Here is a 115,343-nt window from a genome sequence, read left to right on the forward strand (position 1 = left end):
CAGGTCAGTCAGCGATGATGTCGACTGACCGACCGCCTTCGCGGGCAAGCCTCGCTCCTACAGGTATTAGAACTCCCTCCGTTTATTCCAAAACAGCCTTACCTACTGTTATTTCTGACAGTAGAACCTTTAGAAACCTCTATCTAACGTAAGTGGGCACTAACCCACTTTCTATTAGAGGAACTTCTCATGTCCGACACCCCCCTCCGTATCAACCCTAACGATTTAGAAAATGCCGTGCCTGCGACAGGTACGTTGAGTGCTCAAGTACCAGACGAAGAGAAATTCGAGGCCACCGGTATTTATCACGGCAACCACTGGATAGTCGGAAACAAGGATGATTCAAACGATTCCTTCGTCGTGCTTAGCTATCCTGAACATGCCGAGGAGGGTCTAAACAAATTCACTTATAACAAGGGCTCCCCGATGTATCGCATCGTTTGGCAGTTTCGGCTGAACGGACTTACAAGAGACGCAGAAACCGGGACTCTTAATATCACAATCAATAGCCCCCTCAAGCAGTACTCTGGGGACTTTACCTTCGCACTCGATGACGGCAAAGAACTGAAGGGAAACTTCAATTTCACCAAGCGTTGATAAACTTTATTGATAAACAGTCTTGGAAAACTGGCCGTTCAAGCTGGTGTTTTGATCGCGCCCCGCCCTGGGGCGCTATCAGAGGAATTGAAGCTGAGCGCAGAGATTGACTTGCGACCGCCGCCGGCGCCGGTCAAAGAAGAAGAGTAAGCAGCCCGCCTGATCGTTCCCACGCTCTGCGTTCCACTTGGAAGCAGAGCGTCCCCCCGAGGTGCATTTCTGCGAAGACCATTGAAGGAATCGTAACGACCCTTATCGCCACTACCCCTTCTACGACCGAGCAATCATGCAATTTTGGTCTAACTACCTGTTATTTATGACAGTTACGTTCAATCAGAAAAAATCCTAGTCTGACTTTCCACACCGTCAATTAATGCGTGCAGGAGCCAGTCATGAGAGATTCAGAAACCAAAGCTTTTCTCTTAACGTTCAGAATGGTAGGCGAGCAGGAAGAGTATCGAGCCGCAGACCCCGCATTTATCTATGGACCTGGAGGGTACATGATTGCAGGAGGAGTAGGAGGCGACAGTCGTGCTGGCGTTGCGTTCGGCTTCTCGGCAACGCTGGGGAACGGAACGCATCTAGTCCACTACTACCCCGATAATTGGCCGCAGTTGCAATGGCAGTTTACAACCTCCGAGGGCGAATTAAGATTCGCCTCCGGTGGTTCGATGGTTATCGAAACCGACGCAACTATGACTTACGCCAAAGGGTCATTCAGTTTCGATTTCAACGATGGCAGCAGGGCAACGGGCGAGTTTGATTTGATCAGACCTTGAACTCTTGAAAACACAGTTTGATGATGATCAAACAATGAGGGAGAGAGCCTGCTCACGATGAGGTCGCAACACTCAACATCATCGTTGAGTGTTAAACCGCTATCGCGAGCAGGCTCGCTCCCACAGGTTTAGTGTTGGTTTAGAGGTCGCCGAGGCCGTCGATCAACGCCTGGTTCTGCTCCGGCGTGCCGATGGAGATCCGCAGGAACTGGGCAATCCGCGCCTGCTTGAAGTGCCGAACGATCACCCCTTGCTCACGCAACTTCGCCGCCAAACCAGCCGCATCGTGCTGCGGGTGCCGCGCGAAGATGAAATTGGCCGCCGATGGCAGCACTTCAAAGCCCTTCCCTTGCAGTTGCGCGACAACTTTCTCGCGATTATCGATGACCAATCGGCAGGTCTTGTCGAAGTACTCGCGATCTTCGAACGCCGCCGCAGCCCCGACATTCGCCAGGCGATCCAGCGGGTAGGAGTTGAAGCTGTTCTTAATCCGCTCCAGGGCCTCGATCAGGTCCGGGTGCCCCACCGCCAGGCCGACCCGCAGCCCCGCCAGAGAACGGGATTTGGACAGGGTCTGGGTCACCAGCAGGTTCGGATAACGGTCTACCAGGCTGATCGCGGTTTCGCCGCCGAAGTCGATATAGGCTTCATCGACTACTACCACCGAATCCGGACTGCCCTTGAGGATTTGCTCAACGGCGTCCAACGCCAACAGGCAACCGGTCGGCGCGTTCGGGTTCGGGAAAATGATCCCGCCGTTGGGCTTGGCGTAGTCCGCCGGGTTGATCTGGAACTGAGCGTCCAGCGGCACGGCGTCGAAGGCAATGCCGTACAACCCGCAGTACACCGGGTAGAAGCTGTAGCTGATATCCGGGAACAACACCGGATTGTCGTGCTGCAACAAGCCGTGAAAGATGTGCGCCAGGACTTCGTCGGAACCGTTGCCGAGGAACACCTGATTGGCCTTCACGCCGTAGTATGTGGCCACCGCGTTTTTCAGCAGATCGCTGTTCGGGTCCGGATACAGGCGCAGGTTGTCGTTCAGTTCGGTCTGCATCGCGGCCAAGGCTTTTGGCGATGGGCCGTACGGGTTTTCGTTGGTGTTGAGCTTCACCAGTTTCGCCAGTTTCGGCTGCTCACCCGGTACGTAAGGCACCAGATCCTTGACGAACGGGCTCCAGAATTTACTCATGATCAGTCAACCTTCTTATCGTCAACGATGCGGTATTCGGCACTGCGGGCGTGGGCGGTCAGGGACTCACCACGGGCCAGCACGGATGCGGTCTTGCCCAGTTCGGAAGCACCCTGCTCAGAGCAGAAGATGATCGACGAGCGTTTCTGGAAGTCATACACCCCCAGCGGCGACGAGAAGCGCGCGGTGCCGGAAGTCGGCAACACGTGGTTCGGACCGGCGCAGTAATCACCCAGGGCTTCGGAAGTGTGACGGCCCATGAAGATCGCACCGGCGTGGCGGATCTGCGGCAACCAGGCTTGTGGATCGGCGACCGACAATTCCAGGTGCTCCGGCGCGATGCGGTTGGCCACTTCGATGGCTTGTTCCATGTCGCGCACTTTGATCAGTGCGCCACGGCCGTTGATCGAGGTTTCGATGATCTCGGCCCGCTCCATGGTCGGCAGCAATTTGCTGATGCTGGCGGCAACCTTGTCGAGGAACTCGGCGTCCGGGCTGACCAGGATCGCCTGGGCGTCTTCGTCGTGCTCGGCCTGGGAGAACAGGTCCATGGCAATCCAGTCCGGATCGGTCTGGCCATCGCACACCACGAGGATCTCGGAAGGACCTGCAATCATGTCGATGCCGACCTGGCCAAACACGTGACGCTTGGCGGTGGCGACATAGATGTTGCCCGGGCCGACCACTTTATCGACCTTCGGCACGCTTTCGGTGCCGTAGGCCAGCGCGGCAACCGCTTGGGCGCCACCGATGGTGAACACCCGGTCCACGCCGGCGATGCAAGCGGCGGCCAGCACCAGTTCATTGATTTCTCCGCGCGGAGTCGGCACGACCATGACCACTTCGGTCACGCCGGCCACCTTGGCCGGAATCGCGTTCATCAGCACCGACGACGGGTACGACGCCTTGCCGCCCGGCACGTACAGGCCGGCGCGATCCAGCGGCGTGACCTTCTGGCCCAGCACCGTGCCGTCGGCTTCGGTGTAGCTCCAGGAGTCCTGTTTCTGTTTTTCGTGGTAGCTGCGCACCCGGGCCGCGGCTTTTTCCAACGCTTCGCGCTGAGGCACGGTGATGCGGGTCAGGGCCAGTTCCAGGCGCTCGCGGGGCAGAATCAGGTCGGCCATGGAGGCGACTTGCAGGCCATCGAACTTCTGGGTGAATTCCACCAGTGCCGCATCGCCACGCTCACGCACAGCCTTGATGATGTCCAGCACCCGCTGATTGACCGAGTCGTCAGACACACTTTCCCAGCTCAGCAGATGATCCAGATGATGCGCGAAATCCGGGTCAGCAGCGTTGAGTCGGCGAATTGCAGTCGGTGCGGTCATAGCGAGAGCCTCATAGGTTGGCAAAAACTCAGGCGCCCGAAGCTACCATTCGATCCGCTTGGGCACCTGAGAATTCTGGCTATGAGGCGGATAGACGGGCGCGACTTAACGTCGCGCAGGTGAATCAGCCGCGGTGTCGAGACTCCACTGCCTTGCGCAGGGTGTCGATCAACGCCTGGATACGGGCGTGCTGCATTTTCATCGAAGCTTTGTTGACGATCAGCCGGGAGCTGATGTCAGCGATGAATTCCTGTGGCTCCAGACCATTGGCCCGCAGCGTGTTGCCGGTGTCGACCACGTCGATGATCTTGTCCGCCAGACCGATCAGTGGCGCCAGTTCCATCGAGCCGTAAAGCTTGATGATGTCGACCTGACGGCCCTGCTCGGCGTAGTAACGCTTGGCAACGTTGACGAACTTGGTGGCGACGCGCAGACGACCCTTGGGCTCGATGGCGCCGACCTTGCCGGCGGTCATCAATTTGCACAGGGCAATTCGCAGGTCCAGTGGCTCGTAGAGCCCCTGGCCGCCGTATTCCATCAGCACATCTTTACCGGCGACGCCCAGGTCCGCGGCACCGTGCTCGACATAGGTCGGCACGTCGGTGGCGCGCACGATCAGCAGACGTACGTCAGGCTGGGTCGTGGGGATGATCAGCTTGCGGCTCTTGTCCGGATTCTCGGTCGGCACGATGCCCGCTTCAGCCAGAAGCGGCAGGGTGTCGTCAAGGATGCGGCCCTTGGACAGTGCGATGGTCAACATGGGAAACGTCAGTCCTTATCAAGGTACTCATGCCCGGTCGCAAACGGCGCCGGACACACATCGAGCCGGAAACCGGCTCGACTGAACAATTCAACGGGCGCGTCCCTGCGCCCATGCAGCCGGAACTAGCCCGGTACGCGGCGGATCTTGGCGCCGAGCATCTGCAGTTTCTCTTCGATGCACTCGTAACCACGGTCGATGTGGTAGATGCGATCGATCAGGGTGTCGCCCTCGGCGATCAACGCCGAAATCACCAGGCTGGCCGAAGCACGCAGGTCGGTGGCCATGACTGGCGCGCCTTTGAGCTTCTCGGTGCCGGTCACGATGGCAGTGTTGCCTTCGACCTGGATCTTGGCACCCATGCGGTGCAGTTCGTACACGTGCATGAAGCGGTTTTCGAAGATCGTCTCGATCACAGCACCGGTGCCTTCGGCAATGGCGTTGAGGGAGATGAACTGCGCCTGCATGTCGGTCGGAAACGCCGGGTACGGAGCGGTCCGCACGTTGACGGCTTTTGGCCGCTTGCCGTGCATGTTCAGCTCGATCCAGTCTTCGCCGCAGGTGATTTCGGCACCCGACTCACGGAGTTTTTCCAGAACGGCTTCGAGGATGGTCGGATCAGTGTCCTTGACCTTCACACGACCGCCGGTCACGGCAGCCGCCACCAGGTAGGTGCCGGTTTCGATACGGTCCGGCATCACTTTATAGGTGGCCGGGTGCAGACGCTCAACGCCATCAATGGTGATGGTGTCGGTGCCGGCGCCGGTGATCTTGGCGCCCATGGCGATCAGGAAGTTCGCCAGGTCGATGACTTCAGGCTCGCGCGCGGCGTTAGCCAGTACGCTGCGGCCCTTGGCCAAAGCAGCGGCCATCATGATGTTTTCGGTACCGGTCACGCTGACGGTGTCGAAGAAGAAGTGCGCGCCGCGCAAACCGCCTTCTGGCGCCTTGGCCTTGATGTAGCCGCCTTCGACGTCGATGATCGCGCCCATGGCTTCGAGGCCACGGATGTGCAGGTCAACCGGACGCGAACCGATGGCGCAACCGCCAGGCAGTGCCACTTCTGCTTCGCCGAAACGGGCAACCATCGGGCCCAGCACGAGGATCGAGGCACGCATGGTTTTCACCAGTTCGTACGGCGCGATCAGGGTCTTGATGGTGCGTGGGTCGATTTCGACGCTGAGCTTCTCGTCGATCACCGGCTCGATGCCCATGCGACCGAACAGCTCGATCATGGTGGTGATGTCGTGCAGGTGCGGCAGGTTGGCTACAGTGACCGGGCCATCGCACAGCAAGGTTGCAGCCAGGATCGGCAGGGCAGAGTTCTTTGCCCCGGAGATGCGGATTTCGCCATCAAGACGAACGCCGCCAGTAATAATCAATTTATCCATTAGAATCTCGACGCCCTTGGGCTCAGGTGCGCTCGGCCCAGGCCGCGCTGCTGAAAAATTTCATAGTGACCGCGTGGATGCTGCCATCGGCAATCCATGGGTTCAAATGGGCATAGATGCTTTGCTGACGCTTCACCGGGCTCAACGCCGCCAGTTCATCGCTAATCACGTTCAGCTGAAAGTTGCAGCCTTCGCCCTCAACTTCTATCAGCGTTCCGGGCAGCTTTTCTTCAAGGAAGCTCTTCACTTCTACGGCCTGCATGCTCAACCTCAATCGGCGCCCTGTGCGCGCGGGTCGGACATCATACAAAAAAGCCCCGCGCCTGCGAACCCCGCATTCACAGGACTCTGACGGGGGGCTTCTTTATAGATGCCGTTTAGGGGTGCGCCAACAGCTCGGTCAGTTCGCTGACCTGAGCGATTTCGCGCATGTCTTCGGGCATTGCGCGAATGCTGACGGCCTTGCCGGCCGCCTCTGCATCGCGCATGAAGCACAGCAGCAGCGACAAGCCGACACTGCTGGACTTCACCACCGCCGAACAATCAACCACTACGGCGGCAGTCTTGCTGGACTTGATCAGCGCCTGCCCTTGCTTGCGCAAGTCCGGGCCGGTGCGGTAGTCCAGCACGCCACTGAGCAGCAACTCGCCGGTTTCGCTCATGCGAACGGCCGACTCACTCATTGGGCGGACTTCTTGTCGGCGGACTCAGTAGAGGCCTTGGCCTTGGCGACTTCCCCGGCCCAACCGTTGATGGTCTTGTCCAGGTCGTTGCCATTGCGCTGCATCGCGTCAGCGAACTGATCGCGGAACAGCTTGCCGATGTTGATGCCGTTGATGATCACGTTACGCAGTTTCCACTCGCCATTGATCTTCTCAAGGGTGTAGGAAACCGGATAAACCGCGCCATTGCTGCCCTTGACGGTCATGCCAACGCTGGTGCGGTCGCCCGACTCGTCCTTGGCAGGTTCAACGGTGATGCCCTGGTTGTTGTACTCAAGCAAGGCGTTGCCATAGAACTGGAACAGGCCTTTCTTGAAGTTTTCCTGGAAGGTTTGCATCTGCGCAGGTGTGGCTTTGCGCGAATACTTGACCGTCATGATGCTTTTGGAAATACCTTCGGCATCCACCACAGGCCCGACGATGGTGTTCAGCGCCGTGTAAAAGTCTGCGGGATCCTGCTTGTACTTCTCTTTATTGGCCGACAAGTCGGCGAGCATCCGGGTCGTGGTGTCCTGAACCAGATCGTGCGCCGAAGGCGCCGCCACGGCGTTAGCCATCAACGGCAGGGCCGCGAGTAATACCAACAGGCCACGTCGCAAGGTAGAGATCATTCAAAAGCTCCTCATTTGGCGTCTTTGCTAACGGTATTGAGCAGGAATTTACCGATCAGGTCCTCGAGCACCAGCGATGACTGGGTGTCATGGATGGTTCCACCATCCTTGAGCAAGGCTTGTTCCCCGCCCACGCTGATACCGATGTACTTCTCGCCCAACAGGCCAGCCGTCAGGATAGATGCAGTGGAGTCAGTCGGCAGATTATCTACGCGCTTTTCCAGTTGCATGGTCACCCGGCCGGTGAAGCTGTCGCGGTCCAGATCGATCGCCGTGACCTTGCCGATGGTCACACCGGCCATGGTCACTTTAGCTCTGACAGTCAAACCGGCGATATTGTCGAAGTACGCATAAAGTTTATACGTTTCGGCGTTTGCGGTCGGGGACAGGCCACTGACTCGCAGTGCAAGCAACAGCAAAGCCAGGATGCCAGCCAGCAAGAAAAGGCCGACACCGATTTCCAGGGTGCGGTTTTGCATCAGAAATCTCCAAACATCAAGGCGGTCAGAATAAAGTCCAGGCCGAGCACTGCCAAAGAGGCATACACCACGGTCTTGGTTGTGGCACGACTGATCCCCTCGGAAGTGGGCTCGCAGTCATAGCCTTGGAATACGGCAATCCAGGTCACGACGAACCCGAAAACGATACTTTTGATGATGCCGTTGAGCACATCGCCATTGAACGTCACGCTGTTTTGCATGTTCGCCCAGTAGGAGCCGTCATAGACGCCCAGCCAGTCGACTGCAACCCACGAACCACCCCAGATCCCGACGACGCTGAAAATCATTGCCAGCACCGGCAGGGAAATGAAACCGGCCCACAGACGCGGGGCAACGATGTACTTGAGCGGGTCGACACCAATCATTTCCAGACTGGACAACTGCTCGGTGGATTTCATGTTGCCGATTTCGGCGGTCAGGGCCGAACCCGCACGCCCGGCGAACAGCAATGCCGTGACCACCGGCCCCAGCTCACGCAGCAACGTCAAGGCAACCATCTGCCCGACGGCTTGCTCCGAACCGTAGCTGGACAGGATATTGAAGCCTTGCAGCGCCAACACCATGCCGATGAACACCCCGGAGACCACGATGATCACCAGGGACATCACGCCGATCGAATGCAGTTGTTTGATCAGTAAACCGAAACCACCGCCAATACCGCCGCGACCCAGCAACGCGTGGAACAGGAAAATCGCCGCACGCCCGAACACCCCGACGGCATCGATTGCCGCCTGGCCGAACCGGCGCACTCTTTCTATTAGTGAAATCTTGCGCATCAGCGCTTCCCCAGAAGATCTGCGCGGTAATCCGTCGCTGGAAAGTGATAGGCGACCGGGCCATCGGGTTCGCCTGTCATGAATTGACGGATACGCGGCTCGTCCGAGTTCATCAGTTCCTCAGGCGTGCCCTGCCCCAACACTTGACCCTCGCCCACCACATAGATGTAGTCAGCAATGCTCGCGGTCTCCGCCAGATCGTGGGAAACCACGATGCTGGTGATGCCCAGCGCGTCGTTGAGCAGGCGGATCAGGCGCACCAGCACGCCCATGGCGATCGGGTCCTGCCCCACGAAGGGCTCGTCATACATAAGGATCTGCGGATCAAGGGCAATCGCCCGGGCCAGCGCGACGCGACGCTTCATGCCGCCGGACAATTCGTCAGGCATCAGGTCGATGGCGCCGCGCAAACCCACGGCCTGCAATTTGAGCAGGACGATGTCACGGATCATTTCTTCCGGCAGCTCGGTATGAACGCGCAGCGGGAAGGCGACGTTCTCGAACACATCGAGATCGGTAAACAATGCACCGCTCTGAAACAGCACACCCATGTGTTTGCGCGCATCGAACAGGTCGCTGCGTGACAATTTGGGCAAATTTTGACCGTTAACCCAGACTTCGCCGCTGGTAGGTCGCAACTGTGCACCCATCAGCCGTAACAGCGTGGTCTTGCCACACCCGGAAGGCCCCATGATGCCGGTGACCTTGCCGCGCGGGATGCGGATATCGACGTTATTGAAAATGCTGCGCGTACCGCGCTTGAAGGTCAGTCCCTTCAGCTCGACCGCGTAGGCGTTATCGGCACTCATCTAAACTCCTTGCGATGCAGCCTCTCACTCGGACGCCTGGCTATCTGACGAAAGCACATACCTCCCCGGGCAGGCCGAACTGGCGGCGAACTATATCACTGCATAGGGCAAGCGCCCAAGGCCCAAGCCGGCGCATGTTCAGCAACAGGACAGGCAAAAACACGGATTTGGCGGGTTTCGGTAGCAGGGATTTACAAAGCACGACGAACTAGCGTGAGGGTTTCGATCATTACCGCTATAATCGCCGCCTTTTCATCGGGCTATACGATTCTGACATGAGCCAATCCAGCGAGCTGATTCAATCGGCACAACGCACCATCCGCCTCGAACTGGAAGCCGTTAAAGGCTTGCTGCCCCATATCGACGCGGATTTTGTACGCGCTTGCGAGATGATTCTGGCCAGCAAAGGCCGTGTGGTCGTGCTCGGCATGGGCAAGTCCGGACATATCGGCAACAAGATTGCCGCCACCCTGGCCAGCACCGGCACCACGGCTTTTTTCGTTCACCCGGCCGAAGCCAGCCACGGCGACATGGGCATGATCACCCGCGACGACATCATCCTGGCGCTGTCGAACTCCGGCTCCACCAATGAAATCATCACCCTGCTGCCGCTGATCAAGCGCCAGGGCATCCAGTTGATCAGCATGACCGGCAACCCCGATTCGCCGCTGGCCAAGGCTGCCGAGATCAACCTCAACGTTCACGTGGAACACGAAGCCTGCCCGCTGAACCTGGCGCCGACTTCCTCCACCACCGCCGCGCTGGTCATGGGCGATGCCCTGGCCGTTGCGCTGCTGGAAGCACGCGGCTTTACCGCTGAAGACTTCGCGTTTTCCCACCCGGGCGGCGCACTTGGCCGACGCCTGCTGCTGAAAGTGGAAACCGTCATGCACGCCGGCGCAGAATTGCCCCAGGTGCAACGGGGCACGCTGCTCAAGGACGCCTTGATGGAAATGACCCGCAAGGGCCTGGGCATGACCGCGATTGTAGAGGCCGACGGCAAACTGGCCGGGATCTTCACTGACGGCGACTTGCGCCGCACCCTCGACCGGACCATCGATATCCACCATACGACCATCGATGAGGTCATGACTGTTCATGGCAAGACCGCCCGGGCCGATATGCTGGCAGCCGAAGCCCTGAAAATCATGGAAGACCATCGAATCAACGCATTGGTAGTAGTCGACAAGGACGACCGCCCAGTTGGCGCTTTCAACCTGTCCGACCTGCTGCGTGCAGGAGTAATGTAATGAGCACCGATCTGCTGCAACGCGGTAATCGCATCAAACTGGCGGTGTTCGACGTCGACGGCGTCCTCACCGACGGGCGCCTGTACTTCCTCGAAGACGGCAGTGAATTCAAGACTTTCAGCACCCTCGACGGCCAGGGCATCAAGATGTTGATGGCAGCGGGCGTGCAGACGGCTATCATCAGCGGCCGAAAAACCCCGGTGGTCGAGCGTCGAGCGAAAAACCTCGGCATTCCTCACCTGTACCAGGGTCGCGAAGACAAACTCGTTGTACTGGATGAGCTTCTTGGCCAACTCAACCTAAGCTATGAACAGGTTGCCTACCTCGGTGACGATCTGCCGGACCTGCCGGTGATTCGCCGTGTCGGCCTGGGCATGGCGGTGGCCAATGCCGCCAGTTTCGTGCGCGAACACGCCCACGGTGTCACCCAGGCCCGTGGCGGCGAAGGTGCCGCCCGCGAATTCTGCGAACTGATCCTGCGCGCCCAGGGCCGCCTAGATGCGGCCAACGCCGCGTACTTGTGAGCCATTTATGTTTATTCTGAGCAAGAAATTTCGCAGATTCATGCTGTTCGGTTGCATCGCGGCGATATTCGCGGCGGTCGGCTATTGGAACATCAGCCCGGAACGCTTCCTCGACAAGCCGGTTGTCGCGGTCGATGAAAGCGCGATCGACTATTACGCGCTCAACGCCCACAGCGTTCAGTACCTGCCCGACGGCGGCCTGCAATACGACCTGACATCCGACAAGGTCGAGCACCTCAAGGCCACCGACGTGTCGCTGCTGACCAACCCCGACTTGAACATGTACCGCGGCACCGAGTTCCCGTGGCATGTCACTAGCTTGCGCGGCGAAGTCAACGCCGACGGTACTCAGGTAGAGCTGATCGACTCGGTGCGTATCGCACGCACCGATGAACATAACCGTGAATTGATTGTTACCAGCACCCGCATGACAGTGTTCCCGCAGCAGCAATATGCGCAGACCGATCAACCCGTTAGAATCGACGGCGCTGGCGGTGTGTCGACTGGCAACGGAATGAAAGCGTATTTGAAAGAAAGCAGGATACACCTGCTATCGAACGTAAGAGGACAGTATGAGGCTCGTTAAAACTCTCCCTATTTTGCTCAGTCTGGGCGCAGCACTGGGAAGCGTGAGCGCCTGGGCTCTGCCGAACGATCAAGAGCAGCCTATCCGCATTCAGGCCGACGATGCCCAACTGGACGACAAGAATGGCGTTGCCACCTATAAAGGTGACGTGATCATTACCCAGGGATCGATGAAGGTCACCGGCAACACCGTGACCATCACCCGCACCCCGACCGGTGACATCGACGTGGTGACCTCGGTGGGCAACCTTGCCTACTTCGAGCAACTGCAGACCGCTGGCGACACCAAGCCTGTTCAGGGCTGGGGCGTCACCATTCAGTACCACGCAGCGCAGAACCGCGTCGTGCTGATCGACAAGGCCAAAGTTGTCGACAAGGACAACAACACCACCCAGGGCGAGAAAATCGTCTACGACACGGTGAAGAAACTGGCCAGCGCCGGTCGTGCCACAGGCAACAAGGTTACCGAAGCGCGTCCACGCATCGACATGGTGATCCAGCCGAAGCCGAAAGCCGCCGCGCCGACGACTCCGAACACCGACCCGAAAAAGGCCAAGTAATGGCAACTCTGAAAGCTCAGCATCTGGCCAAGAGCTACAAGAGCCGCCAGGTCGTGCGTGACGTCAGCCTGTCCATCGACAGCGGTCAGATCGTCGGCCTGCTGGGCCCGAACGGCGCCGGCAAGACCACCTGCTTCTACATGATCGTCGGCCTGGTGCAGGCCGATCAGGGTCGCGTATTGATCGACGACCTGGACGTCAGCCACCAGCCTATGCACGGTCGTGCAAAGGCCGGTATTGGCTATCTTCCGCAAGAAGCGTCGATCTTCCGCAAACTGTCGGTAGCCGACAACATCATGGCTATCCTCGAGACCCGCAAGGAACTCGATAAGGCCGGTCGTCGCAAGGAACTGGAAAGCCTGCTGCAGGAATTCCACATCAGCCATATCCGCGACAACCTGGGCATGAGCCTGTCCGGTGGTGAACGCCGCCGGGTGGAAATCGCCCGCGCACTGGCCACCAACCCGAAATTCATCCTGCTCGACGAACCTTTCGCCGGTGTGGACCCGATTTCGGTAGGTGACATCAAGCAGATCATCCATCACCTCAAGGCCAAGGGCATTGGCGTGTTGATCACCGACCACAACGTCCGTGAAACCCTGGATATCTGCGAAACCGCCTACATCGTCAACGATGGCCAACTGATCGCCGAAGGTGACTCTGCCACCATCCTGGCCAACGAACTGGTCAAGGAAGTGTATCTGGGCCACGAGTTCCGCCTTTAAGCATTGAGGTGTCTGGCTGGTTGTCCACGCGCTTGTATCGATAAAAAATCAACATTTTTTTATTGTTACAGCGCTCTAGGCAAACGCTGCGGTTTCGGGCATATAATTTGCTTAAGTTTGGCGCTCCGGCGCCCTGTAGTGGATGGCGCATGCGCGCCGGCGAATAAGGTGTTAAGCCCCTGCCATGAAACCATCGCTAGTCTTGAGAATGGGCCAGCAGCTGACGATGACACCTCAGCTGCAACAGGCCATCCGCCTGCTCCAATTGTCGACCCTGGACCTGCAACAGGAAATCCAGGAGGCCCTGGAGTCCAATCCGATGCTCGAACGCCAGGAAGAAGGCGACGACTTCGATAATGCAGACCCCTTGGCCGACAAAGCCGAACAGCAACCCAACGCCGATGTTTCGGAACCCTCCTACCAGGAAACCGCCCCGACGGTGGATAACCTCGAGGAAGGCGACTGGAACGAGCGCATTCCCAACGAGCTGCCCGTCGATACCGCGTGGGAAGACGTCTACCAAACCAGCGCCAGCAGTCTGCCGAGCAACGATGACGACGAGTGGGATTTCACCACCCGTACATCGGCCGGCGAAAGCCTGCAAAGCCACCTGCTCTGGCAACTGAATCTGGCACCGATGTCCGACACCGATCGCCTGATCGCCGTGACCCTGATCGACTGCATCAACAATCAGGGTTACCTGGACGAAACCCTCGAGGAAATCCTCGAAGCCTTCGATCCGGAACTGGACATCGAACTGGACGAAATCGAAGCCGTCCTGCACCGCATCCAGCAATTCGAACCGGCCGGCATCGGTGCGCGCAACCTGGGCGAATGCCTGTTGCTGCAATTGCGCCAGCTCGCCGCCAAGACGCCTTGGCTGGCCGAGGCCAAGCGTCTGGTCACCGATTACATCGACCTGCTCGGCAGCCGCGACTACAGCCAGTTGATGCGTCGCATGAAGCTCAAGGAAGATGAGCTGCGCCAGGTCATCGAACTGGTCCAGAGCCTGAACCCGCGTCCGGGCTCGCAGATCGAGTCCAGCGAAGCCGAGTACGTCGTTCCCGATGTGATCGTGCGCAAGGATAACGAGCGCTGGCTGGTGGAATTGAACCAGGAGTCGGTGCCCCGGCTGCGGGTCAACGCCCAGTACGCCGGTTTCGTGCGCCGCGCCGACACCAGTGCCGACAACACCTTCATGCGTAACCAGTTGCAGGAAGCCCGCTGGTTCATCAAGAGCCTGCAAAGCCGCAACGAAACCCTGATGAAAGTGGCCACCCAGATCGTCGAGCACCAGCGCGGCTTTCTGGAATATGGCGACGAAGCCATGAAACCGCTGGTCCTGCATGACATCGCTGAAGCAGTCGGCATGCACGAATCGACGATTTCACGGGTAACCACCCAGAAGTTCATGCATACCCCACGGGGCATATATGAGCTGAAATACTTTTTCTCCAGCCATGTCAGCACCTCCGAAGGCGGTGAATGCTCGTCCACAGCGATCCGCGCGATCATCAAAAAACTGGTTGCCGCGGAAAATCAGAAAAAGCCGTTGAGTGACAGCAAGATCGCTGGTTTACTGGAGGCACAAGGCATTCAGGTGGCTCGCCGCACCGTCGCCAAGTACCGCGAGTCCCTCGGGATCGCGCCTTCGAGCGAACGCAAGCGGTTGATGTAAGCCACAGCACAGCGTTCCAGTGGTAGATCATCTGATCTACCGCTTTATGCACTGGCAACGAAGGAGAAGCTGTATGCAAGTCAACATCAGTGGACACCAACTGGAAGTGACCGAACCTCTTCGCTCCTACATCGGCGAAAAACTCGAACGATTAGAGAGGCATTTCGACAAGATCACCAACGTGCAAGTCACGATGTGCGTCGAAAAACTCAAGCAGAAAATCGAAGCCACCCTGCATATTCCCGGCAGTGAAGTGGTCGCCAACGCGGAACATACCGATATGTACGCGGCGATCGACTTACTAACCGACAAGCTGGATAAACAACTCAAAAAGCATAAGGAAAAGACCCAGAGCCTCCTCCAGGGCGCGACCGGTCGTTAACATCCCCAACCCATGATCCGACTTGAAAACATCCTGACCCCCGGCCGTTCCCTCGTGAACGTGCCGGGCGGCAGTAAAAAGAAAGCCCTCGAGCAAATTGCCAACCTGATCGCCCGGGAAGTGCCGGATCTGGAGATGCAAGATGTCTTCGAGGCTCTGATTGCCCGTGAAAAACTCGGTTCCACCGGTTTTGGCAACGGCATCGCTATCCCCCATTGTCGTCTCAAGGGTTGCAACTCCCCTATCAGCGCCCTGATGCACCTTGATGCACCTATCGATTTCGACGCTATCGATGGCGCCCCGGTTGACTTGCTGTTTGTTCTGCTCGTCCCGCAAGCCGCCACGGATGCACACCTGGAACTGCTGCGCCAGATCGCCAGCATGCTTGATCGCAAGGAAGTGCGCGAAAAACTGCGTCATGCCTCGAGCAACGAAGCCTTGTATCAGGTTGTCGTGGACGAGCAAGGCCACGGCAGCGAAAAACACGGTCACTAATCATGCGCTTGATCATCGTCAGTGGCCGTTCCGGCTCAGGTAAAAGTACCGCGCTCGATGTCCTTGAGGACAACGGCTACTACTGCATCGACAACCTGCCTGCTGGCTTGTTGCCGGAGCTGGCCGAACGCGCCCTGATTCATACCGAGCTGGCACAACCGCTGGTCGCCGTTTCCATCGACGCCCGCAACCTGCCCAGCCACCTCTCGCGGTTTCCCGAGTTACTTGAAGAAGTTCGCAGTCGGCACATTCAGTGCGATGTGCTGTATCTGGACGCCGATGAAGAAACCCTGCTCAAGCGTTTCTCGGAAACCCGCCGCCGCCACCCCCTGAGCAATGCCAATCGCTCACTGGCCGAGGCGATCGAAGACGAAACCCAACTGCTGGGGCCGATCGCCGACCTGGCCGACCTCAAGGTCAACACCACCAACCTGAACCTGTACCAACTGCGCGACACCATCAAGCTGCGCCTGCTGAACCAGCCCGAGCCCGGCACTGCGTTCCTGGTGGAGTCTTTCGGGTTCAAGCGTGGCATGCCGGTGGATGCCGACGTGGTGTTCGACGTGCGCTGCCTGCCCAATCCTTACTGGAAACCGGAGCTGCGAGCCCAGTCCGGGCTTGATCAACCGGTGGCCGAGTACCTGGCGGCACAGCCGGACGTCGAAGAAATGTTCCAGGATATCTACAACTATCTGTTCAAGTGGCTGCCGCGGTTTGCCGCCAGCAACCGCGCCTACGTCACCATTGCCATTGGCTGCACTGGCGGTCACCACCGCTCCGTCTACCTGACCGAACGTCTGGGCCAGGCGCTGCAACAATCCCTGAAGAACGTCCAGGTCCGCCACCGCGACCTCAGCTAAAGGATTCACTACGCGATGCCTGCTCGGGAAATTGAAATCATCAACAAGCTGGGTCTGCATGCCCGCGCTTCTGCGAAGTTCGTTGGAGTGGCAGGCCAGTATCCTGATTGCTCGATCAGAGTGGGGCGCACACCCGAATCCACGGTGGATGGCAAAAGCATCATGTCGATGATGATGCTCGCAGCGGGCAAGGGTACAAAAATCTACCTGAGCACCGAAGGGCACCAAGAGAAAGAAGCGCTGGATGCACTGGTGAATCTGATCAATAACTTCTTCGACGAAGGCGGCTAAAAATCAAAAGATCGCAGCCTTCGGCAGCTCCTACGCCGATTCTGTAGGAGCTGCCGAAGGCTGCGATCCTTTTTACGCCAACGCCGTATCCATCACCATCATCAAACAAAAACCCATTAACAACCCAAGGCTGGCCAGTTTGTCGTGACCATTGCGCCGCGACTCCGGGATAACTTCATGGGTCACCACCAGCAGCATCGCCCCGGCCGCCAGCGCCAGACCCAACGGCAATAGCAACTCCGCCAGACTCACCAGCCACGCACACAACAGCGCGAACACCGGCTCCACCAGCCCTGATGCGGCACCGATCAGGAACGCCTTGACCCGCGACATCCCCGCTCCGGCCAACACCAACGCAATCACCAGCCCTTCGGGCACATCCTGCAAAGCGATGCCCATGGCCAGACTGTCAGCGTCCGGCATGCCGCCGCCGGCCGAAACCCCGACCGCCATGCCTTCCGGAATGTTGTGGGCAATGATCGCGAACACAAACAGCCAGATCCGCGGCGGAATCACCGGCCGTTCCAACGTGCCGACGAGCATTTGCGGACTTGCCCCGGAGACTTTGCGGTCCACCAGAAATAGCCCGAAAGCACCGAGCATGATGCCGAAGCTGATCAGACCGCTGGCCGCCCAAGGCGTCAGCCCCAGGCTTTCGGCCGCAGAGATGCCCGGGACGATCAGCGAAAACGCCGTCGCCGCAAGCATCACCCCGGCACCGAAACCGAGCAGGGTATCGCTGAGCGCCTGGGGCATGCGCCGAATCACCAGGACCGGCACCGCCCCGAGCGCGGTGCCCAAGGCGCAGATCGCCCCACCTTGCAGGGCGCGCAGCAGTTTCGGCTCCAGGTCCAGCCATGCCAATCCCTGGGCGACCAACAACGTCATTCCCGCCAGCAGTAACAGCGATCCCAACGCGTAACGAAACATTCGTCCGCTGCCGATCGCCAGTGTTTCAGTGCCCATAGTCAGCCTTGGATTGTTTTTATAGAGGACTTAAACCAGCGCAGCCTGATAGCGCGCCGCGACTTCGGGCCAATTGATCACGTTGTAGAACGCATTGATGTATTCCGGGCGACGGTTCTGATAACGCAGGTAATAAGCGTGCTCCCAGACGTCCAGGCCAAGGATCGGCGTGTTGCCATTCATCAACGGGCTGTCCTGATTACCACTGCTTTCCACGATCAGGGTCTTTTGCGGCGTGACGCTCAACCACGCCCAACCACTGCCGAAGCGAGTCAGCGCGGCTTTGGTAAAGGCGTCCTTGAAACTGTCGAGACCGCCCAGTTGCTCATCGATGGCCGTGGCCAACGCGCCGTGAGGTTGACCACCGGCGTTGGGCGCCATGACTTCCCAAAACAGCGAATGGTTGGCATGGCCGCCGCCCTGATTGATCACCGCGGCGCGCAGTTTTTCTGGCAGTTGCTGAACGCTGGCCACCAGTTTTTCCACCGACCAGTCGGCAAACTCGGTGCCTTCAACCGCTGCATTGAGGTTGTTGATGTAAGTCTGGTGGTGCTTGGTGTAGTGGATTTCCATGGTCTGCGCATCGATATGCGGTTCCAGGGCGTCGTAGGCGTACGGCAAGGCAGGCAAGGTAAAAGCCATTTCAATGGACTCCATGTTGAAGAGGGACAGACGGGTGCCGGGGCGACGCAGCATCCATGTGCAGCAAACGATGGGTGCGCGGGTATTCGCCGTGTTCGCTGATGAAATTCAGTAGTTCGACATAGGTCTTGCTGCTCTGGCGTAGCGCGGCCTCGCGCAGGGCCGGGGCCAGTCGCGGGTCCTGCATGGTCTGCAACAACCGTTGATGGATCGCGCACAGGTACTCGGCGCTCTCCTCCGGCTGGTTCAGACGCAAATGCAGGTCCGCCAGGTTGTGATGGGAAATCACGCAAGCGGCCACCGCTTCGTCGGCATCCGCCCAGCGCTCGAACAACACCTGGGCCAACGCCAGTGCCTGCAAGTAAGCCTCGCGGGCATCGACGAACTCGCCCTGCATGAAATGGCGATTGGCCCTTTCGATCGTGCGTTTCCAGTGCTCCATGGTGAGCCTCCAAAGCGGTAGCGGTGATTACACGCCGCCGGCAGTGAGCTTTTCTGGATTGAGCAACTCTTCCAGTTGGCTGCGCGACAAGTCGGTGTGTTCCAAGGCGACATCAATCACCGGACGGCCCTGCTGATACGCCTTCTTGGCGATTTCAGCGGCTTTTTGGTAACCGATGATCGGGTTGAGTGCGGTGACCAGAATCGGATTGCGCGACAGCGCTTCCTTGAGCCGGGCCTCGTTGACCTTGAAGCTGGCGATGGCCTTGTCACCCAGCAGACGGCTGGAGTTGGCCAGCAATTCGATGCTGCTCAGCAGGTTCTGGGCAATGATCGGCAGCATCACGTTCAGTTCGAAGTTGCCCGACTGGCCGGCGATGGTGATCACCGTGTCGTTGCCGATGACCTGCGCAGCAACCATTGCGGTGGCTTCCGGGATCACCGGGTTGACCTTGCCCGGCATGATCGAGGAGCCCGGCTGCAGGGCTTCGAGTTCGATTTCGCCAAGACCCGCCAATGGGCCGGAGTTCATCCAGCGCAGGTCGTTGGCGATTTTCATCAGCGACACAGCAGTGGCCTTGAGCTGACCGGACACCGCGACCGCCGTGTCCTGGGAACCGATCAGCGCGAACAGATCCTTGCCCGGCTGGAATTGCACTTGGGTCAATTTGCTCAGTTGCTGACTGAACAACGCCGCGAATTGCGGATGGGCATTAATCCCGGTCCCCACCGCCGTGCCGCCCTGGGCCAGGGATTGCAGGCTCGGCAGCAAATCTTGCAGGTGGCCGATGTTGGCTTTGAGCTGTTGCGCCCAGCCGTTAAGCACCTGGCTCATGCGCACGGGCATGGCATCCATCAAGTGCGTGCGCCCGGTTTTGACGTGGTGATGCACCTGCTCGGCCTTGTGCTCGATCACTTGCACCAGATGCACCAGCGCTGGCAGCAACTGTTCGTGCAAGGCCAGCGCGGCACTGACGTGGATGGTGGTCGGAATGATGTCGTTACTGCTTTGGCCGCAATTGACGTGATCGTTAGGGTTCACCGCCTCGCCCAGCAGTCGGCTGGCCAGGGTGGCGATCACTTCGTTGGCGTTCATGTTGGAGCTGGTGCCGGAACCGGTCTGGAAGATGTCCACCGGAAAATGCTGCATGAAGTCGCCTTCGAGCAAGCCTTGAGCCGCATCGACGATGGCTTTGCCCTGAGATTCGCTGATCTGCTTGAGCTCGACGTTGGCCCGGGCGGCGGCAGCCTTGGCCAGGATCAACGCGCGGATGAACTGCACCGGCATCGGTTTGCCGCTGATCGGGAAGTTATCCACCGCACGTTGGGTTTGTGCGCCGTAGAGGGCGGCTTCCGGGACTCGTAGCTCACCCATGCTGTCACGTTCGATACGCGTATTACTCATCGGGAAATCCTTGCACCAGTTCTATGAGGGGAATCGAGGGCTGCAACTCGCAGGTCGCCAGTTGCCAGGTGTAGCGCTGCCAGCGTTTGAGCCGGCATTTACATAGGGAGAGACGTTCCAGTTCGCGCAACGGGCGCCAGGCCTGGTCGAGGCAGTAGCTGCGCCAATGCCACGGCAGCGCGACATCGGCGGCGGTGTCGAGCAGCAAACGGAAGGAAGTTTCGGCGATGGTCCAGGGCGAGGTGGCCGTGCAACAGGCCAGATACCGGCCTTCGGCCAGGTAATGTTCGATCAGCCGCGGCTCATCGGGATCCATCGCGCAACGGATCTGGCGACTCATCCAGCGCCAGCTTTCGAGGTAAGGCTGCTCGTGCAAGGCAGAACTCATAATCCGGGCTCATTCGGTAATGAGATTTATTATTAGATGATAATGAGAACCAAAACAACCCCGGGATTATTTGCCACACCCTCTGTAGGAGCAAAGCTTGCTCGCGATGACAATCTCGGAGACGCCATCGCGAGCAAGCTTTGCTCCTACAAGAGCCACAAAAAAAAACGCGCCACCCATGGGGTGGCGCGCCTGTTGTGTAACGGTCTGGGTTAACTCCCCGCCACCGTCATCCGCTCAATCAACACCGAACCGGTGCGAATATTGCTGCGCAGTTCCAGATCATTCCCCACTGCCACAATCTGCTTGAACATGTCGCGCATGTTGCCGGCGATGGTCACTTCCTGGACCGCGAACTGGATTTCACCGTTCTCGACCCAGAAACCCGCCGCGCCACGGGAGTAGTCGCCGGTGACCATGTTCAGGCCCTGGCCCATCAGTTCGGTGACCAGCAAGCCACGACCCATGCGACGCAACAACGCGGCCTGGTCTTCGTCGCCATGGGTGACGAACAGGTTGTGCACGCCGCCTGCGTTGGCGGTGCTCGGCATGCCCAGTTTGCGACCGGAATAGGTGCCGAGGATGTACGACACCAACACACCATTTTCGACGAACGGTTTGGCATAGGTCGCCAAGCCATCACCATCGAATGCCGAACTGCCCATCGCTTGCATCAAGTGCGGACGCTCATCGAGGGTCAGCCATTCCGGGAACAGTTTCTGCCCCAGGGTGCCTTCGAGGAACGATGACTTGCGATAAAGGCTGCCGCCGGACACCGCCGACAGGAAACTGCCGAACAAGCCACCGGCCAACTCCGCCGAAAATAGCACCGGCACTTCGCAGGTCGGCACCGGACGCGCGCCCAGACGGCTCGCCGCCCGTTGCGCAGCACGTTGACCAATGCTCACCGGGTCGGCCAGCAAGTTGCCTTGACGGTTCACGTCGTACCAGTAATCGCGCTGCATCTGGCCTTCGGCCTCGGCGATCATCACGCAGCTCAGGCTGTGACGGGTCGACGCGTAGCCGCCAATAAAGCCGTGGCTGTTGCCGTAGACGCGGCAGCCCTGATGGGTGCTGAGGGTGGTGCCGTCGGCATTCTTGATCCGGCTGTCAGTGGCAAATGCCGCCGCTTCGCAGCTCAAGGCCATCTCGATGGCTTGTTCAGGGGTAATGTCCCACTGGTGGAACAGGTCGAAATCCCGCAGATCCTTGGCCATCAGCGCGGCATCTGCCAGGCCCGAGGCCTCGTCTTCAGAGGTGTGCTTGGCGATGGCGAGTGCGGCGGCGACGGTTTCGCGGATTGCCTCCGGACCGCTGGCCGAGGTGCTGGCCGAGCCTTTGCGCTGACCGACGTACAAGGTGATGCCAAAGCCTTGGTCACGATTGAATTCGACGGTTTCGACTTCCCGCTGACGCACCGACGTGGACAGGCCCTGCTCCAGCGACACCGCGACTTCACAGGCACTGGCGCCCTGGCGCTTGGCTTCAGCGATGATCTGCTCGACTTGCTCTTGCAGTGCCGGCAACGCTTGTGGGCCGACGCTTTCAACTGCACTCATGCTGTTCTCCACTCAAATTCTGCTTTCGGCTGGGGCCTTCGAGCGACCGGGCCGGACAAGCGGCCCCCGACTGGTTATCATGGCGGCGTTTCTTTGCGGACGGCCACCATGGTTGATTCTTACGACGACTCCCTCGATACGGGAGAAAAAAGCAAATCCCAGGTCAAACGCGAGCTGCATGCTCTGGTTGACCTCGGCGAACGCCTTACAACGCTCAAGCCTGACTTGCTGGCAAAACTGCCGTTGACCGACGCTATGCGCCGGGCCCTGGCCGATGCGCCCAAGCACACCGCGAATATCGCGCGTAAACGGCACCTCATGTTCATCGGCAAACTGATGCGCGACCAGGACACTGACGCCATTCTGATATTGCTCGATCAACTCGATGCCTCCACCCGGCAGTACAACGAACGTTTCCATGGCCTGGAACGCTGGCGCGATCGCTTGATCGCGGGCGACGATGCAGTCCTGGAGAAGTTCGTGTTCGACTACCCGGAGGCTGATCGTCAACAGTTGCGCTCCCTGATCCGTCAGGCCCAGCACGAACTGGCGACCAACAAGCCACCGGCATCGAGCCGTAAAATCTTCAAGTACATCCGTGAGCTGGACGAGACTCAACGCGGTCTGCGCTGAGTCCCGAATCGGGTGAGTCGCCACGCGGCCCACCCGAAGCTCCATCCATCAAGATCCTGTGCCACCCACAGTGATCGCATCGATTTTCAGCGTTGGCTGCCCGACACCCACCGGCACCGACTGCCCATCCTTCCCGCACGTCCCCACGCCGCTGTCCAGCGCCAGATCGTTACCGACCATCGACACTTTGCTCATGGCTTCCGGCCCGTTGCCGATCAACGTCGCGCCTTTGACCGGGGCAGTGATCTTGCCGTCTTCGATCAGGTACGCCTCGCTGGTGGAGAACACGAATTTGCCGCTGGTGATGTCCACCTGACCGCCGCCGAGGTTGGCGCAGTAGATGCCGCGCTTGACCGACTTAATGATTTCTTCCGGGTCGCTTTCGCCGGCCAGCATGTAGGTGTTGGTCATGCGTGGCATCGGCAGGTGCGCATAGGATTCACGGCGACCGTTACCGGTACGGGCCACGCCCATCAGGCGCGCGTTGAGCTTGTCCTGCATGTAGCCCTTGAGCACGCCATTTTCGATCAGCGTGGTGCATTCGGTCGGGGTGCCTTCGTCGTCGACGCTCAGCGAGCCACGACGCCCGGCCAGGGTGCCGTCATCGACGATAGTGCAGAGTTTGGACGCAACCATCTCGCCCATACGCCCGCTGTAGGCCGAACTGCCCTTGCGGTTGAAGTCGCCTTCCAGGCCGTGGCCGACCGCTTCGTGCAGCAGCACACCAGACCAGCCCGAACCCAGCACCACCGGCAACGTACCGGCCGGTGCGGGAATCGCTTCCAGGTTCACCAGCGCCTGACGCAACGCTTCACGGGCATAGCCCATGGCGCGGTCTTCGCCGAGGAAATAACGGTAATCGGTACGACCGCCGCCGCCATGACCACCGCGCTCGCGGCGACCGTTCTGTTCAACAATCACACTGACGTTAAAGCGCACCAACGGCCGAACATCTGCCGCCAGGCTGCCATCAGTGGACGCGACAAGAATGCGCTCCCAGACCCCGGCCATGCTCACGGTGACTTGCTGGATACGCGGATCGAGGGCGCGGGTGGCGACGTCGATGCGCTTGAGCAGGTCGACTTTTTCGGCGCGGGTCATCACTTCCAATGGGTTGTCCGGCCCGTACAACTGGGCGACGTCCTGGGTGGTGAACGCTTGCACCGTGCCGTTCTGCCCGGCGCGGGAGATCGAACGGGCTGCGCAAGCCGCCGCGCCCAGGGCTTCGAGGGTGATGGCGTTGCTGTAGGCGAAACCGGTCTTCTCACCCGATTGCGCGCGCACGCCGACGCCCTGGTCGAGGTTGAAGCTGCCTTCCTTGACGATCCCGTCTTCCAGCGCCCAGGACTCGGAAATCTGGCCCTGGAAATACAGGTCGGCCGCATCGATGCCCGGGCCGGCCAGATCACCGAGCACACTCTGCAGGCTCTCGATGGTCACGCCGCCGGGCGCTAAAAGGTGGTCACTGACTGAGGACAACAACTCGCTCATATGCTTTACGCCTTAAATTCATCGTTCTGAGGCAGGTCGCTGGGCGCCCTGCGAGAAAAAGCGCCGGTGACTGGACACCGGCATCCGCGCCCTGATGGACGCCTGTTCGTTGCTATCGCATTCGGCCAGCAACACGGCCTCGCCTTGATCCTGTTGCGCCAGCACGCGTCCCCACGGGTCGACGATGGCGGCATGTCCATAAGTTTCACGCGGCCCCGGGTGGGTGCCACCCTGGGCGGCCGCGAGTACATAACATTGGGTCTCGATGGCTCGGGCTCGGATCAACACATCCCAATGGGCCGCGCCGGTCACGGCGGTAAAGGCCGACGGCGCGGTGATCAGTTCTGCACCGGCAGCGCGCAATTCGCTGTACAACTCCGGGAAACGCAGGTCGTAACACACGGTCAGGCCGACCCGACCGACGGGCGTGTCCGCCACCACGACGCCACTGCCATAAGCATAGTCATCGGATTCACGGTAACGCCCGCGATTGTCCGCCACGTCGACGTCGAACAGGTGCAACTTGTCATACCGTGCAACGGTTTCGCCCTGGTCATCCACCAGCAGCGAGCAGGCATGTACTTTGGCCATCGGCTGATCCACCGGCGGCAACGGCAACGTGCCGGCGACTATCCATAACTTGAGGGCGCGAGCGGTCTGTTTCAACCACGGCAGGATCGGACCGTCGCCCAAGGCCTCGGCGCGGCCGATGTCGGCGATGTCGCGACGGCCCATGGCCGCGAAGTTTTCCGGCAGCACCGCCAGCCGCGCGCCGGCGCTTGCCGCTTGTTCGAGCAGGCGACGGGCCTGGGCTAGATTAGCCAGCACATCGCTCTGACTGACCATTTGAATCACCGCTACAGAAGACATGGCCATTCCCTTATTCCAATCAACACATGACCGTAGGAGCAAGGCTTGCCCGCGAAGGGAGCGCCGCGGTGTATCAAGAACACCGCGTTATCGTTCTTCGCGGGCAAGTCGGATCGCCGCACCGCTCGCTCCTACAAGGATTAGCTCCATGCTACTCCATCACTCCAAGGCGTGTTTTTTCAAAACGGCTTGTCCAGGGTGATCTTCGGTTCTTTCCATGGCCCTTTGACGGTGTATTTGACGCTGGCAAAACGTGCCACGCGGTCGCCAATCAGTTTGTCGATCAGGAACAGCGCGCCACCAATGGCTGGCGCGCCGACGATCAGCGCGGCAATCGGCAGGTTGTTGGTCAATGGCAAGGTCACCAGCAACTTGGCATCGACCTGATCGCCGACCAGGTCCAGGGTGCCATTGAGTTCAAGGTTGCTCGACGGGCCGGTCAACAGGATCGGCTCGCGAGTCACGTATACCCCGTTGCTCGCCACCAGCAGGCCTTTGACCCGGTCGTAACTCAAGCCTTTGCCAAACAGGTCGGAGAAGTCCAACCGCAGGCGGCGGCCGATGGAGTTGAAGTTGAGCAGGCCAAACACCCGCAACGCCTGGGCACTGCCCTCGACTTCGACAAACTGACCTTTATTGAGCGAGGCATCGAGGCTACCGGAGAAGCGCTTGGTGGCCAGCCACGCCGGCGAACCGGGCCAGCGACCATCGACGTCCATATGAAACTCTTCACTGGTGACGCTCGGCGCAAAGCCCCAGCCTTTGAGCACATCGGCGAGGTTTTTGCCGCTGATCCGGCCCTTGTACCAACTGTTGGTCGCGCCCGGCGTCCCTTCCCAACCACCGCTGCCCTGCAACAGAATGCCCTTGAGGCCCATGTCCAGGGTATTGAGGGCGATGCCCTTGGCGGTCGGACGGACTTTCAGTGACCAGCCGCCCACCAGGTCAGCGCCCTGGAACAGCTGATTGATGGTGATATCCAGTGCCGGGATTTTCGTCGGGTCCACGGAAACCAACGGGTCTGGCGAGTTTTCGTCGGCCAGCACCGTCGGATCGGGCGCCGGCAAACGCACGTATTGCAGATTGATCGCAATCGGCGCGGCTTTCGCGTCGGGGATGTTCACGTTGCCCTTGGCCTGCTGACTGTCGAGCTGCAAGGCCCAGAGCGACGGCTTGCGGGTCAGTTGCACCGACGCCTGATCCAGGGTCGTACCGAAACCGCTGAGCTTGTCGACTTTGAAATCCGCGCCGCTGAGCAGTTGCTTGGCACTGCCGCCCGGATCCTGGCCGGCGTACTTGTCCAGCAGATCTTTCCACGGGCCGACATCCAGTTCCGACAGCACACCGCTGACGCGCAGGCCTTTGTTCGCCGGCAGCACGGCATTGCCGCCGCCGAGGAACAATTCGCCGCGACCGTCGGCAAAATTGCCGGGAGGCGCCGCGAAAGTGAAGTTCGCCAGGTCACCATACGTGACCCAATAACGCCGCTCCGGCCCTTGCAGGGACATGCGGAACACCGTGTCACGGCCCACATCGGCAGACATACCGAACGGCGCCGGCAAATCGATGGCGACGCCTTTGAGGTTGGAACTGACGATCAACTGACTGTCGGCGCCATTGAGGTTCAACTGCAACTGATAAGGGACGACCCCGGATACCGGCAACGGCTGGGTTACGTTCAGCCAGTCCGTGAGTTTCTTGACCTCGACCTGACCGGAAGCGGCGACCCGGGTATCGAGCTTGCCCGGACTGCCATCGGCGAAAATCTGCGCGGTCACCGGTTTGTCGAACGCCTTCGCGGTGATGTTCTGCCCGCTCAAGCCCTTGCTGCTGTCGAAACGGAAATCGCCCTTGAGCTGAGTCAGCTCCAAGGTCGGTTCGGCCAGTTTCAGCCGGGCTTTATTGGTCTTGAAGTCGACGAGAATCTTCGGCAGGTCGCCTTTGGCCAGCGGGATGTCCAGATTGAGTTTGCCCTGCAAATCGCCCTCGCCTTCCCAACCGGCGAAGGTGTCGGCGGTGCCGATGGGGGCTTGCTGCAGAATCTTCAGGCCATCACCCAAACCGCCGGCAAACCCGCCATCAAGGAACATGTGGACGTTTTGCCCGGCTGGCACGTGCGGAATATTGACGTAGACATCGCTGACCTGGGTGTCGAGCAGTTGGCCCTTGCTGGCCAGAATCCGCACACCGCTGTCTTCAATAAACACGTCACCACTGACCTTGCTGACATGCGGCCAGCCCGGCTGGAACGCCAGTTCGGCGTCGTGCACCTTGAAGAACAGGCTGATGCTGCGAGCGGCGTCTTCGGCGCCATGATTCAGCGAGCCCTGGTACTGAAAGAATCCCTGGTCCACCGCGCCTTTGAGATTCGCCGTACGCAGCCATTCGTCCAGCGCCGGGCTGAGCACCGTCGGCAGGTACTTGGCGGTGTATTTGCCATCGCCGTCTACCAGGCCGACCCGTAGGTCCATGTAGTCTTCCTGAGTGTGGTCGAAATGCAGGCGAATCAGGAAGTCGCCGGCAATCTTGCCCTCTTCGCCCAGCACCTTCAGGTACGGCGCGATCAGGGTGAAGCCTTCTTTATCGAGCTTCCAGGTCAGACGGGCGTTGGCCTGAATGTACTGCCATGGCTTGGCGAAAATCGGGTCCAGGTGCAAGGAAAAATCCTTGCTGTCCATGCGCAACTCACCGTGACCGAGGTCGCCGCTGATGCTGCCGCTGACATTCCGCGCCGCCGGTGCGCCGTGATAGGCGTCGAAGCCGACCCGTTCCAGGTTGGCGGCAAAACTGAATTTAGTGTCGTCGGTGGCATTGGGCCGCAAGTCGATCAGCACGTTGCGTAATGCACCGGTGACCTTGAGTTTTTCGACTGCCGTGGCAACGCCTTCAGGCAACGGCCCCAACGCATTGAGCAGCGGTGTGAGCGGAGTCAGGTCCAGACGATCGGCTTGCAGGTGCCAGAGTTCTTCGGCCTTGTCGGTGGCAACGTTTTGCTTGAGTTGCAGACGGGTCTCCCAGCGCGTGTCGCCAAAGTTCATCGACAAGGAATCAAGGGTTACCAGGGCACCTTCGTCGCTACGCTGGAAGTAAGCGTTGAGCGCCAGATTGTTGATCTGGATCGGCTTGCGTTCGGCGTAGGCACCTTTCAGTTGCGGGGCGTTCAGTCGTATTGCAACGCTTTGCACAGCGCCATTGCCCCAGTTCAGCCACAGCTCACCACCGGCCTTGATCTCGGAGAAATTCCATTGCCGGGTCAGGCGCCCAGGCAGCCATTTCGACCAATCGCTTTGCGGCAGGCTCAGATAAGCCTCCGCCGCCCCGTCCTTCCAAGCGCTGGCACGCACGCGGGTGCGCAAGCTCATGGCGACCGGTTGACCATCAGGCAGGGTCAGGCGTGCGTCGAGTCGCTGACGGGAGGCGCCGGTTTTCAGATTCAGGCCGACGTAGGTCAGCGTCAGCGGCGCATGGTCCAGCGGCTGCAAGGTGATCTGGCTGTCGAGGACCGACAGCTGTTCGACCATCTGCATGCGATTGAGCAGTTGCTCCGGATCCAGCGGCTGGTCCTGCTGCACCGGCAGACCTTCCAGCGCCCATTGGCCGTCCTCGCCTTCCTTGAGGCTGATCTTCAGGCCATTGAGTTCCAGGTGAGCGATGCGCACTTGCCGGGCCAACAGGCTGGCCCAAAGGTCTGGCACCACCCGCACGTTATCCAGGCGCAGGGCATTGGTGCCCGCGCCGACCGTCACGTCGTGGGCCAGCAGGATCGGCGCAAAACCGCTCCAGTTGCCTTCCAGCCTGCCGATTTGCAGGGGCATGCCCAAGGCGTCACTGGCTTTGGTCTCGATGTCTGCGCGGTATTCGGCCACCAGCGGCGTCAGTTCCCGACCGAGGCTGACGTACAACGCCATCAGCACCAGAGCCAACGCACACAGGCCCAGTCCCCAGCGGGTCAGTGCGGCCAAAATGCGTGTCAGACGGTCCATGTCAGTTGGCTCCCATGGCAAAAATACTGCAAAAAGCTGAGGCCAGCCGTTCTAGTCGCGGTGAAACCTGGAGATTCAGAGCAGCACCACGTCGTATTGTTCCTGGGAATACATGGTTTCGACCTGGAACCGGATGGTGCGACCGATAAACCCTTCCAGTTCGGCAACGTTGCCCGACTCTTCATCGAGCAAACGATCGACCACTTTCTGATTTGCCAATACACGATAGCCTTCGGCCTGATAAGCGCGGGCTTCGCGAAGGATCTCGCGGAAAATTTCGTAGCACACCGTTTCCGGGGTCTTGAGCTTGCCGCGCCCCTGGCAGCTGCTGCACGGTTCGCACAGCACCTGTTCGAGACTTTCGCGGGTGCGCTTGCGGGTCATCTGCACCAGGCCCAACTCGGTGATGCCGATGATGTTGGTCTTGGCGTGATCGCGTTCCAGTTGCTTCTCAAGGGTGCGCAATACCTGACGCTGGTGCTCTTCGTCTTCCATGTCGATGAAGTCGATGATGATGATCCCGCCGAGGTTGCGCAGGCGCAGTTGGCGGGCAATGGCGGTGGCGGCTTCGAGGTTGGTCTTGAAAATGGTTTCTTCAAGATTGCGATGACCGACGAACGCCCCGGTGTTGACGTCGATGGTGCTCATGGCCTCTGCCGGGTCCACCACCAGATAACCGCCGGACTTGAGCGGCACCTTGCGCTCCAGGGCTTTCTGGATCTCGTCTTCGACGCCGTACAGGTCGAAAATCGGCCGCTCGCCGGGGTAATGCTCGAGGCGATCAGCGATTTCCGGCATCAGCTCAGCGACGAACTGGGTGGTTTTCTGGAAGGTTTCCCGGGAGTCGATGCGGATCTTCTCGATCTTCGGGCTCACCAGGTCACGCAAGGTGCGCAGGGCCAGGCCGAGGTCTTCGTAGATCACGCTCGGCGCGCCGATGGTTTTGATCTGGGCGTTGATCTGGTCCCACAGACGGCGCAGGTAGCGGATGTCCATGAGGATTTCATCGGCGCCAGCGCCTTCGGCAGCGGTACGCAGAATGAAGCCGCCGGCCTCTTTGATGCCTTCTTTGGCCACGCAGTCGGTGACCACTTGCTTGAGCCGTTCGCGCTCGGCTTCGTCTTCGATCTTCAGGGAAATCCCGACGTGAGCCGTGCGCGGCATGTACACCAGATAGCGCGACGGAATCGACAATTGCGTGGTCAGGCGTGCGCCTTTGGAGCCGATCGGGTCCTTGGTGACTTGCACCACCAGGCTCTGGCCTTCGTGCACCAGACTGCTGATGCTTTCCACTGCGGGGCCTTCACGCAGGGAGATTTCCGAAGCGTGAATGAACGCAGCACGGTCCAGGCCGATGTCGACGAAAGCCGCCTGCATGCCCGGCAAGACCCGCACGACTTTGCCTTTATAAATGTTGCCGACGATCCCGCGCTTTTGCGTGCGCTCGACGTGAACTTCTTGCAGGACACCGTTTTCAACCACCGCCACGCGCGATTCCATCGGCGTGATGTTGATCAGGATCTCTTCACTCATGGCAGGGTCTCGTTCAGGCATGTTCACGATAATGGCCGCATCTTGTCAGTACGACGCTTAGCGCGCGTTAAGGGTTTGCCAACAGGGTATGCCGAAATGGCCGAGCAGTTCTGCGCTTTCGCACAACGGCAATCCGACCACCGCCGAATAGCTGCCATCGAGGCCGGCGACAAACACTGCGCCCAACCCTTGAATGCCATAGCCGCCGGCCTTGTCCCGAGGTTCGCCGCTGGCCCAGTAGGCCGCCGCTTCCTCACGATCGATGTTGCGAAAACGTACAAGGCTGCGCACCACCCGCGACTCGCAACGCTCGCCGTCGAGCACGGCAATGGCTGTCAGGACTTCGTGTTCACATCCCGACAACATCATAAGCATGGCGCAAGCGTCGGCTTCGTCCACTGGCTTGCCGAGAATTTTCCCGTCCAGCACCACGGCGGTGTCGGCGCCCAATACGCAAAATGCTGTGTCGGATACGACCGTACGGCGCCCGGCCTCAGCCTTGCCGCGCGCCAGACGCTCGACATAGGCCGATGGGGTTTCGTTGTGCAAAGGGGTTTCATCGATGTCCGCACTGATGGCGGAGAACGGCACGCCGATCTGCGTGAGCAGTTCACGTCGACGCGGCGAGCCTGAGGCGAGGTACAACTGCGTCATCAAGACATCTCCCTTGTCCAGTGCGGGCACATGCCTGACCGAATTAATTGATTTTGTAGCGCCGACGCAGACCACGCAAACCGAAGCTGATCCACGGCCAGAGCAACGCACTCACCAGCGCTGGCAGCACCAGCGCCAGGGTTGGCTGGCGGTTGCCGGTCAGAGCGCTGAGCCACAGCTGGACCAGTTGGGCGAGGCCGAAGATCACCAGGATCACCAGGCACTGTTGCCACATCGGGAACATTCGCAGGCGCTGTTGCAACGCCAGCACCAGATAGGTGATGAGCGTCAGGATCAACGCGTTCTGGCCAAGCAAGGTGCCATAAAGCACGTCTTCGGCCAGCCCCAGGCAAAACGCGGTGACCATGCCGACGGTTTGCGGCAAGGCCAGCGCCCAGAATGCCAGCAGCAAGGCCAGCCACAGGGGGCGCAGAATTTCCATGAATTGCGGCAACGGCGAAACGCTGAGCAGCAGGCCGATGGCGAAGGTCAGCCAGACGATCCAGCCGTTTCGGGATGAAGTAGCACCCGCCATTATTCTCTTCCCCCAGTGGTAGCCGGTGCAGAGACAGGCGGTTTGGCAGCGGGTTTCGCGGCAGTCGGCTTGGTCACAGGCTTGGCCAGATGGGTCGTTGCCGCAGGCTTGGCCGGTGTCGTTGCCGCAGGCGTAGCAGCGGCTGGTGCTGCGGCTGGTGCAGCAACGGCCGGCGTCGGCACGACCGCAGGAATCGGTTTCGGCACAGTGGCCGGAATGATCGGCCCACCGCCGTGCTGATCCAAAGCTTCCTGGGCCTGGGCGGCGTCGTTGGCGCGTTCTTCGGCGGTGCGGCCATCGCTGAACACCAGCAACAGATAACGGCTGCGATTCAACGCAGCGGTCGGCACGGCGCGGACGATGGCAAACGGCTGGCCGGAATCGTGGATCACTTCCTTGACTGTCGCCACCGGGTAACCCGCCGGGAAACGCTGGCCGAGGCCGGAGCTGACCAGCAGATCGCCTTCCTTGATGTCGGCGGTGTCGGCGACGTGACGCAATTCCAGACGTTCCGGGTTACCGGTGCCGCTGGCAATCGCCCGCAGACCGTTGCGATTCACTTGCACGGGAATGCTGTGGGTGGTGTCGGTCAGCAACAAAACACGGGAGGTGTAAGGCATCAACTCGACCACCTGGCCCATCAGGCCACGGGCATCGAGCACCGGCTGACCGAGGATCACACCGTCGCGCTCACCTTTATTGATGATGATGCGATGGGTGAAGGGGTTGGGGTCCATGCCGATCAACTCGGCCACTTCGACCTTTTCGTTGACCAGTGCGGAGGAATTGAGCAACTCGCGCAGCCGAACGTTCTGCTCGGTGAGGGCGGCAAGCTTTTGCATGCGACCCTGCAACAGCAGGTTTTCGGTCTTGAGTTTTTCGTTTTCGGCGACGAGCTCGGTACGGCTGCCGAATTGGCTGGCCACACCTTGCCATAGCCGCTGCGGCAGGTCGGTGATCCAGTAGGACTGCATCAGCACCAGCGACATCTGGCTACGCACTGGCTTGAGCAGTGTGAAGCGGGCATCGACCACCATCAGCGCGACCGATAGCACGACCAGCACCAACAAGCGCACGCCCAGTGAGGGGCCCTTGGCGAAAAGCGGTTTAATAAGCCGCTCCTCCCAGGCAAATGTTCTCTTTATTCATACGGCATCAAACCGGCCTGGATGCAGACTGACAGAAGATAAACGCAACAGGCAGCACTGCAAAGTGCTGCCTGCGCGCTCACAGCATAGATGCATCGGGCGAGATCACTCGCTCGACAGCAGGTCCATGGTGTGTTTATCCATCATTTCCAGGGCACGGCCACCGCCGCGAGCCACACAGGTCAGCGGATCTTCGGCAACGATCACCGGCAGACCGGTTTCCTGGGCCAGCAACTTGTCGAGGTCGCGCAGCAAGGCGCCACCACCGGTCAGTACCAGGCCACGCTCGGCGATATCGGAAGCCAGTTCCGGCGGCGATTGCTCCAGGGCACTTTTTACAGCCTGAACGATGGTGGCCAGGGACTCTTGCAGAGCTTCCAGCACTTCATTGGAGTTCAGGGTGAATGCGCGTGGAACGCCTTCAGCCAGGTTACGGCCACGAACGTCGACTTCGCGAACTTCGCCGCCCGGGTAGGCGGTACCGATTTCCTGCTTGATGCGCTCGGCGGTGGATTCGCCGATCAGGCTGCCGTAGTTGCGACGCACGTAGGTGATGATCGCTTCGTCGAAGCGGTCGCCGCCAACCCGTACGGATTCGGCGTAGACCACACCGTTCAGGGAGATCAGCGCGATTTCGGTGGTACCGCCACCGATATCGACAACCATCGAACCGCGTGCTTCTTCAACCGGCAGGCCGGCACCGATCGCAGCAGCCATTGGCTCTTCGATCAGGAACACTTCACGGGCACCGGCGCCAAGGGCCGATTCACGGATGGCACGACGCTCCACCTGGGTGGATTTGCATGGAACGCAGATCAGCACACGAGGGCTAGGCTGCAGGAAGCTGTTTTCGTGAACCTTGTTGATAAAGTACTGCAGCATCTTTTCGCAAACGCTGAAGTCGGCAATGACGCCGTCCTTCATCGGACGAATGGCAGCAATGTTGCCCGGCGTACGACCGAGCATGCGCTTGGCCTCGGTGCCGACAGCAACGACACTTTTCTGGTTACCGTGTGTCCGAATAGCCACAACGGAGGGCTCATTCAGGACGATTCCGCGCTCGCGCACGTAAATAAGGGTGTTGGCAGTGCCCAGGTCAATGGAAAGATCGCTGGAAAACATGCCACGCAGTTTCTTGAACATGGGAAAGGGACCCTAGGCAACGCGTGGGTAAAAAAGTGCGGCAAACTCTAACAACGACAGGGATTTTGGGCAAGGCGCCAATATGTTAAATTGGCCGCTTTTCTGTGCACCAACCCCCTCAATCGCGGCCTTATGACCGTAGAAATGCGGTAGTGTTCCGACAATCTAACACACGGACGCCGTCCGTTCTGTTTTCCACTGGAGAATCGCAATGACGCTTGAACGCTCCGACGTGGAAAAAATCGCACATCTGGCCTGCCTTGGCCTGAATGATGCCGATCTTCCACATATCACTTCGGCCCTGAACAGCATTCTCGGGCTGGTCGACGAAATGCAGGCGGTCAATACCGACGGTATCGAGCCGCTGGCCCACCCGCTGGAAGCCAGCCAGCGCCTGCGTGCCGACGTCGTGACCGAGACCAATCATCGCGAGGCCTATCAGTCCATCGCACCAGCGGTCGAAAACGGCCTGTACCTGGTTCCGAAAGTCATCGACTAAAGGGAAAGAGCCTGCAATGCATCAAATGACTCTGGCCGAGATCGCACGCGGACTCGCCGATAAAAAGTTTTCCTCCGAAGAGCTGACCAAAGTCCTGCTGGCGCGCATCGCCCAGCTCGATCCGCAGCTCAACAGTTTCATCAGCCTCACCGAAGACCTGGCGCTCCAGCAGGCGAAAGCCGCTGACGCACGCCGCGCCAATGGTGAGAGCGGCGCCCTGCTCGGCGCGCCGATCGCCCATAAAGACCTGTTCTGCACCCAGGGCATCCGCACCAGCTGCGGCTCGAAGATGCTCGACAACTTTAAAGCTCCGTACGACGCCACCGTGGTCGCCAAACTGGCCGCTGCCGGCGCTGTGACCCTGGGCAAGACCAACATGGACGAATTCGCCATGGGTTCGGCCAACGAGTCGAGCTACTACGGCGCGGTGAAAAACCCGTGGAACCTGGAACACGTGCCGGGCGGTTCGTCCGGTGGTTCGGCTGCCGCGGTGGCTGCTCGTCTGTTGCCGGCCGCGACCGCCACCGACACCGGCGGCTCGATTCGCCAACCGGCGGCGTTCACCAACCTCACCGGCCTGAAACCGACGTACGGTCGTGTTTCGCGCTGGGGCATGATCGCTTACGCGTCCAGTCTCGATCAGGGCGGCCCGTTGGCACGCACCGCCGAAGACTGCGCAATCCTGCTGCAAGGCATGGCCGGTTTCGATGCCAATGATTCCACCAGCATCGACGAGCCCGTGCCGGATTACAGCGCCAGCCTCAACACCTCGCTGCAAGGCCTGCGCATCGGCGTGCCGAAAGAATACTTCAGCGCCGGTCTCGACCCGCGCATCGCCGAGCTGATCCACACCAGCATCAAAGAGCTGGAAAAGCTCGGTGCCGTGATCAAGGAAATCAGCCTGCCGAACATGCAGCACGCAATTCCTGCGTACTACGTGATCGCCCCGGCAGAAGCCTCTTCCAACCTGTCGCGTTTCGACGGCGTGCGTTTCGGCTACCGCTGCGAAGACCCGAAAAACCTGGAAGACCTGTACAAGCGTTCCCGTGGTGAAGGCTTCGGTGCGGAAGTGCAGCGCCGGATCATGGTCGGTGCCTACGCGCTGTCGGCCGGTTACTACGACGCCTACTACCTGAAGGCGCAGAAGATTCGTCGCCTGGTGAAGAACGACTTCATGGCTGCCTTTAATGAAGTCGACATCATCCTCGGCCCAACCACGCCGAACCCGGCCTGGAAACTGGGCGCCAAGAACAGCGACCCGGTCGCTGCCTATCTGGAAGACGTCTACACCATCACCGCCAACCTCGCGGGTCTGCCGGGCTTGTCCATGCCGGCCGGTTTTGTCGACGGTCTGCCGGTCGGCGTGCAGTTGCTCGCCCCGTATTTCCAGGAAGGCCGCTTGCTCAACGTTGCGCACCAGTATCAGTTGAACACTGACTGGCACACCCGCACCCCAACCGGCTTCTGAGGAGAAACACATGCAATGGGAAGTCGTGATCGGGCTGGAGATTCATACCCAGCTCACCACCCGGTCGAAAATCTTTTCCGGTAGTTCCACCACCTTCGGTTCCGAGCCGAACACCCAGGCCAGCCTGGTAGACCTGGGCATGCCCGGCGTACTGCCGGTGCTGAACCAGGAAGCGGTGCGCATGGCGGTGATGTTCGGCCTGGCTATCGATGCCGAAATCGGTCAGCACAACGTGTTCGCCCGCAAAAACTATTTCTACCCGGACCTGCCCAAGGGCTACCAGATCAGCCAGATGGAATTGCCGATCGTGGGCAAGGGCCACCTGGACATCGCCATGGAAGACGGCACGATCAAACGTGTCGGCGTAACCCGTGCGCACCTGGAAGAGGACGCCGGTAAAAGCCTGCACGAAGAGTTCAACGGCGCCACCGGCATCGACCTGAACCGTGCCGGCACACCGCTGCTGGAAATCGTTTCCGAGCCGGACATGCGCAGCGCCAAGGAAGCCGTGGCCTACGTCAAGACCGTCCACGCGCTGGTGCGTTACCTGGGCATCTGCGACGGCAACATGGCCGAAGGCTCGCTGCGTTGCGACTGCAACGTGTCGATCCGTCCGAAGGGCCAGGTTGAGTTTGGCACCCGCTGCGAAATCAAGAACGTCAACTCGTTCCGTTTCATCGAGAAGGCGATCAACAGCGAAGTGCGCCGTCAGATCGAGCTGATCGAAGACGGCGGCAAGGTGATCCAGCAGACGCGCCTGTACGATCCGAACAAGGACGAAACCCGTCCGATGCGCAGCAAGGAGGAAGCCAACGACTACCGTTACTTCCCCGATCCGGACCTGTTGCCGGTCGTCATCGAGGACTCGTTCCTCAATGACGTGCGCGCCACCCTGCCGGAATTGCCACCGCAGAAACGCGAACGCTTCCAGGCGCAGTTCGGCCTGTCGGTGTATGACGCCAGCGTCCTGGCCACCAGCCGCGAGCAAGCCGATTACTTCGAGAAAGTCGCAAGCATCGGCGGCGACGCCAAACTGGCGGCCAACTGGGTCATGGTTGAACTGGGCAGCCTGTTGAACAAACAGGGCCTGGACATCGATCAGTCGCCAGTCTCGGCCGAGCAACTGGGCGGCATGCTGCTGCGCATCACCGACAACACCATCTCCGGCAAAATCGCCAAGGTTGTGTTTGAAGCGATGGCCAACGGCGAAGGCAGCGCGGACGAGATCATCGAAAAACGTGGCCTCAAGCAAGTCACCGACAGCGGCGCGATTTCTGCGGTGCTCGACGAGATGCTCGCGGCCAACGCCGAACAGGTTGAACAGTACCGCGCGGCAGACGAAGCCAAACGCGGCAAGATGTTCGGCTTCTTCGTCGGCCAGGCCATGAAAGCCTCCAAAGGCAAGGCCAACCCGCAACAGGTCAACGAACTGCTGAAAAGCAAGCTCGAAGGCTGATGCGAATGGAGCCAGATCTAAAGCCTGGCTCCGTCCCTCCTGTGGGAGCGAGCCTGCTCGCGAAAGCGGTGTCTCAATCAATGAAAATGTTGAATGTGACGCCCCCTTCGCGAGCAGGCTCGCTCCCACATTTGTATCGGGAAACATCTGAATGAAGCGTCTGCTCAGTGCCTGCGCCCTGCTCTCCCTGCTGGCCGGTTGCGCCAGCAACGACATCATCGACCCACACGGTTACGACAAGACCGGCACGGCGTCCTATTACGGCGCCAAACACCAAGGCAAACGCACCGCCAGCGGTGAGCGTTTCGACAAGAATTCCCTGACCGCCGCCCACCGCCAGCTACCCTTCGGCACGCGGGTGAAGGTCACCAATCTGAATAACGACAAATCCTGCGTGGTCCGTATCAATGATCGTGGGCCGCATACCCGTGGGCGTCTGATCGATCTGTCTCACGAAGCCGCCGAGCGGCTGGGCATGCTGCGCGCCGGTACCGCACGGGTTCGTGTGCAAGCCCTTGATGACTGATCCCTTCCACTAACGGAGCCCGACCATTTACGGATTAGAAGACATCCCCCTGCTGAGCGTGATCGAACTGCTCGCGGGCCTGTTTCTATTGATCGCCGGCGCCGAGCTGATGGTGCGCGCCGCCGTGCGCCTGGCCGCGCGCCTGCATGTGCGGCCGCTGATCATCGGCCTGACCATCGTCGCCCTCGGCAGCAGCGCCCCGCAAATGGCCATCAGCCTGCAAGCCATGCTCGCGCAAAACCCTGATATCGCCGTCGGCAGCGTGATCGGCAGCAGCATCTTCAACATCCTCGTCACCCTCGGCCTGTCGGCGCTGATCATTCCATTGCGGGTGTCGCGGCAACTGGTGCGCCTGGACATTCCGTTGATGATCGGCGCCAGCCTGTTGGTGTGCGTGCTCGCCTGGAACGAAGAACTGACCCGCACCGACGGCATGATCCTGCTGGCCGCGCTGGCGGTGTACCTGGGTTTGCTGCTGCGCCAGTCTCGGCACTCGGCCCGGCCGCCATCGAGCCATGAATCGAAGGCACAAGCACCGTGGATCAGCAGCCTGTTGATGATCGTCGCCGGGCTGGCGATGCTCGTCTATGCGGGCCACTTGCTGCTGGGCGCCGCGGTGTCGGTCGCCACCGACCTGGGGTTGTCGGAGCGGATCATCGGCCTGACCATCGTCGCCATCAGCACTTCCCTGCCGGAACTGGCCACCTCGCTGATCGCCGCATTGCGCGGTCAACGGGAGATTGCCGTGGGCAACGTGATCGGCAGCAACTTGTTCAACCTGTTGGGCGTGCTCGGCTTTACCGCGCTGGTAGCGCCGTCGCCACTGTCGGTGTCGCCCAATGCCCTGGATTTCGACTTGCCGGTGATGCTCGGCGTCGCCGCGCTGTGCCTGCCGGTGTTCTATTCCGGTTACCGGGTGACCCGGGCCGAAGGCCTGCTGTTTCTCGGCTTATACCTGGCGTACGGGTTGCACGTGGTGTCGTTCACCACCGGCATGCCCCTGGCCGGCAAGCTTGAACACTTGATGCTGATTTTCGTCCTGCCGGCGCTGGTGGCGTTCCTGTTATTCACGTCGCTGCGCGCCTGGCGTCGCCAACACCATAAGAGGGATGCGCCATGACCGACAACAAGAAGCCCGGCGTTGAAGTGCGCCGCCAAGTGATGGGCGATGCGTTCGTCGACCGGGCATTGGGTAATGCCACCGAGTTCAGCCAGCCGTTGCAGGATTTCGTCAACGAACACGCCTGGGGCAGCGTCTGGAACCGTGAAGGGTTGCCGCTGAAAACCCGCAGCCTGATCACCCTCGCCGCGCTGACCGCGCTGAAGTGCCCGCAAGAGTTGAAAGGTCATGTGCGCGGTGCGCTGAACAACGGTTGCACCGTGGAAGAGATTCGTGAGGCGTTGCTGCATTGCGCGGTGTATGCCGGTGTACCGGCGGCGATTGATGCGTTTCGGGCGGCGCAGGAAGTGATCGACAGTTACCAGAAGCCGGAGTAAGCAGGTCCATCGCCTTCGCGGGCAAGCCTCGCTCCTACAGGGAATCGCGATCCAAAGTAGGAGCGAGGCTTGCCCGCGAAGAGGCCCTCAAAATCACCGCAAATTTTGAAGATTAAATCCACCCACCCCACTGCAACACAAAGATCCCGATATTGGTGGTCACCGCCGCCATCAACGTGGTGATCACAATAATCGCCGCCGCCAGTTCATGGTTGCCATTAGCCTGTCGCGCCATGACAAAACTCGCCGCCGCCGTCGGGCTGCCGAAGTACAAAAACAGAATCCCCAACTCCGCCCCACGAAAGCCCCACAGCCACGCGCCAACGGTTGCCAGCACCGGCAGGCCGATCATCTTCACCAGGCTCGAACTCAGCGCCATGTCGCCACTTTTGCGCAACGCCGCCAGCGACAAGGTGCCGCCGATGCAGATCAACGCCAATGGCAAGGTGGTTTGCGCCAGGTACTGGCCGGAAGTTTCCAGCCATCCCGGCAAACTGAGTTTGAAATAGGCAAATGGCGCCGCCGCGAACACGCTGATGATCAGCGGGTTGGCCATCACGCTTTTGCAGATGCTCCACGGATCAGACTTGATCACCGGGCTGTACACCGCCAGCACGATGGTCGAGAGGGTGTTGTAGAACAGGATGACAAGCGCCGCGAGAATTGCCCCGAGGGAAATCCCGTAGTCGCCGTACATGCTCGCCGCCAGTGCCAGCCCGATCACCCCGTTGTTGCCGCGAAACGCGCCCTGGGTGTAGATGCCCCGGTCTTCCCGCGGGCACTTCCAGATTGCCCAGCCCCAGGCGATGGCGAAACTCGCCAGGGTGGCTAGCGAAAAGTAAATCAGCAACGCCGGCTTCAGCGCCGCGTGCAGGTCGGCATGCAGGATGCCCAGAAACAGCAACGCCGGCATGGTGACGTTGAACACCAGGGCCGACGCGGTATGGATGAAGTTGTCGTTGATCCAGTCGATGCGCTTGAGCAGCACACCCAGAAACAGCATGGCAAACACCGGCGCGGTGATGTTCAGGGTTTCGAGGAAGATTGCCAGCATGCCGGAGGGGACCTTGGGTGGGCGTCATTAAGGGCGAATGATAAGCCACTTTCACCCGGATCGTTCCCACGCTCTGCGTGGGAATGCCTCTTGTGACGCTCCGCGTCACGCTTTGGGACGCGGAGCGTCCCGGGCTGCATTCCCACGCGGAGCGTGGGAACGATCGTTACTCGGTCTTAAGTGATCGGCGCCGGGTTGAACAAGGTGATGTCGTTATGCAGTTTGTGTTGCTCAGCCCAGGTCTGCTTTTTGCCGCTGGCCACGTCCAGGTAGTAGTGGAACAACTCCCAGCCGAGGTCTTCAATCGAAGCGCGCCCGGTGGCAATCCGCCCGGCGTCTATGTCGATCAAATCCGGCCAGCGCTGCGCCAGTTCAGTCCGGGTCGAGACCTTGACCACCGGCGCCATCGCCAGGCCATACGGCGTACCGCGCCCGGTGGTGAACACGTGCAGGTTCATCCCCGCCGCCAGTTGCAACGTCCCGCAGACAAAATCACTGGCCGGGGTCGCGCAGAAGATCAGCCCTTTGCGTTTGAAGCGCTCGCCAGGGCCGAGCACGCCATTGATCGCGCTGCTGCCGGATTTGACGATCGAGCCCAAGGACTTCTCGACAATATTCGACAACCCGCCCTTCTTGTTCCCCGGCGTGGTATTGGCGCTGCGATCCGCTTCGCCCTTGGCCAGGTAACGGTCGTACCAGTCCATTTCCCGCACCAGCTCCTCGGCGACTTCCTTGGTTTCGGCCCGGGAGGTCAGCAGGTAAATCGCATCGCGCACTTCGGTGACTTCGGAAAACATCACCGTCGCCCCCGCCCGCAGCAACAGGTCCGAGGCATAGCCCAGCGCCGGGTTGGCGGTGATCCCGGAAAACGCATCGCTGCCGCCGCACTGCATGCCGAGGATCAGCTCGGACGCCGGCACGGTTTCACGGCGACGTTGATCGAGCTTCTTCAAACGGGTTTCGGCCAGCGCCATGATCTGCTCGATCATCTCGGTGAAACCGTGACTGGAATCCTGCAAGCGATACAGCCACGGCTCGCTCAAATCCACCGAGCTGTCGTTGTCGTGCATCACCTGTCCGGCCTGCAACTTCTCGCAACCGAGGCTGATCACCAAGGCTTCGCCGCCCAGGTTCGGGTTGCGCGCCAGGTTGCGAACCGTGCGGATCGGGATGTACGCGTCAGTGGCCGTAATCGCCACGCCGCACCCGTAACTGTGGGTCAGCGCCACCACGTCATCGACATGGGGATACAGCGGCAGCAACTCGTCCTTGATGCGCTTGACCGCATGGTCGAGCACACCGGTGACACACTGCACCGTCGTGGTGATCCCGAGAATATTGCGCGTGCCAACGGTACCGTCGGCATTGCGATACCCCTCGAAGGTAAAGCCTTCCAGCGGTGCCTGGGCCGCTGGCACATCGGTGGACAGCGGCAGGCTGTCCAGCGGTGGCGCGGTGGGCATGCGCAGTTGATCTTCCTTGACCCAACTGCCGCGCGGGATCGGCTGCAAGGCGTAACCGATGGTCTGGCCATAGCGAATCACCTGACCGCCCTCGGGAATGTCCTCGAGGGTGACCTTATGGCTCTGGGGCACGAAATCCACCGTCACCAGGCCATCCGGGAATTCAGTGCCGGCCGGCACGCCTTGGTCATTGACCACGATCACGACGTTATCCCGCTCGTGCAGGCGGATATAGCGCGGCGAGTCGGAATGTTCAATCAACTGCATGACGCCGCTCCTCAGGAATGCGCTTCAGATAATTTGGTCAACTCAGGACCGGTGCTTGGCGGCTCTTTGAGCACCACGCGTTTGATCGGGCCAACGATCACCAGGTAACTGAACACCGCCACCAGCGCATTGCAACCGACAAACACCAGCGCCCATTTGAACGAGCCGGTGGCGCTGATGATGTAGCCGATGACAATCGGCGTGGTGATCGACGCGATGTTGCCGAACATGTTGAACAGGCCGCCACTCAACCCGGCGATCTGTTTCGGCGAGGTGTCGGACACCACCGCCCAGCCCAGTGCACCCACGCCTTTACCGAAGAACGCCAGGGCCATGAAGCCGACCACCATCCATTCGATGTCCACGTAGTTGCACGCCACGATGCTGCTGGACACCAGCAAACCGGCAATGATCGGCGCCTTGCGCGCGAAGGTCAGGGAGTGCCCCTTACGCAGCAGGTAATCGGAAATCACCCCACCGAGCACGCCACCGATGAAGCCGCAGATCGCCGGCAGCGAAGCGATGAAACCGGCCTTGAGAATCGTCATGCCGCGTTCTTGCACCAGGTACACCGGGAACCAGGTCAGGAAGAAGTAGGTGATGCCGTTGATGCAGTATTGGCCCAGGTACACGCCGAGCATCATGCGGTTGGTCAGCAACTGGCGGATGTAGTCCCACTTCGGGCCGTCGACCTTTTTACCTTTGCCTTTGTCCTGGTCCATATCGACCATGCCGCCGTTGTCGGCGATGTGCTGGAACTCGGCGTCGTTGATCATCGGGTGCTGGCGCGGGCTGTGGATAACTTTCAGCCAGATCAGCGAGAACACGATGCCGATGCCGCCCATCACCACAAACACGTGCTGCCAGCCGAAGGTGTAGACGATCCAGCCCATCAGCGGTGCGAACAACACGGTAGCGAAGTATTGCGCCGAGTTGAAAATCGCCGAGGCCGTGCCGCGTTCAGCGGTCGGGAACCAGGCAGCCACAATCCGTGCATTACCCGGGAAGGATGGCGCTTCGGCCAGGCCCACCAGAAAGCGCAGCATGAACAACGCAACAATGGCCGTGGACATGCCGAACTCACCGACGTAACCCTGCAACACGGTGAACAGCGACCAGGTGAAGATGCTCAGTGCGTAGATTTTTTTCGAGCCGAAACGGTCGAGCAACCAGCCACCGGGAATTTGCCCGGCCACGTAGGCCCAACCGAATGCAGAGAAGATGTAGCCGAGGGTAACCGCGTCGATGCCGAGGTCTTTTTGCAGGCTGGAGCCCGCGATGGCGATAGTGGCCCGGTCGGCGTAGTTGATCGTGGTCACCAGGAACAGCATGAGCAAAATCAAATAGCGGACGTGGGTCGGCTTGGTCGCTTGCATGTAGATGTACTCCCACTGATTATTTTTATGCGCGGGTGAATCTTTAGTTGTTCCCTGTGGGAGCGAGCCTGCTCGCGAAGGTGGTCAACGATGACGCGGGGCATCAGATAAATGCCGCGTCCTCAAGACCTTCGCGAGCAGGCTCGCTCCCACAGGGGTATTGCGTTTACGAACCGATGTAGGAAGTTTTCACGACCGTGTAGAACTCTTGCGCGTAGCGACCTTGCTCGCGGGAACCATAGGATGAACCTTTACGCCCACCGAACGGAACGTGGTAATCCACGCCGGCGGTCGGCAGGTTGACCATCACCATCCCGGCCTGGGAGTGGCGCTTGAAGTGGTTGGCGTACTTCAACGAGGTAGTGGCGATGCCCGCCGACAAACCGAATTCGGTGTCGTTGGCCATGGCCAGTGCCGCTTCGTAATCCGCCACGCGAACCACGTTAGCCACCGGGCCGAAGATCTCTTCGCGGCTGATGCGCATCGCGGCTTCGCTGTCGGCAAACAGCGTCGGGGCGAGGTAGTAGCCTTCGGTATCGCAGGTCACCAGACCGCCGCCGCTGACCAGACGTGCACCTTCGGACTGGCCGATGTCGATGTACTTCAAGTCTTGCTCAAGCTGTGCCTGGGAAACCACTGGACCAATGTCGGTGCCGGTTTTCAGCGCGTGGCCGACCTTGATCGACTTCATGCGCTCAGCCACAGCTTCAACGAATTTGTCGTGAATCCCGGCGGTGACGATGAAGCGGCTCGACGCGGTGCAACGCTGGCCGGTGGAGTAGAACGCGCTCTGTACCGACAGCTCGACCGCTTGTTTGAGGTCGGCGTCGTCGAGAATGATCTGCGGGTTCTTGCCGCCCATTTCCAGCTGGACTTTCGCTTGGCGCGACACGCAGCTGACGGCGATTTGGCGGCCGACACCGACGGAGCCGGTGAAGCTGATGCCGTCTACTTTCGGGCTCTGCACCAGCGCATCGCCAACCACACGACCGCTACCCATCACCAGGTTGAACACGCCGGCCGGGAAGCCTGCGCGGGAGATGATTTCGGCCAGGGCCCAGGCGCAACCCGGCACCAGATCGGCCGGCTTCAGTACCACGCAGTTGCCGTAGGCCAGGGCCGGGGCAATTTTCCATGCCGGGATGGCGATCGGGAAGTTCCACGGGGTGATCAGACCCACCACGCCCAGGGCTTCGCGGGTGACTTCGACGTTGACGCCCGGACGCACCGACGGCAGGTAATCGCCGGACAGACGCAGAGTTTCACCGGCGAAGAACTTGAAGATGTTGCCGGCGCGGGTCACTTCGCCGATGGCTTCAGGCAGGGTCTTGCCCTCTTCACGGGCCAGCAGGGTGCCGAGTTCTTCGCGACGGGCGAGGATTTCAGTGCCGACTTTATCCAGGGAATCGTGGCGAGCCTGAATGCCCGACGTGGACCAGGCCGGGAACGCAGCACGGGCGGCATCGATGGCGGCGTGGACCTGGGCCAGGTCAGCCTTGGCGTATTCACCGATGGTGTCGGTCAGTTCGGACGGGTTGATGTTGGCGCAGTATTCACTGCCGGCCACCCACTCACCGTTGATGTAGTTATCAAAGCGTTTTGAATCAGCCACTGGAATTTCTCCTCACGCAAAAGGCCGCTGATCACTCAGCGGCCTTGTTTAATCGGGTGTGTTATTGAGCACCTTGCTTGTCGATCAGCGCGGCGAGCATTTCGTACTCTTCGGCCGTCAGATCGGTCAGCGGCGCACGCACAGGACCTGCGTCATAACCGGCAATTTTTGCCCCGGCCTTGACGATGCTCACCGCGTAACCGGCCTTGCGATTACGGATGTCCAGGTACGGCAGGAAGAAGTCATCGATGATCTTGCCAACGGTGGCGTGATCTTCGCGGGCGATGGCGTGGTAGAAATCCATCGCGGTTTTCGGAATGAAGTTGAACACCGCCGAGGAGTAGACCGGTACGCCCAGCGCCTTATAAGCAGCGGCGTAAACTTCAGCGGTCGGCAAGCCACCCAGGTAGCTGAAGCGATCACCGAGGCGGCGACGGATCGACACCATCAACTCGATATCGCCCAGACCATCCTTGTAACCGATCAGGTTCGGGCAGCGTTCGGCCAGGCGTTCCAGCAATGGCGCGGTCAGGCGGCAGACATTGCGGTTGTAGACCACCACGCCGATTTTTACTGATTTGCACACGGCTTCAACGTGGGCGGCAACGCCGTCCTGGCTGGCTTCGGTCAGGTAGTGCGGCAGCAGCAACAGGCCTTTGGCGCCCAGGCGCTCGGCTTCTTGAGCGTATTCGATGGCTTGACGGGTCGAACCGCCCACGCCGGCCAGAATCGGCACGCTGGTTTCGCAGGTATCGACGGCAGTCTTGATGATTTCCGAATATTCGCTGGCCGCCAGAGAGAAAAACTCACCGGTGCCGCCTGCGGCGAACAACGCCGTGGCGCCGTATGGGGCCAGCCATTCGAGACGTTTGATATAGCCGGCGCGATGGAAATCGCCTTGAGCATTGAAGTCGGTGACCGGGAAGGACAGCAGACCGGAAGAGAGGATGGACTTCAGTTCTTGTGGATTCATTATTCGAACACCCTGGGTAGCGACGTGATGTGTGAGAAAACCGTTCAGCCTGCGCCGAAGTTGTAGGTCATCGTACAACTTAAAATATAACCGTCAACTGCATTTCATCGCCGTGGGCAAAATTGAGTCAGACAAGGTGATTTCTTGACGTAGGAAAATTCTCGACTAAGATCGTTTTAACTGTATATACATACAGTTAAATTCGAATCTGCCTACGACATATCAAGGAGCTAGAAATGTCAGGTCTACACGCCAAAACCCAGGAAAAGCCGAAGCAGGTGATTGCCCGCTTCGATGATCTTTTTTCCGAACACGGCATCCCTATTGCCGGGGACAACGATCATCTGGTGCTGCACATTGCCGAACATCACAGCCATCAACCGACCCCGCTTCGCGCAAAAGCCTTGAAAGGCAAACCGGTGCTGAAGTTCGAAGGTGGCGAACACACCGCCATTGGCGACAACACCTTGCTGCGTTTCGTCGAAAACGCCGCGCCGATCCTCGCCCACGACGTACAACTGCACTTGCCCAACGGACTGGCGCCGACCTACGGCCAGGTATTGGCGTTGGGCGGGGATTTCTATGGCATTGCTGATCGGCCAGTGAGCGACGGCGCCACGCCGGCGGATCGCCTGAACCGCTTTATAGCGGCCTTCGATACGCTGGCGGTGTTGTCCGCGTCAAAAGTCGAGGCAGTGCAAATCCTCGCGGTGATGCAAAAAGAAATCGACGCCGTTAAACAGGCGATCAAGGACGGTAAACAACCCCACGAAGCCTACGACGCCCTCGGTGATACGTTGTCGGAAGAGTGGAACAAAATCACCGGCGGCGGCAGTTTCGTCTCGGCATTGTTCCCGTTGGGGCGTTACCTGAAACTGGCGGCCAACAACGCCGACCACTTTGGCGAATGGGCGCAGCAAGCTTACATCGCCGGTCACATCGCGGCGCTTCAGCACGCAGCGGCGGCCCACGCCAGCCGCGATGAAAAACAGCTTGAAGTCGCCTACGCGATGAACGCTTTTGCCGATCATTACCTCACCGATCTGTTTTCCGCCGGCCACTTGCGGGTGCCGCGCAAAGCCATGGCCGCGGCCGTGACGCCGAGTGATCTGGGCTCGTTGATCACGCGCTTCATGCACGACGAGGACAGCAAGTTCGGCCTCAATGTGCGCAACGGCAACGGCGAGCAATGGCGCGCGTATGGGGACAAGCGTTACTTCGACGCCATCGACGATGCTAATCGCTTGCACGTCAACGCAGCAGTTCAAGCCTCTGCGGATGAAGTGTTCGCGGCGTACCTCAGCGGCACGGTTCCGGCACCCAGCAGCTTTGCAGCGCTGAAACAACTGCCCGACCTGCAAGCGGTGCTGAACCTGGCGAGCAACTTCTCGCCGCTGTTCCGGTTGGAGGGCGGAAAAGTGCTGCGACGCAAGGATGTGAACAACTTGAATGACACCGCCACCGTGGATGACTGGTGGGGCTGGAGCACTTATTTGCTGCTCAAGAACTATCACCCAACCGGCAATGTGGCCTGATAAGGAGATCTGAACATGACGATTAAAGTGAAACTGGAATTGGCTTCGGGGCAATCGCTGAAGGGTGCGCCACTCGAGCTGCTGGCTGACGGCAAGCCAATTGCTCGGGCGGTGGTGGACGATAACGCTCAGGCGACATTTGACGCCAAGCCTGGAATAGCGAAATTGGCGGTACGGATCGGGGGATTATGAAAACGATCTGAAGCGTGAAGTGCAGGGGTACCGCTCGTCAGAACTGTTATTTCTTACAGGTTCTCTATGTCACCCGAAAACTTAGGCTGTCGCAACGAGGCCAGCAGTATGGCCAGCGACCAACAAAGCTGGCGAATACCTCTATACCTGCTCTCTCCCTACATTCACGAGGTGAAACATGTCGACCAAATACGTTATCCATGGGGCAGAAAAAGGCACCCACGTGAAACCCACAACAACTTTCGATTTTGGAACAACAGTAATGAGAGGAGACACGCTGGAATGGACATTCCCTGCTGGACATACCGTTAAAGACAGGGTGGTCGAAAAGACCTTTCTCTTTAATGCACAAGGGGATTTCGAGTACGTTGAGTTCTTCGTTGAAAGATTACCCTAGTTAATCTACCTCACCCCCGCTGCGCCTCTGCCTCTTCATGGGCATGGCGCAGCCGTTCGCGACTGTTGGTCAAATGCAGCCGCATCGCTGCCCGCGCAGCATCGGAATCCTGCCGCGCGATGGCGTCGTAAATTTCTTCGTGCTCACGGCTCAGGCGATTCATGTAGTGCTGCTGGTCGTCATGGGCCAGGCGCGCGGAGTTCAGGCGTGTGCGCGGAATGATGCTGGTGCCCAGGTGGGTCATGATATCGGTGAAGTAGCGGTTGCCGGTGGCCAGGGCGATTTGCAGGTGGAACTGGAAGTCCGAAGCCACAGCATCGCTGGCGTGGGACGCGCTTTCGTTCAACGCATCCAGTGCCGCGCGCATCAAGCCAAGCTGCTCGGCGCTGCGGCGTTGCGCGGCGAGGCCGGCGGATTCCACTTCCAGGCTGATGCGCAATTCGAGGATCGCCAACACGTCACGCAGGGTGACCACGGTGGCGGGGTCGATGCGGAAACCACTTGGGCTCGGCGTGTCGAGGACGAAGGTGCCGATGCCGTGGCGGGTTTCCACCTGCCCGGCGGCCTGCAAACGGGAAATCGCTTCGCGCACCACGGTGCGGCTGACGCCATGGGCGTCCATGATCGCCGACTCAGTGGGCAACTTGTCGCCACGCTTGAGTTGGCCATCACGGATCTGCTCGGACAGCACCGTCACCAGTTCCTGAGCGAGACTGCGGCGCTTGCGAGGGAGGCGAGGTGCGTCGATCGGGTTTTCCATGGTGAACGTCTGTCTCGAAAATTCGGCTGAAAGCGCATCATAGCGCAAGCGGGTTGTACGATCACCGTCACCGAACACCACCCCCTGTAGGAGCGAGGCTTGCCCGCGAAGAACGATGACACGGTCTCTCATTGGAAACCGTGTGATGGCCTTCGCGGGCAAGCCTCGCTCCTACAGAGGTTGTGGTGTTTAGGCGGTTACGGCCTGGTCCACCAGATGGCCGTTGTCGATGCGGATATGTCTTGGGTGGAAGCGCTTCAAACTGCTGCGATGGCCGACGCTGACAATGCTCAGCCCCGGCAATTCATCGATCAACGCCTGATACAGCGACGCTTCATCCTCTTCATCCATCGCCGACGTGGCTTCGTCCATGTACAGCCATTGCGGTGCATAAAGCAGCGCACGGGCAAAGGCCAGACGTTGCTGTTCACCCGGCGACAACATGCGCTGCCAGTGATTGGCTTCGTCCAGACGCGCCACCAAATGCGGCAAGCGGCAGGTTTCCAGCACTTGCGCATAACGCTCAGGCGCGTAGGTGTCGCCGGGCTGTGGATAACTCAAGGCTTCACGCAAGGTGCCAATCGGTAGATACGGCTTCTGCGGCAGGAACAGGTAACGCGCCGCCGGCAGCCGAATGTTGCCGTGACCCGCCGGCCACAAATGCCCCATCGCCCGCAGCAAGGTGGACTTACCGCTGCCGGAACGCCCGCTGAGCATGACGCGCTCGCCCTCCTCCACGGTCATGTCGGCGTTGGTCAGCAAGTGACGGCCGTCGGCGAGGTCGAGGCCCAGATTATGAATCTTCAGGTCCGAACCCTGGTTCTGTACATCAATGGCCGGCGCACGCTCTTCGTTATCGCGCATCGCCTGATGGAAACTCAGCAGACGATCGCAGGTGGCACGCCATGCAGCGAGGTTCTGGTAGGCGCTGATAAACCAGCTGAAACTCTCCTGCACATTGCCGAACGCCGAACTGATTTGCATCAGCTCACCGAGCTCGATCTTGCCCGCGAAATAACGTGGCGCGGCGACCATGAACGGAAAGATGATCGCGGCTTGGCTGTAACCGGCGGTAAAGAACGTCAGGCGTTTGGACACTTTCATGATGTCCCAGAAATTGTGCCAGACCAGGCCGAAACGGCTGCTCAAGCGTCGATTCTCGTTCGGCTCGCCGTTGTACAACGCAATGCTTTCAGCATTTTCGCGAACCCGGACCATGGAGAAACGCAGGTCGGCTTCGAAGCGTTGTTGTTGGTTATTGAGGCCGATCAAACGACGACCAATCAAATGGGTCAGCCAGCTACCAATCACGGCGTAGACCAGCACACACCAGAACATATAGCCGGGAACGGTAAAACCGAACACTTCAATACTGCCCGACACGCCCCACAAAATGATCGAGAACGACACCAGACTGACCACGTTGCGCAGCAAACCAATGCCCAGTTCCAGCGTGTTCGAGGTGAAGTTGTTGAGGTCTTCGGAAATCCGCTGGTCCGGGTTATCGGTGTAGCCGCCCTGCTCCAGCTGGTAGTAATTCTTGTTGCCGAGCCAACGGGCGAAATGCTTTTCAGTGAGCCATGCCCGCCAGCGAATGGTCAGCATCTGGGTCAGGTAGAGCCGGTACACCGCGCCGACAATCGCCACGGCGGCAATCGCGCAGAAATACAGAATCAGTTGCCAGAACGCCGCCTCGTCTTTCTTTTGCAGGGCGTTGTAGAAATCCTTGTACCAGGTGTTGAACCACACCGAGATCCCGACGCTGATCAGCGACAGTGCAATCACCGCGATCAGCAGCGTCCATGCCTTGACCTTCTCTTCGCTGCGCCAGTAGGGCGTAGTCATCGCCCAGACTTTGCGGAAAAACTGCCCGCGCACAGCATCATTGACCGCGGAATATTCAGCGTTCTGATTCATGGATAAGGCTCGATAGAGAAAAGAACACACACGAACCGATCATAGATGATCGGTTCGGTTCCCCGCGAGGAGCGGCCTGCATTCATTCAGCGCAGGTTCAGCGACGAACGGGGCGCTTCTGCAGTTTGCGCTGCAGGGTGCGGCGGTGCATGCCCAGGGCGCGGGCAGTGGCGGAGATATTGCCTTCGTGCTCGGTCAACACCCGCTGGATGTGCTCCCACTGCAGACGGTCCACGGACATCGGGTTTTCCGGCACCAAGGTGTCGAGGTCGGCGTGCTCGGACAGCAGCGCGGCCAGCACATCGTCGGCGTCCGCCGGTTTGCACAGGTAATTGCAGGCACCGCGCTTGATCGCCTCGACGGCGGTGGCGATGCTCGAATAACCGGTGAGGATCACCACGCGCATTTCCGGGTCGAGTTCGAGCAGTTTGGGCAGCAGCACCAGGCCGGAATCGCCGTCCATTTTCAGGTCGAGCGCGGCGTAGTCCGGCAGGTCGGCCTGGGCGATGGTCAGGCCTTCTTCGGCGGAACCGGCGGTGCTGACGCGGAAACCACGGCGGGCCATGGCACGGGCCATCACACGGGTGAAAGTGGCGTCATCGTCTACCAACAGCAAATGCGGCAGTTCTTCGCCTTCTACTTGGATCTCGTCACTCATGTTCGTCTCCTCGGGCGACACGGGGCAGGCGCAGCTCGGTAAGCGTGCCACCTTCCTCATGACTGTAGAGTTTCACTGAGCCGCCGGCGCGTGTCACGCTGGCCTTGCTCAAAAACAGGCCCAGGCCGAAACCTTTGCCCTTGGTGGTAAAAAACGGTTTGCCGATTTGCTCGGCGATGGCCAGCGGCACACCGGCGCCGTGGTCGCGAATGCTGATGGTCAAGTCCTCGGGATTCCAGTCCAGGGTCACTTGCAGCCCTTCGGGGCAGGCATCGGCGGCGTTGTTGAGCAAATTCAGCAGCGCCTGGGTCAAGTCCGGCGGCGGCGCCATGCGTGGCACCGTGCCCTGGCCGAGACGCTGGAAACGGTAACTGGCTTCCGGGCGCATCAGGTGCCAGCGGTTCAGGGCTTCGTCGAGCCAGTCGGTGACATCCTGCATTTCCACCGCCAAACGGCGATTGGCTTCGGCGGCGCGCACCAGTTGCTGCAAGGTCTCTTTGCAGAGTTTGACCTGATCCTGCAGCACCTTCAGATCATCCTGCAGCATCGGGTCTGGATGATCCTGCTGCATTTCTTTGAGCAGCACGCTCATGGTTGCCAGCGGCGTGCCCAGCTCATGCGCAGCGCCCGCCGCTTGCGTGGCCACGGCCAGCAATTGCTGATCGCGCAGGCCTTCTTCACGGCGAATGGCGCGCAGTTCTTCCTGACGGCGCAGCTCTTCGGCCATGCGCGCGGCGAAGAAGGTGATCACGGCGGCAGCGAGGGCGAAACTTAACCACATCCCGTAAACCTGCAGATTTTCCCGGGCAATCGGGAACGTTTGCAGTGGGTAGAACCGCGCCAGCAGCAAGGTGTAAAGGGTCAGGGCGATGCCCGACAAGATCACCGAAAAGCGCCACGGCAAGGTCACGGCGGCGATGGTCAGCGGCACCAGGTAATAAGAGACGAAAGGGTTGGTCGAACCGCCAGAGAAATACAGCAAGGCACTGTGGATAAACAGGTCGCAGGCCAGTTGTACGGCGTATTCGAGTTCGGTGACTGGCCACGATGTGCGCAGCCGGATGGCCGTAAACGCGCACAACAACATCGAGCAACCGAGGGTCATTGCCAGTTGGAACCAGGGCAACGGCAACAGATCGAGCCAGTAGGCCAACCCAACGGAACCGGCCTGGGCGGCGAGGACCAAAGTGCGGATGAACGTCAGCCGCCAGAGGTTCTGGCGAGTCGCGGAAGTGATTTGAACGGGGGCGAGCATGAGCTCTCCTGATGAGCGCTCCAGGCGGATCGCACGGAGTATAACCAAGCACGGGCGCCGGCAGGCAAAAGTGCGGCAAACGGCCACATGCGGGTAGGGTTGTGTCGTCTATAAGGGCGCCTTCGCGGGCAAGCCTCGCGCCTACAGGTCCGAGGCGTACAAGAGATTTGTGCACGCCTCGAACCTGTAGGAGCGAGGCTTGCCCGCGAACAGCAATCTATCTGTATAGAAGTTGTAACTGGGCGAACCGGATCATTAAAGCTAGAGTCTGATGGTTTCACGCAGGCTCGGACCTTAACCCTGCGCCCCTTCCAAGGAGCTTTTCATGCACACATTGCGCCGCAGCGCCGCCCTCCTCGCCCTCAGCGTTGGCTCCGTCGCCAGCCTTCCGGCCCTGGCTGCCGACGAACTTCACTACAACCAGATTGCCCTGCGCGCCGAAGTCAGTCAGGAAGTGGCCCGCGACCTGATGATCGTGACGCTCTATACCGAAGAACAAAATACCGACCCGGCCAAACTCGCCGCCGACGTCAGCACCACCATGAACAAGGCGCTGGCCCAGGCCAAGCAAGTCAAAGACATCACCCTGCGCCAGGGCAGCCGCAACAGCTACCCGATCTACGACACCAAAGGCCAGAAAATCACCGGCTGGCGTGAACGCGCCGAACTGCGCCTGGAAAGCTCGGACTTCGCCGCCCTGTCGAAACTGACCGGCGAACTGCTGACCGACCTGAAAATGGGCGGCATGGACTTCGCCATCGCCACGCCAACGCGCAAGGCCAGCGAAGACGCGCTGCTCAAAGACGCCGTGACCGCGTTCAAGGCCCGTGCGCAACTGGCCACCGATGCGCTGGGCGGCAAGGGCTACAAAATCGTCAACCTGAACCTGAACAGCAACGGTTATCCACAACCGTACATGCGCGCGCCGATGATGATGAAAGCCGCAGGCATGGACTCGGCACCGGTGACGCCTGAAGTTGAGGCGGGCACCAGCCAGGTCAGCATGACGGCAGATGGGTCGATTGAAGTGTTGATGACGCCTTGATTCGATAGTCCCGAACATAAAAACGGCGATCACTTGGGTGATCGCCGTTTTTTATTGCTCGTAAAACCATAGCAAGTTCGATGAGGGGTCATGGTTAAGCTACCACTGCAGACAAACCGATTCCTTATAGATGCTGGCAACCTTATGCAAAACAAGCTTAATCAACTGTCATTTATGACAGTTGTCAACGCACCACACTTGTCGTTCTATCAGGTTTCCTGGGGAGCATCGTTTGTACCGGGTTTGACGGCATGCATATGAACTTGGCCAGGCACTTATCAAACTTATCAAAAGGTCAAATCAAATGAGTACCAAAGAGCGCAGACTGACATTCGATAAAAGTTTCGGTACAGACGGCATCACCTACTTTAAGTTTGATCAAAGCCGCCCGTACGTCACTTCAATCACCCTCACCGCAGACAATGAGATTTATCTGACGGGCAACAATATTTCGCACGATCGACAGCAGTCACAGTTCTGGGTAACCCGGCTTAGTAACCGGGGCGAGGTTGACCAGCACTTTGCCAGCCACAGTCCCATACCTGGCGTTATTCTCGATGAATTTCGTCCCGGGATACGTGCGGGATCCGTGCGCCTGAACATTTTGAACAATACCGACATCCTCGTCGTCGGCATCGACCAAGAGGAAAACTACACGGGCCTTGCTCGTTACCTTCGTTCAGGCAGCCCCAATCTGGCGTTTGGTAAGAGCGGCAAAGTTTTGTTGACGGAAATACCACCCTATCAGCCTAACAATCCTAGCGCAGTGACGCTCTACCGCCCAACGGCAATTGAGCTGCCCAATGGGAAAATTGCTGTGGCGAGTACGACAGCTGTAAATGTTATTCCTAAAGGCATACGTACCGTTAGCGTCATCTATCGCCTTAACGCCAATGGCGACCTGGATAAAACACTTAATGGGTTGGGCTACTTCCCGGTCGAGAAGGCTGACCCTGTCGGTAACTCGACGGACCTTGACGATCTGTTGCTTCAGTCCGATGGTAAGTTTGTCGCCTTCGGAACATTCTGGGATCATCAGAAACAGTTCGTCATGTTCACTCGTTACACCAGCGAAGGCGAGCTCGATACTTCATTCGGTGACGAGGGCTTTCGATTGATAAGTTATCCACACCCTCAACCGGTCCAAATGATTAAACACAAGGATGGCCGGCTCAGAGGCATCGCTCATGGGTATGCTCCTGATCCATACGGTCTATTAGTGGGCCTGACTAAAGACGGGGACTTGGACGAAACATTCAACTCTGGCGAGCCTCTGAAAATTTATATCAATGAGAAATGGACGGAGTTTCACGGCGGCATGTTCGATGGCAATGACAATCTGGTTGTCGTCGGCGCTGGCCACCTCCCGAATAACCCGGAAACCGACTCGCTCGTGGCTCGCTTTCTTCCGAACGGCGCCTTTGACGAGACATTCAACGGCCAAGGGTGGGATCTTCCCAACATGTCCTCTGTATTAGACTTTGCCGCTTCCGTCGTTGTGCAACCCGATGGCAAGTTACTATTTGCGGGGGGAACCGAGGAGCGCGCCTATGTGGCGCGGCTAATTCCTTAAATACGACGGTAGAAACCGGGGACATCCTTTACAGGTGTGAAATACGGTCAGGAGGTACCTGACCATGCCCTGCAATCGAGAGTCCCCAATGAATCAGAGAGTCAAACTCATCGGCGACCAGTTGCTCGACAGCCATCAGGCCGCCGAAATCCTGCGCCAGGCCCTGAACTACCCTGATGACCTGCACGGTTTCGATGACCTGCTGAGCTGGAACGCTCGCTTTACGAAAACCCGCCAGGCGATGCGCTATGCCAACAGTTTTCAAATTGGACGAAATAGAAGCTCATCTGAAAAACTCTCTGCTCGTGGAAGCAAACCGTCGGCGTATGGGTAATGGACTGTATGGTCGCGCCCACAGGTTGGGACAAATCAGCGGTATGTTCAAAGGCTTGAAATACGTAGAACGGGATGACCCTCACGCACTGGAGCGAGTGTCAGGCAGCCCCCCAACTATGCCCAGACACAGCAGTCCCCCTCAAAAAACGATATTTCCGCCCAACCGGTCAACAACGCTACTCTCAGGGGTACACCGCTACCCAAATCCCCCGGGGACTCCATGGAAAGAACCACCGTCAAACCACTGCTGCTCGCCCTCGCTCTCGCCACCACCGCGCCATTCGCCCAAGCCGCCACGACCCTGGTCTATTGCTCCGAAGCCAGCCCTGCCGGTTTCGACCCGAGCCAGTACACCAGCGGCACCGACTTCGACGCTTCGGCCGAAACAGTCTTCAATCGCCTCACTCAGTTCAAGCGCGGCGGCACGGAAGTCGAGCCCGGTTTGGCGACGAGTTGGGATGTGAGCCAGGACGGCCTCAGCTACACCTTCCACCCGCGCGACGGCGTGAAGTTTCACACCACCGACTATTTCACCCCGACCCGGGACTTCAACGCCGACGACGTGCTGTTCACCTTTCAGCGCCTGCTCGACCCGGAGAATGCGTTCCGCAAGGCCTATCCCGCCGAGTCGCCGTACTTCACGAATATGGACCTGAACAAAACGATCAAGAGCGTCGACAAGATCGACGAGCACACCGTGCGTTTCAGCCTGAACAACGTCGATGCTGCTTTTATCCAGAACCTGGCCATGAGCTTCGCTTCGGTGCAATCCGCCGAGTACGGCGCGCAGCTATTAAAGGAAGGCAAAGCGGCGGACATCAACCAGAAGCCGGTCGGCACGGGCCCGTTCGTGTTCAAGCGTTATCAAAAGGACTCGCAGATCCGCTTCGCCGGCAACAAGGCGTACTGGAAACCCGAGGACGTGAAAATCGACAACCTGGTGTTCTCGATCACCCCCGACGCTGCCGTGCGTTTGCAGAAGCTCAAGGCCGGCGAATGCCAGGTCAGCGGCTACCCGCGCCCGGCCGACATCGAAGTGATGGAGAAAGACCCGAACCTGACCGTGCTCAAACAGGCCGGTTTCAACCTTGGCTTCCTGGCATACAACGTCACGCACCCGCCGCTGGATCAGCTCAAAGTGCGCCAGGCTCTGGACATGGCCATCGACAAACCGGCGATCATCAAAGCCGTTTACCAGAGCGCCGGCCAGCTCGCGCAAAACGCCCTGCCACCGGCGCAATGGTCGTTTGATCCGAACATCAAGGACGCCCCCCACGATCCTGCCAAGGCCAAGGCGCTACTGAAAGAAGCGGGGGTTGCGCCGGGTACCACTATTAATTTGTGGGCCATGACTGTGCAACGCGCTTCCAACCCGAATGCGCGGATGTCGGCACAGATGATCCAGCAGGATTGGGAGAAAGTCGGGATCAAGGCCAACATCGTCAGCTATGAGTGGGGCGAGTACATCAAGCGCGCCAAGAATGGCGAACACGACGCGATGATCTACGGCTGGACCGGCGACAACGGTGACCCGGATAACTGGCTTGGTGTGCTGTACAGCTGCGCAGCCGTGAAAGGTAGCAACTACGCTAAGTGGTGCGACCCGGCATACGACAAACTGGTTCAGCAGGCGAAGGTTTCGACCGACCGTGACGAGCGGGTCAAGCTGTACCAGCAGGCGCAGAAAATCCTCAAGCAACAAGTGCCGATTACGCCGATTGCCAACTCGACGGTGTTCCAGCCACTGCGCAAGGAAGTGACCGACTTCAAGATCAGCCCGTTTGGCCTCACACCCTTCTATGGTGTGGGTATAAATAAGTAACACCGCGCTCCAACCGGGTGCGCCATACGCCCCGGTTGCCCCTTCATGGGGCGGCTTTTGCACCGTAAAAAACGTGCGCAAACGGTCAAATGCGTCAATATTTATACATATGCGACATTAAGGTACGTTCGTGCCACTGTTTAAGACTTGTGGCCGTTCTGGATCTTGCAATGGGTATGGCCCCTGCATAAGTATCCGCAGGCACGACTCACGAGGTCGTCCTCTAATTCCAAAAATGACAACAAATCATGAGGCCACCATGCTTAAACACGCGGTCATTCCGTTTTTAGTCGGCGCCAGCTTGTTAGCTGCCGCACCTTTCGCCCAAGCGGCGACTAACCTGGTGTTTTGCTCCGAAGGGAGCCCGGCCGGTTTTGATCCTGGTCAGTACACCACCGGAACCGACTTCGACGCCTCTGCAGAAACCATGTTCAACCGCTTGACCCAGTTCGAGCGCGGCGGTACCGCTGTCATTCCAGGTTTGGCGACCAGCTGGGACATTACCCCGGACGGTCTGACGTACACCTTCCACCTGCGTGAAGGCGTCAAGTTCCACACCACCCCGTACTTCAAGCCTACTCGTGAGTTCAACGCCGACGACGTGCTGTTCACCTTTAATCGCATGATTAACAAGGATGATCCGTTCCGCAAAGCGTACCCGACTGAATTCCCGTACTTCACCGATATGGGGATGGACACCAACATCACCAAAATCGATAAAGTCGACGACAAAACCGTCAAGTTCACCCTGAAAGAAGTTGATGCTGCGTTCATTCAGAACATGGCCATGAGCTTCGCGTCTGTGCAATCCGCCGAGTACGCTGCCCAGCTGCTCAAGGAAGGCAAGCCTGCGGACATCAACCAGAAGCCGATCGGCACTGGCCCGTTCGTGTTCAAGAGCTACCAGAAAGACTCCAACATCCGCTACACCGGGAACAAGGACTACTGGAAGCCTGAAGACGTGAAGATCGACAACCTGATCTTCGCCATCACCACCGACCCGTCGGTACGTATCCAGAAGCTGAAGAAGAACGAGTGCCAGATCACTCTGTTCCCTCGTCCAGCCGACCTGAAAGCGTTGAAGGAAGATCCAACTCTGAAGATGCCTGACCAGGCCGGTTTCAACCTGGGCTACATCGCCTACAACGTGATGGACAAGGTCAAGGGCAGCAACGAGCCGAACCCACTGTCTGACATTCGGGTTCGTCAGGCGCTGGACATGGCCGTCAACAAGCCGCAAATCATCGATTCGGTTTATCAGGGCGCGGGCCAACTGGCCGTCAACGCCATGCCGCCGACCCAATGGTCCTACGACACCACCATCAAGGACGCCAAGTACGACCCTGAGAAAGCCAAAGCACTGCTCAAGGAAGCCGGCGTTAAAGAAGGCACCGAGATCGTTCTGTGGGCGATGCCGGTACAGCGTCCGTACAACCCGAACGCCAAGCTGATGGCTGAAATGCTGCAGTCCGACTGGAAGAAAATCGGCCTGAACGTGAAGATCACCAGCTACGAGTGGGGCGAGTACATCAAGCGTTCCAAAGGTGGCGAGAACCAGGCCATGATCATTGGCTGGAGCGGTGACAATGGTGATCCGGATAACTGGCTCAACGTTCTGTTCGGCTGCGACTCGCTGAGCGGCAACAACTTCTCCAAATGGTGCGACAAGAAGTTCGATGGCCTCGTAAAAGAAGCCAAGCGCACGACCGACCAGGGCAAGCGCACCGAACTGTATAAACAGGCGCAACACGTCCTCAAAGATGCAGTTCCAATGACACCTATCGCTCACTCGACGGTGTATCAACCCATGCGCACTACCGTGCAGGACTTCAAGATCAGCCCATTCGGCTTGAACTCCTTCTACGGCGTCAGCGTCAGCAAATAAGATTTGGCAACGGCGACGTTTTTAACGTCGCCGTTGCTTTATCTGCCGGGAATGTAGGAATTCTCTGACATCCAAATCCACTGCGTACCACAGCAGATGTTTAGGACGTGTCGGCTTTTCCTACGAGTTTTTCAGGCTTTTCCGCATTTACTGCCAGACCTACGGCCCATACCGTCGGATCTGACCAATTTGTGCGTGGGCTTTCGGTTTGCTGCGTCATGGTTTGAGATCAATGAAGCCTCTACGTCCCTGGACGGGACGGCGGCTCATTGTTAAACACTAAAAAAGTAGGGAGCGTTATGCGCCATACCTTGGTTTTATCCGCATTGCTGGGCACCGGCCTGTTGGCCGCCACTTCCATCAGCCAGGCCGCCAACAACAGCCTGGTGTTCTGCTCTGAAGGCAGCCCCGCCGGTTTCGACACGGCGCAGTACACCACTGCGACCGATAACGACGCCGCCGAACCGCTGTACAACCGACTGGCAGAGTTTGAAAAAGGCGCGACCAATGTCGTACCGGGCCTGGCCACCCAGTGGGATATTTCCGAGGACGGTCTGACCTACACCTTTCACCTGCGCGAAGGGGTGAAGTTCCACACCACGCCTTACTTCACGCCGACCCGCGATTTCAACGCCGATGACGTGCTGTTCACGTTCAATCGCATGCTCGATCCACAGCAACCCTTCCGAAAGGCTTATCCAACCGAGTTCCCGTATTTCAACGGGATGAGCCTGAACAAGAACATCGCCAAGGTCGAGAAGACCGGGCCGCTGACCGTGGTCATGACGCTCAACAGCGTCGACGCCGCGTTCATCCAGAACCTCGCCATGAGCTTCGCCGCCATCCTGTCTGCCGAATACGCCGACAAACTGCTGGCCGAGGGCAAACCGAGCGACATCAACCAGAAGCCGATCGGCACCGGGCCGTTCGTGTTCAAGAGTTACCAGAAAGACTCCAACATCCGCTACACCGGCAACCAGCAGTACTGGGACCCAAGCCGGGTCAAGCTCGACAACCTGATTTTCGCCATCAACACCGACGCCTCGGTGCGGGTGCAGAAGCTCAAGGCCAACGAATGCCAGATCACCCTGCATCCGCGCCCTGCCGATGTAACCGCCCTGAAGAACGACCCGAAACTCAAGCTCATCGAAAAGCCTGGTTTCAACCTCGGCTACATCGCCTATAACGTGCGGCACAAGCCGTTCGACCAGCTTGAAGTACGGCAGGCGCTGGATATGGCGGTGAACAAACAAAGCATTCTCAACGCTGTGTACCAGGGCGCCGGACAGTTGGCCGTCAATGCCATGCCGCCGACCCAGTGGTCCTACGACACCACCATTAAAGACGCCGCCTACAACCCGGAAAAAGCCAAGGAACTGCTCAAGGCTGCCGGTGTGAAGGAAGGCACCGAAATCACCCTTTGGGCCATGCCGGTCCAGCGCCCGTACAACCCCAATGCCAAGTTGATGGCCGAAATGCTCCAGGCGGACTGGGCGAAAATCGGCCTCAAGGTCAAGATCGTCAGCTACGAATGGGGCGAGTACATCAAGCGCACCAAGAATGGCGAGCACGACATCAGCCTGATCGGCTGGACCGGTGATAACGGGGACCCGGACAACTGGCTGGGCACGCTGTACAGCTGCGATGCCATCGGCGGCAACAACTACTCCATGTGGTGTGATCCGGCTTACGACAAGCTGGTCAAGCAGGCCAAGATCGTCACCGATCGTGACCAGCGCACCGTGCTTTACCAACAGGCGCAGCAATTGCTCAAGCAGCAAGTGCCGATCACGCCTATCGCTCACTCGACGGTCAACCAGCCGTTAAGCGCCAAAATCGAAGGGTTCAAGGTGAGCCCCTTTGGTCGCAACGTGTTCTCGGGTGTCAGCATAGAAAAATAACCGATAAGCCTAAAACGCTGGGGGCGGATTCCGCCCTCACGCAAGCGCATTGCCGTAATTCGCCGAACCGGCCTACAGCAAACGTTTGCGATGCCTTGTATGAGTTCTAACCAAATAGCCGGATCACCAAAAAAGACCGGCATTAAAAAAAGAAAGAAAGGAGCTTCACCCATGAAACTGAGCAGCACCGCGATTTTGGCCTTGGCCATCAGCAGCATCACCGCCACGGCGTACGCGGAATCCCAAAGCCAGGAATACACCCCGGTTACGGTCAATACCTCTAGCGCCCAAGCTGATGCAACCGGCTTCCTCGAAGGCTCGACGATCAAAGGCACCACCCGTAACTGGTACGCCAACGAGCAACTGAAACGTGGCGGTACTTTCACCTACCGCAAGGACGGCGTTGCAACGCCGACTGATCGTCGGATCAACTGGGTGCAGGGCACCATCGTCAATTTCAGCTCCGGTTTCACTCAGGGCACCGTCGGTGTCAGCACTGAATTGGCGGTCTACAACGCCGTCGCACTGGACCGTGATCGCAAGGACCTGGCGTCCAACAACGGTGGCGCACCGGGTTCCCGCCCAGGCGCCGGTAACAACCGTACCTTGACCACCGAGGGCGGTGACGCTCAAGGCCAGTGGAGCAAACTGGGCCTGGCCAACGTCAAGTTCCGCGTGTCGAACACCACCCTGACCGCCGGTCGCCAGAACTTCAGCACTCCGATCGTCGATAACATCGGCAACCGTCCACTGCCTTCGAGCTTTCAAGGTGTGAGCCTGCACAGCGAAGAGCTGAACAACCTGTCGTTCGACGCCGGCACCTTCGACCGCGTATCGCCGCGTACCGAAGAGAGCCTGTCGAAATTCCGCTCCGAGTACACCAACAACGGCGCTGAAACCGACCACGTCAACATCGTCGGCCTGAACTATCAGCCGCTGAAAAGCCTGAAGACCAGCCTCTACGCTTCCCAGGTTGAAGACTTCTGGAACCAGTACTACTTCGGCGCCACCCACGAACTGGGTGACAGCTCGGTTCTGAGCCTGACCACCGGCCTGAACTACTACAAAACCGTCGATGCCGGCAAAAAAGAGATGGGCGAAATCGACAACGACACCTACTCCCTGTCGTTCGGCCTGACTCACCAGGCCCACAGCCTGACCTTCTCGTACCAGGAAGTTAACGGTAACGAGTACTTCGACTACCTGCACGAAACCAACGGCATCTACCTGGCCAACTCCCTGCTGTCCGACTTCAACGGCCCGAACGAAAAATCGTTCCAGATCGCCTACGGCCTGAACATGGCTGAATACGGCGTGCCAGGCCTGAAGTTCAACATCTACCAGGCTCGCGGCTGGGGCATCGACGGTACTCACTACACCGGTACCGCCTACGACGTACGCAACATGGACGGCGAGCACCACTACGAATACGGCATCGGTACTTCGTACGCCGTACAGAGCGGCCCGCTCAAGGCCACCACCGTTCGCGCGACTTACACCACGCACCGTGCCAGCGAAAACCAGGCTGATGGCAGCATCAACGAGTTCCGTCTCGTGACCACCATCCCGTTCAACATTCTGTAAAAACACCAGCCGACGGCTGACTCATGACGAGTCGGCCGTTTGGCTTTTATCTGTTCAACCGATTGCAGAGGGTTCTTGATGAAAATGCTTCCCCTACGTGCGGCCATCGCTGCCGCGTTGCTGAGTGTCGCTGTTGGCGTCTCGGCCAAACCCCTGGTGGTCTGCACCGAAGCCAGTCCGGAAGGCTTCGACATGGTCCAGTACACGACTGCAGTCACAGCCGATGCGGTGGCCGAAACCATCTTCAATCGTCTGGCGGACTTCAAGCCCGGTACCACCGAAGTGGTTCCGGCACTGGCCGACTCCTGGGACATCAGCGAGGACGGACTGACCTACACGTTCCACCTGCGCAAAGGCGTCAAGTTCCACACCACCGAATACTTCAAGCCGACCCGCGACATGAACGCCGACGACGTGGTCTGGAGCTTCCAGCGCCAGCTGGACCCGAATCACCCGTGGCACAAACTGTCGAGCGTGGGCTTCCCGTACTTTGAAAGCATGGGCTTCAAGGAACTGCTCAAAAGTGTCGAGAAAGTCGACGACAACACCGTCACTTTCACCCTGACCCGCCGCGAAGCGCCGTTCCTGGCCGACATCGCCATGGCCTTCTCCTCGATCTACTCCGCCGAGTACGCCGATCAGTTGCTCAAGGCCAACAAGACCGGCGACCTGAACAACAAGCCGGTCGGCACCGGCCCGTTCATCTTCCAGCGTTACGCCAAGGATGCTCAGGTCCGGTTCAAGGCCAACCCGGAGTATTTCCGTGGCAAGCCACCGGCTGAAGCGCTGATTCTGGCCATCGCCACCGACAACAACGTGCGTCTGCAAAAGCTCAAGGCCAACGAGTGCCAGATCGCGCTGTATCCGAAGCCGGATGACATCCCGAGCATCAAGAAAGACAGCAACCTGAAGGTTGATGAACTGAACGCGATGACCGTTTCATACATCGCCATGAACACCACCCACAAGTACATGAGCGACGTGCGGGTGCGTAAGGCCATCGACATCGCCTTCGACAAAGCCGCCTATGTCAATGCGCTGTTTGGCAAAGGCAATGCGACGGTCGCGGTCAACCCGTACCCGGACACCTTGCTGGGTTACAACCACGATCTGAAGAACCCGCCACGTGACCTGGACAAGGCGCGCGCCTTGCTCAAGGAAGCCGGCGTACCGGAAGGCACGACGTTCACCCTGTTCACCCGTAACGGCGGCGGCCCGACCAACCCTAACCCGATGCTCGGCGCGCAGATGATGCAGGCTGACCTGGCCAAGGTCGGGATCAAGATCGACATCCGCGTCATGGAGTGGGGCGAGATGCTCAAGCGCGCCAAAAACGGCGAGCACGACATGGTTTCTGCCGGATGGGCGGGTGATAACGGCGACCCGGATAACTTCCTGACGCCTATGCTCAGTTGCGAGGCGGCCAAAAACGGCGAAAACTACGCGCGCTGGTGCAGTGAGAAATTTCAGACGCTGATCGATGAAGCCCGCGCTAAAGTGAACCCGGCTGAACGCGCAGCGCTCTACGAGCAAGCCCAAGAGGTCTTTAACCAGGACCAACCTTGGATCAGCATGGCCCACACCCGCATGTTTACCGCAATGCGCAACAACGTAGAGGGCTACCACATTAGCCCCCTCACCACTAATAACTTCGCCACCACTCAGGTGAAGTAGATAAGAAAACTCCCGGCGTCCCTGACCCCAGGGACGCCAGGCACGCCTAACCGGCTGATGAGGTAGCACACAAGATGTTTAGTTTTATTGCCCGCCGACTGGGGTTACTGATCCCCACGTTTTTCGGCATCACCCTGCTGACTTTCGCGTTGATTCGCATGATTCCGGGCGACCCCGTGGAAGTAATGATGGGCGAACGTCGGGTCGACCCCGAAATGCACGCCCAGGCAATGGAACGCCTAGGTCTGAACAAACCCCTGTATGCCCAATACCTGGATTACATCGGCAAGTTGGCCCATGGCGACCTTGGCGAATCCCTGCGTACTCGTGAAAGTGTCTGGACCGAGTTCAGCTCTCTATTCCCTGCGACCCTGGAGCTGTCCATGGCCGCCCTGTTGTTCGCCGGCGTCCTGGGCCTCCTGGCCGGGGTGATCGCGGCACTCAAGCGAGGATCCCTGTTCGACCATGGTGTGATGGGCATCTCCCTGGCGGGATATTCGATGCCGATCTTCTGGTGGGGCCTGATCCTGATCATGTTCTTCTCGGTGTCCCTGGGCTGGACCCCGGTGTCCGGGCGCATCGACCTGCTCTATGACATCGAGCCACGCACCGGTTTCATGCTCATCGACACCTTGCTGGCCGATGATGTTGGCGCCTTCTTCGATGCCCTGCATCACCTGATCCTGCCGGCCATCGTGCTCGGCACCATCCCGCTGGCCGTTATCGCGCGGATGACCCGTTCTTCGATGCTCGAAGTGCTGCGTGAAGACTACATCCGTACCGCCCGCGCCAAAGGCCTGTCGCCAGCTCGCGTGGTGTTCGTGCACGGTCTGCGCAACGCGCTGATCCCGGTACTAACCGTGGTCGGCCTGCAAGTCGGCACGTTGCTGGCCGGTGCAGTCCTGACCGAAACCATCTTCTCCTGGCCCGGCATCGGCAAATGGCTGATCGAAGCCATTGGCGCACGGGATTATCCCGTGGTGCAGAACGGCATCCTGTTAATCGCCTGCCTGGTGATTCTGGTCAACTTCGTAGTGGACATCCTCTACGGCTTTGCCAACCCACGCATTCGTCACCAGCGCTGAGATCATCATGACCATGACCACTCCAATTCCATCGGTAGCAGTCGATCAAAGCCTGCTGTACCCGTCCCCGTACAAAGAATTCTGGCAAGCCTTCTCCAAGAACAAAGGTGCCGTCGCCGGCCTGCTGTTCATGCTGCTGGTGATTTTCTGCGCGATCTTCGCGCCGTGGGTTGCCCCGCACAACCCGAGCGAGCAATACCGTGACTTCCTGCTGACCCCGCCGTCCTGGCTGGAAGGCGGGCAGATGCAATTCCTGCTCGGCACCGATGAACTGGGTCGCGACCTGCTGTCGCGGCTGATCAACGGTTCGCGCCTGTCCCTGCTGATCGGCTTGTCGTCGGTAGTGATGTCGCTGATTCCGGGCATCCTGTTGGGTCTGTTCGCCGGGTTCTTCCCGAAGGTACTCGGTCCAACCATCATGCGCCTGATGGACATCATGCTGGCCCTGCCGTCCCTGCTGCTGGCCGTGGCGATTGTCGCCATCCTCGGCCCTGGCCTGATCAACACCATTATCGCCATCGCCGTGGTTTCGCTGCCGTCCTATGTTCGTCTGACCCGCGCCGCGGTGATGGGCGAGCTGAACCGTGACTACGTGACCGCCGCGCGCCTGGCCGGTGCCGGCCTGCCACGCCTGATGTTCGTCACCGTGCTGCCCAACTGCATGGCGCCGTTGATCGTTCAAGCGACCCTGAGCTTCTCCTCGGCGATTCTCGATGCCGCGGCCCTGGGCTTCCTGGGCCTTGGCGTACAACCGCCAACCCCTGAGTGGGGCACCATGCTGGCTTCGGCTCGCGACTACATCGAACGCGCCTGGTGGGTGGTAAGTCTGCCCGGTTTGACCATTTTGCTCAGCGTGCTGGCAATCAACTTGATGGGCGACGGCCTGCGCGATGCGCTGGACCCGAAACTCAAGAACGCCGCCTGAGGAGATTCAAATGTCACTGTTAGAAATCAAGAATCTCAACGTTCGCTTCGGCGACAAGAACGCCGTTCCGGTGGTCGACGGTCTCGACATTACCGTGGACAAGGGCGAAGTCCTGGCCATCGTTGGCGAGTCGGGTTCGGGTAAATCCGTGACCATGATGGCGCTGATGGGCCTGATCGAGCATCCGGGGATCGTCACTGCCGACGCGCTGAATTTCGACGGCAAGAACATGCTCAAGCTCAGCAACCGTCAGCGTCGGCAAATTGTCGGCAAAGACCTGGCCATGGTGTTCCAGGACCCGATGACCGCGCTGAACCCGAGCTACACCGTCGGTTTCCAGATCGAAGAAGTGCTGCGCCTGCACCTGAAAATGTCCGGCAAGCAAGCGCGCAAGCGTGCCATCGAACTGCTGGAAAAAGTGGAAATCCCGGGCGCCGCCAGCCGTATGGAGGCCTACCCGCATCAACTGTCCGGCGGTATGAGCCAGCGTGTTGCGATCGCCATGGCGATTGCCGGCGAACCGAAACTGCTGATCGCCGACGAACCGACCACGGCCCTCGACGTGACCATTCAGGCCCAGATCATGGACCTGCTGCTGGCCCTGCAGAAAGAGCAGAACATGGGCCTGGTGCTGATCACTCACGACCTCGCGGTCGTGGCCGAAACCGCTCAGCGCGTGTGCGTGATGTACGCCGGTCAAGCGGTGGAAGTCGGTCAAGTGCCGCAACTGTTCGACATTCCGGCGCACCCGTACAGCGAAGCGCTGCTCAAGGCGATTCCGGAACACAGCCTCGGCGCCACGCGCCTGGCCACGTTGCCGGGCATCGTTCCCGGTCGTTATGACCGTCCGCAGGGTTGCCTGCTGTCGCCGCGTTGCCCGTACGTGCAGGATTCCTGCCGCCAGCAACGTCCCGGCCTTGACCCGAAAAGCAACAGCCTTGCCCGCTGCTTCTACCCGCTGAATCAGGAGGTGGCGTAATGGCCGTCGTACTTACCGCCCGCGACCTGACCCGTCATTACGAAGTGTCCCGTGGCCTGTTCAAGGGCCATGCGACCGTGCGCGCCCTGAACGGTGTGTCGTTTGAACTGGAAGCCGGCAAGACCCTCGCCGTCGTTGGCGAATCGGGTTGCGGCAAATCCACCCTGGCCCGCGCCCTGACGCTGATCGAAGAGCCGTCCTCCGGCTCCTTGAAAATCGCCGGGCAGGAAGTCACCGGTGCCGACAAGGCCCAGCGCAAGCAACTGCGCAAAGACGTGCAGATGGTGTTCCAGAGCCCGTACGCCTCGTTGAATCCACGGCAGAAAGTCGGTGACCAGCTCGGCGAGCCGCTGCTGATCAACACCAACCTGTCGGCCGCCGAACGTCGCGAGAAAGTCCAGGCGATGATGAAGCAGGTGGGCTTGCGTCCAGAGCACTACCAGCGTTATCCGCATATGTTCTCCGGCGGTCAGCGCCAGAGGATCGCCCTGGCTCGCGCGATGATGCTACAACCGAAAGTGCTGGTGGCGGACGAACCGACCTCGGCGCTGGACGTGTCGATCCAGGCGCAGGTTCTGAACCTGTTCATGGACTTGCAGCAAGAGTTCAACACCGCCTACGTGTTCATCTCCCACAACCTGGCAGTCGTCCAGCACGTGGCCGATGACGTGATGGTGATGTACCTCGGCCGCCCGGTGGAAATGGGCCCGAAGAACGACATCTACGAACGTCCGCTGCACCCGTACACCCAGGCGTTGCTGTCGGCCACCCCGACCATTCACCCGGACCCGAACAAGCCGAAAATCAAAATCGTCGGCGAATTGCCCAACCCGTTGAACCCACCGTCCGGCTGCGCGTTCCACAAGCGCTGCCCGTACGCCACCGAGCGCTGCAGCACCGAAGAGCCGGCCCTGCGCCTGCTCGACAGTCGCCAAGTGGCTTGCCACTACGCCGAGCAATTCCTCGACGGCGCGGCATAAAAAATGTGGGAGCGCGCTTGCTCGCGAAAGCGGTGTGTCATTCAACAGTGATGTCGACTGACACGGCCTCTTCGCGAGCAAGCCCGCTCCCATAGGGATTGCGGTGTTCTTACCAAGTTGACCAAACCCCTTTTCCCGGATTGCGCATCAGTCCGGTAGAAGGGGTTTTCTTTTGCCTGCGATTTACGACTGGCTGTCGTCTTCGTCGGCATCATCGGGATCCGGCTCGTCGGTGGTCGAGTCGTCATCACCGGCGCTGCCGCCCTGCCCTATATTACCGCCCTCGGAGTCGTCCGCAGCGATCATCATGCCCGTGTGCACTACCTGCCCGCTCGAGGCCTGTTCACCATGGGCCGGGCAATCGGCCCACGCCGCTGACATACCCACGGACAGCATCACCAAAACCTTCAGCAACAACACAATGCGTTGAAAAATGCTCATAGCCGATTCCATCCTTTCTGAGATGCAGCATAAGTGCCTGACGGCGCATGACCCGAATGCCGTGGCGCTGAATAAAATCTAGTTCCGATCAGCCGGGTTCTCCAGATAGGACGCTAATGAATGGCGGTAATTGCCGTTGAGACAGAGATTGGTTTGGAATAAAGGTTATGCCGAAAAGATCAAAAGATCGCAGCCTTCGGCAGCTCTTACGATCCGGTGTAGGAGTTGCCGAAGGCTGCGATCTTTTGATCTTGGCTATCGATATTCCGCTGTATTAAGGTAATTCTGATTTTCGAGACAAAGGCCGATGCCATGGATCTGTCGCCGACAGGACGAACAATGGCAAATAGTTTTCCATCAAGGGACATTTATTCATCCGCGATAATTAACACCGATCACTTAACTTTCGATGCCAACCCCGGACTTCAATATCGGGCAACTTTAACGACCCGTCCGTTATTCGAATAACCGGTCAGATTTGCACTACCCACCAGCCTTGCTTTTCCACCATCACCCTGCTCATCCCAGGCATTGAAATTGAAACTGAACTCAATTTTTTCATTTCCAGTCGTATTATCGATGGCATGCACCTGAAGGGTACCACCCGGCAATGTGGTCCACTGGACCCTGCGCCCCACTTCAAGAGATACAAATTGCCCATCTACCGCTTCTGAGTCCGGGTAAAATTTCAATGTTTGGCCGGCCTTGATTTCTTTGTAATCAAGAAACGTAATAGCAATACGTAAATCGCCCTCGTAATCATCATTAGGTTGAACAATCAGCATATTCGAAGGCACAGGTCTGAAATCAATAAATGCTTCCTTGAGATCAAAGCTTCTTGTCCCGCCATCGGGGAATTTTATTTCAGCCTTGAAATGTCCTTTGGTCAGTCTTTCCTCTGCAAGCCAATCTTCGCCCCTGGCGCCGTTAACATACCCATTGGCAAACGCCTCTCCCTTATAGTGATAAGTATTATGAGGAAGACTAAACACCAGATCGAAGGCCACCTTCAAATGGCCAGAATCGTAGTCGTACTCCAAGACTGTAACCGTTCCCTGCGGGTTCATGCTGAGGCCCTCAGGAACCGTCATATGTGCATATACCCGAGTGCCCGGCCCGCCGACTCCCGGCGAGTATGTTTTTCCTGCTTGCATATCTGCGAAGTCACGAAAGTCAATAAGCAGACCCTTATCGAACGATTCAAACGTAGACATCACCAAAAGACGAAAATCCGACATCCGCCTCAGTTCAACTTCATCAGCGTTATAGCGGAAGTTCTTGGACGTCTCTGGCATTACAACAACTTCAGCCTTACAAAACGAGTTGTTGTTTTTAGAAATTCGCATGACCCTCTCCTTTATCATTCGAACGGTGTTACCACAAGCTGACTATTCTTAGTAACAAATCACGCGCTACTGATACAAGTGACAATAAAACGTTTCAGCAGCTCCATACGAAACGTTAGAGCTAATGGTCATTTAGACAATACCAACAATAACCTCACTCTGTTTTCACAACGGCTTCAGATATCACATCAGCACGATCACTCATGGGTGATTAGAAAAAACAGCACTTACTTTCTATGGCGACTCAATGGCTCATCACGTTATTCAAATGTTTTTCTAGCCTCAGCCGGAAGCTTCGAAGACTCAATGATCTCATTAATATTTCCGCGACCGGCAAGAGCAACAGTCAAACCATTTTGCTCAATATAACTTTCGAAATGAAACGTGAGCTGCTGCTTACTCAGGTCATAATGATCAATGTATAACTTCCCTGACTTCACATCCCGAAAGCCTCCTCCCGTATGAGAGTCATAATAATGAATTGACGCTTTCGGAATGGGCAGAGATGCGTGATTCCCAATATCGTAGATATCGCCGTTTTTAATTGCACGCACATCATTCAACCAAACATTACATTGAAGACGGCGATCATCGCTGAAGATCGGCGCTACATCCAACTGGTTGGTCGAATGCAGCGCTACCCACGTCCGCTGTGCCTCGATTTCGGGGCCCGCATTTTGTTCGAATGAGAATTCATTTATTCCTGAATCGTGCTTATCGTTCAAGATGCTCTCCTTGCTTAATGGGTACTAAGCAAATTGCTCATGGCCATATGTAGCAACAGGATTTCCCCAGGTCTACTGTCAACTTTGACAGTGAATCGTTTCAGCAAGCATGACTGTCGGCAAATCAGTCCGGCCTATTTCGGGCTACCCATGAGTGTGACGGACGTAACCGCAGACAATAAAAAGGGCGAAGCCATCACAGCTTCGCCCTTCTGCCTAACGCTCAGCGCTTAATGATGCTCACGCGTCGCGCGGAATTTCACATCAGGCCAGCGCTCTTCCATCAGCGCCAGGTTAACCCGGGTCGGGGCCAGGTAGGTCAGGTGACCACCGCCATCGACCGCCAGGTTTTCCACAGCCTTGATGCTGAACTCTTCGAGCTTCTTCTTATCGCTGCAATCGATCCAGCGCGCGGAGTACACGGTGATCGGCTCGTAGGAGCATTCGACCTTGTATTCCTCTTTCAAGCGGCTGGCGACCACATCGAACTGCAGCACACCGACGGCGCCGAGGATGATGTCGTTGCTGCGCTCCGGGAAGAACACCTGGGTCGCGCCCTCTTCCGCCAATTGCTGCAAACCCTGGCGCAGTTGCTTGGATTTCAGCGGGTCACGCAGGCGTACGCGGCGGAACAGTTCCGGGGCGAAGTGCGGGATGCCGGTGAAGCCCAGGACTTCGCCTTCGGTGAAGGTGTCGCCGATCTGGATGGTGCCGTGGTTGTGCAAACCGATGATGTCGCCGGCGAAGGCTTCTTCCAGTTGCTCACGCTCGGAGGAGAAGAAGGTCAGCGCATCGCCGATCCGTACGTCTTTGCCGGTGCGCACGTGGCGCATCTTCATGCCTTTTTCGTACTTGCCGGAGCAGATACGCATGAAGGCGATGCGGTCGCGGTGTTTGGGGTCCATGTTCGCCTGGATCTTGAACACGAAACCGGCGAACTTCTCTTCGACCGGTTCTACGGTGCGCTCATTGGCGACACGGGCCAGGGGTTTCGGCGCCCAGTTGACCACGGCGTCGAGCACGTGATCGACACCGAAGTTGCCCAGTGCAGTACCGAAGAACACCGGGGTCAGTTGGCCGTCGAGGAATTCCTGTTGATTGAATTCGTGGCAGGCGCCCTGCACCAGTTCCAGCTGATCGACGAAACGATCGTATTCGTCACCGAGGTGCGCGCGGGCTTCGTCGGAGTCGAGTTTCTCGATGATTTTCACATCGGTACGTTCGTGGCCGTGACCGGCGGTGTAGACGATGATGTAGTCGTCGGCGAGGTGATAAACGCCCTTGAAGTCGCGGTAGCAACCGATCGGCCAGGTGATCGGCGCAGCCTTGATCTTCAGGACCGCTTCGATTTCGTCGAGCAGTTCGATCGGGTCACGGATATCACGGTCGAGTTTGTTGATGAAGCTGACAATCGGCGTGTCCCGCAGACGGCAGACGTCCATCAGCGCGATGGTCCGAGGCTCAACACCTTTACCGCCGTCGAGGACCATCAAGGCCGAGTCCACTGCCGTCAGGGTACGGTAGGTATCTTCGGAGAAGTCTTCGTGGCCCGGGGTGTCGAGCAGGTTGATCATGTGGTCGCGATACGGGAACTGCATGACCGACGTGGTAATCGAGATACCACGCTGCTTTTCCATTTCCATCCAGTCGGAGGTGGCATGGCGGTCGGACTTGCGAGACTTCACCGTGCCCGCAATCGCAATCGCCTTGCCCATCAGCAAGAGTTTCTCGGTGATGGTGGTTTTACCGGCATCGGGGTGGGAAATAATGGCGAAAGTGCGGCGTTTCGCGACTTCGGCGGCCTGTTTGGTCATGGGAAATCGCCTGGCAGGTGATTCAAAAAAGGGCGGCGAGTATAGCGCAAACCGAGCGTTACGGACCACCGCTCGCCCTGTCGCCCATGGCGATTAACGGGACCGTCGGGCCATCAAGGGTGGCTAATTGCTGTTAATTATGGAACCTTTTAAAAGGTAGAGACGTCCACTCCCCTGTTACAGCTCTCGTAGCAGGGTTTGAAAAACCTGCAAGTTAGCCTGACGAGGCTGCGCTTATGGCTCGATCTCATGCGGTTTCATCAGCATGAAGAGCTGCTTCTCGCGAATGTTGATTTCCCGGCAGCCAGTGATGGCATTGCCACACGGGCTGCGTTCGCCGACAAAGAAAAAAAGGAGTCCGCCTGTGGCTATTCGCTATGGCAAGGGGCTTATAGGAGGTGCGGTTGTCGTCGCACTCCTGGCCCTGCTGGTCCACTGGATTGGCATCAACACGATCGAACATTACCGCGACGATTTGTTGTTTTACCTGCAAGCTCACTTGATCCTCGTCCTTGTCTCCATGCTGGCCGCCCTCGTTGTGGGCATACCCGCCGGTATCTTCCTCAGCCGCCCCAACATGGTGGGCCGCGCTGAACGCTTCATGCAGATCTTCAACATCGGCAACACCGTGCCGCCTCTCGCCGTACTGGCCATCGCCCTGGGGATTCTGGGCATCGGCAGCGGCCCGGCGATCTTCGCCCTGTTCCTCGCCTCGCTGTTGCCGATTGTGCGCAACACCTATGAAGGCCTGAAAAATGTGCAGGGTTCGCTGAAAGAAGCGGCGGTCGGCATCGGCATGACGCCCACCCAAGTGCTGTGGCGGGTCGAACTGCCGAACGCGGTGCCGATCATCATTGGTGGCGTGCGCGTGGCCCTGGCGATCAACGTCGGTACCGCACCGCTGGCGTTCCTGATCGGCGCGAACAGCCTGGGCAGCCTGATTTTCCCTGGCATCGCCCTGAACAATCAGCCGCAACTGCTGCTCGGCGCGGCGTGCACCGCCCTGCTGGCCTTGCTGCTCGACGGCCTGGTGACACTCGCCAGCCGCCTCTGGCTCGAACGCGGCCTACGCCCGTCTTAAGCCTCGGCAAAGGAATTTTTATGAAGAAATTAAGCTTGATACTAGGCTGCGCCCTGCTGTTCGCAGGATTTGCCCAAGCCGCTGAAAAACCCGTGATCCGCATCGGCGCCCGGGTGTTCACCGAACAAACCCTGCTGGCGGAAATCACCTCCCAATACCTGCGAACCAAGGGTTACGACACCCAGGTCACCGGCGGTCTGGGCAGCACCCTGGCCCGCAGCGCCCAAGAAAGTGGCCAGCTGGATTTGATGTGGGAATACACCGGTGTGTCGCTGGTGGCTTACAACCATATCACTGACAAGCTCGACAGCGCTCAGTCCTACGCCAAGGTGAAAGAAGTCGACGCGAAAAAAGGCCTGGTCTGGCTCACGCCGTCGAAATTCAGCAACACCTACGCCCTGGCCTTGCCGGAAAAAACTGCGCAGGCCTATCCGCAGATCAACACCATCAGCGAGTTGAACACGGTGATGCAGGCTGAGGCGAAGACCAATCACCTGGTGGCCCTGGACACCGAGTTCGCCAACCGCTCCGACGGTCTGGAGGGCATGGTCAATCTGTACGGCATGAACCTGACCCGCAAAAACACCCGGCAGATGGACGCCGGGCTGGTCTACACCGCCCTGCGTAACAGCCAGGTGTTTGCCGGTCTGGTCTACACCACCGACGGTCGCTTGAACGCCTTCAAGCTGAAACTGCTCGAAGACGACAAGCATTACTTCCCGGACTACACCGCCGCACCGGTAGTGCGTCAGGTTTACCTCGACGCCCATCCGAAACTCGCCGAAGAACTCAAGCCACTGGCTGAACTGTTCGACGACGCCACCATGCGTGCGCTTAACGCCCGGGTCGATGTCGATCACGAAAGCCCTTCATCGGTTGCCGCAGATTTCCTGCGCCAGCATCCGATCAACTGAGGAGGAGAAGACATGGAATTTTTGAACGCCTTTTCCCATCTCGATTGGCCGCTGGTCCTGCACCTGACCTGGCAGCACATCACCCTGGTCGGCATCGCCGTGACCTTGGCGATCCTCGTGGGCGTGCCGCTGGGCATCCTGATGACGCGCTTCCCGTCCCTCGCCGGTCCCTTGCAAGCCAGCGCCACGGTGCTGCTGACCGTGCCGTCGATTGCGCTGTTCGGCCTGCTGCTGCCGTTCTACTCCAAGTTCGGCCAGGGCCTGGGCCCGATGCCGGCGATTACCGCGGTGTTTTTGTATTCGCTGCTGCCGATCATGCGTAACACCTATCTGGCGCTGACCGGCGTCGAACCCGGCATTCGCGAAGCCGCCCGTGGCATCGGCATGACCTTCGGCCAGCGCCTGCGCATGGTTGAACTGCCGATCGCGGTGCCGGTGATCCTCGCCGGTGTGCGCACCGCCGTGGTCATGAACATTGGTGTCATGACCATCGCCGCGACCATCGGCGCCGGTGGCCTCGGTGTACTTATTCTCGCTTCCATCAGCCGCAGCGACATGTCGATGCTGATCGTCGGCGCCGTGCTGGTCAGTCTCCTGGCCATCTTCGCCGACCTGCTTCTGCAATGGCTGCAACGCACGCTGACTCCAAAAGGACTGCTCAAATGATCGAACTTCAAAACCTCAGCAAGACCTTCCAAAGCAACGGCAAAGATGTGAAAGCCGTGGACTCGGTAAGCCTGACCGTCAATGAAGGCGAAATCTGTGTGTTCCTCGGACCATCGGGCTGTGGCAAAAGCACCACGCTGAAGATGATCAATCGCCTGATCAAGCCGACTTCGGGCAAGATCCTGATCAACGGCGAAGACACCACCGACCTCGACGAAGTGACCCTGCGTCGCAACATCGGTTATGTGATCCAGCAAATCGGTCTGTTCCCGAACATGACCATCGAGGAAAACATCACCATCGTTCCGCGCCTGCTGGGCTGGGACAAACAGAAATGCCACGACCGCGCTCGCGAGTTGATGAGCATGATCAAGCTCGAACCCAAGCAGTACCTGAATCGCTATCCGCGTGAATTGTCCGGTGGTCAGCAGCAACGGATCGGCGTGATTCGTGCGCTGGCGGCGGATGCGCCGTTGTTGTTGATGGATGAGCCGTTCGGCGCGGTCGACCCGATCAACCGCGAGATGATCCAGAACGAGTTTTTCGAGATGCAGCGTGCGCTGAACAAGACTGTGATCATGGTCAGCCACGACATCGACGAAGCGATCAAGCTGGGCGACAAAATTGCGATCTTCCGTGCCGGCAAGCTGCTGCAGATCGATCACCCGGACACCCTGCTGGCGCACCCGGCGGATGACTTTGTCAGCAACTTCGTCGGCCAGGACAGCACCCTCAAGCGTCTGTTGCTGGTGAAAGCCGAAGACGCGGCGGACAACGCGCCGTCGGTGAGCCCGGAAACGCCGGTGGCTGAAGCCCTGGAACTGATGGACGAACTGGACCGTCGTTATGTGGTGGTCACGGATGGTGAGAACAAGGCGCTCGGTTATGTACGACGTCGCGACCTGCACCGTCAGGCCGGGACGTGCGGGCAGTATTTGCGCGAGTTCAACGCCACGGCGGCGTTTGACGAGCATTTGCGCATCCTGCTGTCGCGCATGTACGAGTTCAACCGCTCGTGGCTGCCGGTGATGGATGCCGAGCGGGTGTTCCTGGGGGAAGTGACTCAGGAATCGATTGCCGAGTACCTGAGTTCCGGTAAGTCCCGTGGTGGCAAGACCAGCATTGTTTCGCCGGCCGAGACTGCTGTCGCCTGATCTGACGCCTTCGCGGGCAAGCCTCGCTCCTACAGGTGCGGTGTCGTACGCAACATCACGGCATACCGAAAACCTGTAGGAGCGAGGCTTGCCCGCGAATGGGGCACCACAAATCCCCTTGAGACACCTCAAATTGATCGTTCCCACGCGCTGCGTGGGAATGCCGCCCGGGACGCTCTGCGTCCGCCCTTTGAGACGCGGAGCGTCTCCGGATGCATTCCCACGCAGAGCGTGGGAACGATCTTCTGAGGGAACATCACACTGTCATGCAGGTCGGTTACATCAGTAGCTGTCCGGGACCGCACGACGGAAGCGTGCAAAAACGCGACATTTTTTGTTGATCTCAAGCCCCTCACGCCCTAAAGTTCGCGCCGAACGTCCATGCTGGAAACGATCCATCCGGCTCAAGTACTGACGACGAGACAGCAAGGCCAAGGGCAGCACCGCTCCCATGGCCTTTTTGCTTTCGGCGACATGCCTTGGGAAGTAGGCGAACCAAAGTGGGGATACGGAGGACGTTCATTTGCACCCATTGTTAATTTCAGTTTGCCAGTAGGAGTTCCCAGCATGTCGATCAACGTCGAAGACTATTTCGCGCGTGAAACCTTCAACAAAATGAAGGCGTTCGCCGACAAACAAGAAACCCCGTTCGTGGTGATCGACACCGCGATGATCAGCAAGGCCTATGACGACCTGCGCGCCGGTTTCGATTTCGCCAAGGTCTACTACGCGGTCAAGGCCAACCCGGCCGTCGAAATCATCGACCTGCTCAAAGAGAAAGGCTCGAACTTCGACATCGCCTCGATCTACGAGCTCGACAAAGTGATGAACCAGGGCGTCGGCCCGGATCGCATCAGCTACGGCAACACCATCAAGAAATCCAAGGACATCCGCTACTTCTACGAGAAGGGCGTGCGTCTGTATGCCACCGACTCCGAAGCCGACCTGCGCAACATCGCCAAGGCTGCGCCGGGTTCGAAAGTCTACGTGCGCATCCTCACCGAAGGCTCGACCACCGCTGACTGGCCGTTGTCGCGCAAGTTCGGCTGCCAGACCGACATGGCCATGGACCTGCTGATCCTCGCTCGCGACCTGGGCCTGGTGCCGTACGGCATCTCGTTCCACGTCGGCTCGCAACAGCGCGACATCAGCGTCTGGGACGCGGCGATTGCCAAGGTCAAAGTGATCTTCGAACGCCTGAAAGAAGAAGACGGCATCCACCTGAAGCTGATCAACATGGGCGGTGGCTTCCCGGCCAACTACATCACCCGCACCAACAGCCTGGAAACCTACGCTGAAGAAATCATCCGTTTCCTCAAGGAAGACTTCGGTGACGATTTGCCGGAAATCATCCTGGAACCGGGCCGTTCGTTGATCGCCAACGCCGGCATCCTGGTGAGTGAAGTGGTATTGGTCGCGCGTAAATCCCGTACCGCCGTCGAGCGTTGGGTGTACACGGATGTGGGCAAGTTCTCCGGCCTGATCGAAACCATGGACGAAGCCATCAAGTTCCCGATCTGGACCGAGAAGAAAGGCGAGATGGAAGAAGTGGTCATTGCGGGTCCGACCTGCGACAGCGCCGACATCATGTATGAAAACTACAAGTACGGTCTGCCGCTGAACCTGGCGATCGGTGATCGTTTGTACTGGTTGTCCACCGGTGCCTACACCACCAGTTACAGCGCGGTTGAATTCAATGGCTTCCCGCCGCTGAAATCCTTCTACGTGTAACAAGTACTCGGCGCGTTCAAGCGCCACCCTGCCAAAGAAAGCCCATGACGTCTCATGGGCTTTTTTTATGCGTTGAGTTTGCGAGCCATAATCGTCAGTTGCGTGGACATTTCGCGGACTTCAGTCAGCGAGTAATCCATCATGCGCATCGACAACTTGGCGCGCGGCAGCGTTTGCAAATCATGGTTCGATAACAGTTCGCGTCGGGCATCTTCGATAAAGCGCATGAGCCTGTAACAGAAATCGCCCAGATTGTTCGCCGAGCCTGTGCTCTGCGCGTGCAATGTTTCGAGGTGGACGATGTGCTGCTTCGCCAGTTCGCGGCGTTGTTCTTCCGAGTAACTGTCGTTCGGGTCGTATTGCATGCCCGGCAAGCCCAGGCGCCCGAGGGTGTAATAGGCCTCGATCTTGGAAATGGGCCCATCGCAACTGCACAGACGCAGCTTCAGCGACTCGATGAATCGCAGAAAGAGGCTATGGGTGTTTTCGGTCAGGGTGCGCACGCTGGTTCTGAGCTGCTCCACGGTCCGCTCACACATCCCCAGGCGGAACAAAAACATCTGCATGATATCGAGCACATCAACCGGCGGACTGCCGGTCCAGTTGCCCGACGTGACAATACTGAACCGCTGGGGATCGATGCGGACAATGGATGTGCGCCGGTCCCAGCCTTCATCGTTGATGGCTGCAAATTCAGCCAGAAAAACGTTGAGGTCCTGCACCACCCATGGAATCGCATGACCCAAGGCGTCGATTGAGGCCTTGATTCCCTGCCAGGAAGCCAATGAATCCGTCGCGGCGAAGCCCAGTGCGCGTGCATCGGGAGGAACCAGCAACTGATGTCCCTGCCGCGCGATTAAATCGGAGAACGATTGTATTTGCGCCAATGCGGGGCCGAGGTCGTTCAAAAAGTCCTTGTACTGCCTGATGGATACGAAATTTTTCTCTGCCAGTAAATAATCGAACATCGAATTTCCTCCGGCGACGCCTGACAGTGCTGCCAGGCGTCGCCCCTCCAGACTTAAGGCCGCGCCACTGGCGCGAGGAACTCGAGGAACTGCCGGGCTTCTTGGGTGAAGCCGAGACTACGTGCGGCGCTGTCGGCGAATTGCTCCGCGCCCATGGCATTCACGAACTGCTCGAATGCCGTCGCGGCCTTGGCGTACTCCGACGCATACACTTTGCGCTGATCTTCAATCGCATGAATTGCGTGGATGTACTTGGTCTTGCCGGCCGAGGTGCTGATGATCGAACTTTCCAGGTCAATCTGTTTGGACAAGGCTTCGATTTTTTCCTGCAACTTGTCGCTCTCACGAACCATGTCGAGGAAACGAATGCCCTTGCCGATGTCTTCCATGGTTTTTTTCAGTTGTTCGATGGCGAACATCACCAACTGAATTTCCGGCGGCGCCAGGCCCAGTTCCTTGAGTTTTTCGATGGTCAGGACGATGCCTTTGGCCAGTTCGTCCAGGCCGGCTTTCTCGATGGCCTTGACCGCATCGATCACCACTTGGCGCTGATCCTGAATGATCACCAACTTCGCGCGCAGAGCTTCGATTTCGGCAGTGGCCTCGCGCGCTTCACGTTCGAAATCGACGAGGTAGGCACGGGTCAGACGCTGATCAAACGCGTCGCAAATGTCTTTGAGGCAATCGCGAACAGTGCTGCCAGGCTCGCGTACCGATTGAACGGCGGCGTCCAGCAGTCGAGTCCGCTCATGCTCCAGCTCGGCAATCAGCTCAACATCGTTGTCGCCATTGAGCTCGTCACGCAGGTCCGCTTCGAGACGTCCGAGGCGGCCAATGTTCTTTTCCAGGGTGTATTGGCTGTCTTGCGCCGCTTCCTGCAGGTTCATGCTGGCGGTGCCGACGTTCAGCACCAGACGGTTGAAGCGGTCGTACAGGTGCGGAAGGTAATTGAGCTTGGTGCACCAGACGCCGGCGTCGTTGCGGTCGTCGCGCATCTGCTGATTGCTGGTGGCCAACAGCGCTTTGTCGACTGGCGGATACCCCGCACTGGCCTGAATGCCGAGGGTCATGCTGTGCATTGTGGCGGATAGCGAACGGCTGTTGATCGGGGTGACATTCATTGCGCGGGTACTCGAGCTGTAATTACGGTCATATTCTTCGTCGGCGTCTTTGAACACCTGGAGCAACTTGTCCGAGGTCTTTTCGATCTCGCGCCATGGCGCGACGACTTCACGGAACTGACGCACGAAGATATTCAGGCTCAATGCGTTATCGATGCCGCCGATGGCCTCGAAGGAATCCCGAACGGCATGGAACATCGTGTTCCACACATACATCAGGTTTTGCGTAGCCACATCTGCGTCGACGGCAACAATCATTGCACTCTGCAGATCGTGTTTAACCCGCGCCAGAGAGCCCAGCGTCTGGTTCTTGGCGTCGAGGATTTGTACGTCCTGCTCCTGCTCGGCATACAAGCGGTTGCGTTGAGCGCGGATATTTTCGGCCTCGACGCCCATATAGATGGCCATCGCCAGACCGGCAATGTTCATCCCCGCCGCAGCCTTCAATGCTTCCTGTACCGCAGCCTTGTATTCGGTGTTCTTGATATCGATTTCCAGCGCACGCTGGTCAATGATGTCCTTGAGGTGTTTGATATCGGCCGGCAACGTATTACCGTCGATCTGATCGACCCGCCGTTTGATGCCCGGCAGCACATGTTCGCGCAAGTCATAGCCGAAAGTGTCCAGCTCTTTCTTGATATCGGTAACCTCTCCGAGGTTATTTTCAATTCTCTTGAAAATACGATCCAGGTAATAACCCAAGCTACTGAGGGTATCTTCTTCCAGTTCGATACCGGGAAACTTGTCACCCATTTCCATTTCCAGCTGGCGGAGCTCTTCCAGGGTTTTGATGTTGCGCCGCTCGATCAAATCGCTGGCCTTGACTTCGGCCACAACTTCTTCAATGCCTTCGCCATAATTGATCATGCTGCGGGCAAAGGATTTCAGATCGGTGCCGGTCATCATGATTTTTTCCCGCAGTGGCGACCAGCGACGGGCGTGGTTACGGGTGTTCTGGAAGGTGCTGAGGAAATCTTCCGGCTTCAGACCCGCACCGCCATCCTGGCCGACGCCGAAACGCAGATAGTCGATCACATCTTTAAGCGTGTGCGGCAGTGCCAAACCCGCGGCTTCGTATTTGCGCAGGTCGATCACTTGCTTTTTGGTCAGCAGCAGGCCGGTGTCACGAACAACGTTGTCGCTACCGGCGACAGAAACTCCGGTCAACAACTGTGGTGCTTGAACGGCGTACTCCTGCAATTGTTCAGGTGTCGCGTCTTTTAGGGCGTCATCCCATAAAGCGTGGTTAGTCATAATTAATCCGTTAATTAAACTTATATTCAAACTTAGAAGAGGCGAGACATCCAATTGTCTCGCATTTATCCCGACAAGAAACCGGAACTGGAACCAGACTAAGCAAAAGATAAGGCGAGAGTCAAAAACGGAGATGTATTTAAAAACGACAACTTGACGAACCCCCGTAAAACCGAGGAAATGCAACCAACAAAGAAACAACTTTCTATTGATTAACGGCCAGGACCCGTTCAACTAACTTCGCCAGCCACTAGTTGGTTGTATTTTTCGCCGTACTCATTAGCCAGCGCTTGTAAACACGCATGGGGTGCCTGCAATAGAGAATGCGCAGCGCCTTGCAGGAAAACCGAATGCCCAAGGTCCATCGCCTTGCGCAACCACATCAGCCCCTCCTCGGTCCGGCCCTGGTCGACCAGGACGCTGCCATGGCTGAACTGCCCGCGAAAATCCCCGCCCTCGGCCGAGCGGCGATACCACTCGAACGCCGCCTCGGGGTTGGCCGGGCAATGTTGGCCCTCTTCCAGATAGCGGCCCAACAGGTTCATCGATTTGGCATGGCCGAGTTCAGCGGCGCGGCGATAAAGCAGCAAAGCGTCGGCCTGATTTTCACTGACGCCCCTGCCAGTCGCCAGCAGGTTGGCGTAGTTGTACATCGCCCAATCCAGCCCGGCATCCGCCGCGATCCGGTAATGCCCCGCCGCCACCGAAGCATCCTCCGTACACCCCCAACCATGCTCATGGCACCGACCGAGCATGTTGCGCGCCATCAAATGCCCGCCCTTGGCCGCGATCTCGAACCAACGCACAGCCAATGGTTGATCCTGTTCGATGCCCTGCCCGTCCAGCAGAATCTGCCCCAGCAATGCCTGGGCATCGAGCACACCTTCGCGAGCAGCAATCAGAATGGCCTGGGCCGCCCGCGCCGGACTTTCCTCAAGCATGGCTTTGAGTTGATCACCGTCGAGCACTTCCTCGCGGCGCAGTTGATAACTCATACCTCCACCCAGCGGCGCAACAAATTGTGATAGGTGCCGGTGAGGCGGATCAGCGAAGGATGATCAGGCATGTCTTGAGTCAGTTGCTGGATCGCCCCGTCCATCTCGAACAGCAAGGCACGCTGGCTGTCTTCGCGCACCAGGCTTTGGGTCCAGAAGAATGACGCGTAGCGTGTGCCGCGAGTAACGGCGTTGACCTTGTGCAAACTGCTGCCGGGGTACAGGACCATATCGCCGGCGGGGAGCTTGACCCGTTGGGTACCGAAGGTGTCCTGGATTTCCAGCTCGCCACCGTCGTAGTCGTCCGGTTCGCTGAAAAACAGTGTCGCCGACAGGTCGGTGCGCACTCGCTCGATGCTGCCCTTGGGCTGGCGCACGGCGTTGTCGATGTGGAAGTCAAAACTGCCGCCCGCCGTGTAGCAGTTCAGCAACGGCGGAAAGACCTTGTGCGGTAACGCGGCCGACATGAACTGCGGATTTTTCCACAGTCGTTCGAGCATCGCCGCGCCGATTTCCTTGGCCAACGGGTGACCTTCAGGCAGTTGCAGGTTGTGCTTGGCCTTGGCCGACTGGAAGCCAGCGGTGATCTTGCCGTCGGCCCAATCCGCCTGCTCCAGGGCCTCGCGGATGCGCTGCACTTCTTCTTTCGCGAACACGCCGGGAATGTGCAGCAACATGCGGACGACACCTGATTTCAAAGAGGCGCCAATGGTATTGATTCTTATTGCCCGTGTAAAACCCCACAGACGAACGAGACAGCAAAAACCGTAAGGTTAAATTGTAAAGAATGTAAATTTGTCGCGAATAGTAACGTTTCGCAATTGATACAAATACCTGTTTACCCTATATTCCGCGACCTCAAATCCTTGGGGAGGGGAATTCACATGTCACGCCAACTACAACAATCACCGGTCAGTTCACCACGTTTGCTCGCGTCTGCCATCGGCATGGCAATCACGGCCGGCTCCGCTGGACACATGGTTTTCGCCGCCGAAAAGACTGACGAAAAACCCTCGGGCAATGGGATTTCCCTCGATGCCACCAGCGTGGTTGGCGAGCAGCAAGACACCTCCTACAAAACCGATACCTCGGCCTCGAAAAAGTACACCGCGCCGCTGCGCGAGACGCCGAAAAGCGTCACCGTGATCCCGCAACAAGTGATCCGCGACACCGGCGCCACCAGCCTGGTCGATGCGTTGCGCACCACACCGGGCATCACCTTCGGTGCCGGCGAAGGCGGCAACCCGGCCGGCGACCGTCCGATCATTCGCGGCTTCAACGCTGAAAGCGACGTGTTCGTTGATGGCATGCGCGACCCGGCGTCCCAGAGCCGCGAGATCTTCGACGTTGAATCGGTGGAAATCAGCAAAGGCCCGGGCTCGGCCTATACCGGCGCCGGTTCCACCGGTGGCAGCCTGAACCTGGTGAGCAAGACCGCCAAATTGGGCAACTTCTACAACGGCGGCTTCACCTGGGGTTCGGACCAGACCAAGCGCACCACCCTTGACCTGAACCAGCAGATCAATGACACCTCGGCCTTTCGCCTGAACCTGATGAAGCACGAAGCCAACGTCGCCGGCCGTGACGGCGTGGATGTCAGCCGCTGGGGCGTGGCGCCGACCTTCTCCTTCGGCCTGGGCACCGACACCCGTGTGACCGTCGGTTACTACCACGTCGAAACCGACGACATGCCGGACTACGGCGTGCCGCTGACGCTGAGCCCGAACCGCAGCAAGTACCACGTCGACAAGCCGGCCAACGTCAATAAAGACAACTTCTACGGCCTCACCGGTCGCGACTATCGCCAGACCCAAAACGACAGCGGCACGATCAAGATCGAACACGATCTGAATGACGACCTGACCGTTTCCAACAGCTTCCGCATGTCCCGCTCGACCTTGGATTACATCGCCACCAACCCCGACGACAGCAAGGGCAACGTGGCTAACGGCAGCGTGTACCGTGGCGCGAAAAGCCGTAACTCGACGTCCAGCGGCTGGGTCAACCAGACCGATCTGAGCGCCAAGTTCAGCACCGGCGCGATCGAGCACAGCCTGGTCACCGGCCTGGAGTTTTCCTACCAGGACACCCACAACCGTCCGTACATCCTGACCTCGACGGCGGCCGGCACTACGTGCAACCGTGCGCTGTTCAATTCCGGCGACTGCACCAACCTGTACAAGCCAACGCCTGGGGATAACTGGTCGGGCACGATCACGGACAGCAACGCCTTCACCGACACCGATACCAAGACCGCCGCAGCCTACGTATTCGACACGCTGAAGTTCAACGAGCAATGGTCCCTGAACCTGGGCCTGCGTTACGACAACTACCAGACCGAATCCAGCGGCTATGCCAATGCTGGCCGTAGTTCGCCAGCGGGCAGCTTTTCCCGGGAGAACACCACCGACCTGCTCAACTACCAGATCGGCGTGGTCTACAACCCGTTGCCTAACGGCAGCGTGTACGCGGCCTATTCCACCTCCAGCAACCCGGCCGGCGAAACCAGCGGTAACGGCGGCCTGGAACTGGCAGCGAACAACAGCGACCTGGACCCGGAAAAAAACCGTAACTACGAAATCGGCACCAAGTGGGACTTCTTCGGGGACGACCTGTCGCTGACCGCCGCACTGTTCCGCACCGAGAAAACCAACGCCCGTATCGACGATCCGGACGGCGCCACCACCCAAGTGCTGGACGGCGAACAAACCGTCAACGGCCTGGAACTGACCTACACCGGCAAGCTGACCCGTAACTGGAAAGTCTTCGGCGGCTACACCTATATGGAAAGCGAAGTGGTCAAGACCACCCTCGCGGCCGATAAAGGCAACCACATGCCGAGCACGCCACGGAACAACTTCACCCTGTGGTCGACCTACGACCTGATCCCGGAAAAGTTGACCATCGGCGGCGGCGCGACCTTCGTCGATTCGCAGTTCGGCAACGTCGCCAACTCGGTGGAGATCCCGTCCTACTGGCGTTACGACGCCATGGCCAGCTACGCCCTGACCAAGAACGTCGATCTGCAACTCAACGTACAAAACCTGACCGACAAGCGTTATTTCGACCAGGTGTTCCAAACGCACTACGCCCACGTGGCGGCGGGCCGTACCGCCCTGCTGAGCGCGAACTTCCACTTCTGATTGCCCGCCAGCAAAGGAACAACACAATCCCTGTGGGAGCGAGCCTGCTCGCGAAGGCGGCAGCACATTCAATACATGTATTGGCTGACAGTCCGCATTCGCGAGCAGGCTCGCTCCCACAGGTTGTGTTTCTCGACTGGCAATTATCAGGACCAAGCCCCGTTCATTGAATTGAACGGGGCTTTTGTGCGTAATAAAGAATGTTTCTCGACAACCCACGGCATAATGCGCGCCGTGATGATTACTTTCGAACGAACAAGGCGAGTGACGTGTTGAAGAAAACCCTGTTCCAGTTGCACTGGTTTTTTGGCATCAGCGCGGGACTGGTCCTGGCCCTGATGGGTATAACCGGTGCGGCCTATTCGTTTCAGGATGAAATCCTGCGGGCGTTGAACCCTCAAGTGTTGCAGGTCGAAAAGCAGCTCGCCGGTGTGCTGCCGCCTGCCGAACTGGTTGAACGTGTCGAAGCCGCCTCCGGCAAGAAAGTCTCGATGCTTTGGGTCGAGACCGACAGCGGTAACGCCGCACGCGTGATATTCACCCCGCCACCGGGGGAACGTCGCGGGGAGATGCGCTACTTCGACCCGTACACCGCCGAATTCCTGGGTGACGCCACTGGCCAGGACTTCTTCAGCTTCGTGCTGCAATTGCACCGCTTCCTGGCCATGGGTGACACCGGCCGACAGATCACCGGCGCGTGCACGCTGATCCTGGTGTTCTTCTGCCTGTCCGGCCTCTACCTGCGCTGGCCGCGCCAGTGGAACAAATGGCGGGCCTGGCTGACCCTGGACTGGAAGAAAAAGGGCCGCAGCTTCAATTGGGACCTGCACTCGGTGGCGGGCACCTGGTGCCTGATGTTTTATCTGTTGGCCGCACTGACCGGGTTGTCCTGGTCGTACGAGTGGTACAACAAGGGCCTGACCCAGTTGCTGTCCGATGCGCCGCAGAACGAGCGGGTTCGCAACCGTGGCCCAGCCCCGAGCGGCCCCGCGCCGAGCGCCGATTACGCGGCGATGTGGAGCAGCATCTACAGCGCCGCCGGCCCGAATCTGTCCGCCTACAACATCCGCATGCCGCCCCTGGCTGGCCAACCGGCGACGGTTTATTACCTGCTGAACACCTCGCCCCATGACCGCGCGCTCAACGAGATCAGCCTCGATCCGGCGACCGGCATCGTCAAACGCCATGACCGCTACAGCGACAAGAGTTTCAAAGCGCAACTGTTGACCAGTATCTACGCGCTGCACACCGGCAGTTATTTCGGCATCGTCGGGCGGATCGTCCTGACCATCACCGCGCTGACCATGCCGCTGTTTTTCGTCACGGGCTGGTTGCTGTACCTGGATCGTCGACGCAAGAAACGCCAGATCAAGGATGCGCGCAAAGGCTTGGTGCAACCGGGCAGCGATGCGCCGGCCTGGCTGATTGGTTTCGCCAGCCAGAGCGGATTTGCCGAACAACTGGCGTGGCAAACCGCCGGGCAATTGCAGGCCGCCGGGTTGCCGGTGAAGGTGCAGCCGTTGGCCAACGTCAGCGAGCAGGATTTACAGGACTCGGACAACGCGCTGTTCGTGGTCAGCACCTTTGGCGACGGCGAAGCGCCGGACAGTGCCCGGGGTTTCGAACGCAAAGTGCTGGGCCGAGCGTTAAGCCTGGAAAGCCTGAACCACGCGGTGCTCGGTCTGGGTGACCGCCAGTACCAACACTTCTGCGGCTTCGCCCGGCGCTTGCACACCTGGCTCGGTGAACATGGCAGCAAACCCCTGTTTGCCCCGGTAGAAGTCGACAGCGGCGACCCCTACGCCTTGCGTCACTGGCAGCAGCAACTTGGCCTGCTGACCGGCCAGGCACCTGTGGACACCTGGCAAGCACCCAGCTACGACAACTGGACCCTGGCCCGCCGCGAACTGATGAACCCGGACAGCTGCGGTTCGCCTGTGTACAAAGTCGGCCTCAGCGCCCCGAGCACCAGCAGTTGGCTGGCCGGTGACCTGGTGGAAGTGATGCCACGCAATTGCCCGTGGGCGATCGAGCATTTCCTCGATGGCCTGGGGATTGATGGCCGGGCCACGGTTGAGCTCGATGGATTGTCGCAACCGCTGGACCAGGCCCTCGCCAGTCGCCAAATGCCCGAGAACCGGGCGCACCTGGTCGGCTTGCATGCCCAGGCGCTGGTGCAGGCATTAGTGCCGCTGGCGATGCGCGAATACTCAATTGCTTCAATCGCCGCCGACGGTGTTCTGGAACTGATCGTCCGCCAGGAAGTGCACCCCGACGGTACGCTGGGCATTGGCTCTGGATGGCTGACTGAACACGCGCCGGTGGGTGGCAGCATCAGCCTGCGGGTGCGGCGCAACAGCGGTTTCCATCTGCCGGTGGAACCGGTGCCAATGATCCTGCTGGGCAACGGCACCGGTCTGGCCGGGCTGCGCAGTTTGCTCAAGGCACGGATTGCCGACGGGCAACAACGGCATTGGCTGCTGTTTGGCGAGCGCCATCGTGAGCACGACTACTTGTGTCGCGATGAGTTGGAAGAATGGCTGATTGCCGGTGACCTGGAGCGGCTGGACCTGGCGTTTTCCCGGGATCAGGCCGAGAAGGTCTACGTCCAGGATCGCCTGCGCGAATCCGCCGACGAGTTGAAGAAATGGCTGGCCGAGGGTGCGGTGATCTACATCTGCGGCAGCTTGCAGGGCATGGCCTCTGGTGTGGACCACGCGCTCAACGAAATACTCGGGATCGAAGAGGTAGACCGCCTGATCGAACAGGGCCGCTACCGCCGAGATGTCTATTAAGGCCACCCCTCACCCCAGCCCTCTACCCAAAGGGGAGAGGGCGCCGACCGCGGTGTCTCGCGCTATCCATCGACCTGAAAAACCGAGTCGAGCTCAGGTAATGGAAAACGACAAAGATCAGCTCAGCGGCTTAGAGTTGAACTCAGGATTTGAACGGCATGAAGATCGGCTCCCTTTCCCCCTCGCCCCGCTGGGGAGAGGGTTGGGGTGAGGGGTCGATTTCAAGACAACCCCAAAATCCCTGACTACAGTAAAACCTCCATCCCCTTCACAAGGACGTGAAGCATGCCCACTCGCCCCACGCTAAATCAACGCCAATTCGCCCGCCATCTGCGCACCAACCAAACCGACTGCGAACTCCTGCTCTGGCAGAAACTACGCGCACGACAAATCGCCAATCTGAAATTTCGTCGGCAGTTTCCATGCCTGCCGTACGTGCTGGATTTCTACTGTGCCGAATTGAAACTGGCGATAGAACTTGATGGTGGGCAGCACTATGAAACGGCGGGCAGGATTCATGATCAGCGGCGCACGCTTTACCTTCAGCAGTGTGGGATTGAGGTATTACGGTTTAGCAATTTGGAAGTCATTGAACAGATGAGTGATGTGTTGGAACAGATCATCAGGATTGCTGCGAATCGGATGCCGTGATTCTGATCTGGAATCCACCCCTCACCCTAACCCTCTCCCCAAAGGGGCGAGGGAACTAACCGAGGTGTCTTGCGCTATACATCGACCTGGAAAACCGAGTCGAACTCAGGCTTTGAAACAATAACGGTCAGCTCAGCGACTAATAGTCGAACTCAGGTATTGCAAACAACGAAAATCAGCTCAGCGATTTAAAGTCGATCTCAGAATTTGAACAGTATGAAGATCAGCTCCCTTTCCCCCTCTCCCCTCTGGGGAGAGGGCTGGGGTGAGGGGTGGATCTATCAGACAGGTTGCAGTCGCTGCTCAAACACACTCACCCCATCCAGATCCCGCAATACCACGCTCATATCCCCACTCTGCCCATCAATATTCACCTCACCAAAAAACTGAAAACCGGCAAACGGCGAGGTGTTTTGCGCCGGCGGTGCTTTCTCGAACACCACTTCTGGACCGAAGGTTTTATCCAGCGGATTCGGTCCGAAGCTGCCGGCATTCAACGGCCCGGCGACAAACTCCCAGAACGGTTCGAAATCCTGGAACGCCGCGCGATCCGGGTGATAGTGATGCGCCGCGCAGTAATGCACATCCGCCGTCAGGAACACAAAGTTGCGCACCTGCTGCGCCCGCAAAAATCCGAGCAGTTCTGCGATTTCCAACTCACGACCCTGGGCCGGTCCCGGATCGCCATTGGCCACCGCTTCCCAACGAGCGACACCCGGACTGACTTCACCGTCGGGCACGCCGAGGCCGATCGGCATGTCGGCGGCGATGACTTTCCATTGCGCATTCGAGGCTTTCAACGAAGCCTTCAACCAATCCAGCTGCTCACGCCCGAGGAAGGGTTTTTCGCCGCCCAAATTGTCATCATTTGCCCCGCGGTAACTGCGCATATCGAGCACAAACACATCGAGCATCGGCCCATAGCTCAGCTTGCGATAAATCCGCCCACCGTTGTCGGCGCTCTGCAAACGCATCGGCGCGTATTCGAGCCAGGCTTGCCGCGCGCGGCCGACCAGGCTGTGGATATCTTTGCTCTTGTAGCGCTCGTCCAGTTGCTTGCCCGGCGACCAGTTGTTCACCACTTCGTGGTCGTCCCACTGCCAGATCTGCGGCACTTCGGCGTTGAAGCGGCGGATGTTTTCGTCCATCAGGTTGTAGCGATAATTGCCGCGATACTCGTCGAGGGTTTCGGCGACTTTGCTCTTGGCTTCGCTGGTGATATTGCGCCACACCCGACCGCTCTCGGTGGTGAGTTGCGCCGGCACCGGGCCGTCGGCGTAGATGGTGTCGCCGCTGTGGATAAAAAAATCCGGCAGGCGCAAGCGCATGGCTTCGTAGATGCGCATCCCGCCGATGTCCGGGTTGATGCCAAAGCCCTGGCCGACGGTGTCACCGCTCCAGACAAACCGAATATCGCGACGCGCCGTCGGCACGCTGCGCAAGTGGCCGAACCAGGGTTCACTGGCGACCCCGTTCTGGGCATCTTCGAAGTGCACGCGATAGAAAATCGCCTGGTCGGCGGGCAGGCCGGTGAGTTCGACCCGTGCGGTGAAGTCAGTGCGTGAATCCGCCAAGGGCGAAACAAAACGACGCGGGTTGGTGAACAGGCTGCGGGTGTCCCATTCCACCACCATCCGCGCGGGACGATCGCTGCGGCTCCAGACCATCGCCCGGTCGCCCAGCAGATCGCCGGACTGCACGCCGTCGGTGAGTTGCGGGCGATCCTTGACCGAGGCGATCACCGCCGGGGCCAGGCCGGGCAACAACAAACCGGCGCCGACCGCTTGCATGACGCGACGGCGACCGAGGTTGAATTCGCTCATGGTGTTCTCCCTGAAAAAGGGAAACTTAAGCACGTGCGCATGACGCCCGTGTGAAAACACAGTCCCTTGTAGGAGCGAGGCTTGCCCGCGAAGGCTGTGTGTCATTCAACATCGATGTTGAATGTGATGGCCTCTTCGCGGGCAAGCCTCGCTCCTACAGGGGGTGGGTGTCAGGCGTTGACGGGCTCTATCGCCAACTCCACCTCTTCCGGCCGTTTCAACACCGCATACACCACCGCCGTCAACAAGCTTCCGGCCACGATGGCGAGTAGATACAGCAGCGCATGGTTGATCGCATTCGGGATCATCAACACAAACAACCCACCATGCGGCGCCATCAGCTTGCAGCCGAAATACATCGACAATGCACCGGTCAGCGCGCCACCGGCGATGCTTGCCGGGATCACCCGCAACGGGTCTTTCGCGGCAAACGGAATTGCGCCTTCGGAGATGAAACACAACCCCAGCACAAACGCGGCTTTACCCGCCTCGCGCTCGGTCTGGGCGAACTTGCGGCGGGCAATAAACGTCGCGATACCCAGGCCAATCGGCGGCACCATCCCGGCGGCCATGGTCGCGGCCATCGGCGCATAACTCTGCGATGCCAGCAGCCCCACGGAGAACGCATAAGCAGCCTTGTTGATCGGCCCGCCGAGGTCGACGCACATCATGCCGCCGAGCAACACGCCGAGCAGAATTGCGTTGGTGGTGCCCATGCTGTCGAGGAAGTGTGTCAGCCCCAAAAGCATCTCCGCGACGGGTTTGCCGACCACGTAGATCATCACCAGACCGGTGAACAAACTCGCCAGCAACGGGATGATCAGGATCGGTTTGAGCGCTTCAAGACTCTGCGGCAACCGCGCATAACGATTGATCGCCTGGGCCGCGTAACCGGCGATAAAACCGGCAATGATCCCGCCGATAAAACCGGCGCCCAGGGTGCTCGCCAACAGACCACCAATCATCCCCGGCGCCAGGCCCGGACGGTCGGCGATCGAGTAGGCGATGTACCCTGCGAGCAACGGCACCATCAGCTTGAACGCGGTTTCGCCGCCGATCTGCATCAGCGCCGCAGCGAGCGTGCCCGGCTCCTTGAACGCGGTGATGCCGAACACGAACGACAGCGCGATCATCAAACCGCCCGCCACCACCATTGGCAGCATGAACGACACACCGGTCAGCAGGTGTTTGTAGACGCCGGTCTTCTCTTGCTTGGCCGGGCCTTTCGAACCGCTCGCGGCGGTTTCCTGCTTGCCTTCGGCCAGGGCTTTGTTAAGCGTGGCCTCGGCTTGTTTCAATGCGATGCCGGTGCCGCAGCGGTAAATCTTCTTGCCGGCGAAACGCTCGGTAGCGACTTCGATATCGCAGGCCAGCAACACCACGTCAGCGTCGGCAATCGCCGCCGCGCTCAGGGGATTGCGCGCACCGACCGAGCCTTGGGTTTCGATCTGCACGTCATAACCCAGACGCTTGGCCGCTTGCTGCAAGGCTTCGGCGGCCATGAAGGTGTGGGCGACGCCGGTCGGACAGGCAGTGATCGCCACCAGACGCGGGGCATTTTGCGTCACTGCAACCTCTTCGGCCGCCACGTAGACCTCAGCCTCTTGCGCCCCACGCTGCAGCACGGCTTCAACATCTTGCAGGGCCTGGGCCGGAGTGCTGCGGAACACCCGTTTGCCGACAAATCGCGACATATCCACAGGCGCGCTGGTCACCAGCAACACCCACTCGGCGGACTCAATGGTGGCCGCCGACAACTGACGTTCCGGGTGCGCCGCGTCGTTCACTTCGACGCAGGTGCTCCAGCCCTGACGCTGGGCGGCGGCATCGAGCAGCCGAGCGCACAGCACACTGGTGACCATGCCGTTCGGGCAGGCCGTAACAATGGCTAACTTCATGACAACCCCTCTTATTGTTCTGTCAGGAGGCGCACGCGCACGCCCTGTTCGAGTTGCGTCAACTGCGCGGCATCATTGATGCCGAAACCGATTTGCGTGACCGCCATCGCGGCAATCGCCGTGGCGGTGCGCAGAGTCTGTTCGGGCGTATCGGCGCTGAGCAAACCGTGGAGCATCCCCGCCAATAGCGAATCACCGGCGCCCACCGTGCTGACCACACTGACCCTCGGCGGCGTGGCATGCATCGCCGCGCCGACACTGAACCAATTCACCCCGTCGGCCCCGTGGGAAATCACCACGTGCTCGATGCCTTGGGCGTGCAAGCGGCTCGCGGCTTCGGCCTGGGCCGCCACCGACACCACGTCGCAATCGAGGGCATCGGCGAGTTCTTCGGTGTTGGGTTTGATCAGCCACGGACCTGCCGCCAGCCCTGCACGCAAGGCTTCGCCACTGGTGTCCAGCGCCACGTTCAAACCGAGGTTTTTCAGGCGAGCGATCAAGGCCTGCAACCACTGCGGACTGACACCGCGGGGCAAACTGCCGGCGACGACAACGGCGTCATGCCCCGGCGCGATCTGATCCAGGCGATCCAGTAACGCCTGCTGCGCCGCTTCATTCACCTGCGGGCCCGGACCGTTGATGTCGGTGATGCGCCCGTTGCTTTCCGCCAGTTTGATGTTGCTGCGGGTCTCGCCCGGCACGCGAATGAACGCGTCGACGAAACCGCGTTTGGCGAACAGGGTTTCAAACGCCTGAAGATTGTCTTCGCCGAGAAAACCGCTGACGGTCAGTTGATGCCCGAGATCGGCCAGCACCTGCGCCACGTTCACGCCTTTGCCGGCGGCGTGGGTGTGCATCTCGTCGCTGCGGTTGACCTGACCGGGTGTCAGCACCGGCAATTGGACGGTGAGGTCCAGTGCCGGGTTGAGGGTCAGGGTTAGAATCTTGGCCATTACAGGGCCTCCACTAATGCGCGCACTTCATTGGCGCTGCCCACGGCCAGGGCCTGTTGGGCGAGAATTTTTGTCTGGACCAGGCTGAGTTCGCGGATGCGCGCCTTGACCTCGGCGATGCTGCGACCGGACACGCTGAGTTCATCCACTCCGAGGCCGACCAGCACCGGCACCGCCAGCGGATCCGCCGCCAGTTCGCCGCACACGCCGACCCATTTGCCATGGGCATGGGCCGCGCGCACCGTGATGTCGATCAGTTGCAGCACCGCCGGGTGCAGGCCGTCAGCCTGGGCCGACAAGGTCGGGTGGCCACGGTCGATGGCCAGGGTGTATTGGGTCAGGTCGTTGGTGCCGACACTGAAGAAATCGACTTCCTTGGCCAGCACCGGCGCCAGCAGTGCCGCCGACGGCACTTCAATCATGATCCCCAATTGCAGGTCCGCAACCGGAATTTCCAGACGCAGACGTTCGGTCATGTCCCGGGCCTGGCGCCACTCATCGACGCTGCCGACCATGGGAAACATGATGCGCAATGGTCGGTTATCGGCGGCACGCAGCAAGGCGCGCAATTGCGCTTCCATAATGTGCGGACGTTGCAGGGTCAGGCGAATGCCGCGCACGCCGAGGAACGGGTTTTCTTCCTTGGCGATCGGCCAATAGGGCAGCGGTTTGTCGCCGCCAACATCGAGGGTGCGGACCACCAAGGGACGACCGGCCAGGCCATCGAGCACGCGACGGTATTCGACTTCCTGAGTGGCTTCGTCCGGGGCTTGGGAGTGGGCCATGAAAATCAGTTCGGTGCGCAGCAGGCCAATGCCTTCGGCACCCTGTTCTACCGCGCTGGTGACACCCGAACTCTCGCCAATATTGGCGAACACTTCCACGGCGTGGCCGTCGGTGGTCAGCGCTGGTTGATGGCGTTGTTCGGCGGCGGCTTTGAGCCGCAGTTCGCGGGTGTCGCGCTCTTCGGTGGCGCGCTGCAAGGTCGCGGCATCAGCGTCTACATGCAGGCGACCGCGCTGGCCGTCGATCAGCAACGGCGTGCCCGGCGCCAGCAGCAACACGGCGGCACCAGCGCCGACCAAGGCCGGAATCCCCAAGGCGCGAGCGACGATGGCGCTGTGAGCGGTGGCGCCGCCACGGGCGGTAAGGATGCCGGCGACGCGTGCCGGATCGAGACGAGCGACATCGGACGGACCGACTTCGTCCATCACCAAAATGTACGGTTGCTCCGGTTCGCTCGGGGTTTCGACGCCACACAACTGCGCCAGTACCCGACGACCAATATCCCGCAGATCAGCGGCACGTTCGGCGAGCAAAGCGTCCTGCAAGGATTCCTGTTGTTTGGCCGCCGCTTCGATCACCGCCATCCACGCCGCTTCGGCGCTTTCGCCTTGCTTGAGGCGAGTGTCGACTTCATCGGTCAATTCCGGGTCGTCGAGCATTTCCTGGTGGGTGATGAAAATCTCGCGAATCGCTTTGGATTTGCTGCGCTCGATCAAGCCTTCGATGTCGCGACGGACATCGCTCAGCGCTTGTTTCAGGCGTTCGCGCTCGACGGCCGCAGACTCACCTCGCAGCGGGTAATCGATGGTTTGCAGCACTTGAATATGCGCCGGGCCGATGGCGATGCCAGGGGCGGCAGCGATGGCCTGAACCAGGCTGCCGGACGTTGGTGCGAGCAGCACTTCAGCGACGTCGGCCAACACTTCCCGTTGCTGGCTGACCGCCGGCAACGGCTCGACTTCTTCACCGAGGCCTTCTTCGATGGCCGCCAACAACGCCGGCAACGCATCAGCGGCGATACTCGGTTCGGCGATGAATTTCAGCACCTGACCGCGACGGGCGCCGAGGCTGAGCAACTTGCTCAGGCTTTTCACCGACACCGCGCTGTCCTGGCCATCGACGATGCGTACGCGAATCTCGCCTTCAAAACTTTTCGCCAATTGCGCGAGGATCTTCGCCGGACGCGCATGCAAACCGTGGGCATTCGCCAAGGCAATGCGCGCGCTCGGCCAGTCGGCGGGCACTTCGCCGCCGAGCACTTCGAGGACTTTTCGGCTGCTGGTGGCGCGGCCCAATTCGTGGCCGCGTCCTTCGATCAGCAGCGCACACAGGCGTTCGAGCAAGGCCTGATGCGCCTCGCCGAGACTGGCCAGGCAGAACAGACCGCTCAATGGCTGACCGAGGTAACGCATCGGTTTGTCCGGTGTGACGAACGCCAGGCCCGGACGCTTTACGGTTTGTTCGCTGTGCAACCACCACAGGCCATCGCCCAGGGGCAGCGCTTCGACCTGCTGCAGCACGGCGGAGAAACCGTTGCTCACGCAATCGGCCTGGCGCAACAGACGCGCACCGCGCCAGACCAGTTCTTCGAAATCATCAGCGGATACGCCGAGGCCGATCATCTGTGCATCCAGCGCCAATTCTTGTGGCGCACCTTGCAGCAGTTTCAGCAGCGCTTCGGCGGAACTGGCGCGACGCAGGGCCTGGCCCAGGTCGGTTTCGCCGAGGGCACGGGTCAGCAGTTGCAGCAGGCGCAGGTGTTCATCGGATTTGGCGGCGATGCCGATGGCCAGGTAGACAATGTGACCATCACCCCAGTCCACGCCTTCGGGAAATTGCATCAGCCGCACACCGGTGGAAAACACTTGGTCGCGGGTTTCCGGGGTGCCGTGGGGGATGGCAATACCTTGACCGAGAAAGGTCGAGCCCTGGGCTTCCCGCGCCTGCAAACCGGCGAGGTAACCTTCTGCGACCAGACCATCGGCAACCAGATGCTGGGCCAGCAGGTGCAACGCGGCTGACTTATCCACAGCCGACTGGCCCATGGATATCTGCTCTATGGTGAGCTCGAGCATGCTTTCTCCTTTTTGGTGTCTTGGGACGCCAGGTATTGTTTTGAATGATTCAGCTTAGGCGCTTCGTGATCACATTTGGCGGTTTCGCGGCAGAACCGGTCAAAGCAACCTATAACGCAGAAAATACGCTTGCTGAAACGTTTAATCTAGAATGATTGGCACGTTACTCGATAATGTCTCATCCTTGAAGTCCAACTTGTCGGATGCGTTGCGACAAGGGTCGTCTGCTCGAATCGGGTAGGATTGGCGAAAATGTCGGGGCAAGCTCGAAAAAACAAGGAAATCCCGAGTTGAAACTCAGTGATATCGCACAGTTGGCCGGTGTGTCCGTTACCACCGCCAGTTATGTCATTAATGGCAAGGCCGCACAGCAACGCATCAGCGCCGCGACTGTGGAGCGTGTTCGCGCCGTGGTCGAGCAGCATGGCTTTACGCCCAATCCCCAGGCCGCCGGGCTGCGCAGTCGGCATACCCGTACCTTGGGGTTCATCCTGCCGGACCTGGAAAACCCCAGTTACGCACGGATCGCCAAACTCCTGGAGCAAGGCGCCCGGGCTCGCGGCTATCAGTTGCTGATCGCCAGCTCTGATGACGCACCGGACAGCGAACGGCAATTGCTCAAACTGTTCCGCGCCCGGCGCTGCGACGCCTTGATCGTCGCCAGTTGCCTGCCAACGGACGACGACAGTTATCGGCAGTTGCAGGCCAAAGGTATGCCGATCATTGCCATCGACCGGGTCATGGAGCCCGAGCACTTCTGCTCGGTGATCAGTGACGACCGCGAGGCCAGCCTGCAATTGACCCGCAGCCTGCTCGAACCTCTGCCCAAGCAGATCGCCCTGATCGGCGCTCGTCCAGAGCTGAGCATCAGCCAGGAACGGGCCGCCGGGTTCAAAGAGGCGTTGGCCGGGTTCAAAGGCGAAATCCTGATCGAACACGGCGAGTCGTTCAGCCGCGAGTGCGGCAAGCAGTTGATGGAAGAATTGCTACAGCGTCTGGGGCATTTGCCGGATGCGCTGGTAACAACTTCCTACGTACTGCTGCAAGGCGTGTTCGATGCCTTGCATGACTTCCCGCTCAAGACGCGTCCGTTGCGTCTCGGTACGTTCGGCGATACCCAATTGCTGGATTTCCTGCCGTTGCCGGTCAACGCCATGGCCCAACAGCATCAGTTGATCGCCGACAAAGCTTTGGAACTGGCCCTGGCCGCCATCGAACAATCGGATTACCAACCCGGCGTGCAGGCCATCGCGCGGACCTTCAAGCAACGCATTCTTCAGGACTGAGCCGTGGAGCTGATCGACAGCCACACGCATCTGGATTTTCCGGACTTCGACGCTGATCGCACGGCGTTGCTGGCCGAAAGCCGCGCCCTCGGGGTGCGGCGGATGGTGGTGCTGGGGGTTTATCAGGGCAATTGGCAACGGGTCTGGGATTTGGTTTTGAGTGATCCCGATTTGCATGCAGCGTTCGGCTTGCACCCGGTGTATCTGGATGACCACCGCCCCGAGGACCTGACCGCCCTCGGCGACTGGCTGACCCGGCTGGCCGGCCATCGGCAGGTATGCGCCGTGGGTGAGATCGGTCTGGATTACTTTATCGAAACCCTTGATCGCGAGCGCCAGCAGGCGTTGTTTGAGGCGCAGCTGCAACTGGCGGTGGATTTCAATCTGCCGGCGCTGATCCATGTGCGCCGCAGCCATGCAGCGGTGATTGCCACGCTCAAGCGGTTTCGCCTGAAACGCGCGGGCATCATTCATGCCTTCGCCGGCAGTAAGGAAGAGGCGCGGGAATACATCAAGCTCGGTTTCAAGCTGGGTCTGGGTGGTGCCGCGACCTGGCCCCAGGCGTTGCGCATGCACCGCGTACTCGCTGAGCTGCCGCTGGATTCGGTGGTACTGGAAACCGACTCCCCGGACATGGCGCCCGTCATGTTCCCCGGCCAGCGCAACAGCCCGGCCCACTTGCCGGCAATCTGCTCGGCACTGGCGGCCATTATGGCGATCAGCCCCGAACAACTGGCCGTCGTCAGCACAGCCAATGCGTGCGAGTTGTTCAACTGGTAATCAGTCGACGTGGGCCTTGGCGGCCTCAAGCGTCAGAGTGATGTGTTGCCGGTGTCGGGCAAACCGAACGACGGCGAAGTAGACGAAAATCGCCAGCAGCGAAAAATTCAGTTGCTCCAAAACACTGATCATCCCGACCCATTCCATCACCAACGCCACCAGCAATGCGGTGCAGACCATCACCAGCGTGCTCGCCCGTAACAAGGCCAGGGAGTCTAGGGATTTGAAGCGCTTGATCTGCTGTGGATCGTTCAGTTGCAGGGCTTTTTCGCAGTGGGAACAGGTAAACGGCTCGTTGATCGCGATGGCATTGAGTTGCCAGGGCTCAAGCAACAACGTGCGCTGGCAATGGGCGCAACGGCCCAGGATTCCAATCGTAGCGGCAGACATAACCGGGCTTCCTCAGGGCAGGTCAGAGAGATGGATCTTGCTTCATTGAAGACTAAAAACCAGAGCACGCGAAAAATCAGGAAACACCGCACCTGAAAAGGTAATAAGTACTACAGATTGTGCGCACTGTAGGAGCAAAGCTTGCTCGCGAAGGCGGTGTATCAGCCAGCATCAATGTTGACTGTACGGCCGCCTTCGCGAGCAAGCTTCGCTCCTACAGGGGATTGTGGTGTTGCTTAGACCCGGAACGCGCTGATCAGCTGTTTCAACTCCACCACCTGCGCCGACAATGCGCGGCTGGCATTTTCGGTCTGGTGCGCGCCCTCGGCCGTCCGCTCGCCGGCACGATTGATTTCGACGATGTTCTGGTCGATGTCGTGGGCCACGGCGGTTTGCTGCTCCACGGCGGCGGCAATCTGCTGGTTCTGGTCGACGATCATGCCCACCGCGTCGAGGATATTTTCCAGGGCTTGCTGGACCTTTTCCGACTGTCCCACGGTGCCGTTGGCCATTTGATGGCTGACGCCCATGGCTTTCACTGCCGCACCGACACCGCCGTGGAGCTTGGCGATCATCTGCTCGATTTCTTCAGTTGATTGCTGGGTGCGCTTGGCCAAGGTGCGAACCTCGTCCGCCACCACCGCAAAACCACGGCCCTGCTCTCCCGCCCGCGCTGCCTCGATCGCGGCGTTCAGCGCCAGCAGGTTGGTCTGTTCGGCGATGCTTTTGATCACGTCCAACACCCGGCTGATGGATTGGCTGTCGCTGGCCAGTTGATTGATCACCAGCACCGACTGATCAATCTCCCCGGCCAGCGCCGCAATGCTGCCTTGCTGGGACTCCACCAGCCCGCGCCCGCTGAGGGTTTCGTCGTTGACGCTGTGGGCGCTGCTGACGGCTGCCGCGGCACTGCGCGCCACTTCCAGGGATGTGGCCGACATCTGGTTCATGGCCGTGGCGACCTGCTCGATCTGACTGCGCTGCCCGGCCACGGCCTGATTGCTTTGGGCGGAAACGCTTTCCACCTGCCCGGCCTGACGCTCGACTTCGCCGACGGTGTGCCCCACCCGCTCGATCAAGTCGTGGATTTTCTTCACCGTGCCGTTGAACACCTCGCCCAACTCACCCAGTTCATCGCGGCTATGGGCGCTGAAGGTCACGGTCATGTCGCCGGCCGCCACTCTGTCCATGACCGCACCCAGACGCTTGAGGGTGGTGCGGGTAGAGTAGTAAAAGCCGCCGTAGAGGTAAAAGATCAATACAAACACCACTGACAGCGCCACGGCCTGCATAACCATGTGGGCTCGGTTCTGCTCCAGCCGCTGCTGCAACTGACTGCCGAGAAACTTCAGGGTCGCCTCATTGAGGTGGTAGGTCTGGTCCATCAGGCCGGTGACCTGGTCGTAAAACGCCTGCCACGGCGCATCGAGCGTGTCGGCCATCACCACTTGCTCTTCGAACAGTTCGCTGGCCTTTTTCAGGGACGCCTTGCTGCTGTCAGCCTGAGCGGCCAGGGTTTCGTTCGCGGCTTTGCTTGAGCCCAACGCGTCATGCAACTTCAGCCCGTACTCCGCCTGAAGCTTTTCGATCTGTGCCAGCAACTCATCGAAACGGGTGCTCGACGCCGAGTTGAGAAAGCCTTGCCCCAGGGACAGCGAACCCATGGCCCGGCCTTCGCCCAAGATTTGCGTCACGGGCGGGGTAACGTTGGTGATCAGTTCGCTGAGCTGGCGCATGTCGCTTTGGGTATCGCGGCTCAGACCGGCCTGACTGGTGATGATCTGGCTGAAAATCTGCGCATTGCCGAGCAGTTTGCCGATCAGCGCACTTTTGCTTTGCAGGGAGTTTTCCGCTTGCTGGGCCTTGAACACGGCGATCATTTCATCGCGTTTGCCATCGAAGACCGTGATCTGTTCCGGGTCGATGCTCATCGCCGTCAGCCCTTGCAGACGCGCCAGGACGCTTTGCTCCAGCGCGCTGATCTTCGTCTCGACATCGCCGGCCTTGCCGGACTGCCCGAGGGTGACGTTGATTTGCACGAGGTTGTTCAGGGTTTCGAGATCCCGTCGCAGGGTCAGGCTGCTGCCCAACAGGTCGAGGCTTTGCAATTCGACCCGGGTGCCCTGGAATTCACGATAGGAATCGCGCACCAAGTAAAAGTTGGTCACCAGCATCGGCACCAGGAACAGCACGCTGATCAGGCTGAACTTCATGCCAAAGCTCAGGCGGTTCATCAGCGCGACAGCGGGATAGAGCAAGCTCTTCACTGTGAAGTCTCCCTTGGATTTCTTATTTTTATTGGCAGGCGCACAGATACAGCAGATAGCCACTATTGGGCGCTGTCTCTGTATAGCTCAAATCGGAGGGAGGTTTTGTAACTTAAGGTTAACGAAAAAGATCGCAGCCTTCGGCGGCATGTAGGAGCCGCCGAAGGCTGCGATCTTTTGATCTTTAATCGGAAATCAGGGCAGTACGGTCCACAACGCAAACCCGGCATACCAAAGCACCGCCGCCCGCAGCAGCAGTTCCCAGATGCGATCCAGGCTGTTGATGCCATCCGGCCCGACCACCGGCGCCGGAATCTCCCCGGCCACCAGCCCGACTTTCTCGATCAACTGCGCGGCCGTGATGTTCCAGTTCAGCAGCTCATGCAGCATCACCCGACCGACCGCGACAAAGTTGCCGACCAGAGCAAAACTCGCCGCCAGCAAGCGCACCGGCACCCAGTCAAAGGCGTGGCGCAGTTGCGCGGCACGCTCGACCACCGCCGGGTTCTGCCCGTGTTCTTCAGCCAGGGCGAGCAAGCGATAGCTCAGCGCTGCCACCGGTCCCAACAGGAAGTACCAGAAAATCACCGCGAAAAAGCTTTGATAGGCTTCCCACAACAGGTGCGCCTGAACCCGCTCCAGCAATTGCTCGCCATTGTCGGCGCAGATGTCCAGGTCGCGCTTGGCCACATGCGCGGCGGCTTGCAGGTCTTCCCGGCGCCAGGCATCACGAAACGGACCGAGGCCGCCCAGCAGATCACCACGCCCCAGGCTGTAAATCACCACCAACAAGTGCACCGGCAATGCCAGCAGGCCGTAGGCCACCGGGTCCAGCACCAACAGCAGCAAACCGAGCAGCGCCACCGGTAACAGCACCAACACGACCAACACCAGCCACGGATGGTCTTTCAGACGTGGGCTGGCTTCAAGCTTGTGCAGCTCGCGCACCCAACCACCATCACGTTGAACCCGATGGCGCAGGGCCGAGAACTTCTCGATCCAGACAGCCAACAGCAACACCAGAAAACTCATTGTTGTTCCTCTTTTGCCAAAGCGGCGCGGTAGCGTGCCCAATCGAACGCCGGTCCCGGATCGGTCTTGCGTCCGGGTGCGATGTCGCTGTGCCCGCAAATGCGCTGTGCGGTAATGCCCGTGAAAGCGCTTTGCAACTGTTGGGTCAGGGTCGTCAACGCCTGATATTGCGCGTCGGTGAACGGCAGATCGTCCGTGCCTTCAAGCTCGATGCCCACGGAAAAATCGTTACAGACCTCTCGCCCGTCAAAACTCGAGACGCCGGCATGCCAGGCGCGCTCAAGACAAGAGACAAACTGAGTGACAGTGCCGTCACGCTCGATCAGAAAATGCGCAGACACCCGCAGGTCAGCGATCCCTTCAAAGTAGGGATGCTCCGTGACATCCAGACGATTCTGGAAAAATTCCTGCACCTTGCCGGTGGCGAACTGCGCCGGCGGCAGGCTGATGTTGTGGATCACCAGCAGGGAGATTTCATCCGAGGGGCGCGCATTGAAGTTGGGCGAGGGGCAGATATTTACGCCCTGGCACCAACCGCTCGCGGGGTCCAACTGCATACAGGTTCCTTCAACGACGACCGTGTTGGCGCCCAGTATGCCGCGAGAGACCCTCTGCGCGCGATCACTTGGCGTGATTGAGACGCCGCAAGTTGCCGATCACCGATTCCAGGGCCCGATCGAACAGCAACGTATCGTCCAGCGTACGCACCGCGCCACGGCGGAATTCCAGGGCCAGCCCGGTGCGGCTGCGTTCCAGCACTTTCATGCCGGTGCGGTTGACGAAAATGTACTTGCCGGTGGCTTCAATGATCGCCGCCAGTTTGCAGCGCAAGGTGTTTTCTTCGTCTTCCTGAAATTCCACCCAGCAGCCCAGGCGCAGTTGATCGACCTGAAGCAGACCAGCATCGTCCGCCGGCAAGCGCACCGAGGCCGTCTCGACCGGGCCCTCATCGGCGGTGCGCAGGACGATTTCCTGCCGCACTTCGACCATCACTGGCGCATCAGCCTGCTCCGGCATCAGCGCCGGGCGCTCGAACAGTTGAACGTGCAGGGCTTCCAGTTCACTGAAGAATTCGCTGGTGGCGAAGGGATCGAACGCCGAGCTGCTCAGGCCATCGCGCAGCGACTTGAGCAACCCCGGCACCATCGACAGCAGACGCAGGCTTGCATCGGCTTCATCATGGCGCTGCACGCTCCAGATCAATTGCGCCATGGTCTGCACATCGGCGTGCCATTCGGCGGACTGATCGCCGTGCTTGAGGCAGGTCAGCAACAGTACCTTGCTCCAGGCATCCTGGACGAACGCCACCACCCCTTGGGGCAGCAACTTGCCGAGCAAAGCCTCGTTCAGCGCCTGCTCGACCCTCTGACGCGCCAGCTCGGTCTTGGCCCGACCCTCTTCGGCATCGCGAGTGCGCTGCTCCAGCAGCTCGCTACGGCGGCGTTCGTCGCTGGTAAATGCCAGGAAGTCCGCGAGCAACTCGGAGAAAATCGCCGGGTCATCGACAAAATCATTCAACAGCCGCTGCACCACTTGCTCGATACGCTGGTACAGGGTGTCGCGCTCATGATCGTCGCACTCGCCCCAGCCCATGGCTGCAGCGGCGATTTCATTGAGCAGGCGCCGCGCGGGGTGGCTGCTGCGGCTGAAAAAGCTCTTGTCGATCACCGCAACTTTCAGCATCGGGATCTGCAAGCGGCCGATCAACGCCTTGAGGGAGTCCGGCAGATTGCGGTCGTCGAGGATGCATTCGAAGAGCATGGCGATCAGGTTGATCACATCTTCATCGGCAACCCCGACCACCCGCGACTTGCCGCTCTTGACGCTGACCCGGGTCAGCAGTTGTTCGAGCTGGTTGCGCAGGTCGAAGTCGTCCTGAGCCGCCAGGGCCGGGACGTATTGCTGCAAGTGCGAAAGCAGTCGCAGCAGGTCGCGGGTGGAAATCGGCTGGGTCGGGGTGCTGGCTTCAAGGGTTGGCGCAACGCTGCCACGCACGTGAAACAGCAGTTCCTGCAACGCCGCGAAAACTTCCTGCACGCTGTCATCAATCGGCGTGTTGCCGGGGCGGGCAGTCGCCTCGACAGGTTCGGCGTGGGCACTGGCGGCCGCACGATCAGCGGCACGCCGGGCCGGGGCCGGCTTGAGCTCGGGCAGCACGCCGGTGGCGATCAACAGTTGATTGGCTTCGCTGTAGAGCTGATCGGCGCTGCTGAGCACGTAGCGCTCGAACAACTTGAGGATGATCAGCTTGACCTTGATCTCCACGCCCAGATTGCGCCCGGCCTGCAGGAAGTACTCGCACAGCATGGCCGGGCCCAGCGGGTTGTGCTGTTCGAGCAGTTCCTTACCCAGCAGCACGCTGAGCCGGGTGGTCAGTTGATCAAGGGCGAAACCCTCACGGTTCAGCACCTTGCTGACCATGCCCTCCACCGCCACGTTGCGCTCCAGGTCATCACTGGGCAGCGATGCGCCGGCATCGAACGCCAATGCCTGGGGCAAGGCTGACTGGGTGACGTCGTATTGAGTGAGGCTGACGAACGCCTCGAAAAATTGTTCGAGAAACCCGCGCTCAATGCTTTTGCGTTTGAGGCGCAAGTCGCGCATGGCTTCGAAAAAGATGTTTTGCTCGACGTCATTACGGGCCCGGTCGGCCATTTCGAACAGGGTGTCGTCGGCGTTATCGAACAGTTCCTGCAAACCATGCCGAAGCTGTTGAGCAGCCTTGTCGCGAACCTGAAGCAGAATCACTGGCAGGCGGGCGAGCGGCGAGTGAGTCGCCTGGTCGGTAGCCGCCTTGTGCAAAGGCACTACATTCCCGTCGTTGTGCATCCAAGCCTCCTGGAACGGTGATGCTTCGGTTCGGTAAGAAAAGATCGATTGCGCAAGCTGCACCGCTGGCACTCAACGGGGAACAGTGCCCACCCGCTGTCATTCACTGATCGGGGATCCAAAGGGACGTCAAAGCTATGACGTCAAATGCAAGGCGGATTATCTGCAAAACAGGTCGCTTGTGCCAGCAGACTCTACGTTTCACATTGAAATAGACGTGCAGGGTTGACCCTGGCTTAGCGTCAAATGCTCACGCCAATCGACCAAATGCAGGTTTCAGAACGATTCGAGCACCCGGCATGCCTTGGGTTGGTTCGCGCCATGGCCCTATAATCGAGCCACTTTGTTTGTGGAGCCCGTTATGCCGAATCTACGTCTCGCCGATTTGACCGCCGAAATCGAAGCCAACGTGCGCCGTGCGTTGCTCGAAGACATCGGCAGCGGCGACATCACCGCGCAATTGATCCCCGCCGAACGCCTGGCCAAAGCCACCATCATCACCCGCGATGAGGCCGTCATTGCCGGCACCGCTTGGGTGGATGCCGTCTTTCGGCAATTGGACCCACGGGTGGCGGTGCATTGGCAAGTGCGCGATGGCGAACGGGTGAAACCCAATCAGGCGCTGTTCCACCTCGAAGGCCCGGCACGCTCACTGCTGTCGGGCGAACGTTGTGCGCTGAATTTCCTGCAACTGCTTTCCGGCGTCGCGACTCGCGCGCAGTTCCTGGCGGATTTCGTCGCCGAAACTCAAGTGAAGCTGCTCGACACCCGCAAAACCCTGCCGGGCCTGCGTCTGGCGCAGAAGTACGCCGTGACCTGCGGCGGCTGCCATAACCACCGCATCGGCCTGTATGACGCCTTCCTGATCAAGGAAAACCATATCGCGGCCTGCGGCGGCATCCCTGAAGCGATCAAAGCCGCGCACAAGATTGCCCCGGGCAAGCCGGTGGAAATCGAAGTGGAAAGCCTGGATGAGCTGAAAGAGGCCCTGGCGGCCGGCGCCGATATCATCATGCTCGACGAATTGAGTCTGGATGACATGCGCGAAGCGGTACGCCTGAACGGCGGCAAGGCAAAACTGGAGGCCAGCGGCGGGATCAACGAAAGCACGTTGCTGCCGATTGCCGAAACCGGTGTGGATTACATTTCGATTGGTGCGATGACCAAGGATGTGAAGGCTGTCGACCTGTCGATGCGGCTCAGTCTCTGAAAATGTAGGAGCGAAGCTTGCTCGCGAAAGCGGTGTGTCAGTCAACATCAATATTGACTGTTCAGCCGCCTTCGCGAGCAAGCTTCGCTCCTACACGGGTCAGACCACCAGATTATTCATCTCGCAGTACTCTTCCCACTCGACGCCCAACACTTCGGCCGCCTCCTTGTGCAGAACCAGGCGCGCCGCCTCGAACTCTTCCGGAGTCGAGGTGTACTTGAGCGTCAGCTCCCAAGGCTGCAAGCCCTGGGATTCCGCTTCGTCCTCGAACCCCCACTGGATCTGGTCTTTCTGATCGTCGGCGGGCAAGTCCTTGATCTCTTCGGCAAGCTGGGGCGATTCCAGCAAGTACTTCTTCAGCGCTTCTTCGTGTCTGGCTTCTTGGGTCAATTCTTTAACTGTCATGTCGTTCTCGCTGATCTGGGGAATGGAAGATGGATCTGGATCATCAAGGATCTCTCTGACGCAAAAAACCGCGTAAAGCCCGGTTTGTCTGGCCTTCAGAACCATTCGGGATCATCTGAAAACAGCTTCGGTGGTGCTCATGCAAGCACCGAATATAGGACCTTTGGCTGACGATTTATATGCATGTTTACATCAAATCTACAAAAAACCGGATGCCCTCCCTGGCCATGCCATTTTTACGCGCCCTGAGGAACATGTTTCAGAAAACGAAGTCATAGCGATGTGCCATATAGGCACTCCACAAGGAACTCAGGTGATGCGTAATTTCCCAAAGCGTTCGTCTACCCTGTTTGCAACCGGCATGGCTGCCCTGCTGCTCGGCAATCTGGCACTGGCCGATGCGGCTCAGGCTATCGAGCTTAGCTCCGACAGCCCTTCGTACAACGATACCCTCACTGCGGCCCACAACTCGTATGGCAAAACCGTACTGGTCAGGACCAATCTGGATGTCAATGAACTGGAAAAGTTACAGGCCACCGTTAAAACCAATACGGTTGAGATCGACGCCCTGAAGAAAACCGTCAGCGAACAAACGCGCCTCATCGAAGAACTCAGACGCAATACCGGTACAAGCTCCGGATCGAGCAGCAATGAAATTTCCAACCTCAAGCGTACCGTCGAGGAACAGGACAAAGATTTGAAGAGCCTCGCCAAGCAGATGGAGGAGTTCAAGCGCAACACCGGCTCGAGCTCCAGTTCCAGCTCGAGCGAAGTGTCCAACCTCAAGCGCACTGTCAGCGATCAGGACAACGACCTGAAGAAACTCGCCAGCCAGGTGGAGGACCTCAAGCGCAGCGCCGGATCGAGTTCCAGCTCAAGCTCCAGTGATCTGTCGAATTTGAAGCGAGAAGTCAGTGATCAGGACAATCAGCTCGATCAGCTCAAACGCACGGTCGAAGACCTGAGCCGGAAGGTGAAATAGCCGTAATTCTTGCCCGAGACAGGAGTCGAACCTGCGACCTTCGCGTTACGAGTGCGCTGCTCTACCAACTGAGCTACACGGGCGGTGAGCTAAACCTAGCACAGCTTTCGCGAGTCGCAACCGCAAGCCCCACCTCGGCTTATCGCAGACAAAAAAAGGCCCCGCAGTTTTCACTGCGGGGCCTTTTTTATAACGTTGAAGCAATCAAGCGAGGGTGATTAAACGCCCGACGCCTTGGCTGCTGCTACGTCTTTGATGGACAGCTTGATACGGCCGCGGTTGTCCACGTCCAGTACCAGCACTTCCACTTCCTGGCCTTCTTTCAGGATGTCGGTCACTTTCTCAACGCGAGCGTCGCTCAACATGGAGATGTGAACCAGACCGTCCTTGCCAGGCAGGATGTTGACGAATGCGCCGAAGTCGACGATGCGCTCAACCTTACCGACGTAGATCTTGCCGATTTCAGCTTCTGCGGTGATGCCCAGAACGCGCTGACGTGCTGCTTCAGCCGCTTCCTTGGTTTCGCCGAAGATCTTGATCGAACCGTCGTCTTCGATGTCGATCGAAGCCTTGGTTTCTTCACAGATCGCACGAATAGTCGCGCCGCCTTTACCGATAACATCACGGATTTTGTCGGTGTCGATTTTCATCGCGATCATGGTCGGAGCATTTTCCGACAGTTCGGTACGGGACTGAGCAATGATCTGGTTCATCTGACCGAGGATGTTCAGGCGCGCTTCCAGGGCTTGGCCCAGAGCGATTTCCATGATTTCTTCGGTGATGCCTTTGATCTTGATGTCCATCTGCAGCGCGGTAACACCTTTGGCGGTACCCGCTACTTTGAAGTCCATGTCGCCGAGGTGGTCTTCATCACCCAGGATGTCGGTCAGGATGGCGAACTTCTCGCCTTCTTTAACCAGACCCATGGCGATACCGGCAACCGGTGCCTTCATCGGAACGCCAGCGTCCATCAGGGCCAGGGAAGCGCCGCAGACCGAAGCCATGGAGCTCGAACCGTTGGACTCGGTGATTTCCGACACCACACGAATGGTGTACGGGAACACGTCGGCAGCCGGTAGCATGGCTGCAATCGAACGACGGGCCAGACGGCCGTGACCGATTTCGCGACGACCAGCGCCACCCATGCGGCCACACTCACCTACCGAGAACGGAGGAAAGTTGTAGTGCAGCATGAACGGGTCTTTTTTCTCGCCTTCCAGGGTGTCCAGCAGTTGTGCATCACGGGCGGTGCCCAGTGTTGCAACGACCAGAGCCTGGGTTTCGCCACGGGTGAACAGAGCCGAACCGTGGGTTTTAGGCAGAACACCGACTTCGATGTTCAAAGGACGTACGGTCTTGGTGTCGCGACCGTCGATACGTGGCTTGCCGTTTACGATGTTTTCGCGAACGGTGCGGTATTCGATTTCGCCAAACGCTGCTTTCACTTCGCTGGAGGAAGGCTGGCCTTCTTCACCGGACAGCTTGGCAACTACCTGGTCTTTCAGCTCACCCAGGCGAGCGTAACGGTCGGCCTTGATGGTGATGGTGTAAGCCTGGGAGATCGCGTCGCCGAACTCGGCACGGATAGCGCCCAGCAGAGCGGTGGCTTCTGGCTGTGGAGCCCAGGTCCAGGTTGGCTTGGCAGCTTCAGCGGCCAGTTCTTTTACGGCGTTGATCACAACCTGGAACTCGTCGTGAGCAAACAGTACCGCGCCCAGCATCTGGTCTTCGGTCAGCTCTTTGGCTTCCGATTCAACCATCAACACAGCTTCCGAAGTACCGGCAACGACCATGTCCAGGCTCGAAGCTTTCTGTTGTTCGTAAGTCGGGTTCAGCAGGTAGCCGGTGCTTTCGTGGAACGCAACGCGTGCACAGCCGATAGGGCCATCGAAAGGAATGCCGGAGATCGCCAGGGCAGCCGAGGTACCGATCATCGCAGCGATGTCCGGATCGGTCTTCTTGCTGGTGGAAACGACGGTGCAGACAACCTGCACTTCGTTCATGAAGCCTTCTGGGAACAGCGGACGGATCGGACGGTCGATCAGTCGGGAAGTCAGGGTTTCTTTCTCGGAAGGACGGCCTTCGCGCTTGAAGAAACCGCCAGGGATCTTACCGGCAGCGTAAGTCTTTTCCTGGTAGTGAACGGACAGAGGGAAGAAGCCCTTGCCTGGATCGGCTTGTTTGGCACCAACGACGGTCACCAATACGCTGACGTCATCGTCAACGGTGACCAGTACTGCGCCGGAGGCCTGACGGGCGATACGGCCAGTCTCGAGGGTAACGGTCGACTGACCGAACTGGAATTTTTTGATTACCGGGTTCACGGTGTCCTACCTTCTTTGTGGCTCTTGGGGAACTTGTCTTCTTGCGAAATTCTTGGGCAATGTCGGGAATCGGCCCAACGCTTGTCCAGGGTAAAACGTGTATCCAGATAAAACTTGAGGCTGGGAGCCTGCCATGCGCCAGCGGGAAACCCACTGACGCACGACAGACAACCAACCTCTAGCGCAATCGCTTATTAGCGACGCAGACCCAGGCGACCGATCAGAGCCTGGTAACGACCCAGATCCTTGCCTTTCAGGTAGTCCAGCAGCTTACGACGCTGGTTTACCATGCGGATCAGACCACGACGGGAGTGGTGATCTTTACCGTTGGCCTTGAAGTGACCTTGCAGCTTGTTGATGTTGTGGGTCAGCAGTGCAACTTGCACTTCTGGCGAACCAGTGTCACCAACAGCTTGCTGGTAGTCAGCTACGATTTGAGCTTTTTCTTGAACGTCGAGAGCCATGAGGCAATCCTTTTATCAGGAAACTGTTTCAGGGAAACAGCTTCAACAGGCCAGGGACAAATCCCTGTATCTAAAAATGAGTAGTGACCGTGCCTGTTAACAGCCACCCTCGTTCGGTCATTCTGACCGAATCAGTCTACGCGGCGCGATGCGCCCGTCTTCGCTCACTTCACCGATACCGATGAAGCGACCGTTGTGATCCTGTACCCGTACCATGCCGAATTTCGGTGCGTCCGGGGCTCGAACCGGTTGGCCGTTAAGCCAGTAGAACGAGCTGTGCTCCGAGAACTGCAACAGCGGCCAATCCAGCAAGCCGCTGTCCGATGGCATCAGGAAGCGGTCGACCGCTTCGTTGCCGCCTTCGGCATGTACTGCTTCCAACTCTTCAAGCGTGACCGTCTGCGCCAGCGTGAAAGGCCCGGCCTGGGTACGTCGCAGTTCTGCAACGTAAGCGCCACAACCGAGTTGCTCACCGATATCCTCCACCAGGGTGCGGATATAGGTGCCTTTGCTGCAATCCACCGCAAGCCGCGCAGTATCACCCTCAAAGGCCAGCAATTCCAAGCGCGCAATAGTAACAGAACGCGGTTCGCGCTCCACTACTTCGCCTGCACGGGCCAGCTTGTACAGCGGCTGGCCATCACGCTTGAGCGCCGAGTACATCGGCGGTATCTGGCTGATTTGCCCACGAAAACCGGGTAATACCGCTTCGACATCGGCGCGACCAACGGTCACCGGGCGTTCCTGCAAAACCTCACCTTCGGCATCCGCCGTGGTGGTGGTCTTGCCCAGTTGCGCCAGGGTTTCATAAGCCTTGTCGGAATCGAGCAAGTATTGCGAGAACTTGGTGGCCTCACCGAAACACAACGGCAGTACGCCGGTGGCCAGCGGATCGAGACTGCCGGTATGCCCGGCCTTCTCGGCGTTCAGCAACCAGCGAACCTTCTGCAATGCCGCGTTGGAGGTGAACCCCAGCGGCTTGTCGAGCAGGATGATGCCGCTGACGTTACGACGGATACGTTTGACCTGAGCCACCGATTACTCCTTGGTGTCTTCGGCTTCAGCCGCAACCGGGTGCTGATTGTCTTCAGCCACCGCACGCTCGATCAGGGCCGACAGGTGCGCGCCACGCACGACGCTTTCGTCGTAGTGGAAGTGCAACTGTGGAACGCTGCGCAACTTCATTTCGCGAGCCAACTGCATGCGCAGGAAGCCAGCGGCGGAGTTGAGCACCTTGATGCTTTGCGCGATGTCTTCGGCGTTGTCCTGGCCCATCACGGTGATGAAGATCTTGGCGTGACCGACGTCACGGCTGACTTCAACAGCGGTAATGGTGACCAGGCCGACGCGCGGGTCTTTGACTTCACGACGGATCAGTTGTGCCAGCTCACGCTGCATCTGATCGCCGATACGTTGGGTACGGCTGTATTCTTTTGCCATGTCTTGTTACCTGTTACTGCCACACGGTGAAACCCGTGGGGTCTGAAAGCGGCAAACGCCCGGCCTGACAAAAGCCAGACCGGGCGTTGCGTTTAGAGTCCTGACGCCGTGCCGCGCACTTGCATGCGGCGGCTCGCCGTGGCCCTTGAAGTGCGCGAGTTAGAGGCTGCGAGCAACCTGAACCTTCTCGTAGACTTCGATCTTGTCGCCAGCTTTGACGTCGTTGTAGCTCTTGACGCCAATACCACATTCCATGCCGGCACGTACTTCGGAAGCGTCATCCTTGAAGCGGCGCAGGGATTCCAGCTCGCCTTCGAAGATAACGATGTCTTCACGCAGTACACGGATTGGACGGTTACGGTGAACAACACCTTCGATAACCATGCAACCGGCGATCGCGCCAAACTTCGGCGAACGGAACACGTCACGCACTTCAGCGGTACCCAGGATGTTCTCGCGAACATCGCTGCCCAGCATACCGGTGAGGGCTTTCTTGACGTCTTCGATGATGTCGTAGATCACGTTGTAGTAACGCATATCCAGGCCTTCCTGCTCGACGATCTTGCGAGCGCCAGCATCGGCACGCACGTTGAAGCCGAACAGTACAGCGTTGGAGGCCAGTGCCAGGTTCGCGTCGGACTCGGTGATACCACCGACGCCGCCACCAACAACACGCACTTGCACTTCGTCGTTACCCAGGCCGTTCAAGGCACCGTTCAACGCTTCCAGCGAACCACGAACGTCAGATTTGAGGACGATGTTAAGCGTCTTCTTCTCTGCCTGGCCCATGTTTTCGAAGATGTTTTCCAGCTTGCCAGCGTGAGCACGGGCCAGTTTGACTTCGCGGAACTTGCCTTGACGGAACAGAGCCACTTCACGGGCTTTCTTCTCGTCCGACAGCACGCTCATCTCGTCGCCAGCGTCCGGGGTACCGTCCAGGCCGAGGATCTCGACAGGGATGGAAGGACCAGCTTCTTTGATTGGCTTGCCGTTCTCGTCGAGCATGGCACGTACACGGCCATAGTTCGAACCGACCAGGACCATGTCGCCTTGGCGCAAAGTACCGTCTTGAACCAGCACGGTAGCAACCGGGCCACGACCCTTGTCGAGACGCGATTCAACCACGACACCGCGACCTGGGGCTGAAGGTGTTGCCTTCAGTTCCAGAACTTCGGCCTGCAGCAGAACAGCTTCGAGCAACTCGTCCACGCCAGTACCGACTTTCGCCGAAACCGATACGAACGGGGTGTCGCCGCCCCACTCTTCCGAAGTCACGCCGTGAACCGACAGTTCGCTACGGATGCGATCGAGATCGGCACCCGGCTTGTCGATTTTGTTCACAGCAACTACCAGAGGAACACCGGCAGCCTTGGCGTGCTGGACCGCTTCAATGGTCTGCGGCATTACGCCGTCGTCCGCTGCAACCACCAGGATCACGATATCGGTCGCCTTGGCACCACGGGCACGCATTGCGGTAAACGCGGCGTGACCCGGGGTGTCGAGGAAAGTGACCATGCCGCGATCAGTTTCAACGTGGTATGCACCGATGTGCTGGGTGATACCGCCGGCTTCGCCAGCAGCTACCTTGGCACGACGGATGTAGTCGAGCAGCGAGGTTTTACCGTGGTCAACGTGGCCCATTACGGTCACAACCGGTGCACGGGAGAACGTCTCACCTTCAAACTTCAGGGACTCGGCCAGGGAATCTTCCAGGGCGGTGTCGCTGACCAGGGTCACTTTGTGGCCCAGTTCTTCGGCTACCAGCTGAGCAGTTTCCTGATCAAGCACCTGGTTGATGGTCGCTGGGGTACCCAGTTTGAACATGAACTTGATGATTTCAGCAGCCTTGACCGACATCTGATTGGCAAGATCGCCAACAGTGATGGTCTCGCCGATTTGCACATCACGCACGACAGGGCCGGTTGGGCTCTGGAAACCGTGGGCGTTGCGTTTCTTCAGCTTGGCCTTGCCGCGACCACCACGACGGAAGCCATCGCTTTCTTCGTCGGTAGTACGTGGCGCAACACGTGGAGCAGGCGCTTTCTCTTTGACCGAAGCACGATGCGGAGCGTTTTTGCGCTCGCCATCGCCACCGCCGCTGCGACGATTGTTATCGTCGGCACGTGGTTTGTCCGGACGACGCTGATCGTTCGGCTTACGGTCGGCAGAAGGAGCCGGTGCAGCCGCCACAACCGGTGCGCTTTCGCGAACTGGCTCGGCAACCGCAGCAGGCGCTGCGACAGCATCGTTAGTAGCGTTTTGCGCAGTAGCAGGCTGGCGACGCGCTTCTTCTTCGGCGCGACGCTTGGCTTCTTCTTCAGCCTTTTGACGAGCAGCATTTTCTACTGCACGACGTTCTTCCAGTTCGCGTTTGCGCTCGGCTTCGATTTCTTCCGGGCTGCGCTGTACGAAAACTTTCTTTTTACGGACTTCAACACTGATGCTTTTGCTGCCAGCAACACGCAGGGTGCTGGTGGTTTTACGCTGCAGTGTAATCTTGCGTGGTTCTTCCACTTTCGCCTTGTGGCTGCTTTTCAAGTGAGTCAGCAAAGATTGCTTCTCACTGTCAGTCACATGTTCTTCGGCGGCGGTGTGCGGCAGACCTGCCTCACGCATCTGCTGCAACAGGCGCTCTACCGGTGTTTTGACCTCATCGGCCAGTTGTTTCACCGTGACTTGCGTCATGCACTTCTCTCCTCA

The 115,343-nt window shown here is 59.1% G+C and carries 102 protein-coding genes, 1 tRNA gene and 1 pseudogene; 46 read left to right on the top strand and 58 right to left on the bottom strand.

Annotated features, from left to right (window positions below; translation table 11 throughout):
• The first annotated feature begins 189 nt into the window (after positions 1-189).
• Positions 190-597: a hypothetical protein gene (locus tag BK667_RS20390; RefSeq protein WP_123598705.1), complete on the top strand. Its 408-nt coding sequence runs from the start codon at positions 190-192 to the stop codon at positions 595-597.
• 392 nt (positions 598-989) lie between these two features.
• Positions 990-1,376, top strand: a complete 387-nt coding sequence (locus BK667_RS20395) for a hypothetical protein (protein ID WP_123598706.1) — start codon at positions 990-992, stop codon at positions 1,374-1,376.
• 139 nt (positions 1,377-1,515) lie between these two features.
• On the opposite strand, the gene hisC is transcribed toward BK667_RS20395, so the two are convergent.
• The 10 genes from hisC to BK667_RS20445 form a co-directional block, all read right to left on the bottom strand.
• Positions 1,516-2,568: a histidinol-phosphate transaminase gene (gene hisC / locus BK667_RS20400; protein WP_123598707.1), complete on the bottom strand. Its 1,053-nt coding sequence runs from the start codon at positions 2,566-2,568 to the stop codon at positions 1,516-1,518.
• Between the two features lie 2 nt (positions 2,569-2,570).
• Positions 2,571-3,896, bottom strand: a complete 1,326-nt coding sequence (hisD, locus tag BK667_RS20405; RefSeq protein WP_123598708.1) for a histidinol dehydrogenase — start codon at positions 3,894-3,896, stop codon at positions 2,571-2,573.
• A 124-nt stretch (positions 3,897-4,020) separates the two neighbouring features.
• A complete protein-coding gene (gene hisG / locus BK667_RS20410; RefSeq protein ID WP_054049885.1) occupies positions 4,021-4,656 on the bottom strand; it encodes an ATP phosphoribosyltransferase in 636 nt (211 codons plus the stop codon).
• Between the two features lie 125 nt (positions 4,657-4,781).
• Positions 4,782-6,047, bottom strand: coding sequence for a UDP-N-acetylglucosamine 1-carboxyvinyltransferase (murA, locus tag BK667_RS20415; protein WP_092273236.1), 1,266 nt, complete (start codon positions 6,045-6,047; stop codon positions 4,782-4,784).
• 22 nt (positions 6,048-6,069) lie between these two features.
• Positions 6,070-6,309 (bottom strand): BolA family protein, encoded by a 240-nt coding sequence (locus BK667_RS20420; RefSeq protein WP_123598709.1) that lies wholly within the window; start codon positions 6,307-6,309, stop codon positions 6,070-6,072.
• A 115-nt stretch (positions 6,310-6,424) separates the two neighbouring features.
• On the bottom strand, positions 6,425-6,730 hold the full coding sequence (locus BK667_RS20425; protein WP_123598710.1) for an STAS domain-containing protein: 306 nt from the start codon (positions 6,728-6,730) through the stop codon (positions 6,425-6,427).
• Positions 6,727-7,380, bottom strand: a complete 654-nt coding sequence (locus BK667_RS20430; protein ID WP_123598711.1) for an MlaC/ttg2D family ABC transporter substrate-binding protein — start codon at positions 7,378-7,380, stop codon at positions 6,727-6,729. The genes BK667_RS20425 and BK667_RS20430 overlap by 4 nt, the downstream gene beginning before the upstream one ends.
• Before the next feature lie 11 nt (positions 7,381-7,391).
• The gene (mlaD, locus tag BK667_RS20435; RefSeq protein ID WP_054049893.1) at positions 7,392-7,859 is read right to left on the bottom strand and encodes an outer membrane lipid asymmetry maintenance protein MlaD; all 468 of its coding nucleotides are present in this window, start codon (positions 7,857-7,859) and stop codon (positions 7,392-7,394) included.
• Entirely contained in the window at positions 7,859-8,656 is a 798-nt protein-coding gene (mlaE, locus tag BK667_RS20440; protein WP_123405301.1) for a lipid asymmetry maintenance ABC transporter permease subunit MlaE, read from the bottom strand. The genes mlaD and mlaE overlap by 1 nt, the downstream gene beginning before the upstream one ends.
• Complete coding sequence (locus BK667_RS20445; RefSeq protein WP_123516317.1) at positions 8,656-9,465, bottom strand: ATP-binding cassette domain-containing protein; 810 nt, start codon at positions 9,463-9,465, stop codon at positions 8,656-8,658. Before BK667_RS20445 ends, mlaE begins: the two co-directional genes overlap by 1 nt.
• 275 nt (positions 9,466-9,740) lie before the next feature.
• On the opposite strand from BK667_RS20445, the gene BK667_RS20450 reads away from it, so the two are divergent.
• From BK667_RS20450 to BK667_RS20495, 10 genes are all read left to right on the top strand, one after another.
• Positions 9,741-10,715, top strand: a complete 975-nt coding sequence (locus BK667_RS20450; RefSeq protein ID WP_123598712.1) for a KpsF/GutQ family sugar-phosphate isomerase — start codon at positions 9,741-9,743, stop codon at positions 10,713-10,715.
• Positions 10,715-11,239: a KdsC family phosphatase gene (locus BK667_RS20455; protein WP_123598713.1), complete on the top strand. Its 525-nt coding sequence runs from the start codon at positions 10,715-10,717 to the stop codon at positions 11,237-11,239. Before BK667_RS20450 ends, BK667_RS20455 begins: the two co-directional genes overlap by 1 nt.
• 13 nt (positions 11,240-11,252) lie before the next feature.
• The gene (gene lptC, locus BK667_RS20460; protein ID WP_123516598.1) at positions 11,253-11,825 is read left to right on the top strand and encodes an LPS export ABC transporter periplasmic protein LptC; all 573 of its coding nucleotides are present in this window, start codon (positions 11,253-11,255) and stop codon (positions 11,823-11,825) included.
• On the top strand, positions 11,812-12,384 hold the full coding sequence (gene lptA / locus BK667_RS20465) for a lipopolysaccharide transport periplasmic protein LptA (RefSeq protein ID WP_123516323.1): 573 nt from the start codon (positions 11,812-11,814) through the stop codon (positions 12,382-12,384). Before lptC ends, lptA begins: the two co-directional genes overlap by 14 nt.
• Positions 12,384-13,109, top strand: coding sequence for an LPS export ABC transporter ATP-binding protein (lptB, locus tag BK667_RS20470; protein ID WP_054049904.1), 726 nt, complete (start codon positions 12,384-12,386; stop codon positions 13,107-13,109). The genes lptA and lptB overlap by 1 nt, the downstream gene beginning before the upstream one ends.
• 184 nt (positions 13,110-13,293) lie before the next feature.
• The gene (locus BK667_RS20475; protein WP_054616129.1) at positions 13,294-14,787 is read left to right on the top strand and encodes an RNA polymerase factor sigma-54; all 1,494 of its coding nucleotides are present in this window, start codon (positions 13,294-13,296) and stop codon (positions 14,785-14,787) included.
• Positions 14,788-14,860: 73 nt separating this feature from the next.
• On the top strand, positions 14,861-15,169 hold the full coding sequence (hpf, locus tag BK667_RS20480) for a ribosome hibernation-promoting factor, HPF/YfiA family (RefSeq protein ID WP_123516325.1): 309 nt from the start codon (positions 14,861-14,863) through the stop codon (positions 15,167-15,169).
• 12 nt (positions 15,170-15,181) lie between these two features.
• Positions 15,182-15,664, top strand: coding sequence for a PTS IIA-like nitrogen regulatory protein PtsN (gene ptsN / locus BK667_RS20485; protein ID WP_123516327.1), 483 nt, complete (start codon positions 15,182-15,184; stop codon positions 15,662-15,664).
• 2 nt (positions 15,665-15,666) lie between these two features.
• The gene (rapZ, locus tag BK667_RS20490) at positions 15,667-16,524 is read left to right on the top strand and encodes an RNase adapter RapZ (protein WP_123516330.1); all 858 of its coding nucleotides are present in this window, start codon (positions 15,667-15,669) and stop codon (positions 16,522-16,524) included.
• 15 nt (positions 16,525-16,539) lie between these two features.
• Positions 16,540-16,815 carry an HPr family phosphocarrier protein gene (locus BK667_RS20495; RefSeq protein ID WP_123516332.1) on the top strand — a complete coding sequence of 92 codons (276 nt, stop codon included), beginning with the start codon at positions 16,540-16,542 and terminating at the stop codon, positions 16,813-16,815.
• Positions 16,816-16,887: 72 nt separating this feature from the next.
• On the opposite strand, the gene BK667_RS20500 is transcribed toward BK667_RS20495, so the two are convergent.
• From BK667_RS20500 to pmbA, 6 genes are all read right to left on the bottom strand, one after another.
• Positions 16,888-17,781 carry a ZIP family metal transporter gene (locus tag BK667_RS20500; RefSeq protein ID WP_123516334.1) on the bottom strand — a complete coding sequence of 298 codons (894 nt, stop codon included), beginning with the start codon at positions 17,779-17,781 and terminating at the stop codon, positions 16,888-16,890.
• 30 nt (positions 17,782-17,811) lie between these two features.
• Positions 17,812-18,423: a superoxide dismutase gene (locus BK667_RS20505; RefSeq protein WP_123598714.1), complete on the bottom strand. Its 612-nt coding sequence runs from the start codon at positions 18,421-18,423 to the stop codon at positions 17,812-17,814.
• 1 nt (position 18,424) lies between these two features.
• Positions 18,425-18,865, bottom strand: a complete 441-nt coding sequence (locus BK667_RS20510; protein WP_123598715.1) for a DUF2753 family protein — start codon at positions 18,863-18,865, stop codon at positions 18,425-18,427.
• A 27-nt stretch (positions 18,866-18,892) separates the two neighbouring features.
• Positions 18,893-20,269 carry a class II fumarate hydratase gene (locus BK667_RS20515; RefSeq protein WP_123516340.1) on the bottom strand — a complete coding sequence of 459 codons (1,377 nt, stop codon included), beginning with the start codon at positions 20,267-20,269 and terminating at the stop codon, positions 18,893-18,895.
• Positions 20,262-20,657, bottom strand: a complete 396-nt coding sequence (locus BK667_RS20520; protein WP_123516342.1) for a FagA protein — start codon at positions 20,655-20,657, stop codon at positions 20,262-20,264. The genes BK667_RS20515 and BK667_RS20520 overlap by 8 nt, the downstream gene beginning before the upstream one ends.
• A gap of 212 nt (positions 20,658-20,869) precedes the next feature.
• On the bottom strand, positions 20,870-22,216 hold the full coding sequence (gene pmbA / locus BK667_RS20525; RefSeq protein WP_123598716.1) for a metalloprotease PmbA: 1,347 nt from the start codon (positions 22,214-22,216) through the stop codon (positions 20,870-20,872).
• Positions 22,217-22,324: 108 nt separating this feature from the next.
• On the opposite strand from pmbA, the gene yjgA reads away from it, so the two are divergent.
• Positions 22,325-22,849, top strand: coding sequence for a ribosome biogenesis factor YjgA (gene yjgA / locus BK667_RS20530; RefSeq protein ID WP_123516346.1), 525 nt, complete (start codon positions 22,325-22,327; stop codon positions 22,847-22,849).
• 48 nt (positions 22,850-22,897) lie between these two features.
• On the opposite strand, the gene tldD is transcribed toward yjgA, so the two are convergent.
• The 8 genes from tldD to mreB form a co-directional block, all read right to left on the bottom strand.
• Complete coding sequence (gene tldD, locus BK667_RS20535; RefSeq protein WP_123598717.1) at positions 22,898-24,340, bottom strand: metalloprotease TldD; 1,443 nt, start codon at positions 24,338-24,340, stop codon at positions 22,898-22,900.
• Between the two features lie 18 nt (positions 24,341-24,358).
• Complete coding sequence (locus BK667_RS20540) at positions 24,359-25,210, bottom strand: carbon-nitrogen hydrolase family protein (protein WP_123598805.1); 852 nt, start codon at positions 25,208-25,210, stop codon at positions 24,359-24,361.
• Positions 25,211-25,389: 179 nt separating this feature from the next.
• Complete coding sequence (locus BK667_RS20545) at positions 25,390-29,193, bottom strand: YhdP family protein (RefSeq protein WP_123598718.1); 3,804 nt, start codon at positions 29,191-29,193, stop codon at positions 25,390-25,392.
• Between the two features lie 75 nt (positions 29,194-29,268).
• A complete protein-coding gene (gene rng, locus BK667_RS20550; protein ID WP_123516354.1) occupies positions 29,269-30,726 on the bottom strand; it encodes a ribonuclease G in 1,458 nt (485 codons plus the stop codon).
• A gap of 57 nt (positions 30,727-30,783) precedes the next feature.
• Complete coding sequence (locus BK667_RS20555; RefSeq protein WP_123516356.1) at positions 30,784-31,380, bottom strand: Maf family protein; 597 nt, start codon at positions 31,378-31,380, stop codon at positions 30,784-30,786.
• 43 nt (positions 31,381-31,423) lie between these two features.
• Complete coding sequence (mreD, locus tag BK667_RS20560) at positions 31,424-31,915, bottom strand: rod shape-determining protein MreD (protein ID WP_123405261.1); 492 nt, start codon at positions 31,913-31,915, stop codon at positions 31,424-31,426.
• Entirely contained in the window at positions 31,915-33,027 is a 1,113-nt protein-coding gene (gene mreC / locus BK667_RS20565; protein WP_123598719.1) for a rod shape-determining protein MreC, read from the bottom strand. Before mreC ends, mreD begins: the two co-directional genes overlap by 1 nt.
• A 141-nt stretch (positions 33,028-33,168) precedes the next feature.
• Positions 33,169-34,206, bottom strand: a complete 1,038-nt coding sequence (mreB, locus tag BK667_RS20570; protein ID WP_002555108.1) for a rod shape-determining protein MreB — start codon at positions 34,204-34,206, stop codon at positions 33,169-33,171.
• Between the two features lie 211 nt (positions 34,207-34,417).
• Here mreB and gatC point away from each other — a divergent pair, with 211 nt between their 5' ends.
• The 6 genes from gatC (at position 34,418) to BK667_RS20600 (ending at position 39,652) form a co-directional block, all read left to right on the top strand.
• Complete coding sequence (gene gatC, locus BK667_RS20575; RefSeq protein WP_008026876.1) at positions 34,418-34,705, top strand: Asp-tRNA(Asn)/Glu-tRNA(Gln) amidotransferase subunit GatC; 288 nt, start codon at positions 34,418-34,420, stop codon at positions 34,703-34,705.
• A gap of 16 nt (positions 34,706-34,721) precedes the next feature.
• Positions 34,722-36,173 carry an Asp-tRNA(Asn)/Glu-tRNA(Gln) amidotransferase subunit GatA gene (gatA, locus tag BK667_RS20580; protein ID WP_123516360.1) on the top strand — a complete coding sequence of 484 codons (1,452 nt, stop codon included), beginning with the start codon at positions 34,722-34,724 and terminating at the stop codon, positions 36,171-36,173.
• Between the two features lie 10 nt (positions 36,174-36,183).
• Positions 36,184-37,629, top strand: a complete 1,446-nt coding sequence (gatB, locus tag BK667_RS20585; RefSeq protein WP_123598720.1) for an Asp-tRNA(Asn)/Glu-tRNA(Gln) amidotransferase subunit GatB — start codon at positions 36,184-36,186, stop codon at positions 37,627-37,629.
• A gap of 151 nt (positions 37,630-37,780) precedes the next feature.
• Positions 37,781-38,155 (top strand): septal ring lytic transglycosylase RlpA family protein, encoded by a 375-nt coding sequence (locus BK667_RS20590; RefSeq protein ID WP_123516364.1) that lies wholly within the window; start codon positions 37,781-37,783, stop codon positions 38,153-38,155.
• A 58-nt stretch (positions 38,156-38,213) separates the two neighbouring features.
• A complete protein-coding gene (locus tag BK667_RS20595; RefSeq protein WP_123598721.1) occupies positions 38,214-39,275 on the top strand; it encodes a calcium/sodium antiporter in 1,062 nt (353 codons plus the stop codon).
• Complete coding sequence (locus BK667_RS20600) at positions 39,272-39,652, top strand: carboxymuconolactone decarboxylase family protein (RefSeq protein ID WP_090175522.1); 381 nt, start codon at positions 39,272-39,274, stop codon at positions 39,650-39,652. The genes BK667_RS20595 and BK667_RS20600 overlap by 4 nt, the downstream gene beginning before the upstream one ends.
• A 112-nt stretch (positions 39,653-39,764) precedes the next feature.
• Here BK667_RS20600 and BK667_RS20605 read toward each other — a convergent pair whose 3' ends face one another.
• The 5 genes from BK667_RS20605 to kdgD all read right to left on the bottom strand — a co-directional run bounded on the left by BK667_RS20605 (position 39,765) and on the right by kdgD (position 46,397).
• Positions 39,765-40,706, bottom strand: a complete 942-nt coding sequence (locus BK667_RS20605; protein ID WP_123516368.1) for an AEC family transporter — start codon at positions 40,704-40,706, stop codon at positions 39,765-39,767.
• Between the two features lie 176 nt (positions 40,707-40,882).
• Complete coding sequence (garD, locus tag BK667_RS20615; RefSeq protein WP_123516372.1) at positions 40,883-42,436, bottom strand: galactarate dehydratase; 1,554 nt, start codon at positions 42,434-42,436, stop codon at positions 40,883-40,885.
• A gap of 11 nt (positions 42,437-42,447) precedes the next feature.
• Entirely contained in the window at positions 42,448-43,812 is a 1,365-nt protein-coding gene (locus BK667_RS20620) for an MFS transporter (protein WP_123598722.1), read from the bottom strand.
• Positions 43,813-43,978: 166 nt separating this feature from the next.
• Positions 43,979-45,424, bottom strand: coding sequence for an aldehyde dehydrogenase family protein (locus tag BK667_RS20625; RefSeq protein ID WP_123405243.1), 1,446 nt, complete (start codon positions 45,422-45,424; stop codon positions 43,979-43,981).
• Between the two features lie 61 nt (positions 45,425-45,485).
• Positions 45,486-46,397 (bottom strand): 5-dehydro-4-deoxyglucarate dehydratase, encoded by a 912-nt coding sequence (gene kdgD / locus BK667_RS20630; RefSeq protein WP_027924508.1) that lies wholly within the window; start codon positions 46,395-46,397, stop codon positions 45,486-45,488.
• Between the two features lie 236 nt (positions 46,398-46,633).
• On the opposite strand from kdgD, the gene BK667_RS20635 reads away from it, so the two are divergent.
• The 3 genes from BK667_RS20635 to BK667_RS33095 all read left to right on the top strand — a co-directional run bounded on the left by BK667_RS20635 (position 46,634) and on the right by BK667_RS33095 (position 48,521).
• Positions 46,634-47,932 carry a phospholipase gene (locus BK667_RS20635; protein WP_123598723.1) on the top strand — a complete coding sequence of 433 codons (1,299 nt, stop codon included), beginning with the start codon at positions 46,634-46,636 and terminating at the stop codon, positions 47,930-47,932.
• A 15-nt stretch (positions 47,933-47,947) separates the two neighbouring features.
• Positions 47,948-48,124 (top strand): hypothetical protein, encoded by a 177-nt coding sequence (locus tag BK667_RS33310; RefSeq protein ID WP_185058256.1) that lies wholly within the window; start codon positions 47,948-47,950, stop codon positions 48,122-48,124.
• Positions 48,125-48,302: 178 nt separating this feature from the next.
• Positions 48,303-48,521, top strand: coding sequence for a hypothetical protein (locus BK667_RS33095; RefSeq protein ID WP_148060150.1), 219 nt, complete (start codon positions 48,303-48,305; stop codon positions 48,519-48,521).
• A 10-nt stretch (positions 48,522-48,531) separates the two neighbouring features.
• Here the strand turns inward: BK667_RS33095 and BK667_RS20640 are convergent, their stop codons facing one another.
• The 4 genes from BK667_RS20640 to BK667_RS20655 form a co-directional block, all read right to left on the bottom strand.
• On the bottom strand, positions 48,532-49,281 hold the full coding sequence (locus BK667_RS20640; protein WP_054616145.1) for a FadR/GntR family transcriptional regulator: 750 nt from the start codon (positions 49,279-49,281) through the stop codon (positions 48,532-48,534).
• A 189-nt stretch (positions 49,282-49,470) separates the two neighbouring features.
• Positions 49,471-51,198, bottom strand: a complete 1,728-nt coding sequence (locus BK667_RS20645) for an ABC transporter ATP-binding protein/permease (RefSeq protein ID WP_123516382.1) — start codon at positions 51,196-51,198, stop codon at positions 49,471-49,473.
• Positions 51,199-51,295: 97 nt separating this feature from the next.
• Positions 51,296-51,856 carry a response regulator transcription factor gene (locus BK667_RS20650; RefSeq protein ID WP_007942792.1) on the bottom strand — a complete coding sequence of 187 codons (561 nt, stop codon included), beginning with the start codon at positions 51,854-51,856 and terminating at the stop codon, positions 51,296-51,298.
• A complete protein-coding gene (locus tag BK667_RS20655; RefSeq protein ID WP_123516384.1) occupies positions 51,849-53,111 on the bottom strand; it encodes an ATP-binding protein in 1,263 nt (420 codons plus the stop codon). Before BK667_RS20655 ends, BK667_RS20650 begins: the two co-directional genes overlap by 8 nt.
• A 325-nt stretch (positions 53,112-53,436) precedes the next feature.
• Between BK667_RS20655 and BK667_RS20660 the strand changes: the two genes are divergently transcribed.
• From BK667_RS20660 to BK667_RS20715, 12 genes are all read left to right on the top strand, one after another.
• Positions 53,437-54,156, top strand: a complete 720-nt coding sequence (locus BK667_RS20660; protein WP_123598724.1) for an SIMPL domain-containing protein — start codon at positions 53,437-53,439, stop codon at positions 54,154-54,156.
• Positions 54,157-54,460: 304 nt separating this feature from the next.
• Entirely contained in the window at positions 54,461-55,729 is a 1,269-nt protein-coding gene (locus tag BK667_RS20665; RefSeq protein WP_123598725.1) for an NHL repeat-containing protein, read from the top strand.
• Positions 55,730-55,817: 88 nt separating this feature from the next.
• Entirely contained in the window at positions 55,818-56,063 is a 246-nt protein-coding gene (locus BK667_RS20670) for a hypothetical protein (protein WP_123598726.1), read from the top strand.
• A 222-nt stretch (positions 56,064-56,285) separates the two neighbouring features.
• Positions 56,286-57,887: an ABC transporter substrate-binding protein gene (locus BK667_RS20675; RefSeq protein ID WP_123598727.1), complete on the top strand. Its 1,602-nt coding sequence runs from the start codon at positions 56,286-56,288 to the stop codon at positions 57,885-57,887.
• Positions 57,888-58,146: 259 nt separating this feature from the next.
• The gene (locus tag BK667_RS20680) at positions 58,147-59,772 is read left to right on the top strand and encodes an ABC transporter substrate-binding protein (RefSeq protein ID WP_123516394.1); all 1,626 of its coding nucleotides are present in this window, start codon (positions 58,147-58,149) and stop codon (positions 59,770-59,772) included.
• Positions 59,773-60,071: 299 nt separating this feature from the next.
• Entirely contained in the window at positions 60,072-61,673 is a 1,602-nt protein-coding gene (locus BK667_RS20685; RefSeq protein ID WP_123516396.1) for an ABC transporter substrate-binding protein, read from the top strand.
• A 171-nt stretch (positions 61,674-61,844) separates the two neighbouring features.
• The gene (locus tag BK667_RS20690) at positions 61,845-63,257 is read left to right on the top strand and encodes an OprD family porin (protein WP_123516398.1); all 1,413 of its coding nucleotides are present in this window, start codon (positions 61,845-61,847) and stop codon (positions 63,255-63,257) included.
• A 78-nt stretch (positions 63,258-63,335) separates the two neighbouring features.
• The gene (locus tag BK667_RS20695; protein ID WP_123516400.1) at positions 63,336-64,931 is read left to right on the top strand and encodes an ABC transporter substrate-binding protein; all 1,596 of its coding nucleotides are present in this window, start codon (positions 63,336-63,338) and stop codon (positions 64,929-64,931) included.
• Between the two features lie 74 nt (positions 64,932-65,005).
• Positions 65,006-66,016: an ABC transporter permease subunit gene (locus tag BK667_RS20700; protein WP_123516402.1), complete on the top strand. Its 1,011-nt coding sequence runs from the start codon at positions 65,006-65,008 to the stop codon at positions 66,014-66,016.
• A gap of 13 nt (positions 66,017-66,029) precedes the next feature.
• Positions 66,030-66,941: an ABC transporter permease subunit gene (locus BK667_RS20705; RefSeq protein WP_123516600.1), complete on the top strand. Its 912-nt coding sequence runs from the start codon at positions 66,030-66,032 to the stop codon at positions 66,939-66,941.
• A gap of 10 nt (positions 66,942-66,951) precedes the next feature.
• Complete coding sequence (locus BK667_RS20710) at positions 66,952-67,920, top strand: ABC transporter ATP-binding protein (RefSeq protein ID WP_123598728.1); 969 nt, start codon at positions 66,952-66,954, stop codon at positions 67,918-67,920.
• On the top strand, positions 67,920-68,900 hold the full coding sequence (locus tag BK667_RS20715; protein WP_046045819.1) for a peptide ABC transporter ATP-binding protein: 981 nt from the start codon (positions 67,920-67,922) through the stop codon (positions 68,898-68,900). Before BK667_RS20710 ends, BK667_RS20715 begins: the two co-directional genes overlap by 1 nt.
• Before the next feature lie 183 nt (positions 68,901-69,083).
• Here the strand turns inward: BK667_RS20715 and BK667_RS20725 are convergent, their stop codons facing one another.
• From BK667_RS20725 to BK667_RS20740, 4 genes are all read right to left on the bottom strand, one after another.
• The gene (locus BK667_RS20725; protein ID WP_123598729.1) at positions 69,084-69,341 is read right to left on the bottom strand and encodes a hypothetical protein; all 258 of its coding nucleotides are present in this window, start codon (positions 69,339-69,341) and stop codon (positions 69,084-69,086) included.
• A 425-nt stretch (positions 69,342-69,766) separates the two neighbouring features.
• Positions 69,767-70,687, bottom strand: a complete 921-nt coding sequence (locus BK667_RS20730) for a hypothetical protein (protein ID WP_123598730.1) — start codon at positions 70,685-70,687, stop codon at positions 69,767-69,769.
• Between the two features lie 260 nt (positions 70,688-70,947).
• Entirely contained in the window at positions 70,948-71,412 is a 465-nt protein-coding gene (locus BK667_RS20735; RefSeq protein ID WP_123598731.1) for a hypothetical protein, read from the bottom strand.
• Between the two features lie 230 nt (positions 71,413-71,642).
• Complete coding sequence (locus BK667_RS20740; protein WP_123598732.1) at positions 71,643-73,226, bottom strand: peptide chain release factor 3; 1,584 nt, start codon at positions 73,224-73,226, stop codon at positions 71,643-71,645.
• 364 nt (positions 73,227-73,590) lie between these two features.
• Between BK667_RS20740 and BK667_RS20745 the strand changes: the two genes are divergently transcribed.
• The 5 genes from BK667_RS20745 to BK667_RS20765 all read left to right on the top strand — a co-directional run bounded on the left by BK667_RS20745 (position 73,591) and on the right by BK667_RS20765 (position 78,772).
• Positions 73,591-74,307, top strand: coding sequence for an ABC transporter permease (locus tag BK667_RS20745; protein ID WP_123516416.1), 717 nt, complete (start codon positions 73,591-73,593; stop codon positions 74,305-74,307).
• A gap of 20 nt (positions 74,308-74,327) precedes the next feature.
• Positions 74,328-75,221, top strand: a complete 894-nt coding sequence (locus BK667_RS20750) for a glycine betaine ABC transporter substrate-binding protein (RefSeq protein WP_123516418.1) — start codon at positions 74,328-74,330, stop codon at positions 75,219-75,221.
• A gap of 12 nt (positions 75,222-75,233) precedes the next feature.
• Positions 75,234-75,887 (top strand): ABC transporter permease, encoded by a 654-nt coding sequence (locus tag BK667_RS20755; protein WP_123405206.1) that lies wholly within the window; start codon positions 75,234-75,236, stop codon positions 75,885-75,887.
• Complete coding sequence (locus tag BK667_RS20760) at positions 75,884-77,041, top strand: osmoprotectant ABC transporter ATP-binding protein OsmV (protein ID WP_123598733.1); 1,158 nt, start codon at positions 75,884-75,886, stop codon at positions 77,039-77,041. Before BK667_RS20755 ends, BK667_RS20760 begins: the two co-directional genes overlap by 4 nt.
• A gap of 567 nt (positions 77,042-77,608) precedes the next feature.
• The gene (locus BK667_RS20765; RefSeq protein ID WP_123598734.1) at positions 77,609-78,772 is read left to right on the top strand and encodes a type III PLP-dependent enzyme; all 1,164 of its coding nucleotides are present in this window, start codon (positions 77,609-77,611) and stop codon (positions 78,770-78,772) included.
• A gap of 65 nt (positions 78,773-78,837) precedes the next feature.
• On the opposite strand, the gene BK667_RS20770 is transcribed toward BK667_RS20765, so the two are convergent.
• The 4 genes from BK667_RS20770 to BK667_RS20785 all read right to left on the bottom strand — a co-directional run bounded on the left by BK667_RS20770 (position 78,838) and on the right by BK667_RS20785 (position 83,787).
• On the bottom strand, positions 78,838-79,740 hold the full coding sequence (locus BK667_RS20770) for a hypothetical protein (RefSeq protein WP_123598735.1): 903 nt from the start codon (positions 79,738-79,740) through the stop codon (positions 78,838-78,840).
• A 53-nt stretch (positions 79,741-79,793) separates the two neighbouring features.
• The gene (locus tag BK667_RS20775; protein ID WP_123598736.1) at positions 79,794-82,115 is read right to left on the bottom strand and encodes an alpha-xenorhabdolysin family binary toxin subunit A; all 2,322 of its coding nucleotides are present in this window, start codon (positions 82,113-82,115) and stop codon (positions 79,794-79,796) included.
• A 230-nt stretch (positions 82,116-82,345) separates the two neighbouring features.
• A complete protein-coding gene (locus tag BK667_RS20780) occupies positions 82,346-83,110 on the bottom strand; it encodes a tetratricopeptide repeat protein (protein ID WP_123598737.1) in 765 nt (254 codons plus the stop codon).
• On the bottom strand, positions 83,107-83,787 hold the full coding sequence (locus BK667_RS20785) for a Fe2+-dependent dioxygenase (RefSeq protein ID WP_123598738.1): 681 nt from the start codon (positions 83,785-83,787) through the stop codon (positions 83,107-83,109). The genes BK667_RS20780 and BK667_RS20785 overlap by 4 nt, the downstream gene beginning before the upstream one ends.
• Positions 83,788-83,994: 207 nt before the next feature.
• On the opposite strand from BK667_RS20785, the gene BK667_RS20790 reads away from it, so the two are divergent.
• The 3 genes from BK667_RS20790 to BK667_RS20800 all read left to right on the top strand — a co-directional run bounded on the left by BK667_RS20790 (position 83,995) and on the right by BK667_RS20800 (position 89,699).
• Positions 83,995-86,253, top strand: coding sequence for a TonB-dependent receptor (locus tag BK667_RS20790; RefSeq protein ID WP_123598739.1), 2,259 nt, complete (start codon positions 83,995-83,997; stop codon positions 86,251-86,253).
• A gap of 269 nt (positions 86,254-86,522) precedes the next feature.
• Positions 86,523-89,048 (top strand): PepSY domain-containing protein, encoded by a 2,526-nt coding sequence (locus BK667_RS20795; RefSeq protein ID WP_123598806.1) that lies wholly within the window; start codon positions 86,523-86,525, stop codon positions 89,046-89,048.
• 285 nt (positions 89,049-89,333) lie between these two features.
• Positions 89,334-89,699, top strand: a complete 366-nt coding sequence (locus tag BK667_RS20800; RefSeq protein WP_123598740.1) for an endonuclease domain-containing protein — start codon at positions 89,334-89,336, stop codon at positions 89,697-89,699.
• A 281-nt stretch (positions 89,700-89,980) separates the two neighbouring features.
• Here the strand turns inward: BK667_RS20800 and BK667_RS20805 are convergent, their stop codons facing one another.
• The 4 genes from BK667_RS20805 to ptsP form a co-directional block, all read right to left on the bottom strand.
• The gene (locus BK667_RS20805) at positions 89,981-91,522 is read right to left on the bottom strand and encodes an alkaline phosphatase D family protein (RefSeq protein WP_123598741.1); all 1,542 of its coding nucleotides are present in this window, start codon (positions 91,520-91,522) and stop codon (positions 89,981-89,983) included.
• A 170-nt stretch (positions 91,523-91,692) separates the two neighbouring features.
• A complete protein-coding gene (locus BK667_RS20810; protein ID WP_123598742.1) occupies positions 91,693-93,420 on the bottom strand; it encodes a PTS fructose-like transporter subunit IIB in 1,728 nt (575 codons plus the stop codon).
• A gap of 11 nt (positions 93,421-93,431) precedes the next feature.
• Complete coding sequence (pfkB, locus tag BK667_RS20815; protein WP_123516439.1) at positions 93,432-94,373, bottom strand: 1-phosphofructokinase; 942 nt, start codon at positions 94,371-94,373, stop codon at positions 93,432-93,434.
• A complete protein-coding gene (gene ptsP, locus BK667_RS20820; protein ID WP_123598743.1) occupies positions 94,373-97,234 on the bottom strand; it encodes a phosphoenolpyruvate--protein phosphotransferase in 2,862 nt (953 codons plus the stop codon). Before ptsP ends, pfkB begins: the two co-directional genes overlap by 1 nt.
• Before the next feature lie 290 nt (positions 97,235-97,524).
• Here ptsP and cra point away from each other — a divergent pair, with 290 nt between their 5' ends.
• Positions 97,525-98,520 carry a catabolite repressor/activator gene (gene cra / locus BK667_RS20825; RefSeq protein ID WP_123516443.1) on the top strand — a complete coding sequence of 332 codons (996 nt, stop codon included), beginning with the start codon at positions 97,525-97,527 and terminating at the stop codon, positions 98,518-98,520.
• Between the two features lie 3 nt (positions 98,521-98,523).
• Positions 98,524-99,300: a TatD family hydrolase gene (locus BK667_RS20830; RefSeq protein ID WP_123598744.1), complete on the top strand. Its 777-nt coding sequence runs from the start codon at positions 98,524-98,526 to the stop codon at positions 99,298-99,300.
• On the opposite strand, the gene BK667_RS20835 is transcribed toward BK667_RS20830, so the two are convergent.
• The 6 genes and pseudogenes from BK667_RS20835 to BK667_RS20855 form a co-directional block, all read right to left on the bottom strand.
• A complete protein-coding gene (locus tag BK667_RS20835) occupies positions 99,301-99,690 on the bottom strand; it encodes a hypothetical protein (protein ID WP_123516447.1) in 390 nt (129 codons plus the stop codon).
• A gap of 236 nt (positions 99,691-99,926) precedes the next feature.
• On the bottom strand, positions 99,927-100,856 hold the full coding sequence (locus BK667_RS34020) for a methyl-accepting chemotaxis protein (RefSeq protein WP_375539181.1): 930 nt from the start codon (positions 100,854-100,856) through the stop codon (positions 99,927-99,929).
• Positions 100,833-101,924, bottom strand: a pseudogene (locus BK667_RS34025) (methyl-accepting chemotaxis protein); the annotation flags it as partial. The gene BK667_RS34020 and the pseudogene BK667_RS34025, both read right to left, overlap by 24 nt.
• A gap of 228 nt (positions 101,925-102,152) precedes the next feature.
• Positions 102,153-102,989 carry a regulatory signaling modulator protein AmpE gene (gene ampE / locus BK667_RS20845; RefSeq protein ID WP_123516452.1) on the bottom strand — a complete coding sequence of 279 codons (837 nt, stop codon included), beginning with the start codon at positions 102,987-102,989 and terminating at the stop codon, positions 102,153-102,155.
• Entirely contained in the window at positions 102,986-103,546 is a 561-nt protein-coding gene (gene ampD / locus BK667_RS20850; RefSeq protein WP_123598746.1) for a 1,6-anhydro-N-acetylmuramyl-L-alanine amidase AmpD, read from the bottom strand. The genes ampE and ampD overlap by 4 nt, the downstream gene beginning before the upstream one ends.
• A gap of 64 nt (positions 103,547-103,610) precedes the next feature.
• On the bottom strand, positions 103,611-105,818 hold the full coding sequence (locus tag BK667_RS20855) for a DUF1631 domain-containing protein (protein ID WP_123598747.1): 2,208 nt from the start codon (positions 105,816-105,818) through the stop codon (positions 103,611-103,613).
• Positions 105,819-106,179: 361 nt separating this feature from the next.
• On the opposite strand from BK667_RS20855, the gene nadC reads away from it, so the two are divergent.
• A complete protein-coding gene (gene nadC / locus BK667_RS20860) occupies positions 106,180-107,028 on the top strand; it encodes a carboxylating nicotinate-nucleotide diphosphorylase (protein WP_123516458.1) in 849 nt (282 codons plus the stop codon).
• Positions 107,029-107,127: 99 nt separating this feature from the next.
• On the opposite strand, the gene BK667_RS20865 is transcribed toward nadC, so the two are convergent.
• Positions 107,128-107,433 (bottom strand): DUF6388 family protein, encoded by a 306-nt coding sequence (locus BK667_RS20865; RefSeq protein ID WP_123516604.1) that lies wholly within the window; start codon positions 107,431-107,433, stop codon positions 107,128-107,130.
• Positions 107,434-107,572: 139 nt separating this feature from the next.
• On the opposite strand from BK667_RS20865, the gene BK667_RS20870 reads away from it, so the two are divergent.
• Entirely contained in the window at positions 107,573-108,415 is an 843-nt protein-coding gene (locus BK667_RS20870; RefSeq protein ID WP_259698136.1) for a hypothetical protein, read from the top strand.
• Between the two features lie 10 nt (positions 108,416-108,425).
• On the opposite strand, the gene BK667_RS20875 is transcribed toward BK667_RS20870, so the two are convergent.
• From BK667_RS20875 to infB, 6 genes are all read right to left on the bottom strand, one after another.
• Positions 108,426-108,498 (bottom strand) — tRNA-Thr (locus BK667_RS20875).
• 135 nt (positions 108,499-108,633) lie between these two features.
• A complete protein-coding gene (gene pnp / locus BK667_RS20880) occupies positions 108,634-110,739 on the bottom strand; it encodes a polyribonucleotide nucleotidyltransferase (protein ID WP_123598749.1) in 2,106 nt (701 codons plus the stop codon).
• A 194-nt stretch (positions 110,740-110,933) separates the two neighbouring features.
• On the bottom strand, positions 110,934-111,203 hold the full coding sequence (gene rpsO, locus BK667_RS20885) for a 30S ribosomal protein S15 (protein WP_003176135.1): 270 nt from the start codon (positions 111,201-111,203) through the stop codon (positions 110,934-110,936).
• Between the two features lie 117 nt (positions 111,204-111,320).
• Positions 111,321-112,238 (bottom strand): tRNA pseudouridine(55) synthase TruB, encoded by a 918-nt coding sequence (gene truB / locus BK667_RS20890; protein ID WP_123405159.1) that lies wholly within the window; start codon positions 112,236-112,238, stop codon positions 111,321-111,323.
• A gap of 3 nt (positions 112,239-112,241) precedes the next feature.
• Positions 112,242-112,643: a 30S ribosome-binding factor RbfA gene (gene rbfA, locus BK667_RS20895; protein ID WP_008149016.1), complete on the bottom strand. Its 402-nt coding sequence runs from the start codon at positions 112,641-112,643 to the stop codon at positions 112,242-112,244.
• A gap of 159 nt (positions 112,644-112,802) precedes the next feature.
• Positions 112,803-115,328, bottom strand: coding sequence for a translation initiation factor IF-2 (gene infB / locus BK667_RS20900; RefSeq protein WP_123516463.1), 2,526 nt, complete (start codon positions 115,326-115,328; stop codon positions 112,803-112,805).
• Positions 115,329-115,343 lie beyond the last annotated feature (15 nt).

The organism is Pseudomonas frederiksbergensis, from assembly GCF_003732705.1.
GTDB classification, from domain to species: Bacteria; Pseudomonadota; Gammaproteobacteria; order Pseudomonadales; family Pseudomonadaceae; genus Aquipseudomonas; species Aquipseudomonas frederiksbergensis_F.

Excerpts from the sequence above, each read along its gene's own strand:
- BK667_RS20390 (WP_123598705.1), top strand. The coding sequence starts at position 190 with ATGTCCGACACCCCCCTCCGTATCAACCCTAACGATTTAGAAAATGCC.
- BK667_RS20395 (WP_123598706.1), top strand. The coding sequence starts at position 990 with ATGAGAGATTCAGAAACCAAAGCTTTTCTCTTAACGTTCAGAATGGTA.
- hisC (WP_123598707.1), bottom strand. The coding sequence starts at position 2,568 with ATGAGTAAATTCTGGAGCCCGTTCGTCAAGGATCTGGTGCCTTACGTA.
- hisD (WP_123598708.1), bottom strand. The coding sequence starts at position 3,896 with ATGACCGCACCGACTGCAATTCGCCGACTCAACGCTGCTGACCCGGAT.
- hisG (WP_054049885.1), bottom strand. The coding sequence starts at position 4,656 with ATGTTGACCATCGCACTGTCCAAGGGCCGCATCCTTGACGACACCCTG.
- murA (WP_092273236.1), bottom strand. The coding sequence starts at position 6,047 with ATGGATAAATTGATTATTACTGGCGGCGTTCGTCTTGATGGCGAAATC.
- BK667_RS20420 (WP_123598709.1), bottom strand. The coding sequence starts at position 6,309 with ATGCAGGCCGTAGAAGTGAAGAGCTTCCTTGAAGAAAAGCTGCCCGGA.
- BK667_RS20425 (WP_123598710.1), bottom strand. The coding sequence starts at position 6,730 with ATGAGTGAGTCGGCCGTTCGCATGAGCGAAACCGGCGAGTTGCTGCTC.
- BK667_RS20430 (WP_123598711.1), bottom strand. The coding sequence starts at position 7,380 with ATGATCTCTACCTTGCGACGTGGCCTGTTGGTATTACTCGCGGCCCTG.
- mlaD (WP_054049893.1), bottom strand. The coding sequence starts at position 7,859 with ATGCAAAACCGCACCCTGGAAATCGGTGTCGGCCTTTTCTTGCTGGCT.
- mlaE (WP_123405301.1), bottom strand. The coding sequence starts at position 8,656 with ATGCGCAAGATTTCACTAATAGAAAGAGTGCGCCGGTTCGGCCAGGCG.
- BK667_RS20445 (WP_123516317.1), bottom strand. The coding sequence starts at position 9,465 with ATGAGTGCCGATAACGCCTACGCGGTCGAGCTGAAGGGACTGACCTTC.
- BK667_RS20450 (WP_123598712.1), top strand. The coding sequence starts at position 9,741 with ATGAGCCAATCCAGCGAGCTGATTCAATCGGCACAACGCACCATCCGC.
- BK667_RS20455 (WP_123598713.1), top strand. The coding sequence starts at position 10,715 with ATGAGCACCGATCTGCTGCAACGCGGTAATCGCATCAAACTGGCGGTG.
- lptA (WP_123516323.1), top strand. The coding sequence starts at position 11,812 with ATGAGGCTCGTTAAAACTCTCCCTATTTTGCTCAGTCTGGGCGCAGCA.
- lptB (WP_054049904.1), top strand. The coding sequence starts at position 12,384 with ATGGCAACTCTGAAAGCTCAGCATCTGGCCAAGAGCTACAAGAGCCGC.
- BK667_RS20475 (WP_054616129.1), top strand. The coding sequence starts at position 13,294 with ATGAAACCATCGCTAGTCTTGAGAATGGGCCAGCAGCTGACGATGACA.
- hpf (WP_123516325.1), top strand. The coding sequence starts at position 14,861 with ATGCAAGTCAACATCAGTGGACACCAACTGGAAGTGACCGAACCTCTT.
- ptsN (WP_123516327.1), top strand. The coding sequence starts at position 15,182 with ATGATCCGACTTGAAAACATCCTGACCCCCGGCCGTTCCCTCGTGAAC.
- rapZ (WP_123516330.1), top strand. The coding sequence starts at position 15,667 with ATGCGCTTGATCATCGTCAGTGGCCGTTCCGGCTCAGGTAAAAGTACC.
- BK667_RS20495 (WP_123516332.1), top strand. The coding sequence starts at position 16,540 with ATGCCTGCTCGGGAAATTGAAATCATCAACAAGCTGGGTCTGCATGCC.
- BK667_RS20500 (WP_123516334.1), bottom strand. The coding sequence starts at position 17,781 with ATGGGCACTGAAACACTGGCGATCGGCAGCGGACGAATGTTTCGTTAC.
- BK667_RS20505 (WP_123598714.1), bottom strand. The coding sequence starts at position 18,423 with ATGGCTTTTACCTTGCCTGCCTTGCCGTACGCCTACGACGCCCTGGAA.
- BK667_RS20510 (WP_123598715.1), bottom strand. The coding sequence starts at position 18,865 with ATGGAGCACTGGAAACGCACGATCGAAAGGGCCAATCGCCATTTCATG.
- BK667_RS20515 (WP_123516340.1), bottom strand. The coding sequence starts at position 20,269 with ATGAGTAATACGCGTATCGAACGTGACAGCATGGGTGAGCTACGAGTC.
- BK667_RS20520 (WP_123516342.1), bottom strand. The coding sequence starts at position 20,657 with ATGAGTTCTGCCTTGCACGAGCAGCCTTACCTCGAAAGCTGGCGCTGG.
- pmbA (WP_123598716.1), bottom strand. The coding sequence starts at position 22,216 with ATGAGTGCAGTTGAAAGCGTCGGCCCACAAGCGTTGCCGGCACTGCAA.
- yjgA (WP_123516346.1), top strand. The coding sequence starts at position 22,325 with ATGGTTGATTCTTACGACGACTCCCTCGATACGGGAGAAAAAAGCAAA.
- tldD (WP_123598717.1), bottom strand. The coding sequence starts at position 24,340 with ATGAGCGAGTTGTTGTCCTCAGTCAGTGACCACCTTTTAGCGCCCGGC.
- BK667_RS20540 (WP_123598805.1), bottom strand. The coding sequence starts at position 25,210 with ATGTCTTCTGTAGCGGTGATTCAAATGGTCAGTCAGAGCGATGTGCTG.
- BK667_RS20545 (WP_123598718.1), bottom strand. The coding sequence starts at position 29,193 with ATGGACCGTCTGACACGCATTTTGGCCGCACTGACCCGCTGGGGACTG.
- rng (WP_123516354.1), bottom strand. The coding sequence starts at position 30,726 with ATGAGTGAAGAGATCCTGATCAACATCACGCCGATGGAATCGCGCGTG.
- BK667_RS20555 (WP_123516356.1), bottom strand. The coding sequence starts at position 31,380 with ATGACGCAGTTGTACCTCGCCTCAGGCTCGCCGCGTCGACGTGAACTG.
- mreD (WP_123405261.1), bottom strand. The coding sequence starts at position 31,915 with ATGGCGGGTGCTACTTCATCCCGAAACGGCTGGATCGTCTGGCTGACC.
- mreB (WP_002555108.1), bottom strand. The coding sequence starts at position 34,206 with ATGTTCAAGAAACTGCGTGGCATGTTTTCCAGCGATCTTTCCATTGAC.
- gatC (WP_008026876.1), top strand. The coding sequence starts at position 34,418 with ATGACGCTTGAACGCTCCGACGTGGAAAAAATCGCACATCTGGCCTGC.
- gatA (WP_123516360.1), top strand. The coding sequence starts at position 34,722 with ATGCATCAAATGACTCTGGCCGAGATCGCACGCGGACTCGCCGATAAA.
- gatB (WP_123598720.1), top strand. The coding sequence starts at position 36,184 with ATGCAATGGGAAGTCGTGATCGGGCTGGAGATTCATACCCAGCTCACC.
- BK667_RS20590 (WP_123516364.1), top strand. The coding sequence starts at position 37,781 with ATGAAGCGTCTGCTCAGTGCCTGCGCCCTGCTCTCCCTGCTGGCCGGT.
- BK667_RS20600 (WP_090175522.1), top strand. The coding sequence starts at position 39,272 with ATGACCGACAACAAGAAGCCCGGCGTTGAAGTGCGCCGCCAAGTGATG.
- BK667_RS20605 (WP_123516368.1), bottom strand. The coding sequence starts at position 40,706 with ATGCTGGCAATCTTCCTCGAAACCCTGAACATCACCGCGCCGGTGTTT.
- garD (WP_123516372.1), bottom strand. The coding sequence starts at position 42,436 with ATGCAGTTGATTGAACATTCCGACTCGCCGCGCTATATCCGCCTGCAC.
- BK667_RS20620 (WP_123598722.1), bottom strand. The coding sequence starts at position 43,812 with ATGCAAGCGACCAAGCCGACCCACGTCCGCTATTTGATTTTGCTCATG.
- kdgD (WP_027924508.1), bottom strand. The coding sequence starts at position 46,397 with ATGAATCCACAAGAACTGAAGTCCATCCTCTCTTCCGGTCTGCTGTCC.
- BK667_RS20635 (WP_123598723.1), top strand. The coding sequence starts at position 46,634 with ATGTCAGGTCTACACGCCAAAACCCAGGAAAAGCCGAAGCAGGTGATT.
- BK667_RS33310 (WP_185058256.1), top strand. The coding sequence starts at position 47,948 with ATGACGATTAAAGTGAAACTGGAATTGGCTTCGGGGCAATCGCTGAAG.
- BK667_RS33095 (WP_148060150.1), top strand. The coding sequence starts at position 48,303 with ATGTCGACCAAATACGTTATCCATGGGGCAGAAAAAGGCACCCACGTG.
- BK667_RS20640 (WP_054616145.1), bottom strand. The coding sequence starts at position 49,281 with ATGGAAAACCCGATCGACGCACCTCGCCTCCCTCGCAAGCGCCGCAGT.
- BK667_RS20645 (WP_123516382.1), bottom strand. The coding sequence starts at position 51,198 with ATGAATCAGAACGCTGAATATTCCGCGGTCAATGATGCTGTGCGCGGG.
- BK667_RS20650 (WP_007942792.1), bottom strand. The coding sequence starts at position 51,856 with ATGAGTGACGAGATCCAAGTAGAAGGCGAAGAACTGCCGCATTTGCTG.
- BK667_RS20655 (WP_123516384.1), bottom strand. The coding sequence starts at position 53,111 with ATGCTCGCCCCCGTTCAAATCACTTCCGCGACTCGCCAGAACCTCTGG.
- BK667_RS20660 (WP_123598724.1), top strand. The coding sequence starts at position 53,437 with ATGCACACATTGCGCCGCAGCGCCGCCCTCCTCGCCCTCAGCGTTGGC.
- BK667_RS20665 (WP_123598725.1), top strand. The coding sequence starts at position 54,461 with ATGAGTACCAAAGAGCGCAGACTGACATTCGATAAAAGTTTCGGTACA.
- BK667_RS20670 (WP_123598726.1), top strand. The coding sequence starts at position 55,818 with ATGAATCAGAGAGTCAAACTCATCGGCGACCAGTTGCTCGACAGCCAT.
- BK667_RS20675 (WP_123598727.1), top strand. The coding sequence starts at position 56,286 with ATGGAAAGAACCACCGTCAAACCACTGCTGCTCGCCCTCGCTCTCGCC.
- BK667_RS20680 (WP_123516394.1), top strand. The coding sequence starts at position 58,147 with ATGCTTAAACACGCGGTCATTCCGTTTTTAGTCGGCGCCAGCTTGTTA.
- BK667_RS20685 (WP_123516396.1), top strand. The coding sequence starts at position 60,072 with ATGCGCCATACCTTGGTTTTATCCGCATTGCTGGGCACCGGCCTGTTG.
- BK667_RS20690 (WP_123516398.1), top strand. The coding sequence starts at position 61,845 with ATGAAACTGAGCAGCACCGCGATTTTGGCCTTGGCCATCAGCAGCATC.
- BK667_RS20695 (WP_123516400.1), top strand. The coding sequence starts at position 63,336 with ATGAAAATGCTTCCCCTACGTGCGGCCATCGCTGCCGCGTTGCTGAGT.
- BK667_RS20700 (WP_123516402.1), top strand. The coding sequence starts at position 65,006 with ATGTTTAGTTTTATTGCCCGCCGACTGGGGTTACTGATCCCCACGTTT.
- BK667_RS20705 (WP_123516600.1), top strand. The coding sequence starts at position 66,030 with ATGACCACTCCAATTCCATCGGTAGCAGTCGATCAAAGCCTGCTGTAC.
- BK667_RS20710 (WP_123598728.1), top strand. The coding sequence starts at position 66,952 with ATGTCACTGTTAGAAATCAAGAATCTCAACGTTCGCTTCGGCGACAAG.
- BK667_RS20715 (WP_046045819.1), top strand. The coding sequence starts at position 67,920 with ATGGCCGTCGTACTTACCGCCCGCGACCTGACCCGTCATTACGAAGTG.
- BK667_RS20725 (WP_123598729.1), bottom strand. The coding sequence starts at position 69,341 with ATGAGCATTTTTCAACGCATTGTGTTGTTGCTGAAGGTTTTGGTGATG.
- BK667_RS20730 (WP_123598730.1), bottom strand. The coding sequence starts at position 70,687 with ATGCGAATTTCTAAAAACAACAACTCGTTTTGTAAGGCTGAAGTTGTT.
- BK667_RS20740 (WP_123598732.1), bottom strand. The coding sequence starts at position 73,226 with ATGACCAAACAGGCCGCCGAAGTCGCGAAACGCCGCACTTTCGCCATT.
- BK667_RS20750 (WP_123516418.1), top strand. The coding sequence starts at position 74,328 with ATGAAGAAATTAAGCTTGATACTAGGCTGCGCCCTGCTGTTCGCAGGA.
- BK667_RS20755 (WP_123405206.1), top strand. The coding sequence starts at position 75,234 with ATGGAATTTTTGAACGCCTTTTCCCATCTCGATTGGCCGCTGGTCCTG.
- BK667_RS20760 (WP_123598733.1), top strand. The coding sequence starts at position 75,884 with ATGATCGAACTTCAAAACCTCAGCAAGACCTTCCAAAGCAACGGCAAA.
- BK667_RS20765 (WP_123598734.1), top strand. The coding sequence starts at position 77,609 with ATGTCGATCAACGTCGAAGACTATTTCGCGCGTGAAACCTTCAACAAA.
- BK667_RS20770 (WP_123598735.1), bottom strand. The coding sequence starts at position 79,740 with ATGTTCGATTATTTACTGGCAGAGAAAAATTTCGTATCCATCAGGCAG.
- BK667_RS20775 (WP_123598736.1), bottom strand. The coding sequence starts at position 82,115 with ATGACTAACCACGCTTTATGGGATGACGCCCTAAAAGACGCGACACCT.
- BK667_RS20780 (WP_123598737.1), bottom strand. The coding sequence starts at position 83,110 with ATGAGTTATCAACTGCGCCGCGAGGAAGTGCTCGACGGTGATCAACTC.
- BK667_RS20785 (WP_123598738.1), bottom strand. The coding sequence starts at position 83,787 with ATGTTGCTGCACATTCCCGGCGTGTTCGCGAAAGAAGAAGTGCAGCGC.
- BK667_RS20790 (WP_123598739.1), top strand. The coding sequence starts at position 83,995 with ATGTCACGCCAACTACAACAATCACCGGTCAGTTCACCACGTTTGCTC.
- BK667_RS20800 (WP_123598740.1), top strand. The coding sequence starts at position 89,334 with ATGCCCACTCGCCCCACGCTAAATCAACGCCAATTCGCCCGCCATCTG.
- BK667_RS20805 (WP_123598741.1), bottom strand. The coding sequence starts at position 91,522 with ATGAGCGAATTCAACCTCGGTCGCCGTCGCGTCATGCAAGCGGTCGGC.
- BK667_RS20810 (WP_123598742.1), bottom strand. The coding sequence starts at position 93,420 with ATGAAGTTAGCCATTGTTACGGCCTGCCCGAACGGCATGGTCACCAGT.
- pfkB (WP_123516439.1), bottom strand. The coding sequence starts at position 94,373 with ATGGCCAAGATTCTAACCCTGACCCTCAACCCGGCACTGGACCTCACC.
- ptsP (WP_123598743.1), bottom strand. The coding sequence starts at position 97,234 with ATGCTCGAGCTCACCATAGAGCAGATATCCATGGGCCAGTCGGCTGTG.
- BK667_RS20835 (WP_123516447.1), bottom strand. The coding sequence starts at position 99,690 with ATGTCTGCCGCTACGATTGGAATCCTGGGCCGTTGCGCCCATTGCCAG.
- BK667_RS34020 (WP_375539181.1), bottom strand. The coding sequence starts at position 100,856 with ATGACCGTGACCTTCAGCGCCCATAGCCGCGATGAACTGGGTGAGTTG.
- ampE (WP_123516452.1), bottom strand. The coding sequence starts at position 102,989 with ATGAGTTTTCTGGTGTTGCTGTTGGCTGTCTGGATCGAGAAGTTCTCG.
- ampD (WP_123598746.1), bottom strand. The coding sequence starts at position 103,546 with ATGCAGTTGGACCCCGCGAGCGGTTGGTGCCAGGGCGTAAATATCTGC.
- BK667_RS20855 (WP_123598747.1), bottom strand. The coding sequence starts at position 105,818 with ATGCACAACGACGGGAATGTAGTGCCTTTGCACAAGGCGGCTACCGAC.
- nadC (WP_123516458.1), top strand. The coding sequence starts at position 106,180 with ATGCCGAATCTACGTCTCGCCGATTTGACCGCCGAAATCGAAGCCAAC.
- BK667_RS20865 (WP_123516604.1), bottom strand. The coding sequence starts at position 107,433 with ATGACAGTTAAAGAATTGACCCAAGAAGCCAGACACGAAGAAGCGCTG.
- BK667_RS20870 (WP_259698136.1), top strand. The coding sequence starts at position 107,573 with ATGCAAGCACCGAATATAGGACCTTTGGCTGACGATTTATATGCATGT.
- rpsO (WP_003176135.1), bottom strand. The coding sequence starts at position 111,203 with ATGGCTCTCGACGTTCAAGAAAAAGCTCAAATCGTAGCTGACTACCAG.
- rbfA (WP_008149016.1), bottom strand. The coding sequence starts at position 112,643 with ATGGCAAAAGAATACAGCCGTACCCAACGTATCGGCGATCAGATGCAG.
- infB (WP_123516463.1), bottom strand. The coding sequence starts at position 115,328 with ATGACGCAAGTCACGGTGAAACAACTGGCCGATGAGGTCAAAACACCG.